This window comes from Rhodococcus sp. IC4_135 (assembly GCF_011602025.1).
In the GTDB taxonomy this organism is placed as follows: Bacteria; Actinomycetota; Actinomycetes; order Mycobacteriales; family Mycobacteriaceae; genus Rhodococcus_F; species Rhodococcus_F baikonurensis.
Window position 1 is genome coordinate 1 of record NZ_JAAOLG010000011.1, and the last position, 115343, is coordinate 115343.

100 protein-coding genes, 4 tRNA genes and 2 pseudogenes (1 of these 106 running past the window's edge) are annotated in these 115343 nt (G+C 61.9%); 55 read left to right on the forward strand and 51 right to left on the reverse strand.

The annotated features are described in order from the left end of the window. Positions 1-49 precede the first annotated feature (49 nt). Both G8767_RS19835 and orn read right to left on the reverse strand, forming a co-directional pair. A tRNA-His gene (locus G8767_RS19835) sits at positions 50-122 on the reverse strand. A gap of 84 nt (positions 123-206) precedes the next feature. Then, positions 207-806: an oligoribonuclease gene (gene orn / locus G8767_RS19840; RefSeq protein WP_024487359.1), complete on the reverse strand. Its 600-nt coding sequence runs from the start codon at positions 804-806 to the stop codon at positions 207-209. Between the two features lie 121 nt (positions 807-927). Between orn and G8767_RS19845 the strand changes: the two genes are divergently transcribed. Then, positions 928-2667 carry a helicase HerA-like domain-containing protein gene (locus G8767_RS19845; RefSeq protein WP_166811329.1) on the forward strand — a complete coding sequence of 580 codons (1740 nt, stop codon included), beginning with the start codon at positions 928-930 and terminating at the stop codon, positions 2665-2667. 19 nt (positions 2668-2686) lie between these two features. On the opposite strand, the gene lysA is transcribed toward G8767_RS19845, so the two are convergent. From lysA to G8767_RS19870, 5 genes are all read right to left on the reverse strand, one after another. Beyond that, positions 2687-4030, reverse strand: a complete 1344-nt coding sequence (lysA, locus tag G8767_RS19850) for a diaminopimelate decarboxylase (protein WP_166811331.1) — start codon at positions 4028-4030, stop codon at positions 2687-2689. Between the two features lie 152 nt (positions 4031-4182). Beyond that, complete coding sequence (locus G8767_RS19855; RefSeq protein ID WP_240952461.1) at positions 4183-4743, reverse strand: hypothetical protein; 561 nt, start codon at positions 4741-4743, stop codon at positions 4183-4185. 49 nt (positions 4744-4792) lie between these two features. After that, entirely contained in the window at positions 4793-5596 is an 804-nt protein-coding gene (cmrA, locus tag G8767_RS19860; protein ID WP_095973051.1) for a mycolate reductase, read from the reverse strand. 19 nt (positions 5597-5615) lie between these two features. Beyond that, positions 5616-7646, reverse strand: a complete 2031-nt coding sequence (locus tag G8767_RS19865) for an NADPH-dependent 2,4-dienoyl-CoA reductase (protein WP_166811333.1) — start codon at positions 7644-7646, stop codon at positions 5616-5618. Next, complete coding sequence (locus G8767_RS19870) at positions 7643-8209, reverse strand: PadR family transcriptional regulator (RefSeq protein WP_166811335.1); 567 nt, start codon at positions 8207-8209, stop codon at positions 7643-7645. Before G8767_RS19870 ends, G8767_RS19865 begins: the two co-directional genes overlap by 4 nt. A gap of 128 nt (positions 8210-8337) precedes the next feature. On the opposite strand from G8767_RS19870, the gene G8767_RS19875 reads away from it, so the two are divergent. Further along, entirely contained in the window at positions 8338-9699 is a 1362-nt protein-coding gene (locus G8767_RS19875) for an MFS transporter (RefSeq protein WP_166811337.1), read from the forward strand. Here the strand turns inward: G8767_RS19875 and G8767_RS19880 are convergent. The 3 genes from G8767_RS19880 to G8767_RS19890 form a co-directional block, all read right to left on the reverse strand. Continuing rightward, entirely contained in the window at positions 9689-10510 is an 822-nt protein-coding gene (locus tag G8767_RS19880) for a thioesterase family protein (RefSeq protein WP_166811339.1), read from the reverse strand. The genes G8767_RS19875 and G8767_RS19880 overlap by 11 nt on opposite strands. 75 nt (positions 10511-10585) lie before the next feature. Beyond that, positions 10586-11425: an alpha/beta hydrolase gene (locus G8767_RS19885; RefSeq protein WP_166811341.1), complete on the reverse strand. Its 840-nt coding sequence runs from the start codon at positions 11423-11425 to the stop codon at positions 10586-10588. Positions 11426-11460: 35 nt separating this feature from the next. After that, the gene (locus G8767_RS19890) at positions 11461-12156 is read right to left on the reverse strand and encodes a TetR family transcriptional regulator (RefSeq protein WP_166811343.1); all 696 of its coding nucleotides are present in this window, start codon (positions 12154-12156) and stop codon (positions 11461-11463) included. Positions 12157-12324: 168 nt separating this feature from the next. Between G8767_RS19890 and G8767_RS19895 the strand changes: the two genes are divergently transcribed. Genes G8767_RS19895 through G8767_RS19905 form a run of 3 tightly spaced genes read left to right on the forward strand, consistent with a single transcriptional unit; the run spans position 12325 to position 14925 of the window. Further along, a complete protein-coding gene (locus G8767_RS19895; RefSeq protein ID WP_166811345.1) occupies positions 12325-13458 on the forward strand; it encodes a ferredoxin reductase in 1134 nt (377 codons plus the stop codon). A gap of 35 nt (positions 13459-13493) precedes the next feature. Further along, positions 13494-14666 carry an acyl-CoA desaturase gene (locus G8767_RS19900; RefSeq protein WP_095973059.1) on the forward strand — a complete coding sequence of 391 codons (1173 nt, stop codon included), beginning with the start codon at positions 13494-13496 and terminating at the stop codon, positions 14664-14666. A 13-nt stretch (positions 14667-14679) separates the two neighbouring features. Next, complete coding sequence (locus G8767_RS19905; protein ID WP_124570053.1) at positions 14680-14925, forward strand: hypothetical protein; 246 nt, start codon at positions 14680-14682, stop codon at positions 14923-14925. A gap of 180 nt (positions 14926-15105) precedes the next feature. Here the strand turns inward: G8767_RS19905 and G8767_RS19910 are convergent, their stop codons facing one another. The 4 genes from G8767_RS19910 to gdhA all read right to left on the reverse strand — a co-directional run bounded on the left by G8767_RS19910 (position 15106) and on the right by gdhA (position 19113). Beyond that, the gene (locus G8767_RS19910; RefSeq protein WP_003945367.1) at positions 15106-15273 is read right to left on the reverse strand and encodes a hypothetical protein; all 168 of its coding nucleotides are present in this window, start codon (positions 15271-15273) and stop codon (positions 15106-15108) included. Between the two features lie 243 nt (positions 15274-15516). Then, on the reverse strand, positions 15517-15660 hold the full coding sequence (locus G8767_RS19915; RefSeq protein ID WP_003945326.1) for a hypothetical protein: 144 nt from the start codon (positions 15658-15660) through the stop codon (positions 15517-15519). Positions 15661-16023: 363 nt separating this feature from the next. After that, positions 16024-17283: a helix-turn-helix domain-containing protein gene (locus G8767_RS19920; protein ID WP_166811347.1), complete on the reverse strand. Its 1260-nt coding sequence runs from the start codon at positions 17281-17283 to the stop codon at positions 16024-16026. 486 nt (positions 17284-17769) lie between these two features. Further along, the gene (gene gdhA, locus G8767_RS19925) at positions 17770-19113 is read right to left on the reverse strand and encodes an NADP-specific glutamate dehydrogenase (RefSeq protein WP_095973062.1); all 1344 of its coding nucleotides are present in this window, start codon (positions 19111-19113) and stop codon (positions 17770-17772) included. A 270-nt stretch (positions 19114-19383) separates the two neighbouring features. Here gdhA and G8767_RS19930 point away from each other — a divergent pair, with 270 nt between their 5' ends. After that, positions 19384-20718, forward strand: a complete 1335-nt coding sequence (locus G8767_RS19930; protein WP_166811349.1) for a DUF4185 domain-containing protein — start codon at positions 19384-19386, stop codon at positions 20716-20718. Positions 20719-20800: 82 nt separating this feature from the next. Here the strand turns inward: G8767_RS19930 and G8767_RS19935 are convergent, their stop codons facing one another. After that, a complete protein-coding gene (locus tag G8767_RS19935) occupies positions 20801-22978 on the reverse strand; it encodes a glutamine synthetase III (RefSeq protein ID WP_166811351.1) in 2178 nt (725 codons plus the stop codon). A 225-nt stretch (positions 22979-23203) separates the two neighbouring features. On the opposite strand from G8767_RS19935, the gene G8767_RS19940 reads away from it, so the two are divergent. Further along, positions 23204-23473 (forward strand): putative quinol monooxygenase, encoded by a 270-nt coding sequence (locus tag G8767_RS19940; protein WP_346843015.1) that lies wholly within the window; start codon positions 23204-23206, stop codon positions 23471-23473. A 161-nt stretch (positions 23474-23634) separates the two neighbouring features. On the opposite strand, the gene G8767_RS19945 is transcribed toward G8767_RS19940, so the two are convergent. The 6 genes from G8767_RS19945 to G8767_RS19970 form a co-directional block, all read right to left on the reverse strand. Then, the gene (locus tag G8767_RS19945) at positions 23635-23787 is read right to left on the reverse strand and encodes a hypothetical protein (RefSeq protein WP_095973066.1); all 153 of its coding nucleotides are present in this window, start codon (positions 23785-23787) and stop codon (positions 23635-23637) included. A gap of 1 nt (position 23788) precedes the next feature. Next, complete coding sequence (locus tag G8767_RS19950; protein ID WP_166811355.1) at positions 23789-24604, reverse strand: class E sortase; 816 nt, start codon at positions 24602-24604, stop codon at positions 23789-23791. 27 nt (positions 24605-24631) lie between these two features. After that, on the reverse strand, positions 24632-24775 hold the full coding sequence (locus G8767_RS19955) for a hypothetical protein (protein WP_166811358.1): 144 nt from the start codon (positions 24773-24775) through the stop codon (positions 24632-24634). Positions 24776-24901: 126 nt separating this feature from the next. Then, positions 24902-29575, reverse strand: coding sequence for a DUF5979 domain-containing protein (locus tag G8767_RS19960; RefSeq protein WP_277346897.1), 4674 nt, complete (start codon positions 29573-29575; stop codon positions 24902-24904). Positions 29576-31226: 1651 nt separating this feature from the next. After that, entirely contained in the window at positions 31227-31385 is a 159-nt protein-coding gene (locus G8767_RS19965; protein ID WP_003945304.1) for a hypothetical protein, read from the reverse strand. 404 nt (positions 31386-31789) lie between these two features. Further along, the gene (locus tag G8767_RS19970) at positions 31790-32548 is read right to left on the reverse strand and encodes a hypothetical protein (protein ID WP_166811360.1); all 759 of its coding nucleotides are present in this window, start codon (positions 32546-32548) and stop codon (positions 31790-31792) included. 932 nt (positions 32549-33480) lie between these two features. On the opposite strand from G8767_RS19970, the gene G8767_RS19975 reads away from it, so the two are divergent. The 5 genes from G8767_RS19975 to G8767_RS19995 all read left to right on the forward strand — a co-directional run bounded on the left by G8767_RS19975 (position 33481) and on the right by G8767_RS19995 (position 35638). Continuing rightward, positions 33481-33858: an SGNH/GDSL hydrolase family protein gene (locus G8767_RS19975; RefSeq protein WP_166811362.1), complete on the forward strand. Its 378-nt coding sequence runs from the start codon at positions 33481-33483 to the stop codon at positions 33856-33858. A gap of 12 nt (positions 33859-33870) precedes the next feature. Continuing rightward, positions 33871-34020 carry a hypothetical protein gene (locus G8767_RS19980; protein WP_166811364.1) on the forward strand — a complete coding sequence of 50 codons (150 nt, stop codon included), beginning with the start codon at positions 33871-33873 and terminating at the stop codon, positions 34018-34020. Between the two features lie 221 nt (positions 34021-34241). Further along, entirely contained in the window at positions 34242-34418 is a 177-nt protein-coding gene (locus G8767_RS19985; RefSeq protein WP_166811366.1) for a hypothetical protein, read from the forward strand. 381 nt (positions 34419-34799) lie between these two features. After that, positions 34800-35336, forward strand: coding sequence for a hypothetical protein (locus G8767_RS19990; RefSeq protein WP_166811368.1), 537 nt, complete (start codon positions 34800-34802; stop codon positions 35334-35336). A gap of 95 nt (positions 35337-35431) precedes the next feature. Continuing rightward, a complete protein-coding gene (locus G8767_RS19995; protein ID WP_166811370.1) occupies positions 35432-35638 on the forward strand; it encodes a hypothetical protein in 207 nt (68 codons plus the stop codon). A 35-nt stretch (positions 35639-35673) separates the two neighbouring features. Here the strand turns inward: G8767_RS19995 and G8767_RS20000 are convergent, their stop codons facing one another. Next, positions 35674-36105, reverse strand: a complete 432-nt coding sequence (locus tag G8767_RS20000) for a hypothetical protein (protein WP_240952464.1) — start codon at positions 36103-36105, stop codon at positions 35674-35676. Between the two features lie 318 nt (positions 36106-36423). Between G8767_RS20000 and G8767_RS35860 the strand changes: the two are divergent. Both G8767_RS35860 and G8767_RS35865 read left to right on the forward strand, forming a co-directional pair. Continuing rightward, positions 36424-36660: pseudogene (locus tag G8767_RS35860) on the forward strand (DUF5131 family protein); the annotation flags it as partial. Positions 36661-36713: 53 nt separating this feature from the next. Then, a pseudogene (locus G8767_RS35865) lies at positions 36714-36827 on the forward strand (Cmx/CmrA family chloramphenicol efflux MFS transporter); the annotation flags it as partial. A 152-nt stretch (positions 36828-36979) separates the two neighbouring features. Here the strand turns inward: G8767_RS35865 and G8767_RS20010 are convergent. Together G8767_RS20010 and G8767_RS20015 are read right to left on the reverse strand one after the other, a co-directional pair. Then, entirely contained in the window at positions 36980-37450 is a 471-nt protein-coding gene (locus tag G8767_RS20010; protein ID WP_234036629.1) for a GNAT family N-acetyltransferase, read from the reverse strand. Between the two features lie 138 nt (positions 37451-37588). Continuing rightward, the gene (locus G8767_RS20015; RefSeq protein WP_095973076.1) at positions 37589-37852 is read right to left on the reverse strand and encodes a hypothetical protein; all 264 of its coding nucleotides are present in this window, start codon (positions 37850-37852) and stop codon (positions 37589-37591) included. A gap of 519 nt (positions 37853-38371) precedes the next feature. On the opposite strand from G8767_RS20015, the gene G8767_RS20020 reads away from it, so the two are divergent. Further along, positions 38372-38791, forward strand: coding sequence for an SMI1/KNR4 family protein (locus G8767_RS20020; RefSeq protein WP_095973078.1), 420 nt, complete (start codon positions 38372-38374; stop codon positions 38789-38791). Positions 38792-39093: 302 nt separating this feature from the next. On the opposite strand, the gene G8767_RS20025 is transcribed toward G8767_RS20020, so the two are convergent. After that, positions 39094-39166: transfer RNA gene (locus G8767_RS20025), tRNA-Arg, on the reverse strand. A 97-nt stretch (positions 39167-39263) separates the two neighbouring features. On the opposite strand from G8767_RS20025, the gene G8767_RS20030 reads away from it, so the two are divergent. Both G8767_RS20030 and ssb read left to right on the forward strand, forming a co-directional pair. Next, on the forward strand, positions 39264-41399 hold the full coding sequence (locus G8767_RS20030; protein WP_166811375.1) for a cytochrome c oxidase assembly protein: 2136 nt from the start codon (positions 39264-39266) through the stop codon (positions 41397-41399). 181 nt (positions 41400-41580) lie between these two features. After that, positions 41581-41994, forward strand: a complete 414-nt coding sequence (ssb, locus tag G8767_RS20035; RefSeq protein ID WP_007733347.1) for a single-stranded DNA-binding protein — start codon at positions 41581-41583, stop codon at positions 41992-41994. 4 nt (positions 41995-41998) lie between these two features. On the opposite strand, the gene G8767_RS20040 is transcribed toward ssb, so the two are convergent. Further along, a complete protein-coding gene (locus G8767_RS20040; protein WP_095973080.1) occupies positions 41999-42457 on the reverse strand; it encodes a MarR family transcriptional regulator in 459 nt (152 codons plus the stop codon). 105 nt (positions 42458-42562) lie between these two features. Here G8767_RS20040 and G8767_RS20045 point away from each other — a divergent pair, with 105 nt between their 5' ends. Further along, entirely contained in the window at positions 42563-44380 is a 1818-nt protein-coding gene (locus tag G8767_RS20045; protein ID WP_166811514.1) for an ABC transporter ATP-binding protein, read from the forward strand. 133 nt (positions 44381-44513) lie between these two features. On the opposite strand, the gene G8767_RS20050 is transcribed toward G8767_RS20045, so the two are convergent. The 10 genes from G8767_RS20050 to G8767_RS20095 form a co-directional block, all read right to left on the reverse strand. Further along, complete coding sequence (locus tag G8767_RS20050; RefSeq protein WP_166811377.1) at positions 44514-46187, reverse strand: FAD-dependent oxidoreductase; 1674 nt, start codon at positions 46185-46187, stop codon at positions 44514-44516. A 147-nt stretch (positions 46188-46334) separates the two neighbouring features. Beyond that, the gene (locus tag G8767_RS20055; protein WP_166811379.1) at positions 46335-47534 is read right to left on the reverse strand and encodes an acyl-CoA dehydrogenase family protein; all 1200 of its coding nucleotides are present in this window, start codon (positions 47532-47534) and stop codon (positions 46335-46337) included. A 25-nt stretch (positions 47535-47559) separates the two neighbouring features. Then, positions 47560-48540, reverse strand: coding sequence for an NADPH:quinone oxidoreductase family protein (locus G8767_RS20060; RefSeq protein WP_095973084.1), 981 nt, complete (start codon positions 48538-48540; stop codon positions 47560-47562). Then, positions 48537-48962 (reverse strand): MaoC/PaaZ C-terminal domain-containing protein, encoded by a 426-nt coding sequence (locus G8767_RS20065; protein ID WP_095973085.1) that lies wholly within the window; start codon positions 48960-48962, stop codon positions 48537-48539. The genes G8767_RS20060 and G8767_RS20065 overlap by 4 nt, the downstream gene beginning before the upstream one ends. Beyond that, a complete protein-coding gene (locus tag G8767_RS20070) occupies positions 48956-49405 on the reverse strand; it encodes a MaoC family dehydratase N-terminal domain-containing protein (protein WP_095973086.1) in 450 nt (149 codons plus the stop codon). The genes G8767_RS20065 and G8767_RS20070 overlap by 7 nt, the downstream gene beginning before the upstream one ends. Before the next feature lie 27 nt (positions 49406-49432). Then, positions 49433-50218, reverse strand: coding sequence for an SDR family oxidoreductase (locus tag G8767_RS20075; RefSeq protein WP_166811381.1), 786 nt, complete (start codon positions 50216-50218; stop codon positions 49433-49435). Then, entirely contained in the window at positions 50211-51086 is an 876-nt protein-coding gene (locus G8767_RS20080; protein WP_166811383.1) for an SDR family NAD(P)-dependent oxidoreductase, read from the reverse strand. The genes G8767_RS20075 and G8767_RS20080 overlap by 8 nt, the downstream gene beginning before the upstream one ends. A gap of 1 nt (position 51087) precedes the next feature. Further along, positions 51088-52224 (reverse strand): nitronate monooxygenase family protein, encoded by a 1137-nt coding sequence (locus G8767_RS20085; protein WP_166811385.1) that lies wholly within the window; start codon positions 52222-52224, stop codon positions 51088-51090. Next, positions 52221-52979, reverse strand: coding sequence for a CoA-transferase (locus G8767_RS20090; protein WP_095973090.1), 759 nt, complete (start codon positions 52977-52979; stop codon positions 52221-52223). The genes G8767_RS20085 and G8767_RS20090 overlap by 4 nt, the downstream gene beginning before the upstream one ends. Further along, the gene (locus G8767_RS20095; RefSeq protein WP_206029578.1) at positions 52976-53824 is read right to left on the reverse strand and encodes a CoA-transferase; all 849 of its coding nucleotides are present in this window, start codon (positions 53822-53824) and stop codon (positions 52976-52978) included. The genes G8767_RS20090 and G8767_RS20095 overlap by 4 nt, the downstream gene beginning before the upstream one ends. A 175-nt stretch (positions 53825-53999) precedes the next feature. On the opposite strand from G8767_RS20095, the gene G8767_RS20100 reads away from it, so the two are divergent. From G8767_RS20100 to G8767_RS20120, 5 genes are all read left to right on the forward strand, one after another. Continuing rightward, positions 54000-54632 (forward strand): TetR/AcrR family transcriptional regulator, encoded by a 633-nt coding sequence (locus G8767_RS20100; RefSeq protein WP_166811387.1) that lies wholly within the window; start codon positions 54000-54002, stop codon positions 54630-54632. After that, positions 54629-55675, forward strand: a complete 1047-nt coding sequence (locus G8767_RS20105) for a phosphotransferase family protein (protein WP_166811389.1) — start codon at positions 54629-54631, stop codon at positions 55673-55675. The genes G8767_RS20100 and G8767_RS20105 overlap by 4 nt, the downstream gene beginning before the upstream one ends. A gap of 318 nt (positions 55676-55993) precedes the next feature. Then, complete coding sequence (locus tag G8767_RS20110; RefSeq protein ID WP_095973094.1) at positions 55994-56872, forward strand: IclR family transcriptional regulator; 879 nt, start codon at positions 55994-55996, stop codon at positions 56870-56872. 130 nt (positions 56873-57002) lie between these two features. After that, positions 57003-57638: a TetR family transcriptional regulator gene (locus G8767_RS20115; protein WP_166811391.1), complete on the forward strand. Its 636-nt coding sequence runs from the start codon at positions 57003-57005 to the stop codon at positions 57636-57638. A gap of 129 nt (positions 57639-57767) precedes the next feature. Then, the gene (locus G8767_RS20120; protein WP_166811393.1) at positions 57768-58946 is read left to right on the forward strand and encodes an acyl-CoA dehydrogenase family protein; all 1179 of its coding nucleotides are present in this window, start codon (positions 57768-57770) and stop codon (positions 58944-58946) included. A 62-nt stretch (positions 58947-59008) separates the two neighbouring features. On the opposite strand, the gene G8767_RS20125 is transcribed toward G8767_RS20120, so the two are convergent. Continuing rightward, entirely contained in the window at positions 59009-60523 is a 1515-nt protein-coding gene (locus tag G8767_RS20125) for an MFS transporter (protein ID WP_166811516.1), read from the reverse strand. 462 nt (positions 60524-60985) lie between these two features. Between G8767_RS20125 and ettA the strand changes: the two genes are divergently transcribed. The 5 genes from ettA (at position 60986) to G8767_RS20150 (ending at position 69131) form a co-directional block, all read left to right on the forward strand. Continuing rightward, positions 60986-62665, forward strand: coding sequence for an energy-dependent translational throttle protein EttA (gene ettA / locus G8767_RS20130; protein ID WP_095969705.1), 1680 nt, complete (start codon positions 60986-60988; stop codon positions 62663-62665). A gap of 4 nt (positions 62666-62669) precedes the next feature. Then, on the forward strand, positions 62670-63089 hold the full coding sequence (locus G8767_RS20135; RefSeq protein ID WP_095969706.1) for an acyl-CoA thioesterase: 420 nt from the start codon (positions 62670-62672) through the stop codon (positions 63087-63089). Positions 63090-63188: 99 nt separating this feature from the next. Further along, complete coding sequence (locus tag G8767_RS20140; protein ID WP_166811395.1) at positions 63189-68036, forward strand: NAD-glutamate dehydrogenase; 4848 nt, start codon at positions 63189-63191, stop codon at positions 68034-68036. Then, on the forward strand, positions 68033-68452 hold the full coding sequence (locus G8767_RS20145; RefSeq protein ID WP_003944573.1) for a thioesterase family protein: 420 nt from the start codon (positions 68033-68035) through the stop codon (positions 68450-68452). The genes G8767_RS20140 and G8767_RS20145 overlap by 4 nt, the downstream gene beginning before the upstream one ends. After that, positions 68445-69131 carry a hypothetical protein gene (locus tag G8767_RS20150; protein WP_166811397.1) on the forward strand — a complete coding sequence of 229 codons (687 nt, stop codon included), beginning with the start codon at positions 68445-68447 and terminating at the stop codon, positions 69129-69131. The genes G8767_RS20145 and G8767_RS20150 overlap by 8 nt, the downstream gene beginning before the upstream one ends. A gap of 66 nt (positions 69132-69197) precedes the next feature. On the opposite strand, the gene G8767_RS20155 is transcribed toward G8767_RS20150, so the two are convergent. After that, positions 69198-70796 (reverse strand): glycoside hydrolase family 13 protein, encoded by a 1599-nt coding sequence (locus G8767_RS20155; protein ID WP_095969709.1) that lies wholly within the window; start codon positions 70794-70796, stop codon positions 69198-69200. 163 nt (positions 70797-70959) lie between these two features. Between G8767_RS20155 and G8767_RS20160 the strand changes: the two genes are divergently transcribed. Further along, positions 70960-71394 (forward strand): cupin domain-containing protein, encoded by a 435-nt coding sequence (locus tag G8767_RS20160; protein ID WP_200317925.1) that lies wholly within the window; start codon positions 70960-70962, stop codon positions 71392-71394. A gap of 4 nt (positions 71395-71398) precedes the next feature. On the opposite strand, the gene G8767_RS20165 is transcribed toward G8767_RS20160, so the two are convergent. Then, positions 71399-71806, reverse strand: coding sequence for a globin (locus G8767_RS20165; RefSeq protein ID WP_003944464.1), 408 nt, complete (start codon positions 71804-71806; stop codon positions 71399-71401). A gap of 335 nt (positions 71807-72141) precedes the next feature. Here G8767_RS20165 and G8767_RS20170 point away from each other — a divergent pair, with 335 nt between their 5' ends. The 3 genes from G8767_RS20170 to G8767_RS20180 all read left to right on the forward strand — a co-directional run bounded on the left by G8767_RS20170 (position 72142) and on the right by G8767_RS20180 (position 73563). Further along, positions 72142-72687 (forward strand): HNH endonuclease, encoded by a 546-nt coding sequence (locus tag G8767_RS20170; RefSeq protein WP_019749093.1) that lies wholly within the window; start codon positions 72142-72144, stop codon positions 72685-72687. Positions 72688-72833: 146 nt separating this feature from the next. Then, on the forward strand, positions 72834-73097 hold the full coding sequence (locus G8767_RS20175) for a hypothetical protein (protein ID WP_007730943.1): 264 nt from the start codon (positions 72834-72836) through the stop codon (positions 73095-73097). Then, positions 73084-73563 (forward strand): DUF5130 domain-containing protein, encoded by a 480-nt coding sequence (locus tag G8767_RS20180; RefSeq protein WP_095969711.1) that lies wholly within the window; start codon positions 73084-73086, stop codon positions 73561-73563. The genes G8767_RS20175 and G8767_RS20180 overlap by 14 nt, the downstream gene beginning before the upstream one ends. 71 nt (positions 73564-73634) lie before the next feature. On the opposite strand, the gene pepN is transcribed toward G8767_RS20180, so the two are convergent. After that, complete coding sequence (gene pepN / locus G8767_RS20185) at positions 73635-76214, reverse strand: aminopeptidase N (protein WP_166811401.1); 2580 nt, start codon at positions 76212-76214, stop codon at positions 73635-73637. A gap of 65 nt (positions 76215-76279) precedes the next feature. Beyond that, positions 76280-77515 carry an FAD-dependent oxidoreductase gene (locus tag G8767_RS20190; RefSeq protein WP_166811403.1) on the reverse strand — a complete coding sequence of 412 codons (1236 nt, stop codon included), beginning with the start codon at positions 77513-77515 and terminating at the stop codon, positions 76280-76282. 166 nt (positions 77516-77681) lie between these two features. Between G8767_RS20190 and G8767_RS20195 the strand changes: the two genes are divergently transcribed. Further along, on the forward strand, positions 77682-78305 hold the full coding sequence (locus G8767_RS20195; protein WP_003944541.1) for a DsbA family protein: 624 nt from the start codon (positions 77682-77684) through the stop codon (positions 78303-78305). Here G8767_RS20195 and G8767_RS20200 read toward each other — a convergent pair. Continuing rightward, complete coding sequence (locus G8767_RS20200) at positions 78293-79171, reverse strand: M48 family metallopeptidase (RefSeq protein WP_166811405.1); 879 nt, start codon at positions 79169-79171, stop codon at positions 78293-78295. The two genes, G8767_RS20195 and G8767_RS20200, sit on opposite strands and share 13 nt — an antisense overlap. Positions 79172-79271: 100 nt before the next feature. Here G8767_RS20200 and G8767_RS20205 point away from each other — a divergent pair, with 100 nt between their 5' ends. Both G8767_RS20205 and G8767_RS20210 read left to right on the forward strand, forming a co-directional pair. Continuing rightward, positions 79272-79745 (forward strand): ribose-5-phosphate isomerase, encoded by a 474-nt coding sequence (locus G8767_RS20205; protein ID WP_095969714.1) that lies wholly within the window; start codon positions 79272-79274, stop codon positions 79743-79745. 15 nt (positions 79746-79760) lie between these two features. After that, positions 79761-80558 carry a DNA-formamidopyrimidine glycosylase family protein gene (locus G8767_RS20210; protein WP_095969715.1) on the forward strand — a complete coding sequence of 266 codons (798 nt, stop codon included), beginning with the start codon at positions 79761-79763 and terminating at the stop codon, positions 80556-80558. Here the strand turns inward: G8767_RS20210 and G8767_RS20215 are convergent. After that, entirely contained in the window at positions 80555-81343 is a 789-nt protein-coding gene (locus G8767_RS20215; protein WP_166811518.1) for a DUF1542 domain-containing protein, read from the reverse strand. The two genes, G8767_RS20210 and G8767_RS20215, sit on opposite strands and share 4 nt — an antisense overlap. Positions 81344-81537: 194 nt before the next feature. Beyond that, positions 81538-81611: transfer RNA gene (locus G8767_RS20220), tRNA-Gly, on the reverse strand. Between the two features lie 407 nt (positions 81612-82018). Between G8767_RS20220 and G8767_RS20225 the strand changes: the two genes are divergently transcribed. The 5 genes from G8767_RS20225 to clpX all read left to right on the forward strand — a co-directional run bounded on the left by G8767_RS20225 (position 82019) and on the right by clpX (position 86735). Continuing rightward, a tRNA-Pro gene (locus G8767_RS20225) sits at positions 82019-82092 on the forward strand. 114 nt (positions 82093-82206) lie between these two features. Continuing rightward, complete coding sequence (tig, locus tag G8767_RS20230) at positions 82207-83580, forward strand: trigger factor (protein WP_166811407.1); 1374 nt, start codon at positions 82207-82209, stop codon at positions 83578-83580. Positions 83581-83796: 216 nt separating this feature from the next. Then, positions 83797-84384, forward strand: a complete 588-nt coding sequence (locus G8767_RS20235; RefSeq protein WP_007730960.1) for an ATP-dependent Clp protease proteolytic subunit — start codon at positions 83797-83799, stop codon at positions 84382-84384. Positions 84385-84432: 48 nt separating this feature from the next. Beyond that, positions 84433-85095, forward strand: a complete 663-nt coding sequence (locus tag G8767_RS20240) for an ATP-dependent Clp protease proteolytic subunit (protein ID WP_003944539.1) — start codon at positions 84433-84435, stop codon at positions 85093-85095. A 359-nt stretch (positions 85096-85454) separates the two neighbouring features. After that, entirely contained in the window at positions 85455-86735 is a 1281-nt protein-coding gene (gene clpX / locus G8767_RS20245; protein WP_003944582.1) for an ATP-dependent Clp protease ATP-binding subunit ClpX, read from the forward strand. An 86-nt stretch (positions 86736-86821) separates the two neighbouring features. On the opposite strand, the gene G8767_RS20250 is transcribed toward clpX, so the two are convergent. From G8767_RS20250 to G8767_RS20260, 3 genes are all read right to left on the reverse strand, one after another. Further along, positions 86822-88159 carry an MFS transporter gene (locus G8767_RS20250; protein WP_206029568.1) on the reverse strand — a complete coding sequence of 446 codons (1338 nt, stop codon included), beginning with the start codon at positions 88157-88159 and terminating at the stop codon, positions 86822-86824. Between the two features lie 190 nt (positions 88160-88349). Further along, positions 88350-90572 (reverse strand): glycoside hydrolase family 3 C-terminal domain-containing protein, encoded by a 2223-nt coding sequence (locus tag G8767_RS20255; protein ID WP_166811409.1) that lies wholly within the window; start codon positions 90570-90572, stop codon positions 88350-88352. 71 nt (positions 90573-90643) lie between these two features. Further along, positions 90644-91318: a TetR family transcriptional regulator gene (locus G8767_RS20260; protein WP_166811411.1), complete on the reverse strand. Its 675-nt coding sequence runs from the start codon at positions 91316-91318 to the stop codon at positions 90644-90646. Positions 91319-91445: 127 nt separating this feature from the next. On the opposite strand from G8767_RS20260, the gene aroQ reads away from it, so the two are divergent. The 3 genes from aroQ to G8767_RS20275 are packed head-to-tail and all read left to right on the forward strand — an operon-like array spanning position 91446 to position 94680. Further along, the gene (gene aroQ / locus G8767_RS20265) at positions 91446-91895 is read left to right on the forward strand and encodes a type II 3-dehydroquinate dehydratase (RefSeq protein ID WP_095969719.1); all 450 of its coding nucleotides are present in this window, start codon (positions 91446-91448) and stop codon (positions 91893-91895) included. After that, a complete protein-coding gene (locus tag G8767_RS20270; protein WP_166811413.1) occupies positions 91895-92773 on the forward strand; it encodes a shikimate dehydrogenase in 879 nt (292 codons plus the stop codon). The genes aroQ and G8767_RS20270 overlap by 1 nt, the downstream gene beginning before the upstream one ends. Continuing rightward, on the forward strand, positions 92770-94680 hold the full coding sequence (locus G8767_RS20275) for a TIM barrel protein (protein WP_166811416.1): 1911 nt from the start codon (positions 92770-92772) through the stop codon (positions 94678-94680). Before G8767_RS20270 ends, G8767_RS20275 begins: the two co-directional genes overlap by 4 nt. Here the strand turns inward: G8767_RS20275 and fdhD are convergent. Both fdhD and G8767_RS20285 read right to left on the reverse strand, forming a co-directional pair. After that, positions 94634-95500 carry a formate dehydrogenase accessory sulfurtransferase FdhD gene (fdhD, locus tag G8767_RS20280; protein WP_166811418.1) on the reverse strand — a complete coding sequence of 289 codons (867 nt, stop codon included), beginning with the start codon at positions 95498-95500 and terminating at the stop codon, positions 94634-94636. The two genes, G8767_RS20275 and fdhD, sit on opposite strands and share 47 nt — an antisense overlap. Before the next feature lies 1 nt (position 95501). Beyond that, positions 95502-97811, reverse strand: coding sequence for an FdhF/YdeP family oxidoreductase (locus tag G8767_RS20285; RefSeq protein WP_185564895.1), 2310 nt, complete (start codon positions 97809-97811; stop codon positions 95502-95504). Between the two features lie 119 nt (positions 97812-97930). On the opposite strand from G8767_RS20285, the gene G8767_RS20290 reads away from it, so the two are divergent. From G8767_RS20290 to G8767_RS20300, 3 genes are read left to right on the forward strand one after another with little or no spacing between them, the layout of a single operon-like run. Then, positions 97931-98938: an iron-siderophore ABC transporter substrate-binding protein gene (locus tag G8767_RS20290; RefSeq protein ID WP_095969724.1), complete on the forward strand. Its 1008-nt coding sequence runs from the start codon at positions 97931-97933 to the stop codon at positions 98936-98938. A gap of 47 nt (positions 98939-98985) precedes the next feature. Next, complete coding sequence (locus G8767_RS20295) at positions 98986-99600, forward strand: GNAT family N-acetyltransferase (RefSeq protein ID WP_095969725.1); 615 nt, start codon at positions 98986-98988, stop codon at positions 99598-99600. Between the two features lie 12 nt (positions 99601-99612). Continuing rightward, positions 99613-101646, forward strand: coding sequence for a S9 family peptidase (locus G8767_RS20300; protein WP_166811420.1), 2034 nt, complete (start codon positions 99613-99615; stop codon positions 101644-101646). A 68-nt stretch (positions 101647-101714) separates the two neighbouring features. On the opposite strand, the gene G8767_RS20305 is transcribed toward G8767_RS20300, so the two are convergent. After that, positions 101715-102416, reverse strand: a complete 702-nt coding sequence (locus G8767_RS20305) for a hypothetical protein (RefSeq protein WP_166811422.1) — start codon at positions 102414-102416, stop codon at positions 101715-101717. Positions 102417-102589: 173 nt separating this feature from the next. Between G8767_RS20305 and G8767_RS20310 the strand changes: the two genes are divergently transcribed. The 9 genes from G8767_RS20310 (at position 102590) to proB (ending at position 115044) form a co-directional block, all read left to right on the forward strand. Next, a complete protein-coding gene (locus G8767_RS20310) occupies positions 102590-105271 on the forward strand; it encodes a valine--tRNA ligase (RefSeq protein WP_166811424.1) in 2682 nt (893 codons plus the stop codon). After that, positions 105268-106707, forward strand: coding sequence for a folylpolyglutamate synthase/dihydrofolate synthase family protein (locus G8767_RS20315; protein WP_003944455.1), 1440 nt, complete (start codon positions 105268-105270; stop codon positions 106705-106707). Before G8767_RS20310 ends, G8767_RS20315 begins: the two co-directional genes overlap by 4 nt. After that, entirely contained in the window at positions 106704-107174 is a 471-nt protein-coding gene (locus tag G8767_RS20320) for a DUF4233 domain-containing protein (protein ID WP_166811426.1), read from the forward strand. The genes G8767_RS20315 and G8767_RS20320 overlap by 4 nt, the downstream gene beginning before the upstream one ends. Positions 107175-107192: 18 nt before the next feature. Beyond that, positions 107193-107612, forward strand: a complete 420-nt coding sequence (ndk, locus tag G8767_RS20325) for a nucleoside-diphosphate kinase (RefSeq protein WP_003944527.1) — start codon at positions 107193-107195, stop codon at positions 107610-107612. Between the two features lie 449 nt (positions 107613-108061). After that, positions 108062-111292 (forward strand): translation initiation factor IF-2 N-terminal domain-containing protein, encoded by a 3231-nt coding sequence (locus G8767_RS20330; RefSeq protein ID WP_166811428.1) that lies wholly within the window; start codon positions 108062-108064, stop codon positions 111290-111292. Positions 111293-111610: 318 nt separating this feature from the next. Beyond that, the gene (gene rplU / locus G8767_RS20335) at positions 111611-111922 is read left to right on the forward strand and encodes a 50S ribosomal protein L21 (RefSeq protein ID WP_003944533.1); all 312 of its coding nucleotides are present in this window, start codon (positions 111611-111613) and stop codon (positions 111920-111922) included. Between the two features lie 42 nt (positions 111923-111964). Continuing rightward, complete coding sequence (gene rpmA, locus G8767_RS20340) at positions 111965-112234, forward strand: 50S ribosomal protein L27 (protein WP_003944532.1); 270 nt, start codon at positions 111965-111967, stop codon at positions 112232-112234. A 210-nt stretch (positions 112235-112444) separates the two neighbouring features. Next, positions 112445-113896, forward strand: coding sequence for a GTPase ObgE (gene obgE / locus G8767_RS20345; RefSeq protein ID WP_019749068.1), 1452 nt, complete (start codon positions 112445-112447; stop codon positions 113894-113896). Positions 113897-113940: 44 nt separating this feature from the next. Further along, the gene (gene proB / locus G8767_RS20350) at positions 113941-115044 is read left to right on the forward strand and encodes a glutamate 5-kinase (RefSeq protein ID WP_166811430.1); all 1104 of its coding nucleotides are present in this window, start codon (positions 113941-113943) and stop codon (positions 115042-115044) included. Here the strand turns inward: proB and G8767_RS20355 are convergent. Then, positions 115017-115343, reverse strand: partial view of an NAD-dependent protein deacetylase gene (locus G8767_RS20355; protein WP_166811432.1) — the 3' portion only. The gene runs 531 nt beyond the window's last position; 327 of the gene's 858 nt are visible here — the last part of the coding sequence; its start codon lies off the right edge, out of view; the stop codon is at positions 115017-115019. The two genes, proB and G8767_RS20355, sit on opposite strands and share 28 nt — an antisense overlap.

Below are 115343 nucleotides of genomic sequence, written 5' to 3' on the forward strand. Positions count from 1 at the left end.
CAAACGAACCCCCGAGAATGTCTTTCGACATTCTCGGGGGTTCCGCTTGGGTGAGCGACGGGACTCGAACCCGCGACAGCCAGGATCACAACCTGGTGCTCTACCAACTGAACTACGCCCACCATTGCCTCGGCCACCGGTTTGACCCGGCTGCTTTGACGAAAGAGATACTAGCGCGAAAGTCGGTCAGGAAGCCAATCGGCAGGTCAGGCGGGACCCAAGCCCTCTACGACGGCTGCGATCTCCGCGCTGGACGGTCCGGGCGCCGCGACGAATGCGGTGCCGCGGTAGTACTTGAGTTCGCGGATGGATTCCTTGATGTCGGCGAGCGCTCGGTGGGCGAGACCTTTCTCGGGCTGGCCGAAGTAGATCCGCGGGTACCAGCGGCGCGAAAGTTCCTTGATGGAGCTGACGTCGATCATCCGGTAGTGCAGGTAGGTGTCCAGTGCCGTCATGTCGCGTGAGATGAATCCGCGGTCGGTGGCGATGGAGTTGCCTGCCAGGGGCGCCGTACCGGCGACGGGAACGTGCTTGCGGATGTACGCGAGCACTTCTTTCTCCGCCTCGGCGAGGGTGACCGTCGACTTCCTGACCTCTTCGGTCAGTCCCGACTTCGCGTGCATCTTCTTCACGACGTCGGGCATTGCCGCCAGAGCGTCGTCGTCGGCGTGGATGACGATGTCCACACCTTCGCCCAAGATGTTCAAGTCGCTGTCGGTCACCAGAGCCGCAATCTCGATGAGTTTGTCCGACTCGAGTCGCAGCCCGGTCATTTCACAATCGATCCATACCAATTTGTCCTGCACCAGGAACACAGTAGTGCGCGCGGCCGCGGGATAAGGTCTGCGGTGGAAACTCGGGTGCGTGCAGGACGGCGCTCGGGTGATGACAAGATCTTCGCCGCACTGCAACGAGGAGGGCTTTTCGATGACCGTGGATCCGAAGGACGGAGCCGCGCCGCTGACGCCGGCGGAGAAGGCCAAAGCTGCAAAGGCCGCCGCTGCCGAAGCCGCTCGGATTGCAGCTGAAGCCGCCGCAGCAGCCGAGGAAGCGGAGAAGGAAGCGGCTGCCGCTGAAGCCGAAGCATCTGCAGGTGCTACCCCCGCCGCCCCGGCGCCGTCCGGTGCTGCAGCTGAAATCGCGGCGGGCTACTCATCCGAAGGTCGAGCACTCGAGCTGGGCTCGGTGGTGATCGACGGAGTGGCAGATCCCACCGCGCGGGTGCGGATTCCGTTGGCGACGATCAACCGTCACGGCCTGATCGCCGGTGCGACGGGTACCGGCAAGACCAAGACGTTGCAGGGCATCGCCGAGCAGCTGTCTGCCGCGGGTGTGCCAGTGGTGATGGCCGACGTCAAGGGCGATCTCTCGGGTCTGTCGAAGGCAGGGGAGCCGAGCGAGAAGATGAAGGCTCGCGCAGTCGAGACGGGTGACGATTCGTGGACTCCCGCGGGGATGCCCGTGGAGTTCTTGTCGTTGGGTACTGACGGAATTGGTATCCCGGTGCGCGCGACGATCACCAGCTTCGGGCCGATCCTGCTCAGTAAAGTGTTGGGCCTCAACGAGACACAGGAATCGACTCTAGGGCTGATCTTCCACTGGGCCGACACTCAGGGCCTCGCTCTGCTGGACCTCAAGGATCTGCGTTCGGTCATCGCCCACCTGACGAGCGCTGAGGGCAAGGCGGATCTGAAAGGTATCGGTGGAGTTTCCTCGGCAACCGCCGGAGTGATTCTGCGCGCCTTGGTCAACCTCGAAGCCGACGGCGGTGACACCTTCTTCGGCGAACCGGAACTCGAGACCGAGGACCTGTTGCGTGTCGTCGGCGGTGCCGGCGTGATTACGCTGTTCGAACTCGGCGCTCAGGCGGCACGCCCGGCGATGTTCTCCACCTTCCTGATGTGGGTGCTCGCGGACCTGTTCCAGACGCTGCCGGAGGAGGGAGATCTGGACAAGCCGAAGCTCGTGTTCATCTTCGACGAGGCGCACCTTCTGTTCGCGGACGCGTCGAAGGCCTTCCTTCAGCAGGTGGAACAGACGGTCAAGCTGATTCGTTCCAAGGGCGTCGGCGTTTTCTTCTGCACGCAGCTTCCGACCGACATTCCCAATTCGGTTCTGTCGCAGCTGGGCGCGCGGGTTCAGCACGCCTTGCGTGCCTTTACGCCCGACGATCAGAAGGCACTCAACAAGACCGTTCGCACGTATCCGAAGACCGAACACTACGACCTGGAAAAGGCACTGACTTCACTCGGTATCGGTGAAGCGATCGTGACCGTGCTGTCGGAAAAGGGCGCGCCGACGCCGGTGGCCTGGACCAAGATTCGGCCTCCCAGGTCGCTGATGGACACCATCGGAAACGACGCGATCAAGGCGGCCGCGTCGTCGAGCCCGCTGAATCAGAAATACGGCCAGACCATCGACCGCGAGTCGGCATACGAGAAGTTGACGGCGAAGGTTGCCGGTGCTCCGACGGCGGATCAGTCCCTCGATCTTCCGTCGCTTCCGGATCTGCCGCCACCGCCGCCGGCCGAACCGGAGGGCCCCAACATCGCCGAGCAGATCTTGGGTAACTCCGCCGTCAAGAGTTTCCTGCGATCCGCGGCGTCGGCTGCGGGACGGGAGATTTCGCGAAACATCTTCGGCACCGGTAGTCGCCGTAAGCGCTGACGCTTGGGCGCCCGCGAGGTCAGATGCCGACCTCGCGGGCCAGGAGGTCGTTGATCGATTCGCGCCTGATCAATGGCCGCGCAATCCCGCCGAGCACAGCGACGACAGGTGGCCGGCCTACGCTGTTGTAGGTGGAGGCCATGCTGTGGTGATAGGCACCCGTGCACGGCACTGCCAACAGGTCCCCTTCGTGCAAGTCGGCGGGAAGGCTTGCACCGACGGCGATTTCGTCGCCCGATTCGCAATGACGGCCGGCGACCGTGACTTCCTGGAGCGGCGCAGTCGAATGTCGGTTCACCAGTTCGACGTCGTAGTGGCTGTCGTACAACGACACCCGAGGGTTGTCGCTCATCCCACCGTCGACGGACACGAAGGTCCGCCCGCCGCTGATCGTCTTGATGTTCTGTACGCGATAGAGCGTGACTCCGGCCCGCGCAGCGATCGCTCGGCCGGGTTCGAGAACGATTTCTGGTCGAGGGAAGCGGTTTCGGGTGCACGCGTCGTCGAGAGTTTCGTCGATGACGTGGGCAAGGCGGGTCAGATCCAGTTGGGTGTCTCCCGGTACGTACGCGATCCCGTGGCCACCGCCGAGATCGAGTTCGGTGAGGATGATTCGATGCGTGCGTCGTATGTCGTCCATCTGCGCGATCATCGTCTCGATCGCGGGGCGGAAGAGTTCGGGATCGGTGATCTGGGAGCCGAGATGACAATGCAGGCCGATGAGTTGCAGGTGCGTCGCGTTGGCGACGACGGATACCGTACGTTCCAGTTCTTCGGAAAATGCCGGTAGTCCGAACTTTTGGTCGAGTACTCCGGTCGACACTGCCTTGTGCCCGTGAATATCGATGCCGGGTGTGACTCTGATCAACACCTTCTGCCGGTGGGTACACACCGACGCGAGCCGTACCGCTTCGCTGGGGGAGTCGAGGACGATCCGGCCGACGCCAGCGTTGACCGCCGCCCTCAGTTCGGAAACCGATTTGGCATTGCCGTGCAGAATGATTCGTTTCGGGTCCACGCCGGCTGCAAGCGCGATGGCGAGTTCACCGGCCGAACAGACATCCACCCCGAGTCCCTCGTCGGAGACCCAGGTAGCCATCGCTCGAATCATCAGTGCCTTGCCGGCATACACGATCTCCGAGTCGGGGAAGATCTCTCGATACGTGCGGCAGCGGTGCCGCACGTCCGCCTCGTCGACGACGTACGTCGGTGTGCCGTACTGGTCCGCGATCTCTTCGAGGGAGACGTCGCCGATGCAGACACGCCCGCTGTGGTCGTGGCGAGTACTGATGGGCCACAACGCAGGATCCATACGCGGTGTCATTGCGCCGCGTAGGGAGGGGAAGATTTCGAGTAGCGTCACGTCGATCTCCTGAAGGTGACCCGCCGTGTTGCGGGCTACCTTCAGATCTACTCCCGAAGATCACCCGTGGTGCGGTTCTTGACGCTTACTTGACGCGCCGCCGAACGAGGTTGACGCGGCCCTGACGTCCTCGACTTACTGTGCCTGTCGACTCACTGTGCTCGCCGCCGCTTCCATCCGAACCAACCGAGCATCGCGAGCAATGCCACCGCGGCGACTCCGCCGATGACCGCCGATCTGTCGGCGGACACACCAACGGACGGAGTTCCGCCGGCTCTCGGGGCGTAACCGTCGCCGTACACGGACTCGACCGCCGCTTGGACGTCGAAGTCGGTCCCGGTGTAAGGCTCGCAGCCGAACCCCTCGTGCTCGGCGTCGACGTCGTACGGCGCCGAAACGAACATCAGCCGCTCGGTACCGAGCACGTAGCTTGTGCCACAACCGTTCCCGTTCGCGAGTGTCCCCACCGACGTCACCGATGCCAGATCGCCTTTGTAGACCCGGCTGACGTCGAACAGGTAGGTGTCCTCGAACCCGTCCGAAGTTTTCTCCGTCGGGGTTCCGAGGAAAACAGTGCTGGACACGCTGACGGCTTCTTCCGCGGTAGCCGATAACGCGCACGAGCACGCATTCGCTGCGGTAGGCAGCAGTAAGGGCAACCCTCCGGCCACAAGAAGGATTGCCCCGACTGCCAGTGTTCGTCGCATCGCCATTAACCGACTTTACGGTCTGCTATGGCCGGCTCTGAGAAGTTTGCGTGAATCAGCCGCCGAGCTTCTTGTAGAACGTGCCCACGATGGGCGCAACGACGGAGCGCGGGCTGTAACCACCCGCGACTGACATCGCCTTGCTCAAGATGCCCGGTACGACGCGCATCTTGTTCTCGGCCAGGCCGTCGAGCGAGACCTTGGCGGTGTACTCGCTCGAGATCCAGAAGAAGTCCGGAACGAGCTTGTCGACGATCGACGCTTCGGCCGGGTCCGGAGTTTCGGTGCGTACAGGGCCTGGGGCGAGCAGGGTGACGTTCACTCCGGTGCCCTTGAGCTCACCGCGCAACGATTCCGCGAAGGTGTTCACGAATGCTTTCGTGGCGGCGTACGTCGCGTTGTTGGGGATCGGCATGTTGCCGGCCGCGGACCCGACCATCAGGATGGCTCCGGACTTGCGTGCGAGCATGCCCGGAAGCACGGCCAGCGTGAGGTCGTGCACTGCAACGGCGTTGAGCTCGACCTGGTCGCGCTCGTATGCCGGGTCCAGCTCGGCGATCGGCCCGAAGGTGGCGATACCGGCGTTGTTGCACAGGATGCTGATGTCGCGGCCACCGAGCTCCTCGACGAGAACGGCACGCGCCGCGCTGTCGGAGAGGTCCGATGCACGGACCTCCACCTCGACGCCGTGCGCGGCGCGAAGCTTCTCGGCGAGGACCTCCATGACCTCGCCGCGACGGGCGACGAGAATCAGGGAGTGTCCGCGTGATGCCAGATCAGCGGCCAGTGCCTCTCCGATGCCGGAGGAGGCGCCGGTCACGACGGCGCGGGCTGTGGTTGTGGGTGTCGGCAGGCTCACGATCAGTCAGCGTAGCCGGTCAGATCTTCGCGGCCAGTCGTGTGCCCTGTTCGATGGCACGCTTGGCGTCGAGTTCTCCGGCCACGTCGGCGCCGCCGATGATGTGGGTGACCACGCCCGCGACGGTCAGCTCGTCCACGAGGTCACGAACCGATTCCTGCCCGGCGCAGATGACGATGGTGTCGACCTCGAGGAGTCGGGGCTTCTCGTGCTTCTCACCGAACGTGATGTGCAGGCCGGAGTCGTCGATGCGCTCGTAGTTGACGCCCGAGAGTTCGTGCACGCCCTTGTTCTTGAGTGCTGCTCGGTGGACCCAGCCCGTGGTCTTCGCGAGTCCGGCGCCGATGCGCCCGGGCTTGCGCTGGAGGAGGTAGACCTCACGTTCGGAGAGCTCCGGTACCGGGGTGGTGAGAGCACCCGGCGCCATCTCGGGTTCGGTGACGCCCCATTCCTGCTTCCAATCCTTCAGGTGAAGGGTGGGGGAGGTCGGGTGGGTGAGGAATTCGCTCACGTCGACGCCGATGCCGCCGGCACCGATGACGGCCACGGACTTACCGACCGGCTTGCCCTCTCGGACGACCTCGGCGTAGGTCAGCACCTTCGAGTTGTCGATGCCGGGGATCTTGGGAACGCGCGGCGTCACGCCGGTGGCAACCACGACTTCGTCGAAGGAGCCGATGAGGTCTGCCGGTGCGACGCGGGTGTCGAGCTTGATCGTCACTCCGGCCACGTCCAGCATGCGGGTGTAGTAGCGAATGGTCTCGGCGAACTCTTCCTTACCCGGAATGAGCTGTGCGATCCCGAACTGTCCACCGATCTTGTCCGAAGCCTCGAACAATGTGACCGCATGACCTCGCTGAGCAAGGTTGAGTGCTGCCGAAAGTCCTGCAGGACCGGCACCGACGACGGCGAGGTTCTTGGTTCGCCGGGTGGGGGAGAGGATCAGCGTGGTTTCGCGGCCCGCGCGCGGGTTGAGCAGGCAGGAGACCTGCTTGTGCACGAAGGCGTGGTCGAGGCAGGCTTGGTTGCAGGCGATACACGTGTTGATCTCGTCTGATGCTCCGCGCTCGGCCTTGTTGACCCAGTCGGGATCGGCGAGCATCGGCCTTGCCATCGAAATCAACTGTGCGTCACCGCGGTTGAGGATCTCTTCGGCAGTCTCGGGCATGTTGATCCGATTCGAGGCGGCAACGGGAATGTCGACGTGCTTCTCGAGCTTGCTCGTGATGTCCACGAAGGCTGCTCGGGGGACCGAGGTGACGATGGTGGGCACCCGTGACTCGTGCCACCCGATGTCGGTGTTGATGATCGTGGCGCCGGCGGCTTCGACTTCCTTTGCCAGTGAGACGATTTCATCCCAGGTCTGGCCGCCCTCGACCAGGTCTGCCATCGACAGCCGGAACACGATGATGAAGTTCGGGCCGACGGCCTTGCGTGTGCGTCGCACGATCTCGACTGCGATGCGTCGACGGTTCTCGGAGCTGCCACCCCACTGGTCGGTCCGCTTGTTCGTGCGCTCGCAGAGGAACTGGTTGATGAAGTAGCCCTCACCGCCCATGATTTCGACGCCGTCGTAACCGGCGGACTTGGCCAGACGCGCGCAGCGAACATAGTTGCGGATCTGCCATCGCACGCCGCGGCCGGTCAGCTTGCGCGGACGGAACGGATTGATAGGCGCCTTGATCGACGACGCGGACACACTGAACGGCTGATAGCTGTAGCGACCCGCGTGCAGGATCTGCATGGCGATCTTTCCGCCCGCGTCGTGAACCGCCTTGGTGATCCGGCGGTGACGGCGCGCTTCGATGCGGTTGGTCAGCTTGGCACCGAAGGGCAGGAGCCAACCGGTGCGGTTGGGCGCGTAGCCGCCGGTGATGATCAGACCGACACCGCCACGTGCGCGTTCGGCGAAGTACTCGGCCAAGCGATCGGTGTCCTTCGCGCGATCTTCGAGGCCGGTGTGGATCGATCCCATGACGACGCGGTTCTTCAGCGTCGTGAATCCGAGGTCGAGCGGTTCGAGTAGGCGGGGGAACTGTGTATCCGTCATGACTGAAGATGTCCTTCCGTGGCGTACTCGCCGGCGGGCAATGCGTCCAGAACCTCTTGGCACCAGTCGGTGAATCCTTCTTCGACGCGAATACCGCCGCGAAGTACCAGGTACTGGTGCAGCGAAGAGCCGGAAAGTGCTGCTGGATTGGGGAAGTCGCGCTTTTCGATGAGTCGGTAGACGTCGAGGCGAGCGGCGTGGCCGTCGCGGTGGCGAGCGACTTCGCGGCGTAGAGCGGGGAGATCGGCGTGCGCTGCGGCCCTGATCTTGATAGCCAACTCGTTGCGCAGGTGGTTCGGCTCGGACGGCTCGGCGATCCATCGGGTCAGTTCGGCGCGACCCGCGTCGCTGACGCGGTACATCTTCTTGTCCGGGCGGCCGTCCTGCGCGATGGCCTCCACCTCCACCCAGCCTGCCTCGTCCATTCGCTTGAGGACTCGGTAGATCTGCTGGTGCGTCGCACTGTGGAAGAAGCCGATCGACTTGTCGAACCGGCGTGTGAGGTCGTATCCCGACGCATCTTGTTCGGACAGGGAGACGAGCAACGCATGTTCGAGTGCCATGGAAAAAGTATCTATGCACTCAGGTGTGTATGCAACTAAGTGCGTACTAACTCGGGTGCATAGAACGTCCTGTATGTCGATCTCGGAGAGAGGCGCCGAGTCGCCCGCGCGCAGTTAGGCTTCGCCGTATGAGCGCCGAGTCCACCAGCACCCAGGCCGAGCCACCCGCAGGCATCGGTGGTGCGGCCACGAAGAGTCAAGTGATCGCGTGGGGGCTGTGGGACTGGGGATCGGCCGCGTTCAATGCGGTGATCCTCACGTTCGTCTTCTCGGTCTATCTCACCGACGCGGTCGGCGACGACCTGCCCGGCTCGATATCGGCAACTACGTGGCTCAGTTGGGCCCTCGGAATCGCCGGCTTCTTCATCGCGATACTCGCACCGATCACCGGACAGCGTTTCGATGCGTCGGGTAAACGCAAACTCTCGCTCGCGATACTCACCGGCATCACCGTGCTCTCGATGGCGGGTCTCTATTTCGTCGAAGACAACTACCGCTACCTGTGGCTCGGATTGGTTCTGCTCGCAATCGGCTCGGTGATCTTCGAGCTGGCCGGCGTTCCCTACAACGCCATGATGCGGCAGGTGTCGACGCCGGAGAATCTGGGTCGAGTGTCCGGCTTCGGCTGGGCCATGGGATATTTCGGCGGAATCGTGCTGCTGTTGCTGTGCTACTTCGGCTTCATCGTCGGCGACGGCGACACTCGAGGATTCCTGGGGTTGACCACCGACGGCGGCATGAACATCCGGATGGTGGCACTGCTGGCCGCAGTGTGGTTCGCGGTCTTCGCGATTCCGGTGTTCTTCAAGGTTCCCGAGTTGCCCAGCCCCGCCGTCGATCCGGGAGCGTCGAAGGCCGGGTTCCTCGACTCCTATCGGGTGTTGTGGCGCGATCTGCGCGAACTCTGGAATGTCGACAGGCGCACGATCTGGTACCTGATCGCGAGCGCACTCTTTCGTGACGGTCTGGCGGGCGTGTTCACCTTCGGAGCCGTGCTGGCTGTCAACGTCTACGGAATCAGCGCGGCCGACGTCCTGCTGTTCGGTGTTGCCGCCAACGTGATTTCCGCAATCGGTGCATTGGTTGCCGGACGCTTCGACGATCGGATCGGACCGAAGCAGGTCATCACCGTCTCTCTCGCGTCGATGATCGTCGTCGGCGCGATACTGATCGCGGTGTCCGGGCCCGTGATGTTCTGGATCTTCGGACTCGCACTCTGCCTGTTCGTCGGGCCCGCCCAGTCTTCGGCACGAACCTTCCTGGCGCGCATCACCCCGCCTGGGCGTGAAGGTCAGATGTTCGGCCTGTACGCGACCACAGGCCGAGCAGTGTCGTTTTTGGCGCCGACACTGTTCGGCCTGTTCGCCTGGCTCTTCGGTGCAGACCGTGCCGGCATCATCGGACTGCTGGTGGTTCTCGGCGTGGGCCTTGCCGCGCTGTCGATGGTGAAGGCGCCGGAAGGCGACAGCGCGCTGCCCGTCAATCCTTGAAGTAGACCAACTGATGAGTCGTAGCGAGCAATGCGCCGTCAGTGCCCCAAATTTCGGCCGACTGATCGAAGTATCCATTGCCGAACCGTTGAGTGCGAGCGGTTCCCAGGACGGAATTGTCTGCCTGCTGGGTCAGTGCCGGAGCGTCGGCGTGGAAGTAGATGGTCATCGAGACCGTGCCGGCCGGTGCCATCTTGCCTCGGCGCAAGAAGACCCGCGGGAAGAAGACATCGCACAGTGCGGTGAGTGACGTGAAGTCGAGAGCGCGTGCCGGCTGGTCGCGCACCCAGAGTGTCGTGGTCGAGTCGGGATGCTCGCCCGACTCCAGATCGGGGATCGCACCTTCGACAAACCGCATCTCGTAGTTCTGTGCCCAGGCGATGAACTCGGGGAACGGCAGCAGTGCAACGTTGTCGGCCGACGGAACCTCCGGCATCGTGATTTCGGTCGACGACCAGGTTTCACGCCTGGTACCGAACACTGCCGTCGCGGTGGTGGCGACGGTTCCGTCCTGCGACAGTTCGATGGACCAGTGCTGCGTCGAGCGGTTGGTGCGCACCGGCCGGGCGGAGATCTCGAAAGCGCCTTCGGTGATCGGACCGGCAAAGTTGACGGTCAACGACAGCGGATCGCCGAGGCGTTCGGGGTGCTTCAGCACGGATTCGAGCAAGGTGGCAGCGGTGACGCCGCCGAACGGGCCGACCATGTTGTTGTACGCCGGATTGGTTTCGCCGGTCGACAAGCCGGCGGTGAGCGACGTCAATCCGACAGCAGCGTCAAAAGGATGGGGTGGTGCAACGGTCTCGGTCATCGCAGAACTCCTGGTGGTGGAATCAATTCGGCTCTATGTATGACAACATACATAGAGCCGAATTCCACGCGGCGATCAGGATCCTGCACGCGCGAGGATTGCCTCGGCCAGCTCTTCGGCTCGCTCTTCCGGAATCCAGTGACTTCCGCCCTCGAGCACGACGAACTCGTAGGGTGCGTCCACGAATTCACCGCAGCGCTCTGCGCCTGCACGGCCGAGCGCTGTGTCGCCGGTGCTCCAGACGTACGTGGTCGGGACGGTGGTGCGATCGATGTCGCCGAAGTCGCGGGTCATCGCGCGGTACCAGTTCAAGGCGCCGGTCAGCGCGCCCTCACCACTCAGGACACGAATGTGCTCGTCCGCGAATTCAGGATCGATCTGTCCGTCGAACATGGCCCGCAGCCGGCGGAAGTTGTCCTCCGACAACACTTCCTCGGCCTTGCCCTCCTGCCGGAGAAGTCCGATGTACGACGAGCGCTGCTTCTGGTCCTCGTCCTCGCGGAGTGCCCAGCCGAAGGCGGTGGGGTGGGGGACCGAGATCGCGGTCAGGCTGCGGATCCGGTTCGGATGGCGACCGGCGACCTGCCAGGCGACCGCCGAACCCCAGTCGTGACCGACAAGATGCGCGTCGGGCAGGCCGAGCGCGTCGAGCAATCCGACGACGTCGGCGACCAGGTGCTCGATCTTGTAGGCATCCACCCCTTCGGGGCGTGCGCCGACGGAGTAACCGCGCTGATTCGGTGCGATCACGCGGTAACCCGCCGCGGTGAGCAGTGGTGTGACCTTGCCCCAGGATGCGGCGCTCTCCGGGAAGCCGTGCAGCGCTACCAGTGGAATGCCGTCGTCCGGGCCCGAGATCAGTACGTCGAAGGTGAGGTCGCCAACGGGGATTTCGAATGTACTCGTGGAAGACATGACTCTCACCGTACGTCGAAAAGGTGAACCCGAGGTCAGTTTCGAGGTGGATTCCAGGTGGCCATTCCGAGCATGATGATTCGCAGTTGCTTCTCGGCTCGCGTGATGACGGCGGCTTCGTCGCGATACCCGGCCGTCCCGGCGTCCAGCAGTTCGACGACAGCACTGAACATCGTCGAGACGATCAGGTCGGCAGACATTTCCAGATCGTCCGACGACCAGCTTTCCAGCCCGGTAATTCTGGAGAGGTCGATGGTCAATTCGCTGACGAACAACCGCATTTCGGTGGCTATCGCGCGTCGCACCTCACTGACGCCGCTGTAGCGTTCACGGCAGAGGAACCGAAACTGCCGCTCATGTGAATGTACCTGTCGCACAAGGATCTCCAGCGACGTGGTGGCGTCCTTGGTGCTGGGATTGCGCCGTGCGTCGCGAAGCATCTGACGCAGCATGCGCATGCTTTCCTCGACAAGGACAACGCCGACGTCCTCCAGTGAAGCGAAGTGGCGGTAGAACGCCGTCGGAACGATCCCGGCTTCCCGGGCTACCTCTCGCAAGCTGATTCCGGCGAAGCCGCGATCGGCCGAGAGGTCCATGGCAGTGTCCAGGAGCGCTTGGCGTGTGCGTTCCTTCTTGGCGGCACGACTTTCCGGTTCCCTGTTCTCAGGTTCCCTGCGCTTCGGGTTCACCGGTCCGGCCTTCGTCACGACGTCGAGTGTAGGTACAGGCATTCCGGCTCCTTTCGGCAACTCGTGTAACTCGGATCACATTCTTGTTGACATGTACTTGTGTGCACCTGTCACACTATCTTCGGTGAACATTTGTACACTGAATTCACGCAGTCGGGGGAAGTTAGCTCAGCAATCGATACACCCGGCAATCGAAGTACGAGGAGGGTCATGACAATCGCATCTGCTCCTGAGAACACGACACCGAAGTCCACACCTCGGCGTGGACTGTCCTTGGTGGGACTCATCGAAGCCATGGCCGCTCCACATCAGATCGACCGCTACCTCGAGTTGGTCAACCCGATGGCGACCGTTCGTGACATCCGCGCGCAGGTTGTCGCCGTCGACCATCCGACCGCTGACTCCGTCACTCTGACGCTACGCCCGACTCGCCAGTGGCGCGGTTTTCAGGCGGGCCAGTTCGTGCAGTTGGGCGTGGTGATCGACGGTGTTCGTCACACTCGGTGCTACTCACCGGCCGGGGGCGCGTCTACGCGCAGTGGGCTGATCGAGCTCACCGTGAAAGCGCATCCGGGTGGCCTGGTGTCGCAGTATCTGTACGCCAACGCCGCGCCCGGACTCGTTGTCAGCCTCTCGCAGGCAGACGGTGTGTTCTCCCTTCCCGTCGACCGCCCGCGTCGGGTGTTGTTGATCAGTGGCGGCAGTGGAATCACCCCGGTCATGTCGATGCTTCGGACGCTGGTGGAGGAGGAGCACTCGGGCGAGATCGTGTTCGTGCACTACGCGAACACCGACGCGGACGTGGCGTATGCACGCGCTCTGAAAACCATCGCGGAGCAGAACCCGAACGTGAAACTGGTACTCGTGTACACCGAAAGCGGTGGAGGTGACCTCGAAGGTTTCTTCGATCGTGGGCACCTCGACGCGGTGGCGCCGTGGATCGCCGATCCGGACACGATCGACGCCCAGACATATCTCTGCGGGCCTCCCGGACTGATGCGGGGAGTGCGTGAGGTATTCCGTGAGGTCGACGTCGAGCACCTGCTCAACACCGAGGAGTTCGCGCCGGCGGTGGCCGAACCGGGTGAGGCCGGCGGCGAGGTGTCCTTCACCAAAAGTGGGGTGGCGGCCGAGAACTCCGGCGAAACTCTTCTCGAACAAGCTGAAGCTGCGGGCCTCAATCCCGAATACGGATGCCGGATGGGAATCTGCTTCTCCTGCACCTCCGTCAAGAAGGCCGGTCGCACTCGCAACGTTCGCACCGGTGAGACAGACGACGAGCCGGACAAGAAGATCCAGCTGTGCGTCAGCGCTCCCGTCGGCGACGTCACCGTCGACATCTGAAGTCCCATTTTCCACACGACTGTCTGGAGACCGACATGTTTGGACTTTCACTTCCCACCCTCCCGTTCCTCGGCAACGGTTCCGATGCGAAGGACGATGCTCCCGTCGTCCTGACATACGAGCAGGTCGAGGAGATCGGCCGTGAGTTGGATGCATTGCGTGATCGCACCGTCGCCTCGCTCGGTGCGGAGGATCGGGAGTACATCTACAAGATCATCAAGGCTCAGCGTGGTTTCGAAGTCGCCGGTCGCGGCTTGATGTACCTCGGCTTCCTACCGCCGGTGTGGCTCGCGGCAGTCGGTGCACTGAGTGTGTCGAAGATCCTCGACAACATGGAGATCGGCCACAACGTCATGCACGGTCAGTACGACTGGATGCGTGAACCCGGGCTCAATTCCGAAGTCTTCGAATGGGATACGGTGTGCCCGGCCGACCAGTGGCGCCACTCGCACAACTACATGCACCACACGTACACGAACATCCTCGGCAAAGACCGCGACATCGGATACGGAATCCTGCGTATCGACGACGCGCAGAAGTGGAACCCCTATTACCTCGGTAATCCGGTCTGGGCCTTTGCCTTGATGGTGCTCTTCGAGTGGGGCGTGATGATGCACGACCTCGAGATCGAGAACGTCATCCAGGGCAAGCGCAAATGGCACGACGTCAAGCCGCTCCTGAAGGGCTGGTGGAACAAGGCGGGCAAGCAGGTCCTCAAGGACTACGTCATCTTCCCGGTTCTCACGGGGCCGCTGTTCGTGACCACTCTGGCGGGGAACGTCACTGCCAACCTGGTCCGGAACGTGTGGACGTATTCGATCATCTTCTGTGGCCATTTCCCCACCGGCGTACAGAGCTTCACCGAAGACGAGACGGCCGACGAGACTCGCGGCCAGTGGTACGTACGCCAGATGCTCGGCAGCGCCAATATCGAGGGGAGCCCGCTCTTCCACATCATGTCGGGCAACCTCTCGCACCAGATCGAGCACCACCTCTTCCCGGACCTGCCTGCGCATCGTTATCCGGAACTGGCTCCTCAGGTGAAAGAATTGTGTGTGAAGTACGGTTTGCCGTACAACACCGGTGGGTTCTTCAAGCAGATCGGTTCGGTGTGGGGCAAGATCTTCAAGCTCGCTCTTCCACCCGGTTTGGTCAAGTCGAAGACCCCTCCCGGTGTTATCGTCGAGCGCCAGCGAACAGCAGCCTGAGAGGCACACACTGATGGTCGGGAAATTCGAACGCCGCAAGGACACGGTCCAGGAACTGACCGAAAGTGCAGCCAACCACGTGGGCTCGATCGCGATGATCATCGCCGGGGCTGTTCGAGACGTGACGCGCGAGATCGGTGACTGGGTGTCCGACGGAATCGAGATGCGTGAGGCAGCCAAAAAGGCTGCGGCTGACGATCGTTCGGAGTCCGTGACCATCGAGCACGACGACACTGATCCGCCCAAAGACTGGCGTTGATTCCAACTCTTCGATCGCCGAGACAGTAAGGCCGACGACCGGATCGCCCAACCGCGAGCCGTTTCGCCCGAACGACCACGTTGCCCTCCGTCATCGATGACGGAGGGCAACGTGGGTTTCATGGACTGTTTCGGCGATCGAAGACGCGGATCGAACACCGATCCGATCACAAGTGAGGTCCTAAGCAGCGCTTCCGAGGCTCGCCGAGTCGAAGCTGCCGAGCCCGGTGCTACCGAGACCGCTGCTACCGACCCCGCCCAACGCGAGCGCATTGCTGCTGCCCGCGCTCAGAAGCTGGACGATGATGTTGATGACGATGGGGTCGCCGGTGAGCGGAATTGTAGGCACAGGGGGACCTGCTTTCTGTTTCGAGATGTGGTGAGAATGTGAGCGGCGACGGGATCGTCGACGTGGTCGGGAAGGCTGTTTCAGGCACTTCCGGTGCTGCCGAGCGACACGATTGAGCCGTTGCCGAAGCCGAGTGCTCGGGAGAGTGAGCCGAAGTCGATGACCAGGCTGCCCAGGGTGTGCTGGTTTATCACGGTGGTTCCTGTCTGTGCCGCGACTTGGTGATGCGAGCGGATAAGTCGATCAGGGAGCAGGCGTCGTGGGAGTTTCGCCGCCGCCGCCGATCGGAGAGTTGTCGGTGTAGAGGAAACTGCTGCCGGCGTTGAACATCTGTAGGACGGTGTTCAAAACGACGGCCAAAGCGCCTGTGGTTGGTGCGGCGATCATGTGCTTGCTCCTGGTTTCAGCGGTGGCGACGTGGTGGTCACCGTGGTCACCGCCCTCACAGTGTCAGGCGGCTTGGAGCGGGCCCTGTGCGAGAGATTCTCTCGCACAGGGCCCGAGATTCGTCCTAGGAGACGCCGCCGCCATCCGTCGAGCCCGTGCCGGTGCTGCCCGCGTTGAACAGCTGCAGGATGGTGTCGAAGAAGGCACCGAGGAGAGCGTTATCCTGGCCGTTGATCATGTTTTTCCCCTTAATTGTTACTGGTTTGCGCGGTGATTCGCACCACACTTTTATAGCCCGGCTCGATGCGAAAAAGTGGGGTCGAGGCTCTGTACGTGGACAGCTAATAGCGAGGATGTGAGTGTTCACACTTTCGCTGGACGATTGTCCATATCAGTGCTGGCGAAGGTCAGAGAGATCATGGCAGCGCGCAGTTTGAGCAGCTCAGAGGGTAGTGCCGGATCCAATCCGGTCAGGGTTGCGATGCGCTTGATGCGGTTGTCGACGGTGTTCGTGTGTAGACCGAGCGCCGACGCGGTGCGCTGACGGTGCTGGCCGTTGGCGAGGTGGATGGACAATGTCTGCAATAGTTCTGGATTTCCGTCGAGCGGCTTGAGGAGATTGATCAGGCTGTCGCGGCCTGCGCCACTGCGAGTCAGTTGATACTCGAGCGCGAGGTCTTCCATTCGGTACGACCGCGCCGGCAGTCTGAGCCGCCGCACGAGTTGCGCCAATTCGTGAGTGGTTGCTTGGGCGGCGGCGATATCACCGACGGCGGCGCTCTCGGCGATCGCCGTGATCTCCACCCCCACAGCCGCGCGCGCACGTTGGATGACCTCGCACACCGTTCTCCAGTCGGGCGTGCCTTCGATCAGGACCAGACCACGTTGCGGTGCAGGCGCTTCGAGCAATGCCGACCCGAAGTGGGCCGCGATCTTCGACTGAGCGACGGAGAGGTCACGATAGGCCTGTATGCGCTGGTGATTGCCATTTCGGGCTCCCGGACGAGTGGGCGGCAGGTTCACCAGGAGCCGTAGGACGAGATAGCGGGGTGCGAGTTCAACGCCCATCTGCAACGCAAGTTGGGTGGGATCGTCGCCGTCCAACATGGCTTTCACGAGCGCGCCGGCGGAGTATTCCCCGAGTTGGGAACCGGCTGGAAGAGCCGAGAGATAGCTGATCGAGATGAACGAGTGAAGCCGCTGCGCGAGTGCGAACAAGAACTCGTTGAGATCCCCGAGATTGTCGGAGTCCTCGGCGTCGGCCCTGCTGAGGATGAGGGTGCGAAAAGTGCTGATGCCCTCGTTGGTCAAGTTGAGGATCGCGCTGAGTGGCACCCCTTTCAATGCCTGTTGGACGGTCATCGTATGAATGCCGTCCAACTCTTGGTCGGTAGGGAGTTTGCGGTGATCCAACAGCTGGATCCCCACTTGGAGCCCCTGCACGATCACCGCAATCAGTTCCCGACGTACTGCCTCCGTTTGGAGGGAAGTCAACGTCGGGTTGGCACGGGACAGGTGATCTACGAGATCGCTTGCCAGTGGGATGACGTCGTTGACCGCTGTGGAGGCGGGCTTGCCTCCCAACATGAGCGGTCCCGGGTTGTTCAGCAGCGCTGGGGACATGGGGTGGCCTCCTCTAGACAGGTGCGTCGCCTGGCACAGGCACCCGGAGGCTCGGCGCGTCACGAAGCGGGATACACGCTGAGGCCTTGTTCGGGGGCATACTCGCCGCTGAAATTTGCGGATCGAATTGCGCCAGGCGTTGTGATTTCTACCACATGAACGACTGTCCAACTGTGAAATGGACAAATGTGAAGATAAGTCCATATGCCCCACGCGCTCCGGACCTAAACAATCGTCCACTTACGCTGTTTTTCGACGTCAGAGCGGAAAACGATTCGGCAGACACCACGAGTCCCGTCTGGCATCATTGCCGGCGCCAACGGTGACCGTCGCGGGTGATTTGCTCAGATCGAGCTCGAGGGCCCTGGGTCCTCGAGGACCCAGGGCCCTCGAGGCCTAGGTGGTGATTCGACCAGTCCGACGTACGGGAACCGGATCAGGGTGAAGTCACCCTTTTCTGTACTGCTGTCTGTGTTGCCGAAATCTCTAGATGACGCCCAGCGAAATCATGGCGTCGGCCACCTTCACGAAGCCGGCAATGTTCGCGCCGTGCACGTAATCGCCAGGCTTGCCGTACTCGGCAGCGGTGTTGATGGTGCGCTTGTGGATACCGCGCATGATTCCGGCGAGGCGCTCGTCGGTGTACTCGAAGCTCCAGGAATCACGCGAAGCGTTCTGCTGCATTTCGAGAGCAGAGGTTGCCACGCCACCGGCGTTGGCTGCCTTGCCGGGTGCAAAGGCCACGTTCGCGTCACGGAAGAGCTGGATGCCGCCGGGGGTGGTGGGCATGTTCGCGCCTTCGGCAACGGCCTGAACGCCGTTGGCGATCAAGGTCTTTGCGGCATCTTCGTCGAGTTCGTTCTGAGTCGCGCAGGGGAGTGCGACATCGCACGGCACATCCCAGATAGATCCGTCGGCGATGAACTCGGCGTGCGGAACTGCGTCGGCGTACTCGCTGATGCGGCCGCGGCGAACTTCCTTGATCTCCTTGAGGAGGTCGAGATCGATGCCCTTCTTGTCCACGATGTATCCCGAGGAGTCCGAGCAGGCGATTGCGACGCCGCCGAGCTGGTGGATCTTCTGGATGGCGTAGATGGCGACATTGCCGGATCCGGAGATCACGACGTTCTTGCCCTCGAGGCCTTCGCCCTTCGCCTTGAGCATTTCGGCGACGAAGTACGCGACGCCGTAGCCCGTGGCCTCGGTGCGAACCTGTGATCCGCCCCAGGTGATGCCCTTGCCGGTCAGGACGCCCGACTCGTACGTGTTGGTCAGTCGCTTGTACTGGCCGAACAGGTAGCCGATCTCACGACCGCCGACGCCGATGTCACCGGCCGGAACGTCGGTGTATTCACCGATGTGGCGCTGCAGTTCGGTCATGAAGGACTGACAGAAGCGCATGACCTCCGCGTCGGTGCGGCCCTTGGGGTCGAAGTCCGAGCCACCCTTGCCGCCGCCGATGGGAAGACCGGTGAGGGAGTTCTTGAAGATCTGCTCGAAGCCGAGGAACTTCACGATGCCCAGATTGACGCTGGGGTGGAAACGCAGGCCGCCCTTGTAGGGGCCGAGGGCACTGTTGTACTGCACGCGGAAGCCGCGGTTGACGTGAACATTGCCCTCGTCGTCGGTCCACGGCACGCGGAAGATGATCTGGCGTTCCGGCTCGCACAGCCGCTCGATGAGTCCGGCGTCGGCGTAGCGCGGGTGGCGTTCGAGTACTACGTGAAGAGACTCGAAGACCTCTGCGGCGGCCTGATGGAATTCGGGCTCTCCTGCATTGCGAACCAAAACCTGATCGTAAATCTGCGCTACGCGGTCACGTACGGACACCGCTCACCTACCTCGTTGTGAGAACTCTTTTACATTTCCGTTACATACTAGGCGCCTTTATTGCTGTATCGGACAACTGTCCTGTGAAGGTGAAATCGGACACAGCTGCCACTTGTGTCAGTTGAACGGGCGATTTATAACAATTTGCTCAGCTTTCACTCTCTTAACACAGTCCAAATGGTTTGCTTCTGCGGTCGGGGATCACTGTGCCTGTGGTCCGAACGCGAGTCGAAATGATCAGAGGGGCTGCACGTGCGTAAAAAACACTCCATGTCGGCGATGTTGTCGATAGGCGTCGTCACGATTGCCGCGACGATTGCCGCAGCACCGTCTGCGTCGGCGATCGGTGGACCGTGTGGTTCGGGAGGAAGTGGCTCCGCCGGATCGATGACGGGTTCGCTCGGATCCCTGACCGGATCTCTCGGCAGTGGTTCAGCCGGTACGGGATCCCTCGCCAACGCGTTGCCGTGGATCACCGGCGCTCCCAACGGCGCTCTACCGGTGCTGACCGGCCGGACCAAGGCAATCGAAATGGTCACCGGCCCGGGCAGCCCGAACAACACCATCGAGCGGTTCAACGTGTCGGGAACCGACCTCGGAATCATGTGGGACAACGGTCTTTCAGGGCCCGATCACGACGTTCTGATGGCCTTCGGCGACACGGTGGGTGATTGCGACACCCCAGGAGACGACTGGCGCAGCAACGTGTTGTTCCGCAGCAACGACACCGCCATCGCCGACGGAATGAAGATCGACAGCTCACCTTTGGACGGACCCAATCATTCCAAGGAGATCATTCCGGGATTCGGTATCCCGGGGGAGTTCACGACCATCCCCACAGCTGGAATCTCCTACGGCGGTGTGCAATACATCAGGTTCATGTCTGTTCGGTCCTGGGACGAACCCGGTGCCTGGACCACCAACTACTCGGCCCTGGCTTTCTCGACAGACAACGGTGAGAACTGGGAACTCGATCCCGCGACAGTTCGCGCCAATACGGAAGGACTCGGTATTCCGGGGATTCCGGCAGTATCTCCGATCAATTCCAACTTCCAGCAGAGCGCCTTCCTCGACGGCCGGGACGGCTACATCTACGAATACGGAACTCCCTCAGGTCGTTTCGGCAAGGCGATCCTGGCGCGGGTGGCCGGAGCGGACATCAGAAACCTCGGCGCCTACGAATACTGGGACGGATCCGGTTGGAGCCCACGCGATACCGATGCCGTTCAGGTCATCAAGGCGCCCGTCAGTGAGCTCGCAGTGCAATGGAACGACTACCTGAACAAGTACGTCGCCATGTACACCAGCGCCGAGGGCAATCTCGTGATCCGTCAGGCCGACCAACCGCAAGGCCCGTGGAGCGGTACCCAAACTCTGCTGAGCGGAATCACGTTGCCCGCGTTGTACGGCGGATTCATGCACCCGTGGGCGAGCGGACAGTTCCTCGAATTCGTTGCTACGACGTGGGACCGTTACAACGTCATCTACATGCGGACCGATTTGAACGGACTCAAGATGGCGTCGTCCGATTCCCGCGATCGGCCGGATCCGGCGACGACCGGCGAGGCACGCGTCCTCGAGGTCTCGATGCCGGAAGACCGCTAGCCGAGCAAGCTTCGACAACTATGGCCTGCAACTCGATCGAGTTGCAGGCCACAGTTTTGTGGGCGTCGATTTTCGGTGATGCTCAGAGAATGAACAGCATCTCCTGATATGTCGGGAGTGGCCAGTGATCGTCGGCGACGATGGTTTCGAGGAAGTCGGCCGCTGCACGTACTTCGGCCATCGCAGGCAGGAGTGCGTCCTGGGCGTGCTTGGCCTGATCGAACGGCGACTCGCCGGCGTCGGCGTCGATGGCTGCACGCAGGGTCGCCAGCGCAGTTCGTAGCGCCGCAACGGGCGCCGACACTTCTTCGAGCGGAGCTGAATCCGGTTCGAGGCCGGCGGACTTCAGCGCGACGAAGTTTTGAGCAACTTCCGTCTGGTGGCGCACTGCAGCCGGAAGGATCAGCGTCGTACCGATTTCGGCGGCCAAGCGTGCCTCGACGCCGATGCTCAGTGCGTACTGTTCGAGTCCGACCTCGTAGCGACTGTGCATCTCTCGGTGGTTGAAGACCTTGTACTTCTCGAAGAGTTCCATCGAGGACTCGGTGATCAGTTCAGGCAGCGCGTCCAGCGTTGTGCGAAGGTTCGGCAGGCCGCGAGACTCGGCCTCGATCTGCCAGTTCTCCGAGTAGCCGTCGCCGTTGAAGACAACCGCACCGTGATTGGTGATGATTTCGGTGAGCAGATTCTGGACGGCGGTGTCGAAATCGGCGCCGTCTGCGACTGCCGATTCCAGTTCGGTGGCCATGTAGTCCAAGGCCTCGGCCATGATCGTGTTGATGGTGACCATCGGACCGTTGACCGTCTGCATCGATCCCGGCGCGCGGAACTCGAAACGGTTGCCGGTGAAGGCAAACGGGCTGGTGCGGTTGCGGTCGCCCGGATCGGTCGGTAGGACGGGAAGGGTGTCGGCACCGATCATCATGGTGCCCTTGTCCTTCGACGACGTCGCCGCGCCCTTGGCGATCTGCTCGAAGACGTCGGCCAGTTGATCGCCGAGAAAGATCGAAATGATGGCCGGGGGAGCCTCGTTGGCACCGAGACGGTGATCGTTGGTTGCCGAAGCGACAGATGCGCGCAGGAGTCCCGCGTACTTGTGGACGGCCCGGATGACTGCGGCACAGAAGACTAGGAATTGCGCATTGTCATGCGGATTGTCGCCGGGGACAAGCAAACTACCGAGTTCGGAGTTGCCCAGGGAGAAGTTGACGTGCTTGCCGGAGCCGTTCACGCCGTCGAACGGCTTCTCGTGGAAGAGGCATTCCATGCCGTGCTTCTTGGCGATGGTCTTGAAGGTGGTCATCAGCAACTGCTGGTGATCGGCGGCGATGTTGCCGCGCTCGAACATCGGGGCGATCTCGAACTGGCCGGGCGCAACCTCGTTGTGCCGTGTCTTGGCGGGGATGCCAAGTTTGAAGAGTTCCCGCTCGGTGTCCATCATGAATCCGAGCACACGTTCCGGGATCGCCCCGAAGTAGTGGTCGTCGAACTCCTGGCCCTTGGGCGGCTTTGCGCCGAAGAGTGTTCTGCCGGCGTTCAGTAGGTCGGGGCGCGCGAGGAAGAAGTGTCGATCGATCAGGAAGTACTCCTGCTCGGGACCGCAGAACGACACGATGTGCTCGGGATCGTTGTGCCCGAACAACTTCAAGATTCGTTCGGCGTGGTAACCCATGGCCTGCTGTGAGCGCAACAGGGGAGTTTTGTGGTCGAGTGCTTCACCGGTCATCGAGACGAACACAGTCGGGATACACAGTGTGTTGCCGTTGGGGTTTTCGAGTACGTAGGCCGGGCTCGTGACATCCCAGCCGGTGTATCCGCGGGCCTCGAACGTGTTGCGCAGCCCGCCGTTCGGGAAACTCGAAGCGTCGGGTTCACCTTGGATCAAGGTCTTGCCGGCGAACTCGGCCAACGCACTGCCGTCGCCGACCGGTTCGAGGAAGCTGTCGTGCTTCTCGGCCGTCAACCCGGTGAGCGGATAGAAAACATGGGCGTAGTGGGTCGCGCCCTTTTCCAGCGCCCAGTCCTTCATAGCGGACGCGACCGCGTCGGCGACCATGGGATCGAGTGGTTTGCCTTGCTCGATCGTCGCCATCACCGACTTGTAGACGAGCTTGGGCAGCCTCTTCTGCATGACCACCTTGTTGAAGACGTTGGTTCCGAACACCTCGCCGGGAGTTTCGTCGGTCGTGAAGCTGACCACCGGCGGTGTGTAGGCCTCGACGTCCTTGATCGCTTGCAAGCGAACTGCATTTCCACTCATGTGCTTACCCCTCGCCCGGGCCCAGGGCTGCGCTGCTGATTGCGAGCCCGACTTCGGCAAACCCTACGAACCTTCGGTATCGGGGGTGTTTCGTAGATATTGCGACTGTCCGCAAACTTCGAGTCACAACGGAAATCTTGATCTGTCGGGGGTCTACGGCAGACTTCGAGCGGAGGGGTCAATGCGGGACAGTGGAATCGGAGAGTCTTTGTGATCAGGGTTTTGGTGCCAACCACAGTGGCGCAGGGTGATCTCGCGGAAGTGCTTCGGCTGTACGACGAACTTGTCACCGAGACCCGAAAAGAAGACGGCTGCATCAATTACGAGTTACTGCAGCGCACCGACAATTTGTGCGAGCTCGTGCTGGCGGAGGAATGGGAATCGCAGGAGCACCTCGACGCCCACACCCATACCGAGCACTTCGTGAGGTTGGTTGCGGCACTGGACAAGCTGGAGACGGCAGCGCCGGCGCAAATCTTCACGAAGGTTCTGTAGCGGCGGAGTCAGGTTTCAGTGCTCGCTCAGGTCGTTCCGACAAGTGGAAACTGGTTCATCGGCACGCCGGAATCATCGTAGGTCCGTCGATTCCGATGTAGGACGGCGCCTTCGGGCTCCAGCCGGGTCTTGTGCCGGTGTGGCCGACCTGCACGGGCGCTTTATACGGTGACGTCGGAATAGGGCATGTGCTCTGACACCCAAGGAAATACGACTTCCATGAGTAGCAGCACGACCGCAACCACGAGAACGATCGCCAGCAGGGCCTTCACTGGTCGGGGGCCGGGGAGCGCGCCCCAGAGGTAGCCGTACATTTCATTGCTCCTGGAGTGCCGCGGGAATGGTGCCCGAAGTCTTCGAGATTGTTTCGACGAGAACAGCATGGACGATCATGCGTTCGCTGTTCGAGTAGAGCGGATGGCACGTGGTCAGTGTCAACATGCTTTCCAGTGTGGTGTCAGGCTCTGGCCAAGGTTTGCCGGGGAGCGGGTTGACGACCGCAACATCCCCCGGCACGGTGATGTGCCGCCCGAGGAGATGTGCGTAGTCGCCGTCGGACACGCGGTCGGCTTGCTCGGGGCTCAAGCAGGCTTGCGCCGCTGTGCGACGTTCGGGCGAAGCCTGGTCGAGTGGGAGTAACCGGTACGCCATCCACTGGAACTCGGTCTCCACGACGACGGCATCGCACGCATCGAGTCGATCCAAGTGTTGGAAGACTGCGCCGAATCCGATGCGATGCCCGGCGAGCGCGAAATTTCCTGCTTCGCCGGGCATCTGCGATTCGGGGTAGTGGCCGGGGCCGGCCCGTAGGTCCTCGTTGCGTGTGCCTTCGACGACGGCGGATACGACGTCGGCACCGAGTGTGGGGAGGTACACGCGCGCGAATCCCTCGCCGAGCACCGGGGCCGGCGGTGCAACAGGGTTACCGGCCGCAACCTGGTCTTTGTCCTTGCCCCACGATTCCTCCAGTTGGGCGTTGACCTCGTCTTGCAGTCGCCCCGAGGTGATATTGGTCCAGAACGCCTCGTAGACGACGAAAAGCAGGATGAGGACCCCGGCCGTGAGGAGCAGCTCACCGATGACCTGGCCTAACCGCGGCCGCCCAGGAACCGGATGCTGTGAATCTCTCATGGACCGGGACTCCTCTCCGCCGTCGGACTAGTTGCCCGCGCTGATCGTGGCGCTTCCGGTACCTCCGAGAAGGTCGTACAGGAGTACGGACAGGCGACCGAGGCCGTCGATCGCCGCAGAACCGGTGGTCTGGATGTCCTTGATGACGATCGGGAACGGGAGGATGGACATGGTGTTTCTCCTTCGAGGGATGAGCCGCAGGGGCGGCCGCGAGATAGATACGTCGTGACGGTGAACAGGGCGGGTGCGACCAGGTGTAGGTCGCACCCGCGCTGTTTCGGTATTCCTGGTTGGGAGTTACTCCTGGCCGGGTGCACGCTTGCGGTTACGCAGGGCGAGCCACGTGCCACCGCCGATCAGTGCCAGCGCCAGACCGGCGAGCCAGATGACGTTAGCGCCGGTTACCGGCAGGGACGATGACTGGTCCGGTTTGGCCTGAGCAGGATTTCCCGGAGCAGGCGTGCCCGGAGCACCGTTGTGTCCACCACCGTTATTGCCGGGAGTGTTGTTTCCGGGAGTCGACACGTCAGTGCCTGGTCCTCCGGGTACTTCGGAGCCCGGCCATGTCGGGATTTCCCACGGCGGCAGCGGGATCGGGATCGGGATGATGATCAGCCCATTGCTGCTGGTTTTGTTCTCGAGTCCCAGAACCACTGACTTGTTTGCTTCGCTGGTGAGCTTGACGGAAGCTCCGGTCGGTTCACCCACGATCTTCGAGACGTCCGCCTTGCCTTCCTTGACGCCCCAGATCACTTCACCCCACTTGACGTTGGTGACGTCTGTGTGAGCACCGGTTTCGACGAAAGTGATGTCGGTGTCCAGCGGGAACTGGACCCGGCCGTCGATGACGGCTGCGTCGCACTGGGCGGTCGGAGTGACCGAAGCGCCCGGTTTGACATCGAGCACGCACGAACGCGCCTCGTCGTCGATGTCCGTCCATGTAGCCGTGACCTGGAAGATCGTGGATCCGTCCTTGGCCACCTGGCTGCCCTTGGGGCCGGTCACGATCTTGTCGATGTCCACGTCGGTGGTCGGTATCGGGCGGTTGTGGATCTCCACCACAGCCTGCTCACCGGCCACCACCTTGACGGTGTTGCGGTGTTCGGGGTCTCCGGCATCCGCGGACACGTAGTAGTACGGCCGCGCCCAGTCGATACCGGCCAGGGGCTTGGGGTCGACCTCGGAGAAGGTGATCACGGTGTTCCGTGGAACAACCTCGCCGGACGTCCAACTCCAGTCGTTTCCGACATCGAGGGTGATGGTCTGGCCCACTGCCGGGAAATCGGTTCCAGCGGGGAGTGGCGGGTCGATTCCGTCGATACGGACATCGAACGTCGCGCTGTCGGGTAGGTCGGTCTCGGGGGCGCGGACGGGATTGCCGTCAGCGTCGAGGATGAACTTCGTGAATTCGACCGAGCCGAACTTCCACAGCGCCTCGTTCGACAGCGTGATCAGTCGACCTTCGGTCGGGTCGTCGGAGACTATGCCCGTTGCGGTTCCGTCGAGGTTCGAGTGCAGCCACGATTCGCCTTCCGGGCTGGTGCCCCAGGAGATCGTGCCCCATTCGACTCCGGCGACATCGGGACGGCCGGTCTCGGTGAAGGTCACCTCGGTGCCGACGGGGAGGTCGACGCCCAGCGGTGTGGTCTGTCCCTGCTTGACGCTCAGTACCTGGGTGCGGTAGTCCACACCGTCGCGCCAACGCGCCTCGACCGTGAACTCCACGTCATCACCGACAGCCTCGGCGGCCTCGCCGCTGACCTGCTTGGCGACGCGCAGAGTGCCATCGTTGATGTCGACGAAGTTCGACACCTCGACCTTGCGCAAATCCTTGCCGATGGTCACCACGGCAGCGTTGTCCGCATTGATCCGGATATTCCCGGAGTATGCGGGCACGCCGTAGGCGAGACCGTCACCGTTTGCCGGAACCAGTTCGGTCAGTGCAACTTCGGTGCCGCCGGGCAGGTACTCACCGAACGGAACCGAGGTGCCGTCGGACGGGAGCGACAGCGTCTTGCTCTGTGGGTTGTCGTCCGTATCGAGCCAGGTGGCAATCACGTCGAAGCTGGCCGGTACGGCCTTGTCGGACGCCTTCGGGCCCGTGAGCTTCTTGCTCACTTCGAAGGTCCCTTGCGTGATCGTGGCCTCGTTGGTGACGGAGACCGCGTTCGCCGACGCGTCTGTGCCGATGGTGAGCGTCTTCGGGCTGATCACCGGCTGCGACCACGTCACGAGGTCGGTGTTCGTCGGTTGGACCTCGGTGAAGGTGACTTTCGCTCCGATGGGCAATTTGCCCAGGTCGTAATGCTGGCCGTCCTTCAGAGTGAATTGACGCAGTTCGTTGCCGGCGTCGTCGTCACCGAAGGCGATCTCTGCGTTGACGACGAAAGCCTCGAGTCCCGTGCGCGCTCCGTCGCCGATGACGGACTTGGTGATCCTTGCCGATCCCAGGCTCGCTTTGTTGAGCAGTGTGACACCGACATTGCTCTTCGGCGTGATGGTCACCAGCGCCTCGGTCCGGTCCACGTTGAGCGTCACACCCTCTGACGGGCGGAACGTTCCTCGCTCGAAGTACACACCGTCAACGGTCGGGAGGTTGATCTCGGACAGGCGGATCTGCCAGCCGGTTCCGCGGGGGTTGATCCCACTGACCGGTGTCCCGTCAGCCTTCACCTTGATCTCGTAGGAGCTCACCGGGGCGTCGGTCGCTGGATTTTGCCCGGGGGCGAACTCTTCGACTTTCACAGTGAACTCGGTGTCTTCCGGGAATTTCTCGGAGAAGGGAGCGATCTCCTTCAGAAGCGAGAACGAGCCCCGTGACACGCCTTGGCCGGTACCGCCGCCGCCCCATTCCTGCTTGACGCTCTGCGACAGCGTCTGCTTGCCGGCATAGGTGAGGGTGTTGGAGTATTCCGTGTCGCGCTGGTCCAGTCCGCCGCTGCTGGTGCACAGGGTGTAGCTGACGAGATACTTCGTCTGACGGCTGTAACCGTCCGCGTCACGCGGGAGAGTGAGATCGAAACCGCCGTCGGCGCGCGCCACCGATGTGGCATCGGTGATATCGCGTTTCTTGTTGCCGTCGAAGAAGTCTTGCGCGACGACCTTGAGATTGAGGTTGCTCTTGAGATCGCCGCCGATTTCACACACCGTCATGTTCGGTGAGAACCTGTCGTTGATGACCGCCGGTTCCGTAAGGCCCTCGAGATCGTGTCCGGAGATTTCCACGGTCCAATTGAGGGTGGTGCCTGCCGGCTGCTCCACGCCGCCGACAGTTTGCGACGTGGTGTTGATCGCGCCGTTCTTGCCGCTCGTGAACCTAGGCCCCTCAGTCTTTCCCGTGATCGACGTCTTGTTGACGACCGCCGAGTTGGTGAGATGGTCCTCGGAGTCTGGCACCTCGGTGGTGGTCAGGCAGGTCCGGTACGTGACGTAGTAATACTGCTCTTCGTTGAACGTGTCCGGGTTATCCACAGTGATCGCCGCGGTGAAGGTACTCGCGCCGGCTACTGCGCCGATGGGAGCAATGGTGAATCCTGCGGCAGGAGTGCGGTAGTTGGGTTCGTTCTCCCGCCCTGGGAGGTAGTCAGACTTCTCGATGACTACCTGCACGCCCGAGGCACAGACCGCATGGGGGCCGCCGAAGGTGTCGGTGATGTCGATCTTGTGGTTGTTGGCGGCAATGTCGGTGCCCGGAACCACAATCGTCCAGACGGCTTCCATATTGCGCTTACCGCCGTCGAGGTAGCCACCCTTCCAGGGCTTGGTCTGCGGCGCATAGTCCTGTCCCACGCCATCCGAAGCCACCGTGTTGTCACCGATCGTCACGGAGTTGGTGTACTGAGTCCCCTCGAGATCCACCACGCCGCTCGTCGTGCATGAGGTGTACTCGATGCGGTAGAGCTTGTTGCTCTCGAAGGGCGCGCCGTTGTCGATGTTGATGGTGACCTGATCACCCGCGTCGGGTTGGGTGACGGTGACGCCGCCGGGGGTCTCTTTGAGATCGCCCGGGCGACCGGACCACAGCTTCGCGTTGAGCAGGCTGCCCGCACACACCTTCATGTTGTCGGAGAGCTCGTCGCTCAGGGTCACGGAACCGGTGTTGCCTGCGTCCAACTTGGCCAGATCGGCGCCGGGGATGTCGATGGTCCACCGCACTGACTGCTTGTTGTCCTGGAGTTTGCCGGACTTCGTCGACTCGCCGATTACGCGGCCGTCGGTGATGCCGCCCGTGCCGGGCAGGTCGACCGGCGTGACCTTGTTGTTGATCGTGAAGTCCACAGTCTCTGACGTGGTGTATTCGACCGCCTTGGTGTAGACGAAGAAATCGCCCTTCACCTCGTCCGGGCGATCTGCCACGGCATCGGAGAGAACACACGTCATGAGATTGGTGGCTCCCACAAGCTCGCAGCTTCCCCAGAGCGTTCCGTCCCCACCTACAAGGTCGATCTTGGGGTTGCTCTGAAGCTTCAGCTCGCCAGGGAATTCAATGGTGAACTGGTCGCCCGGCTGCGGGCTCGCGCTTGACGCGTCCCAGGTGCCCCGCACAGTGACGGAGTCCCCGACCGTAATCTGCTGGTCGTTCTTTCCCTCGACCTGGATGTCTGTGATTTTCACATCGATGCCGGGATTGACTCCGCGTGCGGCCAGTCGCTGCGCCGCCACAGAAGTCGTAGACGGGGGCGCCGTGGTTGTGATCGGCGGTTTCGCAGACGTGGGTGACTCCGACGTGGAAGTAAGCGGCGCAGTCGTTTTCAGCGGCGCCTCCGTTGTAGTTGCGGGCGGCTTCGTTGTGGTCGGAACTGTTGAGGTCGGAACTGTGGCGGTCGAGGTCCCGAGGTCATCTGCTGAGGCAACCTGGACGAATGAGAACGACGATACGACCAGCGCCAGGACCGCAACGATCATCCCCAAAGCTGCCCACCGAGACACCACCCCCTCCCCGGCACGGCGCGGGAAGACACGGTTACGCATGACGAACACCTTTCGTTCAGAAACACATGATTCAGGCCCCGTTTCCGGGGCCGTCGAATAGCGAAACGGGACCTTTGAGCAGCTCTGGAGCCTGGATGCGAGCGTTGGTGATTCTCAGGCGACCTATTGCGGAGCCGAACAGTTGGTAATCGGACCCGGCTGGCGCCAGCGCAGACCGACGGCCCGCTCTGGGTAGGCCAGGAAATTCCAAGAAAACTCAAGCGCCGGTATTACCTAACGCGATGACCTACGAGGCACTAAAGGTCGCGGCCCAGGATCTTTCCTGCGCGATTCATTGCAGTTCGGGCATGAGCACCATCCCGGATAGCAATAGCAACAGTGCGATGGCTCCGAGGGGGAGTCTTCGTGCTGCGTGCTTCGCTGCCGTGACGGTTTTCATGAAATTCCTTTCTCTGGCACAACGTGAAGAAATTTGCGCGGGGCCGTTCGCGAGAAGATGCAAATTCCGCGCAAACAACGCAAAAGGCGCAAACCGGGCGATGCGCGATCAGGAATCTAACACGAGCAAATCGCATAGCTGGACACGCCATGGACGTCCGTCCATGCACGAAAAACTCCGCTTACCTGGCTATATGTATCTTCCGTTGATTTCTGTCAAGTTAACTGGCTGGTTCATCACAATTCGATCTCGACCATCAGTTGCATGCCTGTCTTGGACCTTGCCGACAATCGGTGAGCGGCCGAGCCGAGTCGGCGCTGCTGTACCGAATGAGCCTTTATGCAGTTCACTGCCCCTTATTTGCTGTGGGAACGACAAGGTATGGAGCGAATTATCTGTGCACACACGCTCGACATAAATGCAAATCATTTATCTGCGTATAGGAGGAGGGTGAATTAGGGGGTGAATTCAGTCGCGGGTCATGGAAACCCCTGTTCTGAAAGGATCCAGAGATAGGGGTCACATTAGATTCGTTTTTCTTAGCAGACTGGATTCCGGCCTGAGTTAACCGTCGATAATGCTTCGGCGGCCGACATGGCATTTCGAGACAAAGAATCACCCAGCTTTTCGTAGAAAGCCTTCGGTACGGTTACGTCAGTCCGGCTGATCACGCGCCGCAGCGACTTTTGGCGACGCTCGTGTGCGCACGGATGATGCGCTACTTGGGATGTGTGTGGATCTCGGAAAATGCCACGCCGGAGGTTTCTTCGAAGATCTCGAGACCTCGCAAGTTCAGGTCGTTCTCGCGCACCTCGGCACGATGAAATGGCTTACTTTTCAAGCGCTTTCGATGCCCGGAGTCAAATGGTGACGGTCGCTGACGGCGGATGCGGCCGGTTCGATCGGTGCGCAGTCGCCACATCCGAGCAACCGCACCGAGTAGCCGCGAGGTCCCACAGCAAGTGCTTTTCGCAGCTCTCTGGACACTTCGCGAAATCGGACCTTCGAATCGAGTTCTCGCGCAACCATTCTGACGCAGCTTGTGTCAATGGTGCTACACCCACGGCTGCCCGCAAGGTTCGACTGCCCCGGCGGCTTTTACACCTCTGGGCCCCAGAGCCCAGAGGTTCTGTGACACTCGCGGCCGCTCTGTATCGCGCGGTGCATGCGACTCAGCCGGCATTGGCGGGCAATTGCCTACCGGCTCTCGTCGTAGAACTTCGTGAGACGGCCTTTGTCGCAAGGGAAGGGCTACAACGATTGGTCCGGCCCGGTCAACGACGCGGGACCGGTCGTCGGTTGGTGTGCGCCGGTGAAGCGCTCGACCACGGATACCACGACGATCGCGAGTGCCAGGATTCCAACAGTTCGGGCGAGTGACTTCAGCGTCTTCGGAAGTGCCTTCTTCATGTGTGGCAGATTACTGCGGACGGCACGAAATTTGGGGGCTAGGTTCCGATCCGAATCGGATCGGTCTGCACAGATACCCGAATCTGGAGGCCGATCCCGTGTGGAAGTCGCCCAACCCGGCTTCCGAAAATAGTTCGAAGATTACGGATACCATCGCAGGACTTCCGGATGGCAACTATGTCGCCGGAATCTACTGCGTCAGTGACGGACCCACCCCGGCCGGATACAACAAGACTCACAACTTGGTTGAGCTTCCGTTCACTCTCCCGCAGGCGCCTGCGAAGCCGGGCGGGGGATTCGGATCCATCCAATTCCCCGCGTTCGGCTCGTAGAAACTCACGACAAAGCCCCCAACTTCGCAAGGAGGTTGGGGGCTTTCGTCATCTGCAGAAGGACTGTTGCTGCTAGCTGCCGAAGATGTCGCCGAGTGAACCGAGTGAACCGGTGCCTGTCTCAGGCTTCGGATCCTTCTTGGCGAAGTTGGTGGTGCAGCCGTTGAACTTCACAGCGTCGACGAAGACGCTCGAGGCTTCCGAGCCGGTGCCGACGCTCACACCGTAGTGCTCGACCTTTGCGCCGGGGTTGGCTGCCACGATGGCATCGAGTGAGGTGGGCTCGCCCTTGACTGCACCGCCGATGGTGCGGGTGCTCCACCAGAGTCCGTCCTGGATGTTCTCGTGCTTGACCGCAGCGTCCGTCACGGGTGCGCCGTTCTGGCTCGGCACCCACACCAGGGTGGTGAAACCGTTGTCGTCCGGGTTCGTGGTGCCGGTCAAACGCAGCTGGAACGCAGCGCTGGTGGTTACGGCACGCTCGGAAAACCCGATTTCCTTGGCAGCCGCGTCGGCGAGCTTGATGCTTCCAGCCGCGTGGTACGACACGGAGCGGTCCTTGACGTCGGTGACTTCGAGTTTGAGTGAGCCGTCCTTGTCGAAGACACTGTCTGCCGCATACGAAGCCGTCTGATTCTTCTCGTCGGTGAACGGGATTCCCCAGCCGTTCGCGGTGGTTTCGGTAGACGTTGTGGAGCAGGTGAAGCCCGCTTCCGGCTCTGCGGAACCGAGTGAACCAGTGGGCGCTGCGCCCGCGAAAGCCGGTGCAATCAATGCGGCGGAGCCGACAAGTGCGGCAACGATTCCGGCGCGGCGGGTGGCTTGAGACATGCGTGATGAACCTCTCGGAGGGTAAAACGGGGGTGAAGGTCTGTAAAAAATAGCACAGACTGTCCGGTTTGTGAATGTTGAGGATGGGAAACGATTGCCCAAAGTCGTCCAGGGAAAAATACTGGTAAGTAACACATTTCGGTTTTGCGTGCGATTTGCGATCGCAGCATCGGTGAATCGGCACTCGTGATTTCTCAGTAAGTGAGAACGAGCTACCTCGTCGTCGAACTCCGCAAGAACGGCACCGCAATGTCCGGCACATCGACCACGATCGGACGGTGACGTACTCACTGTGTATGTGACCGGCGTTGGAACATCCCCCGGCAAGGGTCTCGTCGCCGACCTGGAAGGACTCGCCTGATGCCGCTCCTCTTCGCCCGCCCATCAATCGCGCCGGTCGCTCGAACGCTCGCGGACACCAACGGCGGGCTGGGTGGCGGCGTGGCCTACCCGACACCGTCGTCGGGGACTATTACGCAGCTCGGCTCCGGCATGTCATTGGCATCGACGAGCAGACCGATGAATGGCGCGTCAAGGTGCGCAACTGGCGATCGTTCGACAACACGGCCGGTACTGCAGATCTGGTCGGGCGGGGATTATTTTCGGCGAGCATCAGCCTTGAGGGAGTGGGGAGCACACCGGCAACTTCGTCGGCGGTGTTGCAACGACGCTCGTGCCGGCCGTCTCCCACGGCAGGATCCCGAACTCGCCAAGTCTCTACACCTCACCGTGGTTCACTGATCCAGCCTTGCAGTTCGATCCGGCCAGAGAGTATGTGCTCGGGTGGGGCTTCACCAGTTCAGCGCAACAAATGGCGGCGGGCGCGAACGAGGTGTTTCAGTTCCGCAACGAATCCAGCGACAACCGGCGGTGTTGCGGGCGCAGGAAGCACTTACCGCGCGACGCCGATCGACTTTCAGATCGAGTACAAGGTGACCTCACGCAAGAAAGCATTCCTGTGGCTCGATGACTCCATCTCCGAAGGCGCGACAGGTGTTGTCAGTACGTCGTATCCGACGACGTGTCGGCCGTGTTCGATCCAGGACAGCTACCCGGCACTATGGGCGAGGGCGAGCGGTTTCCTGTTGCAGAACATTGCACAGTCGAACCTGTATGCACGTGATTGGGCGGTGACGTCAGCGGATCGTTGGAATCGAACGGATCTTGCTGCCGGAAAGTTCGACGGGGCGTTCATCGCTGCAGGGTCGAACGACTACGCCAATAATCGATCTCTGGCGCAGTACCAGGCGGACATGGCGACGATCATTTCGAAGATCAAGGACACCATCGGAGCTGACAAGCCGATCTAACTCGTCGACATCATGCCGAGAACCGATGCATCCATTCGTGAATCGTTGCGGACCCAGTACAACAACTGGCTCTACACCCTGCCTCACGGAACCGCCGGTATCGTCCGGGCTTCCGACGTCTTTGCCGCTACCCCCGGCGCAAGTACCGTTATTTTGCGATGACGTGCGACGGCGCGCATCCCAGTTTCGCCGGGATTCTTGCGCTCGCCGACAGATCACCATGTACGTCCCCACTAGCTAGACCTTGCGCGACGAAGTCCCCAACCTTCGAGGTTGGGGGCTTCGTCGTGCGGATTGCCTGTTACGTCCTCTAGCAGGAACTCCGCAGGAAATTGCCAGGAATAGAGTTGCGTTACTCAAAACTTCAACCGAAAGCCGGAATTGTGAGCACTGTGCATCCCCGTGTCGACGAAATCATTAAGCGTGTCATCGACGAGGAGCGCATTGCACGCCGAAAATCCGGCAACGATGCTGAACTGACCGACGAGTCTGCCCAAGCCGAGCTTGTCGCCGCCACGCGCCAGCTCGCCAAAGCCGTGGAGATGCTGTCAGAGATGTAGACCGCACGACAAAGTCTCGGCCTTTCGAGCCAGTGAGACAATCGGGATATGGCTTTCGAACCTGACCCTGACACCGGACAACCCGGCTCAGTGAAACTCGCTGACGGCCGCTGGGCGTACCGCTGGAAGGATGCACCGGACGCCGAACTGACCATCATTAAGCAACCGGCAACACCCGCGGAACCTGCAGGGTAACCAGCGAGTGACGCCCCATCCTCATCGCGAGGGTGGGGCGTCTTTGTCGTTTTCGGGCCAACAAATGTGGGTTCACCAGCAGGTTTCGTTTAACGTCATCTGTTTGGATGACTGCCCAGACTGGTTTTTCCTCGGTAACGTCTGCCACTTCCATGCCTACAGGTGGCAGTAGACGAAGGGAAAGCTATGCGCGCAATGGGATTGGCCAAGAAGGCTGCGATTGTTGGGGCTGTGGCGGCAGCTAGCGTGATGGTTCTTCCGGGACTGGCTAGCGCCGATGACATTGTTACCCCGACTGCGACCGATGTGTCACTTTCGGTTAACGACAGGACGGCCACGCTGAAGTACACGACTCCGGAGTTCGCGAACTGCACTACAGCCGTCCATACCCCGGAAAATGTTGAAGCAATCCGCGAATTCACCGAACACAATCCGGTATGGTTCGCCACCACCTTCATTTATGGGCACCCGAATCTGGATGCTGATCCCGTATGGAAGTCGTCCTACGTGTTCTCGGAAAACAGCTCGAAGATGACGGACGTTATCGAAGGACTTGCGGATGGCAACTATGTCGCGGGAATCTACTGCGTCAGCGACGGACCCACCCCGGCCGGATACAACCAGACCCACAACTTGCAGGAGATCCCGTTCACTCTGCCGCAGGCGCCCGTGAACTCGGGCGGGGGCTTCGGATCCATCCAATTCCCTGCATTCGGCTCGTAAGCGTCTCGACCACGAAGCCCCCGAACCTCACTGGAGTTCGGGGGCTTTCGCTATGAGGGGTGAACCTCCCGGGCATCGTGTGCGTACAAGGATGCATGGACGACTACGAGCGAGACCTCGAAACATGCCGACTCCACGGATGGACGCTCGACGAACTCGAAGAAGCCAGAGCGGTTCGTGACGCGTGGTGGGCGACGAGGAAGATCCCGAAAACTGGCAGAAGATGGCAGAAAATGTGGCCGCACCGACCGATGCCGTACGTGATTTGCGAGGCCGAGGTGGCGATTCCGCTCCCCGCCTGACCCTCCCTACACAGGCAAAGCGCGGCGCGGGCAGGTCAGTGACGCTTCTCGTCGCGCCACTCCTTCGGGGAGCGCGGCAGTTGACGTATGCGAGGCTTGGGGTTGTCCGGGTCCGCCGGTGTGAAGCGGCCATAGATTCCAGCGTCTTCACCCTGAAGGTATTGCTCGTGCTGTTCCTGCGCTCGCTGAGCCATGCGTTCATCCTCGGCTCGCTTGGCCGCTAGACGATCCTGGTGAGACCGCCACATTTTTCGAACGATGACAAAGCAAATCCATACTGCGAGCGCAATTCCGCAGATGAGCAGAATTTGTCGCCAGAAATTGATGAGTAGAACGATCGCGACGATCACACCGACGATGATTGCGATCCCTATCGCTGTATCTGAGTTATTGGCAGCACCGGTCGGTCGAGACTCCCGTCCGGCCGTCCCGCTGGGCTTCTTCGTCGACTGCTTGCCGCCGATCACCTTCGTGTCCGAGATACCTGCACCGGGAACCCTCACGGTTCGTCGAACTTTGCCGTCGGCGCCGCGACCAACCCGCACAGGTCCACTGCCGGCGCTGATCCCAAAACCCTTGGTGGATGCAGTCACTCGGACAGGACCGAACTTCTTAGATTTTCGAAAGCTGACCATGTGTCATCTTCCCTGTCTATTGACCCGCGCAGTCGCGCTCATTCTCACGTACATCTCGACATCCAACCAGAAATACTGGACATAACAGGAATTTCGGTCGGTTTCGGTCCGAAGTATCCGAAGTAGCAGAGGGGACCAGTTGACGGATAACCCGGTTTCGGTGTGACGGTCCGTCCCTCGGCGCTTGATCAGCCGCGGAAGTGGCGTAATCCTCGTGTCGTGTTCGTGAATTCGATGAGTGACCTCTTCCATGCCAAGGTGCCGATTGGATTCGTGCGAGATGCCTTTGACGTGATGCGAGAAACTCCTCAGCACACCTATCAGATTTTGACGAAACGATCACTCCGACTGAGTCGGATGGCAGACAAGGTCGAATGGCCCGAGAACCATGGGGAAGTGAGCGATCAAGAGATGGTTCTTCTTGTCACCACGATCGCGGGTTGCTCCCCGCGATCGCGACCGAGTTGGGGGTCTCGGTTGGCACTGCGGGCCTGCTGTCCTCAGCATTTGCGGTCGGTACGGTCATCGGTGCGACAGTGATGGCGGTCTTCTCTGCGGTGCCAGGCTGGCGCGTTTCCTTTCGCGGCCAAGACTTCGAACGCATTAGCGGTACTCCGGAAACAAGTGCACGCAAGCCTGTGCGCCGAGCACCACCGCAACGCCGTCACGCGAACGTGCCACTACCCAACCGAGCCACGACCTCCCCTCAGCGCCCGCTCGTCGGAGCTTTCGTTGCGCCGGTTGCGAATTGGTGCATCCCATCCGCGTCGAGCCCTCGATGCGCCCAACCGAGCTCGCTGAAGAAGCGGTAAGCGGGCTCGTTCCTCTGGTCAACGAACGCAACCCACCCCGTCGTCGGCGGGTGCTCGGGCCACGAACGGACGCAGTCGATCGTTGCCCGGCCGAGCCCGTTCCTGCGCCGGCGCGGATCGATCGCGAGATCAGTGATGCCATGCTCGTGTCCGTTTGGGTCCCAAGCGCAGCCGACGAGCGCGACCGGATCGACACCGTCGAGCACCACAAGCTGCACACCCGAGTGGGTGGCGAGGACATACTCGAGCCACTCGTCGTCAAGCGGACCCAGCTCACGGTCTAGCGTCTCATCCTCGTACCAGCGCTGGATCCACGGCCAATCGGCACGGGTCATTAGCCGCGCCGCGAGGGTCTGCTCAGTCATGAGGTCTATTCTCTCGTTCTCGTTCTCGTTCTTTTTCAGGGCTTACTCTCATTCGGCGTTGGCAGCAGCTTGATCACGCGTGTGCCGTATGCAGCACAAGAATGCCGCCAGCCTCACCCGAGATAAGGGAGACGCGCCCTAGTCAAGTTTCGCTGGCGGATAGTCCCCGTAGACGCCTTCGTTGCGGCCGGCTAAGTACTGCTGATGCTGCAGATTCGTGCGCTCGTCGAGGCCTTTGTAGTAGTCGGTCTTCACCTTGCGCATGTCGGCGCGGTACTCGCGAATGAACTTGAAGCCTTCGTGCGTCATCGGGATAACGAACGCCGCGATTACAACCCACAGCAGGATCCACAGCAATGTCTGCCAGTAGTTCGTAATGAAGACAATCAGCAAGAATGCCACGATGAATCCGACGAGGGCGTCCGTTATTTCGAGATGTATTCCGCGAAAAGTTCTTTATCTGATCGTGCATCGCAATCGTACGCGTGAGTACGGCGACCGTCATCGGTCGTGCGTTTCATGATTCGCATCGATGCGTCAGTTCGCTCTTCCAAGCTTGAACCCTTGTTGCTATTAGCCTTTTGGTCCGCTTGAGTCTCCAGATATCCGGGCGTCAGTTCGGCGAAACCCGCACACTGAGTTGCCCTCACTTCCTCGGCGGTGGGACCCGCGGGCTCGCTACTGCATCCGCTGATGAGTAGCGCCGCTCCGATAGCCGCGACTGCGGCGAACGGCATTTTCATGCCGGAATAGAACCAGACGGACCGGTCGTAACTGACATTTGATCTGCCTCAGTTGGTAGTAGTCTTCGGCTCCAGCGGCTTCCTGTTCGGCGACCCATGCGGGTGCGACACTCTTGCGCCCGACGCACCGGCGTCCGAGTTCGAAGCTAGTGTCCCGCGCCGGTAGTAAGTTTCCGATATGGCTCTCGGAAACGGGTTGGTCGCTCGGATCGAGCGGACCGTGGACTTCTACGGTCCAGGCCGTCCGATTCCGGCAGACGAGCTTCACGCGCGATTGCATGCGCTCGACATCGTCCCGGACAAAGACTTCACCGAGTTCGTGGGACGTTGGGGTGGATGCTTCGCGGGCGTGTCAGTGCACGCGTGGGACAACGCCGAGCTTATCGGTCGTGAGACATGCATCGAGCTGACCATTGAGGCGCGTGACGCATATGGTGCCCTCATCGACGGGGTGGTGTTCGCTGACGACGGGTCGGGGAATCCGATCTGGATCGCTGCGGACGGAAGCGTGTGCTTGGTCGACCATGACAACGGGAACACAGTTGTCCGACTGGCGGCCAGTTTCCGTGCGCTGTTGGAGGAGAACGTCGACGACTGACTCGCGCGACTAACCCTTCATCGGGGGTCGGATCTTCTCGGCGGACTTGTTCCAGATGAACGGCTTCGGGTTCTCGTTCCACCCCTTGACTCCTGCCGTTGGACGGCAAGATTGTCGACGATGAGTCGGAATTCGGCGCCTAGCTTGCGTCGAGAGACGTACATGCTCACCTGCGAACCGCTCAACACTTACTCAACACTTTGGTCGGGATTGCGCGGGATAACGCAGGATTATTGCATTGGTCGTATCTCCGTACATGCTGGCCTAGAAGGTATTGAGTCCTGCGTAAACGGTACGAAAAGTGCCCCCGGCAGGATTCGAACCTGCGACCAAGAGATTAGAAGGCTCTTGCTCTATCCCCTGAGCTACGGAGGCGCGTGGAACATCATACTCGAGGGTTCGGGATGTGACGTGCACCGCCCAACTCCGACGCGTTGTCGTAGTCGGTTCGCGAAGGTCCTACCCTTGAGGTATGGCTACACCCGACCTCGCGACGACAGATTCCTCACCGGAGTCCACTCCGCACAGCGGTGCACCCGCTTCTTCGACCGCCATATTCGTGGTCAGTGGACTCATCGCAGGGCTCACCGCAGCCGTCGTGGTGGGATTCTCCGCGTCGCAGGCACTGACTCTTCTGGGCATCCCTGATCCAGGTCCGATCACTACGTACGGCCTGCCCGCGATGCGCGCACTGGGGGAGATCGCCGCGGTCATCGCGATCGGGTCACTGCTGTTGGCCGCGTTCTTCGTGCCGCCGCAGAAGTCGGGCGTCCTCGACGTCGACGGCTACCGAGCAGTCCGAACCGCATCGCATGCCGCGATCGTTTGGGCGATCTGTTCGTTCATGATGGTGCCTCTGACGCTCTCCGACACCTCGGGTCAGCCGTTTGCCGAAGCGATCAAACCGGCAAACCTCTGGTCGGGACTCGACCAGGTGGAGATCGCCGGCGCCTGGCGCTGGACGGCCATCATCGCGGTTGTTCTGGCGATCCTGGCCCGGTTGACACTGCGCTGGTGGTGGACTCCGCTCCTGCTGCTGGTCGGTCTACTCGGACTGATGCCGCTCGCTCTCACCGGTCACTCGTCTTCGGGCGGCTCGCACGACATCGCTACCAACAGCCTGATCCTGCACCTTGTGGCGGCTTCGCTCTGGGCGGGCGGCTTGTTCGCGCTACTGGCCCACGCGCGGCGCGGCGGCGATTACACCGACGTAGCGGCTCGACGCTTTTCGACGGTCGCATCCATCTGCTTCGTCGTCATGGGATTCAGCGGTGTCATCAATGCGATTGTCCGTCTACCTCTCGACGACGTGTTCACCACGACCTACGGACGATTGATCGTCGCCAAAACAGTTGCACTGATCATCCTCGGGTTCTTCGGTTGGGCTCAGCGGAGTCGGGCGCTGCCGGCGTTGGCGGAGAACCCCAAGAGTCGATCCGCGCTGATTCGTTTTGCCGGCGCTGAAGGCATCGTGATGGCGGCGACCATCGGTCTCGCGATCGGCCTCGGTCGGACCCCACCGCCCCCGCCGCTGTCGATTCCCTCGATCCCCGAGGTCGAACTCGGTTACAACCTTCCGGACCCGCCGTCGTTCATGGCATTCGTGACGGACTGGCGATTCGACCTCATGTTCGGCACTGCCGCAATCGCTGCGGCGATTCTGTACGGAATCGGCCTGCGCAAACTGGCCAAGCGCGGGGATTCCTGGCCCGTCGGCCGAACCATCGCCTGGATGAGCGGTTGTGCGGTGCTCTTGATCGCCACGTCGTCCGGTGTAGGCAAGTACGCGCCAGCAGTCTTCAGCGTTCACATGGGTGCGCACATGGCGCTGTCGATGTTGGGCCCAGTCCTGCTGGTTCTGGGTGCGCCGATCACTTTGGCTCTGCGGGCCCTCGATCCGGCAGGCAAGGACGGCGTGCCAGGCATCCGCGAGTGGATTCTGACCGCCCTGCACAGCCCGTTCTCGCGCTTTATCACGCACCCGATCGTGGCGGCCGTTCTCTTTGTCGGCGGCTTCTACGCGCTCTATCTCGGCGGAATCTACGGCGCGACGGTCGACTCGCACAGCGCGCACTTGCTGATGAATCTGCACTTCATCCTGAGCGGATATCTCTTTTACTGGGTGGCGATCGGAATCGACCCGTCACCACGACAATTGCAGCCGGTGACCAAGCTGGCGATGGTCTTCGGTTCGCTTCCGTTCCACGCGTTCTTCGGTGTGGCCTTGATGAGCACCACCGCCGTCATGGGTGGCGCCTACTTCCGTTCGCTCGGCCTTGGCTGGAACAACGATCTGATCGGCGATCAGCAGTTGGGGGGCAGCATCGCCTGGGCGACCGGCGAGATCCCGCTCATGGTGGTCATGCTTGCGCTTCTGGTTCAGTGGTCGCGCAGTGACGGCAGAACGGCGCGCCGAACCGACCGTGCGGCTGAACGTGACCACGACGCCGACCTCGCCGCACACAACGCGATGTTCGCCGAATTGGCCAGGCGGGACCGCGAGGGGTGGAAACCCCGAGAGGCGGCTGACGCGGAGACTGCCGACGAGGACACTGCCGATGGGGCGCCCAGCGAGAAGAAATCCGACGAGTCCTCCACTAGCACTTAGCACCGACACTGCCCGGGCCGTTTGGCTCGGGCAGTGCTGTTTCTCCACAGCGGTCCCTCCGATGCACAGGTGGAAATCGAAATCCCGAGCCAGGCGTTTGCCGTTCCACAATCGAAACTGCCGACGCAATGATCGGCCCCGCGGCAGTTGGCGGGATCTGAAGTTCGAAGGGGGATCGGACATGTACGAAACGCATGCAACCGTTGTCGGAACCGTCATCACCAATCCGGTGAAGCGGCAGACCACCAATGGTGAAGAGGTGCTGAGCTTTCGGATGGCGAGCAATACGCGTCGCAAAGACGCGGTGACCGGAGAGTGGACTGACGGTGCGACCCTGTATCTCACGGTCAGTTGCTGGCGGCGGTTGGTCACCGGCGTCGGCGCATCCATCATGAAAGGTGATCCGGTCATGGTGGCGGGGGAGTTGCGCACCAACGAGTACACGACCAAAGAGGGTGTGCCTCGTTCCGATCTCGAGTTGCGGGCAACGGCAGTTGGCGCGGACCTTGCTCGTTGCATCTCGAAGATCGAGCGTCAGAGCAAGCCGACGTCGGCGGAGAATGTCGAGGACGCAGTCGACACCGTCGCTGCGTGAGAACTCAGATCGAGGGTGTCGGGCAGTCGCGGGGCCGAGAGTCGTGCCCCGCGTCCACTCGCTCGAGAAGTTCGGTGAGAGTTGCTCGCTCCGACTCGTCGAGGTCGTCGAACACATCCGAGGATTCGCGTCTTTGAGCTTTCGCGACGTCGGCGGCCAGCGCAGCGCCGGCGTCGGTGAGCTCGAGTAATACAGCGCGGCGATCGTTCGGATCGGGAGTGCGGCGTACCCATCCGGCATCTTCGAGGGAATCCACGACGTCGGTTGCCGACCGCGGAACGATGCGCAATCGCTCGGCAAGAAACCCGAGTCGAACCGGTTCGCCTACTCGGGTCAGCACTCGCAGTGCTCGGCTTTGCGACGGCGAGAGGCCGAATGGTTCCAGCGCTGCCACCTGGCGTCGGCGGATGAGCCGTGCCACGGACATCACGACATCGGTGAGTTCGCGCTCTCGGGAATGCATGGCGTCAGTCTAGCGTTGTTGGTGTCAGCCTCATAGTGAGGTAACCTCATCAATATGAAACTAGGGTGAGAAAGCCTCCAGGAGGTAAACGTGAAACCAGATAACATGCGAAACATCGAACGATCCGCTGTCGAGATCACTCCGGCGGAATCCGTACCGGCAAAGCGCGTACTCGGACTGTTCGCGCCGTATCGAACTCAGATCGCCATCGTCACTGCGGTCATCACCCTCAGCGCGATCGTCGCGTTGGGCAGTCCGCTGCTCCTGCGCGAAATGCTCGACAAGGCGATCCCGGACAAGAACCTCGGACTCGTCAGCGTTCTGGCCATCGGCATGATCGCCATTGCCGTGATCACGAGTTGTCTCGGCGTGGTGCAGACCTGGATGTCCAACAGCATCGGCCAAAAGCTGATGCACCAACTGCGCGTGCGGGTCTACTCGCACCTGCAGAATCAGTCGCTCGGATTCTTCGCTCGAACCCGAACCGGAGAAGTTCAGTCGCGCATTGCCAATGACATCGGCGGTATGCAGTCGGTGGTCACCAACACGGCAACGTCCATCGCGCAGAATGCAACGACCGTGGCGGCCACCATTGTTGCTCTGTTCCTTCTGGATTGGCGACTCGCCATCTTCTCGCTGGCGATCTTGCCGGTGTTCATCCGAATCGCACGCAAGATCGGTGACGAGCGCCGCAAGATCTCGGGCAAGCGGCAGAAGTTGCTCAGTGATCTGTCGGTCCAGGTGGAGGAATCTCTCTCCGTCAGTGGCATTCTCCTCGGAAAGACGACCGGCGCGAAGTCGGCTCTGACGGATCGATTCACCGAGCGTTCAGCGGAAGTCGCGGACGTCGAACTCCGGGCCATGATGGCCGGCAAGTGGCGCATGGCGACCATGTCGATCACTTTCGCGGCCATGCCCGCACTGGTCTACTGGTTTGCCGGTTTCACTCTCGATCACGGCAACACCATCACCGTCGGTACTCTCGTCGCATTCACCACATTGCAAACACAATTGTTCCGACCCACCATGATGCTGCTCAACACGGGCGTCGAGGTGCAGAGTTCGATGGCACTGTTCAGTCGCGTGTTCGAGTACCTGGATCTGCCGATCGACATTGCCGATCCGGAAGAGTCGAAGAGTTTCGATAGCACCACGATGTCCGGCGAACTTCGGTTCGACCACGTCGACTTCTCGTATCCAGGAACCGACAGCAAGACTCTCGACAACATCGACCTCACGGTCCCAGCCGGCGGAACCTTGGCGCTGGTCGGCTCCACCGGTTCAGGCAAGACCACTCTGGGATACTTGGCCGCACGTCTGTACGACCCGGCTGCGGGATCGGTGAGAATCGACGACGTCGATCTGCGGGACCTCGATCTGGCGACGGTCTCCGATCTGGTGGGCGTGGTGTCGCAGGAGACGTATCTCTTCCACACGACGATTCGTGAGAACCTTCGGTTCGCGAAACCTGACGCCACGGACGCCGAGATCGAGCAGGCGGCGCGCATTGCGCAGATCCACGAGTTCATTTCCGGTCTCGACGAAGGGTACGACACCATGGTCGGCGAGCGCGGCTACCGATTCTCCGGCGGTGAGAAGCAGCGCATCGCGATCGCGCGCACAGTCCTGCGGAATCCGCCAATCCTCGTCCTCGACGAGGCGACGAGCGCCTTGGACAATCGCACCGAACGTGCGTTGCAGGACGCGCTCGACGAGCTGATGGTCGGGCGCACCACTCTTGTTGTAGCACACAGGCTTTCCACGGTTCGAGACGCGGACCTCATTGCGGTGCTCGACCGGGGCGTGGTTGTGGAAAAGGGCACCCACGACGAACTTGTGCAACAAGGTGGGCGGTACGCACAGCTGCTTGCGGCTTCGGGTAGTGACGCAGTCGAACTCCCGTCGGAACTACAGACCGTCTGAGAGTGTGCCCTTCGCGCGAGTGATCCGTTGAGCACCGAACGGAGGCGATCCGGAATGGTTCATCCGGGCCGCCTCCGCGTGATTGTGCGTCGCGCCGACGGCAACGGAACGACGCCGATCTATCGGGGGTCTGTCAGCGGTCAGCTGCGTGGCGCGCCGCGATGTATCCGAAAACCATCGCCGGCCCGATTGTCGCGCCTGCCCCGGCGTAGTCGTTGCCCATGACTGCGGACGAGGTGTTTCCCGTGGCGTAGAGTCCTGCGATGGGAGCGCCACAACTATGCATGACCTGTGCGTGTTTGTTGTAGACGAGGCCGCCTTTCGTTCCCAGATCGCCGATCTGCAGCCGAATAGCGTAGTACGGACCCTCGTCGATCATGTCCATCGAGGGGACCGGCAATGTCGGGTCCCCGTAGTAGTTGTCGTATGCACTTTTTCCGCGCTCGAAGTCTTCGTCTGTGCCGTTGTACGCAAATCTGTTGTACCGATGCACAGTGAGAGCGAGTTGTTTCTCCGGGAGTCCGATGCGATTCGCCAACTCGTCGAGGGTGTCGCCGGTGAAGAGGAGTCCGCTGTTGAACCAGGATTCCGGGAAGTTCTGGCCCGGCATGACCGCTCCGATCTGATACCGGCTCTTGGCTTTTGCGTCGAAGACGAACCAGATTGGCTCGTGACCCCCGTCGATCTGGTTGTGTACGAATGTCACGTAGGGAGCGGATTCATTGGTGAACCGAACTCCGTTCTGGTTGACGATGATCGATCGCGGTACCGACCGTTCAGAAACCAATCCGTGCATGATGCCGTCGGGTCTCTTGAACGAGGGCATCCACCAGGCATCGTCCATCAGGTTCACTGAGGCGCCGATTCGCTGTCCCTCTCGGATGCCGTCTCCAGTGTTGTCGGCGGAACCGAGGCTGTAGTTGGTGCTGGCGTTTTCCGGTAGATATTGCCGACGCATCTCGTCGCTCTGTTCGAAACCGCCGCAGGCGAGCAAAACGCCTTTGGAAACCCCTATTCTGAGAGTGCGGCCGTTGCGCTCAGCGACCACTCCCACCACGCAATCATCGTCGTCGGTGATCAACGATTTCATCGCAGTGTTCAGCCAAAGTGGAACGGCAGCTTGTTTGATCGCCAGACGCAGACGGCCGACCAGTGCCTGTCCGAGGGTTTCCATGTGTCTTCTGGTCAGAACGCTCTTTACTGCACGCCACCCGGTTGCAAGCGCGGCGCGTCGCCCTGCCCAGGTGCGCATGACCATGTTCAGTTTCACGAACTCTTTGGATGTGATGTACAGGCCGGCGGGAGTCGGAAGTGCGCCGGGACGCAGACCAGACTCGTCGGTGCCGAGCAGTTTCAGGTCGAAAGGAAGTGGTTCGATTGTGCGTCCACGCGGGCGACCGCCCGGCTTCTCCGGGTGGTAGTCCGAATAGCCGGTACACCATTGAAATTGCATGAGCGGGCTGGTCTTCTCGAGGAACTCGAACACGCGTGGACCCTCGTCCACAAACGCGTCGATGTTCTCATCCGGAACTCCATCGCCTACGACAGCGCGCATGTACGCCCGAACTTCGTCACGGCTGTCCGAGAGCCCTTCGCGGATGAGAGTTGGATTGTTAGGTACCCAGATGTTGCCGCCTGACAGTGCTGTGGTGCCGCCATAGACGTCTGCTTTTTCGATGACGAGGGTGTTCAGGCCATTGGCCGCGGCCGTCAACGCCGCGGTCAAGCCACCGGCACCGCTGCCGACTACGAGGAAGTCCACTTCGTGGTCGAAGGTTATTTCGCCTGATTTTGACGCGCGAGACATATTCCTCTCCTGTTCAATTGGTCGATTTTTCTGTTCACGGGCCGCAGCCCGAGGGATTTGACCGATGTCGATCACACCCTCGAGTGCACGAAGGCTGATGACTCAGTAATGCAACAGTTTTCGAGGGTTTCGAACACCGAGGGCAAATCAGCGCTGCTTGCGTAACTCGTGGCGTGCGACGCTTCTGATATGCACTTCGTCTGGTCCGTCGGCGATACCGAGGATCCGGGCACTTGCCCACATTCTCGCGATCGGGAAGTCATCTGTGACACCGCCACCTCCGTGGCACTGGATAGATCGATTCAGAACGTTGCGCGCCACGCGAGGACCGATGACCTTGACTGCCGCGATCTCGATCTGAGCGCCCTTGGCTCCGACCTGGTCGATGAGCCATGCGGTTTTCAACACTAGAAGGCGTGCCTGCTCGATTTCCATTCGTGATTCGGCGATCCAGGTCCGAACCACACCCTGATCCGATATCGGTCCGCCAAAAGCGTTACGGGACTGGGCACGTCGAACCATCAAGTCCAACCCTCGCTCAGCCATGCCGATGCAGCGCATTGCGTGATGAATTCTGCCCGGACCCAGGCGCGCCTGCGCGATGGCGAACCCGTCTCCTTCGGAGGCCAGCATATTTGTCACCGGTACTCGAACATTGTCGAACCGGATTTCACAGTGGCCGTGCTGGTCGTGGTATCCGAATATCGGTAAACTGCGCACGATTTCGACTCCATCGGTGGCGACAGGCACCAAGATCATCGATTGCTGCTTGTGGGGCTCTGCCTCGGCATTCGTCTTCCCCATGACCACCAGAATTTCGCACCGTGGGTCCGCGGCACCGGTTGTCCACCATTTCCGACCGTTCACAATGTAGTCGTCGCCATCTCGCACAATCGACGTCGTGATGTTTCGGGCATCGGAGGACGCAACATCGGGTTCAGTCATGGAGAAGCCCGAACGCATTGTGCCGTCGAGCAGTGGTTGAAGCCAGCGATCCTTCTGCTCGCGGGTGCCCACCAGGTGCAGGATCTCCATGTTTCCGGTATCGGGGGCCGCGCAGTTGAGCGCTTCGGGGGCAATGTAGGGCGAGTGGCCCGTCACCTCTGCGATGTGTGCGTAGTCGAGGTGAGACAGCCCGGAGAGCGCTGGCAGGAACAGATTCCACATGCCCTGGTGTTTCGCTTCCACCTTCAACGACTCGACCACTGGTGGTAAGTCGTGACTGCGAGGTCCTGCGGCCTCGAGCTGTTCGGCGTAAACCGATTCAGCTGGGTAGACGTGTTCGTCCATGAATGCTTCTAGGCGCGTGATGATTTCGCGCGCAGCGGGGCTCGGAGCTAAGTCCATTGACGGCACCTTTTGTCGTGAGTGGTCATTCGGGGTTGGTTGAGAGGATGACTTTGCCCAGCGCGCGTCGGCTCATGACTTCCCCGAGTGCGGTAGGGGCATTGATCAGCGGGTGGATGCTGTTCACATGAGGAGACAGAGCGCCACCGTCGTACATGTCGAAGAGCGCTCGCACGTTGTCCGCGTTACATTCCGGATTGCGTTTTGCCCATGCGCCCCAGAGAACTCCATGTAGCGCCCCGCCAACGACGAGGAGGCGATTCATGCCGATCTTCGGAATCTGTCCCGAGGCGTAGCCAACCGTCAAATATCTTCCTGCGGTGGATAATGCGCGTACTGCTGTAGCTGCGTGATCTCCACCGACCGGGTCGTACACTACATCTACACCAGACGGTGCGACCTGTGTGACTCGTTCGCGAAGGTTGCCCGTCGTGTAGTTGATCAATTCGTCTGCTCCATGTTGCTGGCAGACCTCGAGTTTTGCATCGGAGGATGCCGCCGCAACCACGCGTGCGCCCAATGCCTTCCCGATCTCGATTGCGGTGAGCCCGACACCCCCGGAGGCACCCAAGACGAGCAATGTCTCACCGGGTTGGATCGCAGCTCGGTCGACGAGTGCGTGGTAGGACGTTCCGTAGGTAACCGCGAATCCCGCAGCGTCGGTGAAACTCATGGAATCAGGGATCACAAAGACCTTGTCACCGGAGACCGCCACGAGTTCCGCGTATCCGCCCATGCCGCAGAAGGCCATGACTCGCATCCCCGGGGTGATCCCTTGGACGTCCGAACCGACACTGTGTACTACACCCGCGACTTCCGACCCGGGAATGAAGGGGAGTGGAGGCTTCGTCTGATACGTTCCGGCGACGATCAACCCGTCGGGAAAATTGACGCCCGCCGCCTTGACCGAGATGAGAACTTGGTTCGGGGTTGGCGTAGGATCATCAATTTCTCTGAACTGCAGTTGATTCGGCAACCCGAGCTGGGCACATACGAGCGCCTTCACGGCTCCTCCGACTGCACGAGGGGCGTCCGTACGAAAGTTGCCCACGCCTTGACCGCCAAACCACCGGTCTGCCGAGTGCAGGTGAGTTCGACATCGATCTTGTCGCCTTCGTCGTCCGCGTAGATTCGCTCGACGAACGCTGAGCATGTCAAGGTGTCGTCGGGCCAAACCTGTTCGAGAAACCTCACTCGTATCGCTCGGACGTTCTCTGCACCCAGCCAATCGGTGGCGAAGGTGGCAAGGAGTCCAGCTTGAAACATCCCGACCGAAAACGGACCCGGGTACCCCGCCGCTTCGGCGAAAACCTGGTCGTGGTGAATCGGATTCATGTCTCCCGACGCACCTTGGTACCTGACGAAATCGGTGCGAGATACCGGACCGACAACCCACGGGGTCGGGACTGACACTGTGTTGATCAACATTCCTCCACCGTCGGTCGAGCAGTTTCCACTCCGGTCATAGTTGCCCGAGCAATGAGATTGCCCTGCGCGTCTTCGAAATCCGTTGTCATCACGGCAAAAGTCATCTCGCCGCCCTTCCGTCCCTGCTTCGTGTAGATGTCGACGATCCGTGAAGTGCAGTTCAGGCGAGTACCTGCGCGGGGAGGAGGACCGAAGAACTCGTACTTCTGTTCGGCATGGAGTCCGCGTTTGCCGTCGAGTTCGACCTTTTGCCACGGGTCCGAGCCCTCTGTCTGCCAGAGGAGGGTTGTGGTGAGGAAAGTCGGGGGCACTACCGGGAACTCGTCTTCGACATAGTTCCTATTGCTCGAATACGTGGCAACGGCGAACTCACGAATCTTGCCGCGCTCGACGTCCATATGGAACGGGATGCCCGTGATACCTACTGACTCTTTGTCGACCACAGCTTCTCCTTCAGACCCGATGTGCGGCTATGCATGTTGGCTACTAACCGAGACCACTTCGCCCGTCATGTACGACGAGTAGTCGCTTGCAAGAAAGACCATGACGTTGGCTATCTCCCACGGCTGTGCCGCGCGTCCGAAAGCCTCACTCTTGCTGAGCTGTTCGAGCAGTTCGTCGCTGGTCACCTTGGCAAGGTGAGGATGCATCGCGATGCTCGGTGCAACGGCGTTGACCCGGATTCCGTGCGGTGCCACGTCGAGTGCGGCGCATCGTGTGAGCGCCATGACGCCGGCCTTTGCTGCGGCGTAGTGCGACTGCCCTTCCTGCGCACGCCAGCCGACGACCGAAGCGTTGTCGACGATCACTCCCGAACCTCGTGGAATCATGACTCTCAACACTGATCGTGTGGTGCGGAAAGTGCTCGTCAAGGTCACATCGAGTACCGAGCTCCACTGCTCGTCGGTCATGCTTTGAATGCTCGCCGTCCCGCCGAGGCCTGCGTTGTTGATGAGGACGTCGATGGATCCATGCTCGGCAACCACCCGATCGACCATTGCGTCGATCTGCTGATTATCGGTGACATCGCAGGGAACAGCGAGCGGACGAGTGCCGAACTCGGACTCGATGCGGTCGGCGGCCGCGATCAATCTGCGTTCATGCCGGTCACTGATTGCCAGCCGGGCACCTTCGGTGGCAAAGCGTTGCGCTGCTGCGAATCCGATTCCAGTCCCCGCTGCTGCGGTGACCAAAACAGATTTGCCTTCGGCCAAGCCGTGTCCCGGGCCGGGGATCGGCGTAGTCGTCTCAGACAATTTCGCTCATCGCCTCGGTCAACTCTTCCACCGACCATCGAGAGTCTCTGGCGATGGTCTTCCCGTACTGCCACCCGAGAAACTGGCGGACTTCGCCGCCTTTCGCGTAAAACACCTGACCAGTAGCAGGGCAGCTCTCGGTGAGCAGATAGGCCACAACCGGCGAGACGTTGCCTGGATGATACGTATCGAATGCACTCGGATCGTCAGGTGCCGCAACAAGTTCCTTGATGCCGGGGACGTTCTCGGTCATCCGTGTCCTGGCCACAGGGGTAATTGCGTTGACTCGCACACCGTATCGGCCGACTTCCTGCGCGAGGATCGTTGTCAGCGCAGCGATCCCGGCCTTCGCGGCGCCGTAGTTGCTCTGACCGACGGCACCGAGCAGCCCGGAAGTACTCGATACGTTCACAATCGACGCCGCTACCGGTTCGCCCGACTTCGAACGCTCGCGCCAGTAGTTGCCGAATACCGTGCAGGGCGCGAATGTAGCGCGCAGTTGTCCCGAGATCACGTCGTCCCAATCGGCCTCTGGCATATTCAGAAACATTCGATCACGCAGGATGCCGGCATTGTTGACCAGGCCGTCGACCGAGCCGAATGCCTCGAGGGCCAGGTCCAGGAGTTCGCTCGCGCCGTCGATCGTCGTGACGTCCGCGACACTGGCAACTGCAATCCCTCCGGCTGCGACGATTTCGTCGACGACCGATTTTGCAATGGTGATGTCGTTTCCGTGCCCGTCCGGTTCGGAGCCGGTGTCGTCGACAACTACTTTTGCGCCCTCGGCTGCCAGTAGCAGGGCGTGCTCGCGGCCCAAACCACGTCCGGCGCCGGTTACTACGATTACTCGATCTTTGAGCTGATTCATTTCAGTTCGTTGTTCCTTTCACGTTTTCTGCTGACAAGACTCGACTGTCCAGTTCGGGTGCGGGTGCGGGTGTGAGTCGAGCAAGAACAGCCTCCGCGTCCTGCATGATGCGTTCGACGAGTTCGGCGCTACTGGGGATGTCGTCGATCAGTCCGACAACCTGCCCGGTCGCCATGACTCCGATGTCCGTGCGGCCGTCGAGGAGTGCGGATCGGTACAGCATCGGTGCATTGGCGGCCATCACAACTTGCCGCCAGCCGAGTTCGTGGCTTTTCCGCATTTCCAGTCCTTCACGAATCAGCCTTGACCATGGCGTGCCCGAGAGACGTTGGAAGGCAATAGCATTGCGGGCGGCGCGTAACATGCGCGTCGGTCCGTGGCTTGATTCGATTTGATCGATCGTTCCCGCGCGCAGCACACGCTGAGGAACCCCGTCGATCTCGAGGGTGACGACGGTGTCGTTGACTGACTTCGCGAGGTAGACATCTTTGACTGCCTGAGACACGGGTGAATCGCTGGTGAGCATGAAGCGAGTCCCCATCGCGATGCCGTCTGCACCGTAGGCGAGTGCTGATACGAGACCTCGGCCGTCGAAATATCCGCCTGCCGCGATCACCGGGATGTCGACGGCGTCGACTACCTGCGGCAGAAGCAAACTGGTGGGGACTGCGCCTGTGTGTCCACCGCCCTCGCCGCCTTGAACGACAACTGCGTCGACTCCCCATGCTGCAACTTTTTCGGCATGCCTGCGAGCGCCGATCGACGGCACGACGACAAGGCCTGCATCTTTGAGTCGGCCGATCAGCGCCTGGTTCGGTGCGAGTGCAAAAGAGGCGATCTTGACCCCTGATCGAATGAGAAGTTTGACTCTGCGATCAATGTCGTCCTGGTTGGCACGCAAGTTCACGCCGAATGGTTGGTCGGTGCGATCTTTGACGTAGTCGATGGCGCTGACGAGTTCGTCGTATGTCAGCATCGCTCCGGCGATGATGCCCAAACCGCCGGCTGTGGTTGTGGCCGCCGTAAGTCGGGCGTCTGAGACGTACCCCATGCCGGTCTGCACGATCGGATACTTCACACCGAAGAGTTCGCAGATGCGAGTGTGAAGTGGCCCGGCCCCTGAGTTCAGCACGGTCATGCCGGTACTTCCTTGTCACGTAGGTTCCGTGGATCTATGACGTTGCGAATCAGGTCGAGTTCTTCGCTTGTGGGGCTTCGAGTGGTGGGCACGGTGGCGGGCAGGTGGAGCTCGAACCCGGTTGCGGCTAGTACTTCGTCGACGGTCACGCCGGGGTGAGTCGACATCAGCCGCAACCGACCGCTGTCCGGCTCGAAGTCCAGCACTGCGAGGTTTGTTACCACTCTTCGTAACTCGTGGTATCGGCGGGCCGACGGTCCAGCATTGCGTGCATTGTCGTTTCCGACCCCGGAGACCATGTCGACCTGCGAAGTGAGAACGCGTGCACTGTGCTTCGGTACCCAGTAACTAGTCGGGTGATGCACGGTATTGCTCGGCGCTCCGCGGACTCCCAGGAGTTGCACCGTCGGTCGCGAATGATCGCCGATCGCGGAGATGTTGCAGTTCCCATAGGAATCGAGCTGTGTCGGGATCATCATGATGTGGCGCTTGCCATTCCAGACCAGATTGAAGATTTGGTTGAAGGGCAACCACGATTCGATCTCGCCTGCCGGTGCTCGATCGACGGCCCATGTGCCGCGCACGGCTGCGGCCTCTCCATCGGACAAGACGAGCTCGGGTTCGAAAGTGTGACGCGCCAATCGGACGCCGATGGCAGGTATCACGCCGAATGCGCTCGCGATCACTTCACCATTGCCTCGATACGCCTCGGCGCACGCGATTGCACAGACCTCTGCCCGAGTGACGTCACTCATGCCGGCACTCCTTCGAATTCCGCGGCGACGAGTCGCTGGTAATCGGCCTCGGAGCCGGAAAGGTACCGGTCTACGAAACGTTCCCAAGTTTCTGGATCTTTGGCTGCAGTGGCATATTCGAGTTGGAACGCCTCGTCTCGGTCATAGTCGGGTACACAGGATGTGAAATGCGCACCACCTGGAGCGTGAACTACGCCTGAAACAAGCAGCCGCGGAATTCGAATCGTCGACGGATGTGCATCTGCAGTCAACTCCGCAGTGGAGACCACTTGTTCGCAAGACACATAGACCGATTCGGCGGCGAGGCAGAACAAGTCGTCGAAGTACAGGTCCGGCCCGAGATATTGGGCATTGCCATGCATGTCCGCGCGGTTCATATGCACCAGCGCGGCATCGAGGGGGAGTGCCGGCATTGCGACCAATGACTCGCCTGCATATGGATCGACGATTGTCTGCAGTTCCGGATTGACCCGGAGTACATCGGAACCGAGTCCCGCCCGAGTCGGCAGATAAGGCATCCTGATGCCGGCCGCGTACAAGCCCCATTGAAGCATGCCTTCGTCGTATTCGTTGACCTCGATGCGCCCGGCCTGTCGGGCAGCCCTGAAATGCGGGTCCAACGGTATCGAGTCCAGCGAGACGAAGCCGAACACAACTTTTCGAATCTTGTCGGCTGCGCACAACAGCCCGACGTCAGCTCCGCCGTAGGACACAACGGTTAGATCGGTTAAATCTGACTTGAGGATCTCGCGGACGATTGACATCGGTTTCCGGCGCGAACCCCACCCGCCGATTCCGATTGTCATTCCTGATTTCAGTCGACCTACGACATCTGCTTCCGACATTGTCTTGTCCGACACGCGTCCGTCCTCTCCTGGTATTCCACGAGCACTCAGAGGCTCGTATCAAACGTTTGCTACGCGGTACGAAGCGACTGTAGCAAACGTTTGATGCGCGGTATAGAGTCAAAATCGCATCCTCGTCAGAGGTGACACGTGAAGACTCATCAGGAGGACTTGAATGGAATGGTCGGATCGCCACGACTTGATACTCGAACATGCTGCAGAACTGTTCGCCACCAAGGGAATTGCGGGGACCAAAGTTCGCGATATCGCTGATGCGGTGGGAATCCTGTCCGGAAGCCTCTATCACTACTTTCCATCGAAAGACGCAATCGCGAATACGATTGTCACGCGCTACCTTCAGGCGCTCACGCGCTCATACGGATCGATTCTGGAATCCGCCGGTGACCCACGTGGTCGCCTAGGCTCCCTGGTACGAGCTTCGTTCCAGGTAAGTCAGGCGCACCCATACGCCTCCGAGATCTATCAGAACAACAGCACGTATCTCCGGAAACTCGACTCGTATCACGACATCCGTGATGCCGCCCGTGGCACCAAGGACGCCTGGATCGCGGTTATCGAATCCGGTATGAGTGCAGGTGAGTTTCGATCGGATCTGCCGGCGGAGATTCTCTACGGTCTGATTCGTGACGCTGTGTGGTTGTCGCTTCGATGGTTCAGCCCCACTAGTGATTTCGGGGTTTCCGAGCTCGCCGATGCTGTTGTTTCGGTCTTTCTCGAAGGCATCGATGCGCCGCTGAAATCCGTATCTGTCGGAAGTGGGACCATGCGAGAGGATATGCAGTCGTGAACCCGGCACCTCAGGTCGACAACGGTTTGTGCGAGCCCCGGATGGCGGCGTGGTTCCGTGAGCATCTTCCCGAAGCCACGCAAGGATTCCTCGAATTCGAACGAATAGCCGGTGGACGTTCGAACCTGACTTACTCGGTGAGGGACGAGGCAGGTTCTCGATGGGTGCTACGTCGACCCCCGCTCGGAATCAGGCATGCGTCTGCGCATGATGTAATTCGCGAAGCTGACATTCTCGAGCGGCTGCAGAACGCGCCGGTTCCGACGCCGATCGTTGCAGGCAAATGCAGTGACGAATCTGTGACTGGTGCTCCGTTCTTCGTCATGGACTTCATCGACGGCGCAGTCCTGCGTGATCCTGAGGTAGTGCGCGCGAAAATCCCGTACGAAACACGAGCCGGGTTGGCCGCGGAACTGGTTCGCAATCTTGCCGCGCTGCACTCTGTCAACCCTCGGGAGATCGGATGGAGTGCTCTGGCCGATCGGACGGACTACATCGATCGTCAGCTGAATCGGTGGTTGAGGAACTGGAAGAGTGATCGTGTCCGAGAGAACCTCGACCTCGAACGCACTCATGCCAAGTTGTCTCGAAATGTTCCCCCTCAGCGGGGTAGTTGCGTCGTGCACGGTGACTTTCGACTCGACAACTGCATCGTCGACGCCGATGGCGCGATCGCCGGAATATTGGATTGGGAGTTGGCCACGGTGGGTGACCCCTTGGCGGACCTGGGTCAGCTCTTGGTCTATTGGGCTGAACCAGATGACGAGGTTTGTGCATTGGAGAATGCTCCGACGCGAATCGAAGGTTTTCCGTCCCGTGACGAGCTGTTGGACGTCTATACGACTGCGGCCCAACCAGCCTCGGACTTGCATATCGACTTCTACGTTGCGTTCAACTGGTGGAAGATCGCATGCATCGTCGAGGGCGTTTACAGCCGAACACTGCGCGGCGCGATGGGTGAAATCGAGCGGTCGGCGGAATCGTTCGGCGCCCAGGCGGACAGGCTCGCGTCACAAGCGTGGCGAATTGCCCAACGGATCTGACGGATATCTTCCGTGCGGCTTTCTGGACTAGCGCAATATGTCTCCGGGGCAACGTGTTTCGCCCCGATTTGTTCATGCTTGGGCGTTCGTGTCCGCCGTGATCCTTCTGTGAATGCTACTGAAGTTCTTCTCCCTACACTCTATGCCAGCATGGCACAGTGTGTCACACTGAAGTTGCTCGATCACTAGACAGTGACGGACGGCCTGGTGTCGCGGTGCTGTTGCATCGGGCGGAAACCAGTAAGCCTGGGTAGCGCTTTTCGGCCTCACGTGCCCCACATGGACCATCAGTTGTGGGAATAACTCCAAGGAATTCGCATGCAAGCTTTCGCTCTGACAGACGCTACGACACCGGTGGGGGTTTTGGACCGACTGGCGTCGATCATGGATGCTTTCGAGGTATCTGGACAGCTCACTCTCCGCCAAGTTTCGCGAATTACCGGCCTGCCTCGTTCGTCGGCGCATCGAATGCTCGAGCAACTCGTCGCCAAGAAGTGGCTGCGGAGGGATGGCAGTGATTACACGCTTGGAATCAGGCTGATGGAGCTGGGAACCCTTGCAATACACCAGGACCGATTGCACTCGGTCGCCTTGCCCTTTCTTCGCGAGCTGCATCGAGTGACTGGACTGGTAGTGCAGTTCGGAGTGCTGGACGCATCGGATGTCGTTTACCTCGACAAGATCGGCGGAATGCTGTCCGGTGTAGTTCCTACTCGGGTAGGCGAACGTTCTTCGGCTGACAGGTCAGCCCTTGGACGTGTGCTCCTTGCATTCGGAGGCTTCCCTGTTGGTGCTGAAGCGCCGATGAGTCTGAGGCAGGAACTCAGTCGAATCCGTGATTCCGGCGTCGCTTATGGTGCCGGACTGTTGAGTCCGGGCCTCAATTGCGTTGCTGCTCCGGTTGGGCCGCAAGGAAATTCCATTGCTGCCATTTCCGTTTCCGGTCCGTCTGCGGTACTCAAACTCGACTACCGAAGTGCGGTGCCTGTCCGCCTTGTAGCGTCATCGATTTGGAGAGTGGTCGGCCAATCTGCGACTCAGTTCGATGTTCAACGCAGCATGCGGGAACTCCGTGCCTTGCCGTCGGCAGGGTCGCACCCGCTTGCATTCGCGAACGTCAATGACAGGCATGTCAGGCCCCCGCAGCCGGCTCGAATCTTGACAAACGGTGACGGGGGCGAGACGAGACTGGCCTGACGGCTCGATGTCCGGCCGGTGGCGGAACTGATCGAAGGTGAATCGGACGTTCCATGACTTCCGAAGTGGACGAAGCGACCCTTCCCGTTCTGCTCCCAGAATGGGTGGCGCACCGTGCCATACTGGCATGATGAATGATTCAGCGTCTACCGCCCCGTCGCTCACTCAACGGCGGAAGGATCAGACAAAGCTGGAGATATCACGTTGTGCTGCAGAGCTTTTTGTCGCTCGCAGTGAGAATCCGGTGACGGCTGACGAGATTGCACGCGCAGCCGGCATCGGACTTCGCACATTCTATCGGTACTTCCGTACGAAGGAAGATGCAGTGAGGCCGATACTCGCCAACGGGATCGAGGATTGGCTCGGGTACATCGCATCCAGTTCGTCGGGTACGCCGGTTGTCCAGGTGCTGGAATCCGCCGCCCGCGTCGCACTGAATTCACCTGCGGCAACACCCGACGCGATTGCGTTGATTCGCCAACTTCAAAGGATAATTCCTGGAGATCCGGCGCTTCAGAATGTGTGGCTGAGCTTGGTCAACGACACGGAGACTGCATTGGTGATCGTGCTGCGTGAATTGATGGGACCCGGCGCAGACCCACTGGAAGTGCGCTTGCTTGCAATTGCGGCGAACACGGCCCAGCGGATGGCTGTCGCTGCGTGGGTTGACGGGGAGTCCCCGGCGTATGGCGACGGCTCGCCTGCGGAAGTTGCGGTGAGGTGTATTCGCATTCTGACCGCGGGACTGGGGCACGTGTCGACCTGATCGCCCCTTGCCTTGCCGTGTTCGTTTTTATTGGCGCTGTAAAGATCTAGCCGTTCCACTTCCGCAATTTTCTAGAACGTGTTCTACTTTATTGAAGGGTGGCGGGCTATCAATGGAGGCGGAAACATCATGGGTCAGGTTCTGGACAACATCTCACAGTTCGCCGACGAGATCCGCGCCGACGGAGTCGAGGGCGACAAGCTGATGCGCTTGACGGACGGCAGCGCGAAGCGACTGCGCGACGCGGGCGTCATCCGGATGTTGCAGCCGAAGGAATTCGGAGGCCTCGAGGCGCATCCGCGTGAATTCGCCGAGACGGCAATGGCTATCGGTGCGATGGACGGTGCCACGGGTTGGGTCAGCGGCATTGTCGGTGTGCATCCGTGGGAGCTTGCGTTCTTCGACCGCAAGGCTCAGGAAGAGGTGTGGGGAACCGATCCTGATACGTGGATGGCGTCGCCGTATGCGCCGATGGGCGTAGCGAGGCCGGTCGAGGGTGGGTACATCCTCAACGGCCGCTGGTCGTTCTCCTCGGGTACCGATCACTGTGACTGGATCATGATCGGCGCGATGGTCGGTGACGAATCCGGTAAACCGTTGATGCCGCCGAAGATTCTGCATGTACTGCTGCCGCGCTCCGATTACGACATCGACCAGGACAGCTGGAATGTCGTGGGCCTGCGCGGAACCGGTTCGAAGGACCTGATCGTCAAGGACGCGTTCTTGCCGACTTATCGCACTCTTGATGCGGCCAAGGTTTTCGACGGGACGGCGTGGAAGGAAGCGGGCCGTACGGAGACGTTGTACAAGTTCCCGTTCTCGTGCATTTTCCCGTTGGGGATCACTTCGTCGTTGATCGGTATCGCGGAGGGTGCGTTGGCGTGCAACATGGCTGCGCAGCGTGAGCGTGTAACAGTCAGTGGTGTTCCGATCAAGGAAGATCCGTACGTGCTGTTCGCGATCGGTGAGGCTGCGGCCGAGATCGCTGCTTCTCGGGCTGCGATCTTGGAGACGGTGGATCGTTTCTGGGACATGACCGAGAAGGGGCAGGAAGTTTCGTTCGAGCTTCGTGCGATCGGACGACGCACGCAGACTGCTGCGGCATGGCGTGCGGTGCGGGCGGTGGACGAGATCTTTGCTCGTTCCGGTGGTGGCGCGTTGCAGTTGAACACGCCGATGCAGCGGTTCTGGCGTGATGCGCATGCCGGTCTCGCGCACGCGATCCACGTACCCGGTTCCATCTTCCACGCGTCGACGCTCTCGCAGCTCGGTGGCGAGCCGAAGGGCATCCACCGGGCAATGATCTGAATCTGTTCGGTCAGACCAGGGCGGCCGGGTCACTTCGTGGCACGGCCGCCCTGGTCTTGTCGTCAGTTGGTGGCTACGACGTCGGAGCGATTCGGATTCGATTCAGTCGGCTTGCGCAATCGTTCAATTGACCTTGGAAGCATGAACGCGACAACGACGCCGAGTGTGGTGGCTGCGGCACCTATCATGAATGCGATCTGGAATCCGGTATCAGTATAGAAAACAACGCCTTTCGTCACCTCGGGGGAGAGTGGCGCAATGTAGGCGACATTCATGACGCTGAACGCGACGACGGGAAGCACCGCCGGAAATACGCTCTGAAATACTCCCACGATGCTTGCTGTAGTCGCCTGGAGTTCCGCTGGCACTGCTTCTATCAAGAGATTTGGAATAGACGCGTAGGCGAGGCCCATTCCGCAACCGAACAGTGCGGCGAAAAAGATGAGCAAAATTCTGTTGTCGTGTACGAGTGACGTCAGGACGAATCCGAGGGTCATCGCCGACAATCCTGCGATGAGAAGTCCGCGAGGGCGTACCCCTCTGCTGACGAGTAGTCCGACGACAATGCCCCCGATTACCACCATGCCGCCGATAGGCGCTTGAAACACCGCGAAACCCTCTGCGGTAACACCGAATCCGTAGTCCAGTCCCAAGGTTGCGGGTGTCATGGCCAGCATTGGGAGCAGGATCGAGTACAGACCAGCAGCGGCGTAGGTGAAACCGGCGCCGACGGCGGTGAGAAGAACCGGTCGATTGCCGAGAACATGCAGGTCGATCAGCGGATCCTGGACAAGTCGTGTGGAGACGAGCCACGCTCCCAACAGGATGATTCCGCCAGCCAAGTAACCGATGGTCGAGATATGTGTCCATCCGTTCGATGGTCCGATGCTTACCGCAATCAAGACACCGGCAATTCCGGCACCGAGAAGGCAGGCGCCAAGTAGATCGAGCGTCGAACGCAACCGAACCGACGATTCGGAAGTAGTTGCAGCGATCATGCCGAGCAGTAGAACCAGAACAATCACGAAAAACCAGAAGATGCTGCGGAATCCGTAGTGATCGATCAACCATCCGGTGAGGAATGGTGCAGGGATAGCGATCAATCCCATGCCGCTCGTGGCAATACTGACCGCAAGCGCTACCTTCTTCGGCGGGAATACGTCTCGTATGAGTGAGTAACTAAGGAAGAGGCAGGGAATGAGCAACCCTGATACAGATCGTCCGACGAGCATCACCGCGTAACTGTCGGCAACGGCGCAGATGAATGCACCCACCGCTGAGATCGTCACGCAGGCCAAGAGGAGTCTGCGCTTGCCGTACATGTCGGCGAGCTTTCCGACGAGAGGTGCCGTGATGGCGCCGACGAGGAGGAACGCGGTAAGGAGCCAGGCTCCTTGAGTGGTTCGGTAGTGCGCTGCAATCGAAGGAATCGCCATCGAAATCATCAGGTAGCTGATGGTGAGCGTTTCGAGAAGGAGCACCAGAGCCGCAAGGGAGAGGACGAGGCGAGGTGTCCACCGTTGCGACGTGGGAGGACTGCCGGCGGATGAGTCTGGTGGATCGGTTGGGCACGGCATAGAGGTCATCGGGGCGGTCCTTTCGGAGGGCGCGGACACAGTTCTCGGGTGCGAGGTCGACTTCGGTCCGGCGAGCAATGAGCTAGGTGCGGACGACGTGATCCCTGCCGTCCGTGTAAGTCACATCACAGTTCGGGTAGAGCCCTGTTCGCCATGGCGTTTTCCATCTGTTGGGAGAAAGCTTCTGTGTGCGTGCCCAATTCGAAAGTTCCGGCGAGCTATCGAATCCCTGTCGAAGCGCAACATGGGGCTCGGGCGCACCCGAGAGAGGCCATGATCGGAAAGTGCGTACCGCGGATGCTGCGGATCCCTTGGGCAGCGCTCCAATCGCGGTTTTCGTGGGAGGCGAGAAGCATGTCGGTGAATCTGGTCGATGACCTCGGACTGTCCGCAGAACCCGCATCGGAGTGACGGCCAACGCGCAATGTGGGTTATAGGACAAACACCGATAGGCTGGCGGTCATGGCTGAGTTCATTTACACGATGAAGAAGGTGCGCAAGGCGCACGGTGACAAGGTCATCCTCGATGACGTCACGATGAGCTTTTACCCCGGCGCGAAGATCGGTGTCGTCGGACCGAACGGCGCTGGTAAATCCAGCATCCTCAAGATCATGGCCGGACTGGACCAGCCGGGCAACGGCGAGGCATTCCTGGCTCCGGGCGCGACCGTCGGCATCCTCATGCAGGAGCCGGAGCTCGACGAGACCAAGACAGTTCGCGAGAACGTCGAGGACGGCCTCGGAGAGACGATGGTCCAGCTCAAGCGGTACAACGAGATCGCCGAGCTGATGGCCACGGATTACTCCGACGAGCTCATGGAAGAGATGGGCGAACTGCAGGAGAAGCTCGATCACGCAGACGCGTGGGAGATCGACTCGCAGCTCGAGCAGGCTATGGACGCCCTGCGCTGCCCCCCGCCGGAAGAGATGGTCACCCACCTCTCCGGTGGTGAGAAGCGACGCGTTGCGCTGTGCAAGCTGCTGCTGAGCAAGCCCGACCTCCTGCTCCTCGACGAGCCCACCAACCACCTCGACGCCGAATCTGTCCTGTGGCTCGAGCAGCACCTCGCTGCTTACCATGGCGCGATCCTCGCCGTGACCCACGATCGTTACTTCCTCGATCACGTCGCGCAGTGGATCTGTGAAGTCGACCGCGGACGTCTGTACGCGTACGAGGGCAACTACTCCGTCTATCTGGAGCAGAAGGCTGCACGCCTCGAGGTTGCCGGCAAGAAGGATCAGAAGCTGCAGAAGCGCCTCAAGGACGAGCTCGCCTGGGTTCGTTCCGGCGCCAAGGCCCGCCAGGCCAAGAACAAGGCTCGTCTCGATCGCTACGAGGAAATGGCGAACGAAGCCGAGAAGACCCGCAAACTCGACTTCGACGAGATCCAGATCCCGGCACCGCCGCGCCTGGGTGACGTGGTCGTGGAGGTCTCGAACCTCGACAAGGGCTTCGACGGCCGCGTGTTGATCAAGGATCTCTCGTTCACGTTGCCGCGCAACGGAATTGTCGGCGTCATCGGCCCCAACGGTGTCGGTAAGACGACGCTGTTCAAGACCATCGTGGGTCTCGAGGAGCCTGACGCCGGTGAGGTCAAGATCGGTCAGACGGTCAAGCTGAGCTACGTCGACCAGAACCGTTCCGGCATCGACCCCAAGAAGACGGTCTGGGAGACCGTGTCCGACGGGCTCGATTTCATCGTCGTCGGCCAGACCGAGTTCCCGTCGCGTGCGTACATCAGCTCGTTCGGTTTCAAGGGCCACGATCAGCAGAAGCCGGCCGGCGTTCTCTCCGGTGGTGAGCGCAACCGCCTGAACCTGGCGATGACGCTCAAGCAGGGCGGCAATCTGATCCTGCTCGATGAGCCGACCAACGACCTCGACGTCGAAACCCTCGGCTCGCTGGAGAACGCTCTCGAAGAGTTCCCCGGTTGCGCCGTCGTGATCTCGCACGATCGTTGGTTCCTGGACCGCACGTGTACTCACATCCTCGCGTGGGAAGGTGGCTTCGGTGACAACGAGGCCGCTTGGTACTGGTACGAAGGCAACTTCGAGGGCTACGAGGCGAACAAGGTCGAGCGACTCGGCCCCGACGCCGCGCGCCCGCACCGTGTGACGCACCGCAAGCTCACCAGGGACTGATCCGGTGTCCGACGTATACACAGCGCAGATCCAGGTCCGGTGGGGCGATTCCGACCGGTTGGGTCATGTCAACAACACGCGTTACGTCGAGTACATGCAGGAAGCTCGCATCCAGTTCCTGGAAGCGAAACTGGCGCCGCTCGGCGGCCGGCCGGGGTACCTCGTGGTTCGAAAGATGACCGTCGAGTTCCTCAAGCCGGTCACCGACCGGTCCGGTCCGTTGAACGTGGAGATCTTCACGACTCACGTCGGGACTTCCTCGTTCACGGTTCGGCACGTCATCCGTGACAACGCGGGTGTCGAATGCGCATTCGGTGACGCATTGATGGTCGGATTCGACACGGTGTCCGAAAAGTCCAGACCGCTGGCGGACAGCGAACGCGTGGTGCTCGAAGCATCGCTTGTTCAGATGACGACATCGTAGATTTCGTTTCTCAGTTCACCCTAGGTACTGGTTGCCGCGGCTAGTCTCGAGTCAGAGATTGGTCGCGGCGATCAGAACCCACAAGGATGTGAGCCAGGAATGACAGACCGTGTACGGCAGCAGGGCACAGGCCTCGACGAAGCGACGTTGTTGACGCGTCTTCGCGAGGCCTTTTTCACGCACATCGACGAGGGTGACAGCGACGACGTCATCAACGGTCGGTCGGATCGAGTTCTGCTCGCGCATCTTGCGCTCGGGAGGCAGAGGACGCCGGGCACGGCCGTATGGCGTGTGTACCGCCCGTCAGGATCCGAGGGTCTCGGCGCTGCCGTCCAGATCGTCACCGACGACATGTCGTTGCTCGTCGAGTCCGTTACCGCGATGCTCAACCGACAAGGTGTGGGAATCAGTCAATTCGCACATCCGATTCTGACGGTTGATCGCGACGACTCCGGCAATCTGATGTCCTTGGGCGACAGGGGTATCCAAGAATCCTGGATGCACGTCCAGTTGGACTCCGAAGTCGAGGATTCCGCTCTCGACGCGATCGAGGCACACCTCGGCAAAGTGCTCGCGGACGTCCGTCAGGTGGTTGGTGACACCCCGGACATGAAGGCACTGCAACTGCGCATTGCCGACGAGTTGGCGAGTGCCGCAGAAACTGCCTCCGGGAGGATCACCCCCGAAGAATTCTCCGACACCGCTCGACTGCTGCGGTGGATGGCGGACGGAAACTACGCCGTACTCGGATACCGGCGATTCGAGGGCACGAAGGACGGCTCACGCACGGTCGCCGGCAGTGGACTCGGCGTGCTGCGTTCCGACGCGGTCACCGAGGGCCCGATGAGCTTGCCTCCCGTTGCGGACCTCCCGGATCGACCCCTTCTGGTCCTGACGCAGGGATCGTTCCCCGCCACGGTGCACCGCGCTGTCTACCCGTACTTCGTGGGTGTGTCGATCCTCGACGACGAGGGAAACATCGTGGGGGAGCACAGGTTCCTGGGTGTGTTCACCGTGGTCGCTCTCCACGAGAACGTCCTCGCGATTCCTTTGATCGAGCGACGCGTACGCGAAGTCATCGCGCGTGCCGGTGTCGACCTGCATTCGTACTCCGGTCAGGCGATGCTCGAGGTCATCCAGTCGTTCCCGCGCACCGAGTTGTTCTCGAGCGATGCCGAGACCCTGTTCGAGACCGTGCACGCCGTGCACAGCATCGGGCTTCGCCGCCAGGTGCGACTCTTCGTCCGTGAGGACACGTTCGGCCGCTTCGTGTCCTGCCTGGTGTATCTGCCTCGCGACCGGTACACGACGCGAGTTCGACTCGCGATGCAGCATCTACTCTGGCGTGAGTTCGGTCCGGGCACAGTCGATTACACCGCCAGAGTCACCGAGAACGACCTCGCGTTGCTGCACGTGACCATCCGGCGCGATCCGGACAGCGAACCGGTTCGTCTGGATGTTTCCGAGGCCAATCGCGAGCGCGTTCAGGCACTGCTGACCGAAGCCAGTCGTAGCTGGGACGACCGCATCACCGATCTTGTTCGCGAAAGCCCGGGTGTGGATCCGGAACTGGTGCAGCGGTATTCGCGGGTGCTGCCGGACGGATACAAAGAAGACTTCGAACCTTCGCGTGCGCTCGCCGACATCGCCAGGCTCGAGGCGTTGGCACCGGGTGCGATCGACGTACTGCTCTATCGCGCTGTGGACTCCGCGCCCGGTGCCTGGCGCTTCACGCTTTTCGTCGGCGGCGACGGTATCTCGTTGAGTCAGGTGCTGCCGGTGCTGCAGTCACTCGGCGTCGAAGTTCTCGACGAGCGGCCGCACGTCGTGCAGCGCCTCGACGGCGTTCAGTGCTGGATCTACGATTTCGGACTGTCGGTGCCGGCCGATCTTCGGGCGTCAGTGGAGGTCGATCTCGATGCGCAGGTGCCACTCGAGACCAGTACCGCCCCGCTGACCGAGGTTCAGAAGCGATTCACTGCTGCATTCGGTGCAGTCTGGTTCGGCCGGGCAGAAGCTGACCGATTCAACGAGTTGGTGCTGCGGGCCGGAATGTCCTGGCGGCAGGCCGTCGTGCTGCGTGCTTACGCAAAGTATCTGCGCCAGGCCACATTTCCGTACAGTCAGTTCCACATCGAAGGAATCGCGCTTACGCACCCGCAGACCGCGTTTGCATTGGTGCAGTTGTTCGAGGCGATGTTCGACCCCGAGAAGCAGGACGACATCCGCGTCGCCGAATTGGACGAGCAGTTGCGTGCGTCCATCGACGAGGTACTCAGCTTGGATGCAGATCGCATCCTGCGCGGAATGTTCTCCTTGGTGAAGGCGACCTTGCGCACCAATTTCTACGTCGTCGACGCCGATGACCGCTCTCGCGACTACCTGTCGGTCAAGCTCGATCCGTCACGGATCAGCGAGTTGCCAAAGCCGCGGCCGGCTTTCGAGATCTACGTGTACTCACCCGAGGTCGAAGGTGTCCACCTGCGATTCGGTGCGGTCGCGCGCGGTGGGCTCCGCTGGTCCGACCGGCGCGAGGATTTCCGCACCGAGGTGCTCGGCTTGGTGAAGGCTCAGGCCGTCAAGAACGCGGTGATCGTCCCGGTGGGGGCCAAAGGTGGCTTCGTCGTGAAGAATCCGCCTCTGCCGACGGGTGATCCCGTCGCTGATCGAACGGCGACGCTGGAAACGGGTAAGGCCTGCTACACCACGTTCATCTCCGGATTGCTCGACATCACCGACAATGTGCACGCTGCCACCGGAGAAGTTGTGACGCCGGATCGAGTGGTACGCAAGGACGATCAGGATCGCTATCTGGTGGTTGCCGCGGACAAGGGCACGGCGACGTTCTCCGATCTCGCGAATTCGGTTGCCGCCAAGTACGATTTCTGGCTCGGCGACGCGTTTGCCTCCGGTGGTTCCGTGGGATACGACCACAAGGGTATGGGTATCACCGCCCGGGGTGCCTGGGAAAGCGTCAAGCGGCACTTCCGCGAACTTGGTGTCGACACGCAGACCGAGGATTTCACGACGGTTGGCGTCGGAGACATGAGCGGAGACGTGTTCGGCAACGGAATGCTCCTCAGTCGGCACATCCGATTGGTCGGCGCATTCGACCATCGACACATCTTCCTCGATCCGAACCCGGATGCAGCGAGCTCGTTCGTGGAGCGTCAACGACTGTTCGAGTTGCCACGGTCGTCGTGGGCCGACTACGACAAGAGCCTGATCAGCGAAGGTGGTGGCGTCTGGGATCGCACGGTCAAGTCGGTTCCGATTGCCGAAAGCGTCCGGATCGCACTGGGTCTGGCCGAGGACGTCACGAAGCTGTCGCCGCCGGAATTGATGCAGGCGATTCTGTCGGCACCGGTGGATCTGCTGTGGAACGGCGGAATCGGTACATACGTCAAGGCGTCGACCGAGACCAACGCGCAGGTCGGAGACAAGAGCAACGACGCGGTGCGTGTCGACGGTCAAGACCTACGAGTCAAGGTGATCGGTGAGGGCGGCAACCTCGGCGTGACTGCTCTGGGACGAATCGAGTTCAGCGCCAACGGTGGTCACATCAACACCGACGCCATCGACAACTCGGCAGGCGTCGACTGCTCCGATCACGAAGTGAACATCAAGATTCTTCTCGATTCACTCGTGCGCTCGCAGTTGCTGCCGACGCAGGAACGGAATCCGTTGCTGGCGTCGATGACCGACGACGTGGCTGCGCTGGTGTTGGCGGACAACATCGCCCAGAACGCGCTGCTCGGAATCTCCCGCGTGACCGCACCGCAGATGCTCGGTGTTCACCGCCGTCAGCTGACGGATCTGACCAAGGCACGTGGCCTGGACCGCAAGCTGGAGGCGTTGCCGACCGACAAGGAGATCGAGCGTCGACTCGAGGTCGGTGTGGGTCTGACATCGCCGGAATTGGCGACGCTGACGGCGCACGTCAAGCTTTCACTCAAGGACGATCTGCTCGCAACCGAGTTGCCGGACAACGATTTCTTCGCCCAGCAGATCCCGCAGTACTTCCCGACCGCTGTTCGTGATCGGTTCGAAACGGAGATCAAAGCACACCCATTGCGGCGGCAGATCGTCGCGACGATGCTCGTGAACGAAGTGATCGACAACGGCGGAATCACGTACGCCTACCGCTTGGCCGAGGAGACCGGAGCGAGCAGCACCGACTCGATCCGTGCCTACGCCGCTGTGCGAGAGGTCTTTGCGCTCGACGAGGTGTGGTCGCGAATCCGCTCGGCCGGCGTCAGCGCAGAGATCGAAAATGAACTGATCGTGGAGTCCTGCCGCCTGCTCGACCGCGCGTCGCGCTGGTTCCTGGCCAATCGACCCCAGCCGATCGCCGTCGGTGCCGAGGTAGCGCGTTATTCGGCAGCGTATCGGGCGACGGCGCCGCTGGTTCCGGGGCTGCTCGCCGGCCACCAGCTCGACGATCTGCTGGTGCGGGCCCAATCGGTGATCGATCGTGGGGCTCCGGAAGCGTTGGCGCTGGAGGTGTTCCGACTGCTCGACGTCTACTGCCTACTGGACATCGCGGATATCGCCGACATCGCAGATCACGACATCACCGAAGTCGCGGAGCTGTATTACGCCTTGGATGCGCATCTCGGAATCGACTGGTTGCTGAGCGCCGTTTCGGGACTCGAGCGCGGCGATCGCTGGCACTCGCTGGCGCGGCTCGCGTTGCGAGACGACCTCTACAGTTCGCTTCGGCAGCTGACGATGGAGGTTCTGGCCGGCGGCGAGCCGGGGGAGTCGCCACAGGAGAAGATCGACGAATGGGAATCGACCAACGCCTCGCGGCTGAGCCGAGCGAGGGCAGCTCTCGTCGAAATCTTCGAGTCTGGGACGCTTGACCTCGCGACGCTCTCGGTGGCGGCGCGTCAGGTTCGCAGCATGGTGCGCAGCATGGGCACCCGATCGGAGGTAGGACGTTGAGCGAAGGATTCCACGCCGAAGTTGTGGTTCGGTGGTCCGACATGGATGCCTTCCAGCACATCAACCACGCACGGATGGTGACGTTGCTCGAAGAGGCGCGGATTCCTTGGTTGTTCGAAGACTCGCGCCCGACGGTCACCCTGCGTGACGGGGCTGTGATCGCCGATCTCCATGTGCGGTATCGCGGGCAACTGCGGCACGACGATTCACCCCTCGACGTCTTCATGTGGGTGGAAAAGGTTCGCGCGGTGGACTTCACGATCGCGTACGAGGTTCGCCCCCGCGGCGCCGATCTCAGTGTCCCGCCGTCCATCGTGGCATCGACTCAGATCGCGGCCTTCGATATCGACACTCAACGTCTACGTCGCCTCAGCGGGCCCGAGCGCGAGTATCTGGAGAGCTGGCAACGTGCATGAACGTGTCCTGACCGTGCCCGAGGAAGCCGAGCGAAAGAACCTGGCCGGCTTCATCGGTCACGCCTTGCGTTTGGACGAGTCCGCGGTCATCCGAATGCGTCGACGCGGCGATGCGCACCTGAGTGTCTGGGCGTCAACGGGTTTCGACGCTCTCGCTACGCGAACCGTGGCGGGCACCATCAACCCTGACGACACCTCGGCTGCCGGCGATCAGTTGCTCACGGCGGTGGAGCAGGCAACGGGTGAGCTGATCGATCCGGGGTTTGCCATGGATTCGGCGTGGCGCGGGGCGTTGCCGCCGATGGACGGCTTCGAGCACCTGGACGACGTACCCGCCCGGGTGCTGATCGAACTGGCGCAGCGGGGCAACGCCTTGGCGCTGGAGCACGGCAGTAGTCACGGTCCGCCGGCGTCGTTGCTCGATCAGGACGTGCTCGAGGTCAGTGGTCCATCAGGCACGGTCGGGATCTCGATGCGAGTTATTTTCGCCTTGACCGCAATGGGATTCGTTCCGCACGCCGGATCCGAAGCGATGACCGCCGACATCGATCTCGAGCAGATCGACGCGTCGGAACTGGTTCGGGTACGGGCGAGTAGATCGTGGGTGCGCCTGGATGCACGGTTCGGTTCGATCTACCGCCACCGCGGTGGTTCGATACCGCTGATGGTTTCACGATAGGAGTTCAGGCGGCGGCCACCACCAGTGCGATGGGGCCGCCGCCTGACGACGTGCGAGAGTGTTCGGTCAGATCAGCCACGCCGCAGCGTTGACGGGCAACTGACCGTCGACGAGTGGTGCGCTGCTCAACAGCAGCTGCCCGCTCGGCAATGCGATCGGCACCTCCGTGGTGTTGAGAGCACAGATCAGGCCACCGCGTCGACGGAAAGCGAGGCAGCCGGGGGGACTGCCGTACCAATCGATGTCGGTGCCGGAAAACTCAGGCCTGGCGCTACGAAGTTCGAGGGCGGCGCGATAGAGCGAAAGCATCGAGTCCACGTCCTCGATCTGAGCCTCCACGGTGAGCGTCGACCACTCGGCCGGCATCGGCAACCAGGTGCTCGCACCGGTGGTGAATCCGAACGGGGGTTCGCTCCCTTCCCACGGAAGGGGCACTCGGCAGCCGTCGCGTCCTCGCTCCGCATGTCCGGATCGTTCCCAGACCGGGTCCTGTAGTGCGTCGTCGGGAAGGTCGACGTTCGGCAGGCCGAGTTCTGCGCCGTTGTAGATGAAGCTCGCGCCCGGCAGCGCCAACTCGACGAGAATCATCGCCCGTGCGCGTTGCGTTCCGATCTCGCCCCCGCCGTAGCGCGTGACTTCACGTTCGACGTCGTGATTCGACAGTGTCCACGTGGGCACACCCCCGACCTCGGCGACGGCCGCGAGGGAGTTCTCCACGGCCTCTCGGACGGACTCGGCCGAGAATTCGGTTTCTGCAAGCCGGAAGTTGAATCCGAGATGCAGCTCGTCCGGCCGGATGTATTCGCCGAACTTCTGGTTGTCCTTCACCCAGATTTCACCGACGGTCATCGCCTCCGGGAACTCGTCCATGACCTTGCGGATGCCGCGGTGGATTTCGTGAACTGCCGGGTTGTTGAACCGTGGGTCGTCGTCGGAATTGCGCATGAGCTCGTTGAGCTCCCAGTCGTGGTCCGGCAAACCGTCGGGCTTGGCCATTCCGTGAGCCACGTCGATGCGAAATCCGTCGATTCCGCGCTCGAGCCAGAAGCGCAGAGTCTTGGCGAGGTCGTCGAAGACTTCGGGGTTGTCCCAGTTCAGGTCTGGCTGTTCCTTGGCGAAGATGTGCAGGTACCACTGGCCGGGTGTTCCGTCGGCTTCGGTGACGCGGGTCCACGCCGGGCCGCCGAAGATGCTCGGCCAGTTGTTCGGTGGTTCGTTGCCGTTCTCACCTTTGCCGTCTCGGAAGATGTAGCGGGATCGCTCCGCAGAACCGGGCGCCGACGCCAGGGCAGCCTTGAACCACTCGTGCTGATCACTCGTGTGGTTCGGGACCAGGTCCATGGTGACCTTGATTCCGCGTTCGTGGGCTGACGTGATCAGCGAATCCATCGTCGCCAGATCACCGAACAGGGGATCGATGTCGCGAGGATCCGAGACGTCGTAGCCGTGGTCTGCCATCGGTGACTTCATCACCGGGCTCAACCAGATCGCGTCGATGCCGAGCAGTTCGAGGTAGCCGAGTTTCTCCTCGACTCCGCCGAGGTCGCCGATACCGTCGCTGCCCGAATCGGCAAAGGAACGCGGATAGATCTGATAGAAGACAGCCTCGTTCCACCACGGGGCTTCTGGCCGGCTTACAGAGGACGAATCCGCGGGGGTGCTCACAGCAGTTCATAGTGCCAAACGTCCGGCACTCTCACGACTTGGACACGGCAAAAGCGTGACTCTTTACCTAGCCTTGGTGTACTTTGCATTGACGCGGCGATGCCAAGTGGCAACTTTGGTGTTACTGCCGGGGGAGAAGTATCGAGAATTCAACCAAGGGGGCTTGGCCTTGACTTTGTCGGCAATCGAAGCGGTCAATTTGGATCACGTGTTACTCGACGAGGATCCGATCAACCGGGACTGGATAATCTCCGGCACACCGGTTGCGCGCTCGGCACAGTGGTCGGTGAGTAAAGACGGAACCACGACCACGCACGTCTGGGATTGCACCAAGGGGCGCTTTCGCTGGTACTTCCACGCGGACGAAATCGTGCACATCATCGAAGGTTCGGTCACCGTTCAGGCCGACGGAATCGCGAAGCGAACCCTCGGAGTCGGCGATGCCGCACTTTTTCGTGCGGGCAGCTGGTCGGAGTGGGAGGTCGAAGAGTACGTGCGCAAGCATGCAATCTTGAGTTCACCCCTGCATCCCACGGTGTCGTTCGGGGTACGAGCAGCTCGTCGGGTCGCGCGCGTGTTCAGGCCGAAGGCGAAGTAAACGGTCAGATGGCGGAGTTGACCATGGACGCGGCAGCCATCTCCATGTAGTCGATCAACTGCTTTCGGTGCACCGGGCTCAGAGTCTTCTCGTCGATGGACGCGATGGCTACGTGCATGCACCGCAGCCACGCATCACGCTCGATCGGGCCGATCACGAATGGATTGTGGCGCATCCGCAGACGCGGGTGACCACGCTCCTCCGAGTACGTGTGCGGCCCGCCCCAGTACTGCTCGAGGAACATCCGCATCCGCCGCTCGGCCGGGCCGAGATCGGCCTCGGGGTAGAGCGGGCGCACAACCTCGTCCTTCGCGACTTCTTCGTAGAATCGCGCGGTGAGCTTGTGAAACGTCTCGGCTCCGCCGACGGCGTCGTAGAAGGTCTGCTGCACGTCGTGCTGTACGTCATTCATGGCAACTTCCATTGTGCCTGACGGCCGTAGTGGTCGGTTTCCGGGTCGACGACGGTGGTATCGGGTCGGACTGCGTACCCATTCACCGGAAATTCACCGGCCGTCCTGGCAATTTTGTTCGAAATGGGAGTGCGTAACGCGATCATCCGTGGTCAACTTGGGGGCAGTCTCCCGGAGGTCGTATGAAGAACCGACATGCTGCACGCAATCACCGACAACTCCAGCCCACTAGCGCGCGGAACGACCACGCGTTAGGGGCTGTTCTGGAAGTTGTTCCTGACGGGTTCGCGCACACTGCCGACCCACTCTTTTCCGAAGAACGTTCTCACCTCGAGATGTTCCCTCCCGATCGCGTCGTGCCCGAGTGGGTAAAACGTCGGGTGCTACTGCTCAACGTCACGTACGAACCGCTGACCGCCCTTCCTGCCCGGCGCGCGGTCGTACTGATGGCCTGCGGCAAGGCCGATACCGTCCACGAGGACGAACAAGGCCCGGTAGTCCATTCTGCAGACTGGTCGGTGCAGGTTCCCTCGGTCATTCGATTGCGCACCTACGTGCGCGTTCCGTATCGCGCCCGTATCCCCATGACTCGTGCCGCACTGATGCATCGTGACCACTTCCGATGTGCGTACTGCGGAGCCAAAGCCGAAACCATCGACCACGTCGTTCCTCGCAGCAGAGGTGGCGGGCATTCGTGGGAGAACTGCGTCGCGTGCTGTGCCCCCTGCAATCACCGCAAGGCAGACAAGATGCTCAGCGAACTCGGATGGACTCTCCGTGCGGAACTGGTTCCGCCGTCCGGCCCGCACTGGCGTCTGCTCGCGGCGACCAAGGAATTGCATCCGGCGTGGATGCCGTATCTCGGCGTGGGCGCAGCCTGAGCTATGTGTCGGCGTGGGCGCAGCCTGAGCTATGTGTCGGCGTGGGCGCAGCCTGAGCCGCGTTCTGTCGTCACCGAAACGAAATTGCCCGAGAATTTGTGGCCCTGACGCTTTCCTTCCTGGCGTTCTGGGCTACGTTATCTGGTGTGAGCATTCTCGAGGTAGTACTGATATACGTTGGGATTCCGGCCTTGATCACCGCGTTCTTCGCGGCTGCGTCCTTCCTCGGGAAGAAGACGCCGGGACCGGTTCCGCCGGCGTTCCATCTCGGTGAGTCGTGGGATCACGCTCCCGTGCTGTGGAGTGCTGTCGACGAAGTCACCGTTCGCGGTGGCCATCACGGCAGTGCGCACGCAATCGAAGCCGGTTCGGCTGATCTGATCGGAGGGTCCGCAAGTGGCAAGTGGTGATCATTCGACCGCGCTCGCAGTAGCGCCCGAGGACCTGCCGGTCGGCAGCGTCGTCACGTCCAGCGGACGTGTTTCCGGTGTGCACCGCATCGGCGAGCCGTTCACCGACGATCTTCCGTTCGAGACCAGGGATCTGGTCGCGCTCGACGTCGCGATGACCGAAGCGACGCGCGCCACCAAGGTGCGATTCAACGCTTACATCGGTGATCTCGGTTCCGATCCGGCAGCGGGTGCCGACGCACTGTTCCCGACCACGCCCGAAGCCGAGCGTTCGGTGCTGATCGCTGTCTCGCCCAACCAGCGCACCGTCGAGGTACGCAGCGGGCGGGCAATCGCCGATCGGGTCACTGATCGCGTTACCCAGCTCGGAGCAACCGCAGCTGTCGCATCGTTCAGCGAAGGCAATCTGATCGACGGGCTGATCAGCGCAATCCGCGTTATGGCAGCCGCAATCTCAGCGCCGTAACTTCTTGTCGGACAAAGGCCGGTGCCCGCGTCGATTCGTGAGAATCGACGCGGGCACCGGCCTTTCGCATGTCAGCTCGCGTCGAACTTTCGTGCGGCGAGCGAACGAACCACACCGGCCTGGCCTTCGACGACCAGACGACGCAGCGCGGGAGGGATGTCGCCTTCGAGGAATCGGTCTGCGGCCGCGATGGATTCTGCAGAGATCGACCACGACGGGTACAGCCCGATGACAACCGTCTGCGCCACTTCGCTCGAGCGTCGTTCCCACACTGCCGCGATGTCGGCGAAGTAGCGGGAGACGAAGGGTTCGAGCAATTCGTCCTGGCCTTCGCGAGCAAACCCGCCGATGATGGATCGCGCGGTGATGTTGGGCACCGAGTCGTCGCCGACGACCTTCGCCCAGACCTCTTCCTTGACAGCGGCCTGCGGACGTCCGGCCGCGGCAGCCGCGGCTTGACGAGCGCCCGCCGCGGTCGGGTCACGCTGGGCTTCGGCGTCGATGAACGGAGTTGCAGTTCCTTCGGCGTCGATCTCACCGGCAGCTGCGAGTGCCCCGACGATGCGCCAGCGAAGATCCGTGTCGACGATCAGGCCGTCGAGCCCAACGGTGGAAGGATCGGCGTCGAGCAATTCGCGCAGAACCTCGGTGTGCCACGGGGAGAGTTCGGCGCCGGTGAGTGCGTTGACGAATGCCAGCTGATGGTCGGACCCGGCCTCCGCCTCACGTGCGAGTTCGAGCAACCGATTGGCGAAGCTCGCCGCGCCTTCGGCCTCGGCCCAGGCAGGGTCTGCGTAGGAGCCGATGGCGGTCTGGGCCTGGAGCAAGAGACGTTGCACCACACCGACTTCGGTCTCCGAACTGATGCCGCGCTCGACCAGTGCGACGAAGTCGCGTGCCTTCAGTTCGGCCTGACGGGTCATTTCCCACGCCGCCGACCAGACCAAGGTGCGGGGGAGTGACTCGGTGATGTCGCCGACTCGCTCGATCGCGGTCGCCAACGATTCGGGATCGAGTCGCACGGAGCCGTAGGTGAGATCGTCGTCGTTGACCAACACGAGTGCACCGCGGGCGACGCCGACAAGTTCGGGGACATCGGTGCTTTCCACAGCATCGAGGTCGAGTTCGACGCGATGGCTTCGCACCAACTTGCCGTCGACGTCGTCGTAGATGCCGATGGCGATCCGGTGGATTCGACGCTCCCCGGCGCCGGGGGCGGCACCGTCCTGCAGGACGGCGAATCGGGTGAACTTTCCGTCTGCGTCGACGTCGAAGTCGGGTCGCAGGATGTTGAGGCCGGTGGTCTTGAGCCACTGTCGACCCCAGTCGGAAAGGTCACGGCCCGAAGACTTTTCGAGTGAGCCCAGCAGGTCGTCGAAGGTTGCGTTTCCGAATGCGTGCTCACGGAAGTACTCACGCAGTCCGGCGAGGAACGGCTCGAGTCCGACGTAGGCGACCAACTGCTTGAGTACGCTGGCGCCCTTGGCGTAGGTGATGCCGTCGAAGTTGACCTCGACGGCGGCCAGGTCCGGAATGTCCGCGGCAATCGGGTGCGTCGACGGCAACTGATCCTGGCGGTATGCCCACGACTTCTCGACGTTGGCGAACGTCGTCCACGCGTTCGTGTACTCGGTCGCTTCCGTCTGGCACAGGACCGAAGCGAAGGTCGCGAACGACTCGTTGAGCCACAGGTCGTCCCACCACGCCATCGTGACGAGGTCTCCGAACCACATGTGCGCCATTTCGTGCAGGACCGTCTCGGCGCGACGCTCGTACGAGTAGCGGGTCACCTTGGAGCGGAAGACGTAGTCCTCCAGGAAGGTCACGGCGCCGGCATTCTCCATCGCGCCCGCATTGAATTCCGGGACGAAGAGCTGGTCGTACTTGCCGAAGGCATAGGGAACACCGAAGTTGCGGTGGTAGAAGTCGAATCCCTGCTTGGTCTCGGTGAAGAGCCGCTCCTCGTCCATGAACTCGGCCAGCGAAGAGCGGCAGAAGATTCCGAGGGGGATGTCGCCGTGCTCGTCGGAGTAGTTGTCGGTCCACTGCGCGTAGGGACCGGCGATGAGCGCCACCAGGTACGTGCTCATCTTCGGGGTGGTCCGGAAGACGTGCTGGCCGGGATCGGCGGCGAGGGTCTCGACGACAGCGGAGTTGGAGATGACCTTCCACGACGTGGGAGCGGTGACGCGGACGTCGAACGTGGCCTTCAGATCGGGCTGATCGAAGCACGCGAACATGCGCTTGGCGTCGGCCGTCTCGAACTGTGAATAGAGGTAGACGGCGTCATCGGTCGGGTCGACGAATCGGTGCAGCCCCTCGCCGGTGTGGGAGTAGATGCAATCGGCCTCGATGACCAGTTCGTTGTCGGCAGCGAGGTCGGGCAGGCTGATACCCGTCGACTCGTCGTAGTCGGAGACGTCGAGCGCGGTGCCGTTGAGGACCGCGGAATGGACTCGGGCCGCGACGATGTCGATGAAGCTGCTTGCGCCTGCCGTCGCCGTGAACGTGACGGTGGTCTTCGAGGAGAACGTCTCCTCGCCGGGTGCGTCGTTGCCGTCGGTGAGATCGAGTTCGATCAGGTAGTTCTGGACGGTCAGGATTGCCGACCGTTGCGCTGCGGTTTCGCGTGTCAGGTTAGGTGCGACCACAAAGATCTCCTCGTAGATGGTGCGGATCTATTACGTCCATCCCATCACGAAGAGAACGACTGCACTCAAGCGGACACTTCTGCCAGCGGAATCTCCGGATCGGCCAAACGCTCCGGATCGACGGGACCCGAAGACGCGACCAATTCCTTGATGGCGTCACCGGCGTCCCAGATGTTCACGTTCATGCCGGCGAGCACCTTGTTCGCGGAATCGAGCCAGAATGCCAGGAACTCGCGCTTGTCGACGTCGCCGCGAGTGACCACACGGGAGTAGCCGCCGTGCGGTGCGTGACCCACGTATTCCATCCCGAGGTCGTACTGGTCGGTGAAGAAATACGGCATGCGCACGTACTCGGCAGGCCGCCCCAACATGGTGTCTGCGGCCGTCTCAGGCTGGTTGAGCGCGTTTGCCCAGTGCTCCACCCGAATTCGTGAATTCAGAATCGGATGCTGTGCGGCCGCGATGTCGCCCACTGCGACGATGTCCGGGTCGCTACTCTGCAGACCGGCATCGACGAGAACGCCGTTGTCGACGTCGATACCCGCCTCCGACGCCAACTCGGTGTTCGGTAACGCGCCGACAGCGATCAACACGGCGTCGGCCGGAATCACGGTGCCGTCGCTCAAAGTGACGCCCGAGGCGTGATCGCCGTCGACAGAGATTGCGCTGACGTCCGTGCCGGTGCGCAAGTCGACGCCGTTCTGGCGGTGCAGAGCGGCGAAGACCTCACCCATTTCCGGGCCGAGGGTCGATTCGAGCGGAAGGCCGGCATGTTCGAGCACGGTGACGTCGACGTCGAAACCGCGGGCCGACGCGGCAATTTCGAGACCGATCCAGCCGGCACCGATCACGACGAGCTTCTTGTCGGCGGCCAGGGTGCGCAGCAGCGCAGCGGCCTGATCGACTGTTCGTACGTAGTGAACGCCTTCGGCGTCGGACCCCGGGATGTCGAGGCGCCGCGAACGTGAACCGGTGGCCAAGGCGAGCTTGTCGTAGCTGATCGTGGAACCGTCCGGAAGTGACACGGTGTGCGCAGCGGGGTCGATGGCCGTTGCCGTCGTTCCCGGACGAAGATCGATGTGATGGTCGCGGAACCACTCGCCGTCGTGGACGGTGAATTCGGGGAGTGTCTTCTTGCCCGCGAAGAACTCCTTCGACAGTGGCGGCCGCTCGTACGGGAGGTGGTCTTCTTCACTCAAAACGGTGATCTCACCGTCGAAATCTTTGTCACGCAGGGCTTCTGCGATCTTTGCGCCCGCGAGCCCGCCGCCGACGATCACGAATCTCCGGTTGGTGCTCATTACTGAACCACTCCTTCGTACTCGTTTCTTTTCGACACTACTGCGATCGGAAGGTAGTTCGGGCGAAAGCGCGGGAAGGATTGCGGGTTCATGATTGTTGGCAGAACGGGAGTATGTCCCCGAACTGATATGACCTGACCGACATGAACTGATAGGGAGTTTCTTCGTGAGCGCAACCTCGAGCAAGACCACGGACACTGCTGACTTCTGGTTCGACCCGCTCTGCCCGTGGTGCTGGATCACCTCGCGCTGGATTCTCGAAGCCCAGCAGGTACGCGACATCGAGGCCAAGTTCCACGTGATGAGCCTTGCGGTTCTCAACGAGGGCCGCGACCTTCCCGACGAGTACCGCGAGATGATGACCAAGGCCTGGGGCCCGGTCCGCGTCGCTATCGCTGCAGCGCAGCTGAAGGGTGACGAGATCCTGCTGCCGCTGTACACGGCCATGGGTACGAAGATTCACAACGAGGGAAACAAAGATTTCGCCGACGTCATCAAGTCGTCCCTCGCCGAGGTGGGCCTGCCTCCTGAATTGGCCGAGGCTGCCGACACCGACAAGTACGACGAGGCACTGCGTGAGAGCCACCACAAGGGTATGGACGCCGTCGGACCCGACGTCGGAACCCCGACGATCCATGTCAATGGCGTGGCGTTCTTCGGTCCCGTGCTGTCACGCATCCCGCGCGGCGAGGATGCAGGCAAGGTCTGGGACGGCGCCGTCGCGCTGGCCGGTTACCCCCACTTCTTCGAGCTCAAGCGGACCCGCAACGAGGATCCTCAGTTCGACTGAGCGGCAGTGAGCGCCGGATTTCGGTAGAGCTGACCGGGCCGGAAGAACAGATGCCCTGAGTGCGTGCGGTTGCGAAGCGCGGCCGCACGCCAGGTCAGCACCGGATGTGACGACAAGATGTTGACGAACCACGGGAAGAAACCGGATTCGAGTGTCGCGCGATCGGCGAGTTCGTCGAACCCGACCAGACCCACGAGATACTTTCCGGCGCCGAGGACACCCATGGCGCCCGGTGCGCCCTGCGGGCGCATGTGGAAACCGAAGTTGTCTGCCGTGTACTCCATGGAACGCGACAGCGAAGACCCGATCACCGGAATGTAGTTCGACGCGAACTGTCCCCACTGACGCCAGTACGACGCATGCCCAGCAGCGATGTGGCCGACCTCGTGGCCGATGATGAATGCGAGCGCATCGGGCTCGCGAGCCTGCCCACCGACTTCGAACAGGTCGCTGTAGACGACGACGAAACGGCGAAATCCGTGCCCCGACGCAAACGCGTTGATCCGTCCGTTCCCCAGCACGACGTAGGCATCCGGCGGAGTTTGCATGCCGAACCGTGCCGCAGCCTCGGCAACCAGCTGATACCCCTCCGGAAATTGTGAAGGCGTCATCTTGATTCCGTTGACCTGTTGCGATCCGTACAGCTGACCTCGCGCGAGGAACAGCAGGATCGGAGCCGCGAGCACCACGAGGATCCATGTCGACAGATCACCCGCAGCGATCAGGACGATCGCCACCACATAAGTGACGACCGTCGTCAGCACCGCGAGCACGAGTAGCGGAATTTCCCACGGGTGGCGAACGGCGTCACTGCCCGGTGACACACGAACGGCGGGTGCAGCGGCCTGGCCGTTGACGGGGTACATGGGCACCACGATAGGTGCGCTCGCGCGGTGATGCGTGTTCCTGAAAGTGTGACGTCGACCCGGGTGCGCCCGGCTGGTCGGGCCTGAGAGAATTGTCGCCATGCGCGTATACCTGGGTGCCGACCATGCCGGATTCGAACGTAAGAACGAGATCATCGAACACCTGAAAGCGAACGGCCACGAGGCCGTCGACTGTGGTGCTCACGAGTACGACGCCGTGGACGACTACCCGGCATTCTGCATCGAAGCCGCAAAGCGCGTCGTTGCGGACGAAGGCAGCCTGGGAATCGTCCTGGGCGGCAGTGGCAACGGCGAGCAGATCGCAGCGAACAAGGTCCCCGGCGCACGGTGCGCCCTCGCCTGGAGCGTCGAAACGGCGAAGCTGGCCCGCGAGCACAACAACGCTCAGCTGATCGGCATCGGCGGACGTATGCATTCCCTCGAGGAGTCGCTTGCCATCGTCGACGCTTTCCTCGCCACCGCATGGTCGGGTGAAGAGCGCCACCAGCGTCGTATCGACATCCTGTCCGAGTACGAGAAGACCGGCGTCGCACCGGCTCTGCCGCAAGCCTGATTCGAAAGTTGTTCCGTGCCTGAAGGTCATACCCTGCATCGGCTGGCACGGTTGCATGCCCGCAAGTTCGTCGGTTCACCGGTCCGCGTCCTCAGTCCGCAAGGCAGATTCGCCGAGGACGCGCGGTTGGTGGACGGACACGTACTCACGTCCTCGGATGCCTGGGGAAAGCACCTCTGGCACACCTATGACAACGGATTGACAGTTCACGTACACCTCGGGCTGTACGGAAAGTTCACCGACTCCGCCCTGCCGATGGAAGAACCGGTAGGCCAGGTCCGGATGCGAATGGTCGGTGCCGATTTCGGCACCGACCTTCGTGGTCCTACTGCCTGCGAAGTCCTGCTGCCCCCTCAGGTCGCCGCGATCGAGGCGAGACTCGGGCCGGACCCATTGCGCCGCGACGCGGATCCGGAGAAAGCCTGGTTGCGAATCTCCAAGTCCAAGAAGGCGATCGGCGCGCTGCTCATGGACCAGGCGGTCCTGGCGGGTGTCGGCAACGTCTACCGCGCCGAACTTCTCTTTCGTCACGGAATCAACCCTGAACGACCGGGGAATCTTCTCTCTCACGACGAATGGACTGCCATGTGGGCAGATCTTGTCGAGTTGATGAAAGTCGGTGTCAGGCGCGGGAAGATGCACGTCGTTCGCGCCGAGCACGACAACGGAGATCCGGCGTACGCAAAAGATCGTCCGCGGACCTACGTCTACAGAAGAGCAGGATCGCCGTGCCGCGTGTGCGGCACGCCGATCCTGCATTCCGTCATGGAGGCGCGAAACCTGTTCTGGTGCCCGGTGTGTCAGTCGGCTTAGAAGTCGAAGCCGCCGAAGTCCCCACCGCCGAAATCGCCGCCTCCGAAGTCCCCGTAGTCGCCGCCTCCGCCGTCTGCGGTGAAATCGGTGTTGTCGATACTTCCTTGGTCCGCGCCGGAGTCACCGGCGTCCATACCCTGATCTCCCGAGTCGCCGGAGTCACCCTGGTCTCCGGAGTCACCCTCGGCTCCCGTATCGCCACCCTGCGCGAAAGCTTCTGCGCTGTAAGGAACCCCGGCCATTCCGGAGAACATGGTCGAGAACAGCATCATCGAACCCAGACCCCACGCCCCGGCGACGAGGGCAGGCTTCCACCACGGCTCGGAGTACCAGCCGGCCGGGACCGGGCGTCCTGCGACTCGGCCGCCGGGGTAGTAGTTGGGTGTGTGCGACGACGGATTGGGTGATGCGGCGACCTTGCGGCCCTCGAATTCCACCTCGCGATCTTCGGTGACCGAACCCGCAGCCTTCTGTCCGTCGATGGAAGGAACGTCCGGTCCCGGATCCATGCCCATCGCCACCCGTGCCGCGCGGATGTAGTAAAGCCCTTCCAGTGCAGTCTGTTTCGCGAGACGTGCCTGCACCGGCGTTGCGGCCTGATCGATCTGCGAGCCTGCGGCGTTGTATCGTTCGGCCGCGTCGGCGAGGGCTTGGCGCGACGCGTCGTCACTGCCGGTCAGGTTGTAGACCTGACCGCCGAGGCGTTCGATCGCCTGCCGGGCATCGGCTTTCGCGTCGTCGAGTTGCGTTGCGCTGTGGCCGGAACCGCGTTGCTGGCTTTTCATGACCAGAAATACGACTACGGCCAGAACGACGAGTATGAGAAGAATCGTGGTCACGAGTGGCCTCCCGAGCAGAATCGATCCGGACAACTCCAGGATACGGACTGCAGGGGAGTGGTCTGAGCGAGCAAAGTCTGAACACAAAGAATCCGCACCGGCTGGGCCGGTGCGGATTCTTTGTGGAGTTTCCCTCCTGATGGAGGGGATGACGGGAATCGAACCCGCGTGATCAGTTTGGAAGACTGAGGCTCTACCATTGAGCTACATCCCCGTGCATACGACAACTCGGGATCGCCGTGTTCGTCGTCTGCGATACGAAACTGTACCCAATGCCCCACCGGATTTCATAATCGGGGGGTCGGAGAAGTTCGAGACCGTCGTTCACCTGGGGAATTTCGATTTGCCCGGCGAGTCGGGGTGTCTTTTCCTTCCGGCCCGGCCTCTGATTCCGGCTCGCATCACGGTTCAGGCAAAGCTGTATGTGGCGGCGGTGGATGACATAGTTGGATGACATACTTGTGGGGGCGGACAGCCGGGCCGTGTACAAACGGCGGTCGGGTTCGTGAGAGAGTAGTGAGCGCGATAGGGTTGTGCGCGGTCACCGATGGTGGCTGCCTTTGTGGCCCGCTGTCTTTGTGGCCTCGGATGGCCGTATCGTGTGTTTCATGTGATCGGAAACGGGATGTAGCGCAGCTTGGTAGCGCATCCGCTTTGGGAGCGGAGGGTCGCAGGTTCAAATCCTGTCATCCCGACAAGTACGTACATGGCACTCACCTCCAGCAAGTACGGGAGTGGAGTGCCGCGCCAGACAGCAGTACCGATTCAACACAAGTTGTGAGCAAGACCAGACGAAGGAGCGAAGTTTCGTGAAGAGCACCGTCGAGCAGCTCAGCCCGACGCGAGTCCGTATCAACGTTGAGGTGCCCTTCGCGGAACTCAAGTCTGATTTCGACAAGGCCTACAAGGCCCTCGCGCAGCAGATTCGTCTCCCCGGCTTCCGCCCCGGTAAGGCTCCGGCCCGACTCCTCGAAGCACGTGTCGGTCGCGGCGCAGTGCTCGAGCAGGTTGTCAACGACGCTCTGCCGTCGCGTTACTCCGAGGCTGTCACCAGCGCCGGCGTGAAGGCCATCGGCCAGCCCGAGATCGAGGTCACCAAGATCGAAGACGGCGAGCTCCTCGAGTTCACCGCCGAGGTCGACGTGCGCCCCGAGATCGAGCTTCCCGACTTCAGCTCCATCAACGTCGAGGTCGATCCGATCGAGATCACCGACGAAGCCATCGAAGAGCAGCTGCTTTCGCTGCGTCAGCGTTTCGGCACCCTCACCGGGGTCGACCGCGCAGTCGAGGACGGCGACTTCGTCTCGATCGACCTGTCGGCCACCGTCGACGGCGAGAACGTTGCCGAGGCAACCGCGAGCGGACTGTCGCACGAGGTCGGATCGGGCCAGCTCATCGAGGGCCTCGACGAAGCCATCGTCGGCCTCAAGGCGGGGGAGTCCAAGGACTTCACGTCGACGCTGGTCGCCGGCGAGTACGCGGGCAAGGAAGCTGTTGTCACCGTGACCGTGCAGACGGTCAAGGAGCGCGAGCTTCCGGCTGAGGACGACGAGTTCGCTCAGCTCGCCAGCGAGTTCGACACCCTCGAAGAGCTGAAGGCTGACCTCCGTGAGCGCGTCGCACGCGTCCGCAAGGTCGAGCAGGCCGGTCAGATCCGCGACATGGTTCTCGAGCAGCTGCTCGAGACCGTCGAGGTTCCGTTGCCGGAGGCCGTTGTCAAGGCTGAGGTCGACGCTGCACTGCACGACGCCGTTCACGGTCTCGATCACGACGAAGAGGCACTGAACAAGCTCCTCGAAGAGCAGGGCAGCAGCCGCGAAGAGTTCGACAAGGATGCACAGGAAGCCGCTGAGCGCTCCGTCAAGACGCAGCTCTTGCTCGACTCGATCGCCGATGCGGGCAACGTCACCGTCGGTCAGGACGAGCTCACCGAGCGCATCCTGTTCCAGGCGCAGCGTTACGGCATGGCTCCCGAGCAGTTCATCCAGCAGATCCAGCAGGCAAACCAGCTCGGCGCCGTCTTCGCAGACGTTCGTCGTGGCAAGGCTCTCGCGTCCGTCGTCGAGTCGGCCGGTGTCAAGGACACCTCCGGCGCAGTCGTCGACACCGCTGAACTGTTCGGCAGCAGCGAGGACGAAACCGAAGCGGATGCGTCTGATTCCGCCGAGAGCGAAGACAAGTAAAAACGCAGGCGGACGGGTGTTTTCACCACGATCGACTGCACTGAGTTTTCCGCTTTGAGCGAAGTAGGGCGGCACCGGGACTCCGGTGCCGCCCTACTTCGTTACTGTCTGTGTCAGTAGAAGTGTTTCGCATAGACGATCCACCGCACAAGTAGATCCACATAGAAGGCAGGTACCGTGACTTCCAATCACCTGGAGACTTTGCAGAGTCCCGCCATGACTTCAGCGACCGCTGGGTTGAACCTCAGCGACTCGGTGTACGAGCGCTTGCTGCGAGAGCGCATCATTTTCCTCGGTACCCAGGTCGACGACGACATCGCCAACAAGCTGTGCGCACAGATCCTGCTGCTCTCGGCCGAGGACCCGACGCGAGACATCTCGCTCTACATCAACTCGCCCGGTGGATCCGTGACCGCAGGTATGGCGATCTTCGACACGATGCAGTTCGCCGAGTGCGACATCGCCACCTTCGGCATGGGCCTTGCGGCGTCGATGGGTCAGTTCCTGCTCTCGGCAGGCACCAAGGGCAAGCGTTACGCACTGCCGCACGCTCGCATCATGATGCACCAGCCGTCCGCCGGTATCGGTGGTTCCGCCAGTGACATCGCGATCATGGCCGAGCAGTTCAAGCACACCAAGCGCGAGATGGCCGAGCTGATCGCTCAGCACACCGGCCAGACGGTCGAGCAGATCACCGCGGACTCCGACCGTGACCGTTGGTTCACGGCGAAGGAAGCTCTCGAGTACGGCTTCGTCGACCACGTCGTCTCCCGTGCGAATCAGGCCGGCGGCACCGGCAACTGAGCCGGTTCGTCCATCCTTTCGCTGCCCAATTCATACTTTGGAGAACTGATGACCAATCTTTTCGGAGCTAACTCGCTGGGCGGCCAGGCGCCGTCGGGCCCCCAATCGCGTTACATCCTGCCCCAGTTCACGGAGCAGACCAGCTATGGCGTCAAGACGTCCGACCCGTACAACAAGCTGTTCGAGGAGCGCATCATCTTCCTCGGCTCGCAGGTCGACGACGTCTCCGCCAACGACCTCATGGCCCAGTTGCTGGTTCTCGAATCGCAGGATCCGGACCGCGACATCACCATGTACATCAACTCGCCCGGTGGCTCGTTCACCGCGCTGATGGCGATCTACGACACGATGCAGTACGTCCGTGCCGACATCTCCACTGTCTGCCTCGGTCAGGCTGCTTCGGCAGCTGCTGTGCTTCTCGCCGGTGGTACGCCGGGCAAGCGCTTCGCGCTTCCCAACTCGCGCATTCTGATTCACCAGCCGGCCACGGGTGGCATCCAGGGTCAGGTTTCCGATCTGGAGATCCAGGCCGCGGAGATCGAGCGTATGCGTCGGCTCATGGAGAGCACGCTGTCGCTGCACACGGGTAAGGATCCGGAGACCATCCGCGTCGACACCGATCGCGACAAGATCCTCACGGCCGAGCAGGCCAAGGAGTACGGCATCATCGACGACGTGCTGGCTTACCGGAAGCTCAGCGCACAGAAGTAGTCGATTTCCGCCTCGTGTCGAGGATCTGTATCGCGATTCCCGACACGAGGCGGACACGTCGAGAAGTGCCTGGTGGAGCGCTCGCCAGGCTGAAATCTCGACTCTTTTCTTTTTTATCCGCAGGCGAAACGCCGAGAACAGGTCGACCCCGTTCGGGATCTGCGGGTACCGTCACTTCACGGGCTGGTTCTCGACCGGCGTTCTGCGATTGTTCGACCAGATTTGTTCGATCAGTTTGTTGATCAGTTTGTCTGATCTGACAACTACCGATCTGACAACTACCGACGTACTGCGGAGCGTCTCGGCCGATCGAGTGGCGGCGAGTGCACGTACATGATGGAAAGTAGGGACCTCACGAGATGGCACGCATCGGCGACGGCGGGGATCTGCTCAAGTGCTCTTTCTGCGGTAAGAGTCAGAAGCAGGTCAAAAAGCTCATTGCAGGACCCGGGGTGTACATCTGCGACGAGTGCATCGACCTCTGCAACGAGATCATCGAAGAGGAATTGGCCGAGTCGAGCGAGGTAAAACTCGACGAGCTTCCCAAGCCTGCGGAGATCCGAGAATTCCTCGAGAACTACGTCATCGGTCAGGACTCCGCCAAGCGGACGCTGGCCGTCGCCGTCTACAACCACTACAAGCGCATTCAGGCCGGAGACAAGGGCCGTGATGCGCGGGGTGAGACGGTTGAGCTCGCAAAATCCAACATCTTGATGCTCGGCCCCACCGGCTGTGGCAAGACGTACCTCGCTCAGACTCTCGCGAAGATGCTCAACGTCCCGTTCGCCATCGCCGATGCGACGGCGTTGACCGAGGCCGGTTATGTCGGCGAGGACGTGGAGAACATTCTGCTCAAGCTGATTCAGGCTGCCGACTACGACGTCAAGCGCGCGGAGACCGGAATCATCTACATCGACGAGGTCGACAAGATCGCGCGTAAGAGCGAGAACCCGTCGATCACGCGTGACGTGTCCGGCGAAGGTGTTCAGCAGGCGTTGCTGAAGATCCTCGAAGGTACGCAGGCGAGCGTCCCGCCGCAGGGCGGTCGTAAGCATCCGCACCAGGAATTCATTCAGATCGACACGACGAACGTGCTGTTCATCGTTGCGGGCGCGTTCGCAGGTCTCGAGCGGATCGTCTCCGATCGTGTCGGCAAGCGCGGTATCGGATTCGGTGCCGAGGTTCGGTCGAAGGCCGAACTGGATACGGTCGATCGTTTCGCCGAGGTCATGCCGGAGGATTTGATCAAGTTCGGTCTGATTCCGGAGTTCATCGGCCGACTGCCGATGATCGCGTCGGTGACCAACCTCGACAAGGAATCGCTGGTTCAGATCTTGTCGGAGCCCAAGAACGCTCTCGTCAAGCAGTACCGTCGTCTCTTCGACATGGACGGCGTCGAACTCGAGTTCACCGAAGAGGCTCTGGATGCGATCGCCGATCAGGCGATCTTGCGTGGAACCGGTGCTCGTGGCCTGCGCGCCATCATGGAAGAGGTTCTTCTTCCCGTGATGTACGACATCCCCAGCCGTGACGACGTCGAAAAGGTGGTCGTCACCGCGGAGACCGTCAACGACAACGTACTTCCGACCATCGTTCCGCGTAAGCCGGAACGTGGCGAGCGCCGCGACAAGACGGCGTAGAAACTTCAAAACGACTGTGGCCCGGCATCTCTCGCGAGAGATGCCGGGCCACAGTCGTTCGTACAGGGCGTCTGTGGGGTGTTCGACTAGATCGGGTTGCCGAGTTCCTTGAGGGGAGTGCGGAACGTCTCCTTGGCGGTGAACGCCGAGATCGCGCAGATGACGCAGGCCACCGACGTCAGAATGGCAACGGGCATCCAGTGCGTCTTGTCGCCGCCCATGAGGGCGTTGCCGATGGCGGGCGCAAAGCCTGCGAGGGCGAAGCCGACCTGGGTGCCGATCGCGATGCCGGAGTAGCGGACCTTGGTGTTGAACATCTCGGAGTAGAACGACGGCCAGATGGCGTTCGGTGCAGCGTAGAAGACGGACATCAATCCGATTGCGGCGAGAAAGATCAGGGGAACGTTGCCGCTGGCGATTGCGCCGAAGTACACGTAGATGAACACCGCACTACCGAGGGCGCCACCGATGAACAGCGGCCTGCGACCGATCCGGTCGGAGAGCATCGCCCAGGCGGGCTGACTGAGCAAGGCCACGGCGTTGGCTGCGATGGCCACCCAGAGCATGGTCGACTTCGGAATCCCCACTTCCTCGGTGGTGGCGAAGGCGAGTCCGAAGACGGAGAAGATGGTGGAGACGACGGCGATGAAGGCGCAGCAGATCACGCGAATCAGATTTGCGCTGTGGGTGCGAAGAAGATCGGCGACAGGCAATTTGGCGACGGCCTTCGACTCCTGCTGCTCGGTGAACTCTTCGGGCTCTTCGAGCTTGAGACGCATGATGTATGCCGCCACGAGAACGATCAGGCTGCCCCAGAACGGGATTCGCCAGCCCCACGTGTAGAGGATGTCGTCAGGGAGTGCGGCGATGGGCAGGAAGACGAGGCTGGCGAGGATGAAGCCGGCCTGGGTGCCGTTGAGGGTCCAACTGCAGAAGAATGCGCGTCGACCTTCGGGAGCATGTTCGAGTGTCAGTGAGCTGGCACCGCTCTGTTCACCAGCGGCGGAGATGCCCTGGGCGATTCTCATCAGGACGAGAAGTATCGGTGCAAGAACTCCGATCGAATCGGCGCTGGGAATACATCCGATGAGGAACGTTGCAGCGCCCATCATGATGAGGGTGAGCAGCATGATCTTCTTGCGGCCGACGCGGTCACCGAAATGGCCGAGGACTACAGCGCCGAGGGGACGCGCGACGTACGCGACACCGAATGTGGCCAGCGAAAGCAGTGCCGCATGTCCGCTGTCCGGGAAGAACACGGTGGGGAAGATGAGCGCAGCGGCGGAGGCGTAGATGTAGAAGTCGTAGTACTCGAGCATGCTGCCGAGAAACGACGATGTTGCGGCGCGCTTGACCTTGGTCGTATCCGGCCTGGCCAAGGACCCTGCCTCGGGCCCGGATGGTGTAACCGTGCTAGCTGACATGCTCAACTCCTGGGTGGAAGCGTCGTGGAGGCTCTACATCCGCCGATTGTGTTCGTATAAAGAACGTCTGTGCGGAGAGCGATACAAGGAATGTAACCGACGCCACAGCAACTACACAAGATTATTAACCAAATAGTTCATAAAAATCTACTGGCGGTCACGCCGCGCGTCGAAACCGCAGTTCAGGGAGTTAGGAGGCCGGCTGTGCTGCCGCCGCCACCAACTGCTCCACCTGTTCCTCGGTGATCCCGAGGCCGAAGGTGGCGAGCTTTCCGAGCGGCATCGAACCGGCGAGCGCCATCATTTCGGGGCTGACCGATTGCGCACCTTCGCCCGCTGCGGCAGACATGGCGGCGCCGAGAACGGCACTGCCTACGGGATGGGCGAGCCATTCGCCGATGGTCGACATGGCGTCGAGCGTGCCGACGCCGACGTTTCCGGCCAGAGTGATGGTGTCGGTTCTCGCGATGTCCCGAGACGAGAAGCCGACGCGGATCTCGTAGTCGCCAGGTTCGATCGCCCAGTCCTGCGCCGCGACGGACCAATAGGCAAATGCTCTGGTGTCGAGAGTGATGTTCACAGTCGCAGATTCGTCGGGGTCGAGGTGGACCTTGGCAAAGCCCTTCAGTTCCTGCTCGGGACGGTCGATGCTTTCCGAGGCGTCGTGGACGTAGACCTGCACGACGGTGCTGCCCGATCGGTCGCCGCTGTTGCGCACGGTGACCGTCATTTCGGCGGAGTTCTCACCCGCCTCCACAGACGTATCGGTGATGTCGAAGGTGGTGTAGCTCAGCCCGAACCCGAACGGGTACGCCACTTCGCGCAGAGCGGAGTCGTAGTAGCGGTATCCCACATACAGTCCTTCGCCGTATCGGACGTGCTGCTGCGATCCGGGGAAGTGTAGATACGACGGATTGTCTTGGAGGCGAAGTGGAATGGTCTCCGTCAGCCGACCGGACGGATTCGTGATGCCGAACAGCAGATCGGCGATCGCCGATCCACCCGCCTGGCCGAGTAGCCACCCTTCGAGGATTGCGGCGGCGTGGTCCTTCCACGACGCGATCGAAACCACGCCGCCGTTCGCGAGCACGACGACGGTGTTCGGGTTCGCGCCGTGGACCGCTTCCAGCAGGGCGATCTGGTCAGCCGGCAGTTCGATGTCGGTTCGATCGAATCCTTCGGATTCGGTGGCGGACGGTAGTCCGAGGAAGAGCACCGCGACGTCGGCGCGGCGCGCAGCGTCGACGGCCTCGGTGACCATGTCGTCGTCCGGAGTGCCGTCGAAGGTGAAGCCCGGTGCGAAGGTGACCCGGTCGGCGCCTTCGAGGTCGAGGATCGCGTCCAGAGCATTGTCGAGCTTGGTGGCCACCACCTGTGAACTACCCGCCCCCTGGTATCGCGGGCTGCAGGCGAATTCTCCGATCACCGCGACAGTTTGCCCGCCGGGGGTCAGAGGCAGCAGTTCTCCGTCGTTCGCCAGCAAGACAGCCGACTCCGCTGCAGCTGTCCGCGCCAACTCGTGATGACGCTCGGCGTCGTACGTGTGGCCTTCGGTTCGCGCCGCAGCGGTGCGTTGCACCAGCGTCGAGAGTCGTTCGGCTGCAGTCGTGAGCACTGATTCATCGAGGTCGCCGCCGCGAACGGCGTCGACGATCTGCGTATCGGTTCCGGTCGGCGGCATTTCCAGGTCGAGCCCCGCGGCGAGTGCCGCCACGCGATCGTTGACCGCCCCCCAGTCCGAAACGACGAGGCCGTCGAAGCCCCACTGTTCGCGCAGTACCTCGGTGAGCAGCCAATGGTTCTGGCTCGAGTAGACCCCGTTGATCTTGTTGTACGAGCACATGACCGTAGTCGGGGCGGCAGTCTTGACGGCGTATTCGAAGCCGGCCAGATAGATCTCGCGTAGCGTCCGTTCGTCGACGTCGGCACTGACTCTCATCCGGTCGTGCTCTTGGTTGTTGGCAGCGAAGTGCTTGAGCGAGGTTCCGACGCCGCGTGACTGGATGCCGGTGATCAGCGCTGCCGCGACGCGGCCGGAGAGGAACGGATCCTCGGAAACGTATTCGAAGTTCCTGCCGCACAACGGTGATCGTTTGATGTTGATGCCGGGACCGAGGAGAACCGAGACCTGTTCGGCTTTGGCTTCGTCGCCCAGAGCCTCACCCACGCGGCGGATGAGGTCGAGGTTCCACGACGAGCCCAACCCGACTGCCGGTGGAAAACACGTCGCGGGAATGCTGTGGCCGAGTCCGAGTGCGTCGCCGCCCTCGGGTTGTTTCCGAACCCCGTGCGGGCCGTCGGTCAGCAGTATCGACTCGATTCCGGGGACGGACTGGCTGTGCCAGAAATCCGAGCCTGACGTCAACGACGCCTTCTCTTCGAGTGAAAGCCCGTTTACGTAATTCTCGGTCACGTCAATCCTCCCGGTGGCAGCTGTGAGTTCCACTCACCACCGTAGGGGGATTTTTCGGACTTCGGGGTGGGTCAGGACGGCGTCGGTGAGGTCAGAAATGCAACAACCATGTCGCCGAGCATGGTTCGTAGATGCTCGCGATGCGACGAGTCGGTCAGATCGCGGTCGAAGAGCGCTTTGAAGGTGTATCGGTTGGCGATCCGAAAGACGCAGTAACTGCTGATCAACATGTGAATGTCGAGAGCATCGACGTCGGAGCGAAATACTCCCGCCTGCTGCCCGTCGTGGAGAATCTGCGAGACGAGATCGGCGGCAGGGGCGCCGAGGCCACTGAGCAGCTCGGACTTCTCGATGTGCTCACCGCGGAGCATGTTCTCGTTGGCCACCAGCCGAATGAAGTTCGGGTGCTGTTCGTGGTGGTCGAAGGTGAGTTCTGCCAAGGCGCGGACTGCTGCGGTGGGGTTCAATCCCTCGAGGTCGAGTTCACGTTCCTGCGCACGAATGACGCTGTACGCATGCTCGAGGACGGACTTGTACAGCCCTTCCTTGTCGGTGAAGTAGTAGTAGATCATGCGCTTGGTGGTGTGAGTCTTGGTTGCGATCTCGTCTACCCGGGCGCCGGCGAATCCCTTGTCGGCAAACTCCTCGGTGGCGACGGCGATGATGTTCACCCTGGTCAGATCGCTGTTTCGGCGTCGCTTCTCCGGCTTCGACACCACGGAGTTCACTGACTGCTCGGAAACCATGTGCTCACTCTATCTGTCAGCAGTTTGTCGACTTTGCTTGTCGAGTTCGCGTCGGGGGAGTAACGTCCAGTGAACTAACTCACTAGTTCGTACATTAGTTTCGAGCGTCAACCCCGAGGTGCCCCTGATGACTTCATCTCTACCGGTTCTGGTCCTCAACGGACCCAACTTGAATTTGTTGGGACAGCGCCAACCGGAGTTCTACGGGAGAGGCACCCTGGACGACGTGGTTTCCCGTTGTGAAGCGGCGGCTGAGAAGTTCGGAGCGGTGGTCGAGGCAAAGCAGTCGAACCACGAGGGTCAACTGATCGATTGGATCCACGAGGCCAGGGGAAATGTCGCGGGCATCGTGATCAATCCCGGTGGGTACTCCCACACCTCGGTTGCGTTGCGTGACGCTCTGGTCACACTCGATGCCCCCGTCGTGGAGGTGCACATCAGCAACATCCACAGCCGCGAGGATTTCCGTCACCACTCGTACGTCTCCGGCATCGCCGACGCTGTCATCTGTGGGTTGGGAATCGACGGCTACAGCGCCGCAGTCGAATTCGTCTGCATCCGAGAAGGGAAGAACTGATGAGTGATTCGATCCTCTGCGGTCTGATCGGCACCGGTATCGAGGCCTCCTTGACCCCGGTCATGCACGAGGAGGAAGGGCGCAGACAGGGCCTGCCGTACGTCTACCGCATCCTCGATCTCGACGTGATGGGAATGGTGCCGTCGGACATCGGTGAACTTCTCACCTATGCACGACGTTTCGGTTTCCGCGGTCTCAATATCACTCACCCGTGCAAGCAGTTGGTGATCGAGTATCTCGACGAACTCTCGCCGGATGCAGACAGGCTCGGGGCGGTGAACACGGTTCTCTTCGACTCCGGCAAGGCGATCGGACACAACACCGATTGGTCGGGCTTCGGCCGGAATTTCGACGACGGGCTTCCCGGAGCACAGCTCGATCGTGTCGTCCAGCTCGGTGCGGGTGGAGCCGGTGCGGCTGTTGCCTATGCGGCACTCACCCGCGGCGTGGGGACGCTGACGTTGGTCGATTCGAGCCTGGCTCGTGCGGAAGAACTCGCGCGAACTTTCTCGCAGCAGTTCCCGGCGCAGATCGTCGAGGCGTGCCACACGAGTGACCTCGCCGAAGTGCTCGGCAATGCAAACGGTTTGATCCACGCGACGCCGATGGGGATGGCGGCCCATCCTGGGATGGCATTCTCGCCGGATCTGCTCCGTCCTGATCTGTGGGTGGCGGAAATCGTCTACCGTCCGCTCGAAACGGAGCTGTTGCGTCAGGCCAGGCTGATCGGGGCGCCGACGCTCAGCGGTGGCGGAATGACCGTCTTCCAGGCCGTCGACGCGTTCCGGATCTTCACGGGCATCGAACCGGACAGTAAGAGGATGCTCGCTCACATGACCGAACTGGTGCACGGCGAACAGACCGCGGCAGCGCTGTGAGTGGCCCGGTCCGGACGTCGATCGCGACTGTATCGCTCAGCGGCACCCTCGAGGAAAAGCTCGACGCCATTGCTGCTGCCGGCTTCGACGGCTTCGAAGTGTTCGAGCCGGATTTTGTCGCTTCTCCCTGGTCGCCCGTGGAATTGCGAACGAGGGCTGCGGATCTGGGGCTGAGCCTGGACCTGTATCAGCCGTTTCGTGACTTCGACACGGTGGACGAGGCCCAATTTGCTCGGAATCTTGTTCGAGTGCAACGCAAATTCGAGCTGATGGATCAACTGGGGTGCGAGACGCTCCTGGTGTGCTCCTCGCCCCTGCCGACAGCAAGTCGCGACGACGGTCAGTTGACAGAGCAATTCGGAGCTCTCGCCGAACTGGCGTCCCAGCACGGCAAGAAGGTTGCATACGAGGCGCTCGCGTGGGGTGCCCACGTCAACACGTACGGTCATGCATGGAAGATCGTCGAGGGAGTCGATCACGTAGCGCTCGGAACCTGTTTGGACAGTTTCCACATCCTCTCGCGCGGTGACGATCCTGCCGGAATTCGCGAGATTCCCGGAGAGAAGATCTTCTTCCTCCAGTTGGCGGACGCACCGTTTTTGGCGATGGACATCCTCCAGTGGAGCCGGCATCACCGAAACTTCCCGGGGCAGGGCAGTTTCGATCTGAGCGCGTTCGCTCAGCATGTGTACGCCACCGGTTACGACGGACCGTGGTCGCTCGAGATCTTCAACGACGTATTCCGCCGCGCTGACACCCAGCGGACGGCAATCGACGCTCATCGGTCGCTCCTCCATCTGGAAGAACAGGTCGCTGCCGCGAAGCCTGCTGTCGGTGGACCCACGCTGTTCACCGCCCCGGAGCGCACCCCGCTCGAAGGAATCGTGTCTCTGCGAATCGCTGCGGGTCCGGCTAAACAGGACCAGGTGCACTCGATGCTCTCCCGTGTCGGTTTTCATCTGGTCGGACGGCACCACGATCACGACTTGCAGCTGTGGCGGCACGGACCGCTGACCGTTGCCGTCGACGCGACAGCGGGCACGGTGTGGACGGCGCCCGGGCTGCCCGCGGATCTGCCGGTTCTCACTCAGATCGGCATCAGGGCAACCGAACCCGAAGTGTGGGGAGAGCGCGCTCTGGCTCTCGAAGTACCGGCGACGCGAGTGCAGTTGCCCGGTTCGAGTGACGAGAACTTCGCTGTACCGGACGTCGTACGCCTGAAGGTCACCGATGCGACATCGATCGACCTTCGTGGCCCCGGCAGCGCTGCGGCGTGGGAATCGGCCTTCGAGATCTACCCGCTGCCCGCCGAGCGCAATCGTGAACAGGGCGCAGTGTTCACCGGGATCGACCATGTGGCACTGGCAGTTCCGGCCGAGAGCTGGGACGGCATCATGCTGCTCCTGCGGTCTGTGTTCGAGATGCAACCGCACGAGGGGCAGGACGTCACCGATTCGGTCGGCCTCATGCGGAGTCAAGCGCTCACGCTTGTTCAAGACGGTGACGGACATGCCCTGCGTATCTCGCTGAACATGGTGGAGGGCAGTCGTAGCGGGCTGCCGACCGTCCGCCGCGGCGGTGTCAGCCACGTCGCCTTCGCGTGTGAGAACATCTTCGGTGCCGCTGCGTCCATGCAGGAGTGGGGGTTTGCTCCGCTACCCATTTCCCCGAACTACTACGACGATCTGGACGCACGTTTCGGGTTGAACTCGGAACTGCTCGACCGGATGCGCAGCGCCGGAATCCTTTACGACGCGGACGCTCACGGCGAGTTCTTCCACCTGTTCACCCCGACGGTCGGGGGAGACCTGTTCTTCGAGGTCGTGCAGCGAGTGGGTGGGTACGAGGGCTACGGGGAGGTCAACTCCGCTGTGCGACTGTCGGCTCAACTGCGCGCGAGTTCGTGACCTCGACTCGGTGCGGGTGCGAGTAGACGTTCATCGAATCGCCGCGGATGAAACCGACGAGCGTCAACCCCGATTCCTGTGCCAGTTCCACGGCCAGCGACGACGGCGCGGAGACGGCACCGAGTACCGGAAGGCCGGCCATGACGGCCTTCTGGACGAGTTCGAACGACGCCCGCCCACTGACGATCAGGATCGTGTCGTAGAGGGGCACTCTGCCGTTGGTGATGGCCCAACCGATCACTTTGTCGACGGCGTTGTGACGGCCGACATCCTCGCGCAGTGCCAGGAGTTCTCCGGTGGCGGTGAACAATCCGGCCGCGTGCAGGCCGCCGGTGCGCTCGAAGATCCGCTGGCTCTCCCGCAGCGTGACCGGCATGGCAGACAGAACGGTGGAGGTGACAGAGGTCGTGTCACCGACCAGTGGATGCCGCGTCGTGGTGCGGACGGCATCGAGTGACGTCTTCCCGCACACTCCGCACGCGGAACTGACGACGGTGTTGCGGTCGGTGGTGTGATCGGGCAACGGCACTCCGGGAGCGAGCGCGATGTCGAGGACGTTGTACGTGTTCGCGCCGGTTTCGTCGACGCCGTCGCAATACCGGACGACGCTCACGTCGTCGAGGGTGCCGATGACTCCTTCACTGAGAAGGAACCCGTGGACGAGGTCGACGTCGTTGCCGGGTGTTCGCATCGTCACTGCCAGCACCTGACCGTCCACTCTCATTTCGAGTGGTTCCTCGACGGCCAGCGTGTCGGGGCGCGTGACGACCCGATCGCCCGAGATTCGAACGACCGGCGTGCGGGCGGTGACTCGTCCCATCTCAGGCCCCCGATGCCTCGAGTCGAACGGTGACGGCCTTCGAGACCGGCGTGTTCGACTTGGCTGCAACGTGTTCGAGGGGAACGAGGGGATTTGTCTCGGGGTAGTACGCTGCCGCGTTGCCGCGTGGGGTGTCGTAGGCGACGATGCGGAATTCGGTGACCCGACGCTCTTCGAGTGTGCCGTCGGGTGTTGTCCACTCGGACACGATGTCGACGAGATCACCGTCGCGGAATCCGAGTGCGGTGATGTCTTCGCCGTTGACGAGGATGACTTTGCGGCCGCCCTTGATGCCGCGGTATCTGTCGTCGAGGCCGTAGATCGTGGTGTTGTACTGGTCGTGGCTTCGCATGGTCTGCAGAATCAGGCGCCCGCTCGGAGTGGGTATCCAGTGCAGGTCGTTCACACCGAAGTTGGCTTTGCCGGTGTGCGTGCGGAATTCGCGGGAGTCACGTGGCGGGTGGGGGAGTTGGAATCCATCCGGCTGACGGACCCGGGTGTTGTAGTTTTCGCATCCGGGCACCACCCGTGAGATGGAGTCACGGATCAGGTCGTAATTGCCCTCGAAGGCCGACCAGCGGACGGAATGATCATTGCCGAGTAGTTCGCGGGCGAGTTGGCAGATGATGGCGACTTCGCTACGCAGGTAGGGGCTGACCGGAGTGAGACGTCCGCGGGACAGATGCACCATGGACATCGAATCCTCCACGGAGACAAGCTGCTTTCCGCCTGCCTGGACGTCGAGGTCGGTGCGTCCGAGGGTGGGGAGGATGATCGCGGTCTGCCCGTGGACCACGTGACTGCGATTCAGCTTGGTGGAAACCTGCACGGTGAGTTCGCATTGACGCAACGCTGTTTCGGTGGCTGCGGTGTCCGGGCTTGCCTGGATGAAGTTGCCGCCCATCGCCATGAAGAAGCTCGCCTTGCCTGCGTTCATGGCGCGGATCGCATCGACGGTGTCCCAACCGTGCTTGCGGGGGCTCGAGATCGAGAACTCGGTGTCGAGCGCGGCCAGGAACTCTTCCGGCATCTTCTCCCAGATACCCATCGTGCGGTCACCCTGGACATTGGAGTGCCCTCGCACCGGGCAAACCCCGGCACCGGGTTTGCCCATCATCCCGCGCATGAGCAACAGGTTGACCGCTTCTTCGATGGTGGCGACGCCGTGGGTGTGCTGAGTGATCCCCATGGCCCAGCAGGTGACGGTTCGCTCGGACCGGGCAAGCGCGGCAGCCGTTTCCTCGAGCTGCGCCATCGACAGACCCGTCGCCTCGAGTACCGTGTCGAGATCGACCGCACGGATGTGCTTCTCGTATTCGTCCCAACCGGCGCAGTACCGGTCGACGAAGGCGCGATCGACGACGGTGCCGGGAGCGCGATCCTCCAGCGCGAGCAGCAGCTTTCCCAGGCCTTGGAACAGCGCCATGTCGCCGCCCAGCCGAATCTGGAGGAACTCGTCCGCGATGTCGACTCCGTGCCCGATCACGCCGGACACCTTTTGTGGATCCTTGAACCTGCGCAATCCCGCCTCGGGCAGAGGATTGATGGCGATGATCTTGGCGCCGTTGCCCTTTGCCTTCTCGAGCGTCGAGAGCATTCGAGGATGGTTGGTACCGGGATTCTGTCCGGCGATGAGGATGAGATCGGCGTTCTCGAGGTCGGGAACCGTCACCGAGCCTTTGCCGATGCCGATGGATTCGGTCAGTGCACTTCCGGACGACTCGTGACACATGTTGGAACAGTCGGGCATGTTGTTGGTGCCGTAGCTGCGAATCATCAACTGGTAGAGAAATGCTGCTTCGTTGGACGTACGACCGGAGGTGTAGAACACGGCTTCGTCCGGTGAGGCGAGGCCGTTCAGATGTTCGGCGATGAGTGCGTACGCGCCGTCCCAGTCGAGCGGCTGGTAATGGGTTGCTCCCGGGGTCAGGACCATCGGGTGCGTCAGTCGACCCTGTTGGCCGAGCCAGTAATCGGTCTTGCCTTCGAGGTCGGCGATCGAGTGCTCCGCGAAGAATTCGGGTGTGACAGTGCGAAGCGTTGCTTCCTCGGCAACGGCTTTCGCTCCGTTCTCGCAGAACTCGGCGGGCTTGCGATGCCCGGGAGTCTCCGGCCACGCACACCCCGGGCAGTCGAAGCCGTGACGCTGGTTGAGCCTGGTGAGCGTTCGGGCGGTCCGCAAGGCTCCCATCTGCTCGATTCCTCGTTGCAGTGACACCAGAACGGCCGGTACTCCGGCGGCGTAGTCCTTGGGGTGCGTGACTTCGAGATCGGATTCGTCGATGTCTTTCGAGGGGCCCTGGCGCGTCATGTCTCCATAGTGGCCCGAACGAGCCGGTACTGCCATCGAATGGGCCGGTCGAACTCACCGGAATGCGACATTCATCGGCTAGCCTTACCTACCGAAACAGCGGACTTAAGGGGTAGAGCATGGATCGAACGGACGCAGGTCGGCTGACCCGGCGCGGATTTCTGATCGGCACGTCGGGAGCGTTGTTGGCATTCGCCGCGGCCTGCTCCAGTTCGAACGACGAGGACACACCCCCCAGCGGTGACTCTGCGGGATCGGTCACCCACAAGTTCGGGTCTACCGAACTGCCCGAGGATCCGCAGCGGATCGTCAGTGTCGGATACAACGATCAGGATGCGATCCTGGCGCTCGGTGGGACCTTGGTCGGAACCTTCGACTGGTACGGCGATTACCCCTACGGTGTGTGGCCCTGGGCGCAGCCGCTGCTGAACGGGGCGACTCCCGAGATCATCGGAACCGCGGGCACCACCATCCAGATGGAGAAGGTCGCTGCCACGACACCCGACCTCATCGTCGGCACCTACTCCGGACTGACCCAGGCGCAGTACGACAAACTCAGTGCCATTGCGCCGACGGTGGCGCAGCCGAAGGAGTTCGCGGATTACGGAATCCCCTGGCAGGACCAGACGACCATCCTGGGCGAGGCCTTGGGCCAACAGGGCAAGGCCACCGAGTTGATCGCCGGTGTCGATCAGAAGTTCGCCGACGTGAAGACCGCCAACCCGGCGTTTGCCGGCAAGACTGTTCTGGTCGGCGCGTTGAAGGGGCCGGGGCAGTTCGGGGTCTACGGACCGGAAGACCCCAAGGTGCGGTTCTTCACCGAACTCGGATTCGTGAATCCGCCTGTCACCGATCAGATCACGGGTAACTTCGCCGAGATCAGCACCGAGCAACTCTCGCTCGCGGACGTCGACGTACTCGTCTGGTATGCCGGTGGTGGCTACGGCGACAAGCTCCGCGCCGAATTGGACAAGACCCCGATCTACCAGGAACTCGACGTCGTGAAGGACGGCCGCGCGATCATTCTGGAAGACGCTGCTGCCGAGGCCATGACGTGGAGCACCGTACTGAGCTTGCCGTATGCACTCGAACAGATTCCACCACGGATTGCGAGCTTGCTCGTCTGATCGGTTCACCGACCGGGAATTCGGACGGTCGGCGGTACCCTCACCTCATGGGTGTACACGTGCGGCCGGCTGTCCGATCCGATATTCCGGCACTGTCGGCAGTGTTGGCCGAGGCGTTCGAGGATGATCCCTTGATGGCCTGGATGTTGCCGGACGAGGACTCCAGGGCTGAGCGCCTGTCGAAACTGTTTGCCGCAGAAGCTCGTTACCACCACTTTGCCGGTGGCGGTGTCGAGGTGGCCACCGATGACAACGGCGTGATCGGCGGGGCAACTCTGTGGGATCCGCCGGGGCGATGGAAGCAGTCGTGGATTTCCGGGCTCGTGAGCCTGCCGGCCATGGTGCGTGTCTTCGGCAGGGGGCTTCGACATGCGGCCGAGGTCAGCTCCGTTCTCGAAGGAGCACACCCGAATTCGCCGCACTGGTATCTCGCGACGGTCGGGACCGGCAGCGCGGCGCGCGGTGGGGGATACGGCAAAGCACTACTGAACTCCCGGTTGGAGCGTTGTGACCGTGAACATGTCGACGCTTACCTCGAGAGCAGCAAGGAATCGAACATCCCGTACTACAACCGCTTCGGTTTCGAAGTGACCCGCGACATCGTGATGCCAGGCGGCGGGCCGACGATCTACGCAATGATGCGTCAACCGCGGGGCGCGTGATACCAACTAGTGGTGACCCAGATTCCCGAGCTCCACGCAGGCACGCCGTTCGACGAACTCGACGACTACATCGCTCTGGCCAGGTTGTCCGGCCTGGTGTTGTCACCTGACGGCTCGCTGCTGATCTGCGCGCGCGCCGTTCTCGACGACAAGCGCGCCGAATACGTGTCCTCGTTGTGGGAGATCGACCCGGAAGGTCGGCGTCCTGCGCGTCGGTTGACATGGGGTTCGACCAGCGAGTCCGGTGCCGCCTTCGCGTTCGACGGCGACGTACTCTTCACTGCCACGCGAGCCGTGCCGGGCGAGAATGATCCGCAACCAGCACTCTGGCGCCTACCCGCGGCGGGCGGAGAAGCTCAGCTGTTGATCTCGCGTCCCGGTGGTGTCTCGTCGGTATCAGCGGCCAAGGCGGCGCCGACGTTCGTGGCACAGACGTCGGTCATGGCCTCGGCGATCAGCCTCGACCAGGACGATCAGGTGCGATCCGCGCGCAAGGACAAGAAGGTCACGGCGATGCTGCACACGGGGTATCCGGTGCGGCACTGGGACCACGACCTGGGCCCCGATCATCCGCATCTGGTTGTCGCCGAGACGGATTCGAAGGACTCCGTCGAATTGCGGGACATCACACCGACTGCAGGCGCGGCGCTGCGGGAGACGTCGACCACGATTTCCGACGACGGTCTCTTCGTCGTGACCACGTGGGCTGTCGGCGCGGCTAGTGCCGCCCGCCGATCGACGTTGGTTCGGATCGACACGGTGACCGGTGACCGAACCACCCTTGTCGACGAGGCCGACGCGGACGTCTACAACCCGGTGCTCTCGCCGGACGGAACCAAGCTCGCGTTCGTCCGGGAGACCCTCACCACGCCGGAGTCTGCGCCGCGAATGACTCTGCAGCTCTACGACTTCGGATCCGGTGCTGTGACCGGCGTCGCCGACGGCTGGGATCGATGGCCTACCTCACTTGCCTGGCTACCCGACGGATCCGGGCTGGTGGTCACCGCTGACGACGGCGGCCGCGGTCCGATCTTCACCATCGACCTGTGGGGTCAACCAGTGCGCCTGACAGCCGACGACGCGGCGTACACCGACGTTCGAGTGGCGCCGGACGGTGAGTCGATCTACGCGTTGCGGGCTTCGTACGAAGCGCCCCCTCACGTGGTGCGGGTGGATCTGCGATCCGGTGAGATCACCGCACTTCGTGGACCCGACGCATTGCCGGAGCTGCCGGGAACACTGACCGAGATCACCGCTCGCGCCGAGGACGGTTCGACGGTCCGTAGCTGGTTGGCGCTGCCGACCGGCGCCGCACCGCACGCACCGGTGCCATTGCTCCTCTGGGTCCACGGTGGCCCACTCGGTTCGTGGAACACCTGGTCCTGGCGGTGGAATCCGTGGCTGCTCGTCGCCAAGGGCTATGCAGTACTGCTGCCCGATCCCGCACTCTCGACCGGCTACGGGCAGGATTTCGTCCAGCGCGGGTGGGGTCAGTGGGGCAAGGCGCCCTTCACCGATCTGATGGCGATCACCGATGCTGCCGTCGCGCAGCCCGAGATCGACCCCAAGCGGACAGGCGCGATGGGTGGGTCGTTCGGCGGTTACATGGCCAACTGGATTGCCGGCCATACCAACCGTTTCGACGCGATCGTCACCCACGCAAGCCTCTGGGCGCTCGATCAATTCGGCCCGACGACGGACGCGGCCTGGTACTGGCAACGGGAGATGTCGCCGGAGATGGCCGTCGAGAATTCGCCGCATCTGTACGTCGCAGACATCACGACTCCGATGCTGGTCATCCATGGCGACAAGGACTACCGGGTTCCGATCGGTGAGGGCTTGCGACTCTGGTACGAACTGCTTGCAGAGTCAGGTCTGCCCGCCGACGACGACGGGAAAACGGACCATCGCTTCCTGTACTTCCCCGACGAGAATCATTGGGTGCTCAAGCCGCAGCACACCAAGATCTGGTACGAGGTGGTCACCGCGTTCCTCTCCGAGCACGTTCTCGGCGAGGATGTCGCGCTGCCGGAGATTCTGGGTTGACCGTGCGTGCCTCGTTCGGCTGAAACAGCCGAACGAGGCACGATCTTCCTCGCGGATCCGGACTGGAATCAGGCGCCGGGGCAGCGAACGGTGTACGCCCACTCGGTGTGGTCGGGGCCCGTGACGCGAACCAGCACGGACGATGCACCGCCGGCGGGCACGTTGACGACCGCCGAACCGGTTCCCTCGTTGATGTTGTCGCCGATGTATCCGGTGCTGTGGATCAATCGTCCTTCGTAGTACACCTCGATCAGGTCCGGGACATTTTCGGTCTCGTAGCCGAGTACGAACGACGTCGGACCGCCGCGGCCGAGCTCGTGCTTGGTGCTGGTGATTCCTGCGCCGCCGGAGACCGTCGAGGCGTCACATCGCTGCGTCGGAGCAAACGATCCGCCGCCGCCGCTGCCGCTGGCCAGCCCACTGAGAATGTCCCTGACATTGCCACTGGCCAGGCCGTTGACGATGTCCGTCGCGCTGGTCGAGCCTGCGGATAGGCCCCCGATGACGTCGTTGAAATTCCCGGTGGCAATTCCGCCGACGATGTCGCCCACGCTGCCGCTGGCGATGCCGTTTGCGATGTCGTTCCCGATGTCGCCGACACTCCCGTTGATCGTGGCGCTGCCACTGTCGATGCTTCCTTGCACACTTTCTTCGATGCCGGGTGCAGCGGACGCAGTCGCCGGAAGCACGAGGGCAACCGCCGCTCCGATCGTCGCGGCCGCCGCCAAGGTTCGAACGCCGGGACGGCGAGAACTCCAGTTGTTCAACATATTTGCTCCACAGGTCGTTGGTCGGTCGTCCTTCAGAGCGATCCTGTCAGCGGAGCGGATCGGTGAATATCGTTTGTTCGGCTGACCCCGGACCAAGGGGACTGTCGTTCGTGCCCACCGCAGCCCTCGACGGGCGAATTCGTTCGCAGCGGGGGAGTCATTAGGATCAAGTGGTGACCAGTGCAGCTCCAGAGAACCCCCAGACCCCCGCCGACGCCCTACCCAAGAGCTGGGACCCCAGCGCGGTAGAGGCCGATCTGTATCAGGGCTGGGTAGACGCCGGGTACTTCCAGGCCGACGCGACCAGCGACAAGCCCGGCTACTCCATCGTGCTGCCGCCCCCGAACGTCACCGGCAGCCTGCACATGGGCCACGCCCTCGATCACACCCTCATGGACGTCCTCAGTCGCCGCAAGCGGATGCAGGGCTACGAGGTGCTGTGGCTGCCTGGCATGGACCACGCCGGTATCGCCACGCAGTCCGTCGTCGAGAAGCAACTCGCTGCCGAGGGCAAGACCAAGGAAGATTTCGGCCGCGAGCTGTTCATCGACAAGGTCTGGGACTGGAAGCGCGAATCCGGCGGAACCATCGGTGGCCAGATGCGGCGCATCGGTGACGGCGTCGACTGGAGTCGTGATCGTTTCACGATGGACGAGGGCCTCTCGCGCGCCGTCCAGACCGTCTTCAAGCGCATGTTCGACGAGGGCTTGATCTACCGCGCCGAGCGTCTCGTGAACTGGTCGCCGGTGCTGCAGACCGCGATCTCCGACATCGAGGTGAAGTTCGAGGATGTCGAAGGTGAGCTGGTCTCCCTGCGCTACGGCTCGCTCGACGACAACGAGCCGCACGTCATCGTCGCGACCACTCGCGTCGAGACGATGCTCGGTGATACCGCAGTGGCGGTCCACCCCGAAGACGAGCGCTACAAGCACCTCGTCGGCACCACCCTCGATCATCCGTTCACCGGACGTCAGATCCCGATCATCGCGGACGACTACGTCGACCCCGAGTTCGGAACCGGCGCTGTGAAGATCACGCCGGCTCACGACCCCAACGACTTCGAGATGGGCCTGCGGCACAACTTGCCGATGCCCACCATCATGGACAAGACCGGCAAGATCGCCGACACCGGAACCGAATTCGACGGTATGGACCGCTTCGAGGCTCGCGTCAAGGTTCGCGAAGCCCTCGCCGAGCAGGGACGCGTCGTCGCCGAGAAGCGCCCGTACCTGCACAGCGTCGGGCACTCCGAGCGCAGTGGCGAGGCCATCGAGCCTCGTCTCTCGTTGCAGTGGTGGGTCAAGGTCGAGACGCTCGCCAAGGCTGCGGGTGACGCGGTTCGCAACGGGGACACCGTCATTCACCCGGCGAGTCAGGAGCCACGCTGGTTCGACTGGGTCGACAACATGCACGACTGGTGCATTTCCCGTCAGCTCTGGTGGGGTCACCGCATTCCGGTCTGGTACGGCCCCGAGGGCGAAGTTGCATGCTTCGGTCCCGACGAAACGGCACCGGAAGGCTGGGTCCAGGATCCCGACGTCCTCGACACCTGGTTCTCCTCGGGACTGTGGCCCTTCTCGACGATGGGTTGGCCCGACAAGACGCCCGAACTCGAAAAGTTCTATCCCACCAGCGTTCTCGTCACCGGCTACGACATCCTGTTCTTCTGGGTCGCCCGCATGATGATGTTCGGCACGTACGTGTCCGAGGACGAGTCGATCACCGCCGGTCCGGGTAAGTCGGGCGCGCAGATGCCGTTCAAGGACGTGTTCCTGCACGGACTGGTTCGCGATCAGTACGGCAAGAAGATGTCGAAGTCTCGTGGCAACGGTATCGACCCACTCGACTGGGTCGATCGTTTCGGCGCCGACGCCCTGCGATTCACACTCGCACGCGGCGCCAACCCGGGCAGTGACCTGTCCGTCGGTGAGGATTCGGCGCAGTCCTCGCGCAACTTCGCGACCAAGTTGTTCAACGCGACCAAGTTCGCTCTGATGAACGGCGCTGCTCCCGCGCCGCTGCCCGCTCGAAGCGAACTGACCGACGCCGATCGTTGGATCCTCGACCGTCTCGACACGGTCCAGGCCGAGGCGGACGCCGCATTCGATCGCTACGAGTTCAGCAAGGCGTGCGAAGGCCTGTTCCACTTCGCGTGGGACGAGGTCTGTGACTGGTACCTCGAACTCGCCAAGGTGCAGTTCGCCGGTGACGAGGCCGTCGCCGCGAACACCCGCGCCGTGCTCGGCAACGTTCTCGATGCATTGCTCCGCCTCCTGCACCCGGTCATTCCGTTCGTGACCGAAACCCTGTGGAAGGTGCTCACCGGCGGCGAGTCCGTCGTCGTCGCCGACTGGCCCACGTTGTCCGGCGTCGCAGTCGACGCCCAGGCCGCCACCAGGATCGAAGACACGCAGAAGCTGATCACCGAGGTGCGACGTTTCCGAAACGATCAGGGACTCAAGCCTTCCCAGAAGGTCCCGGCGCGTGCGTCCGGGCTCTCGGAGGCAGGCATGGACGGCCAGTTCGCCTACGTGGCGGCGCTTGCCAAGCTGACCGAACCCGAAGAAGGATTCACCGCGTCGATCTCCGTCGAGGTGCGTCTGAGCCAGGGAACCGTCACTGTCGACATCGACACCTCGGGCACCATCGACCTCGGCGCCGAGAAGAAGCGGCTCGAAAAGGACCTCGCGGCAGCGCAGAAGGAACTCGTCACCGCTGACAACAAGCTGGCGAACGAGGCCTTCCTGGCGAAGGCGCCCGACGCCGTCGTCGACAAGATCAAGACACGTCGCCAGATCGCCGTCGAAGAGATCGAGCGCATCACAGGACGTCTGAAGGAGTTGGCCGACAAGTGAGTTCGTACGAGCCGTCCCAATTCGACGCTCAGAGTTCGGTTCCGACTCCGGTCGACATCGCCGAACTGGCGCTGGTGGAAGCAGAACTCGACAAGCGTTGGCCCGAGACCAAGATCGAGCCGTCACTGACTCGTATCGAGGCGCTCATGGATGTCCTGGGCTCGCCCCAGCACAACTATCCGTCGGTGCACGTCACGGGAACCAACGGCAAGACGTCGGTGACGCGCATGATCGACTCGTTGATGACGGCTCTGCATCGTCGTACCGGCCGAACCACCAGCCCACACCTGCAGATCGCGACCGAACGGATCAGCATCGACGGTCATCCGATCTCACCGCGGCTCTACGTGGACACGTTCCGCGAGATCGAGCCGTACGTGCAGATGATCGACGCACAGTCCGAGGAAGCCGGGGGACCGGCGATGAGCAAGTTCGAAGTGCTCACCGCCATGGCCTATGCGGCGTTCGCGGAGGCACCGGTCGACGTCGCCGTGGTGGAGGTCGGACTCGGCGGACGATGGGATGCCACCAACGTGATCGACGGACAGGTCGCGGTGATCACGCCGATCAGTCTCGATCACGCCGAGTACCTGGGAACCGATCTTGCCGGGATCGCGGAGGAGAAGGCCGGGATCATCAAGAAGGGCCGCGAGGACCTGGTTCCGGTGGACACCGTCGCGATCATCGCCGAGCAGACTCCCGAGGTCATGGAGGTATTACTGCGGCGAGCCGTCGAGGTCGAGGCCGCAGTCGCTCGCGAAGGCTCCGAGTTCAAGGTGCTCGCTCGCCAGATCGCGGTAGGCGGACAGCAGCTCGAACTTCAGGGCCTGAGCGGTGTGTACACCGACATCTTCCTGCCGCTTCACGGCGAGCATCAGGCGCGCAACGCGGCGCTTGCGCTCGCTGCTGTCGAGGCGTTCTTCGGTGCCGGTCCGGATCGACAACTCGATCAGGACGCAATCCGCAACGGGTTCGCCTCGATCGTCAATCCTGGTCGCCTCGAACGTGTTCGGAGTGCGCCGACCGTATTTCTCGACGCCGCCCACAACCCTGACGGTGCACGCGCACTCGCGGCCGCACTGGCCGCGGAGTTCGATTTCCGCAAGCTCGTGGGAGTGGTCAGCGTCATGGCGGACAAAGACGTCGACGCCATCTTGACCGCATTCGAATCCGTCTTCGACGAGATCGTCGTCACCCACAACGGGTCACCCCGGGCGATGGACGTCGAGGAGTTGGCGAACATTGCCGTCGCGAAGTTCGGCGACGAGCGCGTCGTCGTGGCGCCGGTGCTTGCCGACGCCTTGGAAGTCGCGATCGAAATCGCCGAGCAGGTGGCCGAACCCGGCGAAGCCGTATCAGGGGCAGGTGTCGTGGTGACGGGATCCGTCGTGACCGCTGGCGCTGCCCGCACGCTGTTCGGAAAGGACCCCGCGTGAGTACCCCGTCAGATGCCAATCCCGAATCCGGCGACCACGAGTCCGGAGACCACGAGTTCGGAGACCACGAGTTCGGAGACACTGCCGGCGAGTTCGGGCCTCCGACCAAGGACCCGTGGAAAAGTTTCCGCGGAGTAATGGCCGGAACCCTGATCCTCGAGGCGATCGTCGTGCTGCTGGCTTTGCCGGTCGTCGCGGTCGTCGGTGGTGGTCTCACCGCGGCCTCCGCGGGATTCATCATCGGGTTGGCGGTGCTGATGATTCTGGGTGCGGGCATCCAGGGCAAGCCGTGGGCGATGGGGTTCAACGTCGCACTGCAGGTGATTCTTCTGTTCGGTTTCTTCGTCCACCCGTCGATCGCCGGTGTCGCGATCACCTTCGGGATCGTCTGGGGATACCTCGTCTACCTGCAGAGAGACATCAAGCGCCGAATGGACAAGGGCCTGCTTCCCGGTCAGCGGGACTGACCATTTAGGCTGTCCGCTGTGACTGAGCGCACCCTCGTACTGATCAAGCCCGACGCCGTTGCCCGTGGATACGTAGGAGAAATCCTCAGCCGTATCGAGCGCAAAGGCCTGACAATTGCAGCACTCGACCTCCGCGTAGCTTCCGAAGAGGTGGCTGGTAGCCACTACGCAGAACACGCCGAGCGCCCGTTCTACCCGAGCTTGTTGGAGTTCATCACCTCCGGTCCGCTGGTGGCCGCAGTGCTCGAAGGCCCCCGCGCCATCGCTGCTTTCCGTCAGTTGGCCGGCGGAACCGACCCGGTAGACAAGGCTCTTCCGGGCACGATCCGCGGCGACTTCGGACTCGAAGCGCAGCAGAACCTCGTTCACGGCAGTGACTCCGTGGAGTCGGCAGAGCGCGAAATCGCTCTGTGGTTCCCCGCGCTGTCGTCCATCTGAATCTCCGATTCGGGCCTCCGGCCCACATGAACGGGTCTTGGGCCCACATCTCCACAGCGAATTCTCGGCACGTATCCCACATCGGTGCGCCCTTTGCAGTTGCAGGCGCATTGGTGTGGGATACTGCTTTCAGTTGAACCGCAATTTGTTTTACGCACGTTCAACCGGATGACACCTAGGTTCGATGCCCTTTCATCGCTGCTCCAGGTCAACAGGAAATCCCTGGACCTCTGCACGCTGGATGATCAGGCGCTCGCGCACAGGACAACGGCCATCCAGCCAGGCACTTCATGTGCTCGCAGTGAATAACGGGCACTGCGATCCATGCGGAGCGAGACCTTACAATCTCGCACTCACTTCTGGGTGCGAGTACACACAGCACGCTCCCGCGTGGCCGCGTGACAACTCGACTTCTGGGTTGGACGCGCCCGGGGGCTGAGGAGACTTACGTGGCCGATCAATCCCCAACCGAATCAGATTCCAGCACCACCCCGGAATTTCCCGACAAGATGCGCGTACACGCGCTGGCGAAGCTGCTCGGTGTCACCAGCAAGCAGGTCCTTGCCGAAGCCGCAGCGCTCGGTACCGAGTTGCGTAGTGCGCAGTCGAGTCTCCAACGTGACGTTGCCCAGCGGATTCACGCGTCGCTGACTTCCGCGGCCGAGGCCATCGAGCCGGTCGTCGCCGAGCTCGACACCCTCATCGACCCGGTTGTCGAGGCGCCTGTTGCCGAGGAGCCTGCTGCAGAGGCTCCGGCCGAGAAGCCCGTGAGGGCTCGTCGAACCCGCAAAAAGGCAGTAGTTGTCGAAGAGCCGGCAGCCGAAGAAGCGGTGGATCCGGCTGTCGCCGAGATCAGCGCTGGACTCGACGCCGCTGCTGCGCTGCAGAGCAAGGAAGCCGAGCAGTCCGATCTGTTCACTTCCTTCGAGGCACCGCAGACCCATCAGCCCGAGGCGGCCCCCGCCGCGCCGCAGGTCCCGCTGTTCTTGCAGCCGGATCTCGAAGCAGCCGAGGCAGCTCCGCGTCGCCGTCGCGCTCGCCGCGAGCCCGCAGCACCGGCAGTCGTCGAAGAGAAGCAGACTGCGGAAACCGAAACAGTCGCACCCGAGGCCTCGCCGGTTGCAGTTCCTGCCGTCGAAGAGCCGGCTGTGACCGCCCCGCAAACCGAGGGTGAGAGCGCCGAGTCCGATGACGAGGACGACGATCAGCCGCGTCGCCGTCGTCGTGGACGCCGTGGACGTGGCCGTGGCCGCGGAGAACAGGGTGGAGAACAGGGCAGCGAGCAGGGTTCGGACGAAGAGTCGGATACCGCGACCGACTCGGAGCAGGAATCTGCCCCTGTGGCAGTCGAGAAGCAAACCGAAGACGTTGCCGGCGAAGAATCCGGTGAGAAGTCCGAGTCCACCGCGGATGCGGATTCCGAGAACGCCGACGATTCCGATCTCGACGCCGACGGATCGAGCCGCCGTCGCCGTCGCCGTCGTCGTCGCAAGACCGGAACCGACGGAGCCACCGACGCGACTGCGACGTCCGAGGACGATCCGCCGAACACCGTCGTTCACGAGCGCGAACCTCGCAACAAGACCCGCGTCAAGGACGAGGTCCAGGGCATCAGTGGTTCGACGCGTCTGGAAGCGAAGCGTCAGCGTCGCCGCGACGGTCGTGACGCCGGCCGTCGTCGTCCGCCGATCCTGACCGAGTCGGAGTTCCTCGCGCGTCGTGAGGCCGTCGATCGCGTCATGGTTGTGCGCGATCGAGCAGACAGCGGTCAACCGCATGCGACTACACAGGTGGCAGTCCTCGAAGACGGAGTGCTGGTCGAGCACTTCGTCACCAACTCGGCGTCAGCGTCGATGGTCGGCAACGTGTACCTCGGACGTGTTCAGAACGTGCTCCCCAGCATGGAAGCTGCGTTCATCGACATCGGACGTGGCCGCAACGGTGTCCTCTACGCCGGTGAGGTCAACTGGGAGGCCGCCGGTCTCGGTGGCAACTCGCGCAAGATCGAGCAGGCTCTCAAGCCTGGCGATCAGGTGCTCGTTCAGGTCAGCAAGGATCCGGTCGGTCACAAGGGTGCTCGACTGACCACGCAGATTTCGCTTGCCGGTCGTTTCCTCGTCTACGTGCCCGGTGGTACGTCCACGGGTATCAGCCGCAAGCTTCCGGACACCGAGCGCAAGCGTCTCAAGGAAATCCTGCGCGACATCGTTCCCGCCGACGCCGGCGTGATCATCCGCACGGCGTCCGAGGGCGTCAGCGAAGAAGAGTTGGCGCGCGACGTGACTCGTCTGCAGGCTCAGTGGGCCGGCATCGAGGAGCAGGCCGCGGCTGCGGACACCGGCAAGTCCGGCAACCCGCAGGCGCTGTACGAAGAGCCTGACATGCTGGTCAAGGTCATTCGTGATCTGTTCAACGAGGACTTCTCCAAGCTGGTCATCGAGGGCGAGAAGGCGCATACGACGGTCGAGAACTACATCAACTCCGTTGCGCCCGACCTGCTTCCGCGGCTCGAGAAGTACACGCCGAACAACGGTATCGACGTCTTCGCGGCTCGCCGTATCGACGAGCAGTTGGCCAAGGCGCTCGATCGCAAGGTGTGGCTGCCGTCCGGCGGCACCCTGGTGATCGACCGCACCGAGGCCATGACCGTCGTCGACGTCAACACCGGCAAGTTCACCGGAGCCGGCGGAAACCTCGAAGAGACCGTCACTCGTAACAACCTCGAAGCAGCCGAGGAGATCGTTCGCCAGATGCGCCTGCGGGACATCGGCGGAATGATCGTCGTCGACTTCATCGACATGGTCCTCGAATCGAACCGGGACCTGGTTCTGCGTCGGCTCACCGAATGCCTGGGTCGCGATCGCACGCGCCATCAGGTGTCGGAGGTCACGTCACTCGGACTCGTGCAGATGACTCGCAAGAAGTTGGGTACCGGATTGGTCGAGGCCTTCTCGACTACCTGTGAGCACTGCCACGGCCGCGGCATCATCGTCCACTCCGAGCCTGTCGAGGTGAAGTCCTCGGACGACGGCGGATCGCGTTCGGGCTCGCAGCGCAGTGATTCCGGCACCTCGCGCAAGAACAAGCGTGGCCGCGGAGACAAGTCGGCTTCGACCGAATCCAACGGACAGGAAGCTCCGGCGCCGGAGGTTCCGGCCGTCGACGCGACGGTCAAGCGGGCTCATCCGGTGGCATTGGCGATGGCCTCGCATCACCACGAGGACGACGAGACCGTCGCGGCCGACTCGATCGAGTCCGATTCCGCTGGTACGTCTTCGGGGGACGATGCATCCAAAAGTGCCGATCGGCAACAGGATCGGCCGATCGATACTCCTGCTGCTACTGAGCGCCCTGACGTTTCTGTTGTGGACTCTGCTGCGGAAGAAGCTCCCGCAGTGGACAACGAGTCGGCTGCAGCTCCGGCCGAAGCAGCTCCGCGAGGTCGTCGGCGTAGTCGCCGGGCGTCGCGGGCAGCGTCGGCACCGGTTGCCGAGGCGGCTCCCGAGGTGGGCACGGTCTTCGTGATTCCGACTCCGGAACCCGCAGCGGAAGCGGTCGTGGAGAACGTCCAGGCTCCGGCCATCGAGGTTCCGGCCGAGGAAGAAGTTGTCGTCGTCAAGCGGCCTCGTCGCAGGCGTGCAGCAGCACGTCCCGCGGGTCCGCCGGTCGACGGAGAGTAAGAACTACCGGTTTCGGTCGGTTGGATGTCCTGGCGATGAGCGAGGGCATCCAACCGTTATCCGAAGTTTCAGCTGGTAGAAGCAGTACAGAGTAGTGAGCACCACCCCTCGGCGGGGCGGTTTGACCCTGACGGTTGCTTTCCCGTAACCTTGGAGGGTCGCCACCCGGCGGTAGAGATTCCGTGTGCCTAGAGTGCGCGTGAATGTCCCGGTACGTCAGTACCGAGCCGAGGTGACATAAACCAGACCAGTCGCGATGCATTTGAAGCCTCAGGCAGCAGCGCGAGCAAGTTCGAAGAAGCAAGGGGTAGCCCTCCGATGGCAACGTACGCGATCGTCAAGACCGGCGGAAAGCAGTACAAGGTCGCTGTTGGTGACCTCGTCAAGGTCGAGAAGATCGAGGGTGAGCCCGGCACTGCTGTCTCGCTTGCTCCCGTTCTCGTGGTCGACGGATCTGACCTGACCACCGACGCGGCCAAGCTGGCCAAGGTCGCAGTCACCAGTGAGATCGTCGAGCACACCAAGGGCCCGAAGATCCGCATCCACAAGTTCAAGAACAAGACCGGTTACCACAAGCGTCAGGGCCACAGGCAGCCGATCACGGTGCTCAAGGTCACGGGCATCAAGTAACCAGTTCTTTCTAGCTAATTTCACCCGAGGAGGGTCAATAGCATGGCACATAAGAAGGGTGCATCCAGCTCCCGTAACGGTCGCGATTCAAACGCCCAGCGCCTCGGCGTGAAGCGCTTCGGCGGCCAGTCGGTCAGCGCAGGCGAAATCCTGGTTCGCCAGCGCGGCACGCACTTCCACCCCGGCGTCAACGTCGGCCGTGGCGGCGACGACACCCTGTTCGCTCTCGCTGCCGGTGCAGTCGAGTTCGGCCAGAAGCGTGGACGCAAGACCGTGAACATCGTTCCGGCCGTCGTTGCGGCTGAGGTCTAGTCTTTCTCGCTAGTTGTGCGTCACCGGTTCTACTTTCGGTAAGAGAGTGACGCGTTCCAAGCTCCCGATAGGGGCGGACCAGGGTTGAAATAACCCGGTCCGCCCCTATCGTTTGTTTAAGCAGTACCTGTTTTCCCGAGCAACCCTGCTCACCAGAAGTTCAGCTCATCGCGTGAGACCCGCAATTGACTGAGGAAGGATCCGGCAGTCATGTCCCGATTCATTGACCGTGTTGTGCTGCACGTCAGCGCTGGAAAAGGCGGCAATGGTTGCGCCTCCGTACACCGCGAGAAGTTCAAACCGCTCGGCGGTCCGGACGGTGCCAACGGAGGTCGCGGTGGCGACGTCATCCTCGTGGTCGACGAGAACATCCACACCCTCCTCGACTTTCACTTCCATCCCAACGCGAAGGCGACCAACGGTAAGCAGGGCGCCGGCAGTAACCGCGAGGGTGCAAACGGTGAAGACCTCATCCTCAAGGTTCCGGATGGAACTGTGGTTCTCGATACCGACGGCAACGTGCTGGCCGACCTCGTCGGTGTCGGCTCGCGCTACGACGCTGCTCAGGGCGGCCGCGGCGGACTCGGCAACGCTGCGCTCGCCTCGAAGGCCCGCAAGGCTCCCGGTTTCGCCCTCCTCGGTGAAGACGGTGTCGAACGTGACCTGGTTCTCGAACTCAAGTCGGTAGCCGACGTCGGTCTGCTCGGATTCCCCTCTGCCGGTAAGTCTTCGCTTGTGTCGGTTCTCTCTGCGGCCAAGCCGAAGATCGCCGACTACCCCTTCACCACTCTGGTCCCCAACCTCGGCGTCGTCTCGAGCGGTGACACCACGTTCACCGTCGCCGACGTGCCCGGGCTGATCCCCGGTGCCAGCGAAGGCCGCGGTCTGGGCCTGGACTTTCTGCGCCACATCGAACGCTGCGCCGTGTTGGCACACGTGATCGACTGCGCCACTCTCGATCCGGGACGTGACCCGATTTCCGACATCGACGCCTTGGAAGCGGAGCTGGCTGCATATACGCCCGCGCTCTCCGGCGACTCGGGACTCGGTGACCTCGACAAGCGTCCGCGGGTCGTCATCCTCAACAAGACTGACGTTCCCGAGGCAGCAGAGTTGGCCGAAATGGTCACGCCTGAGATCGAAGCGCGCGGGTGGCCTGTCTTCACCATCTCGGCGGTGAGCCGAGAAGGTTTGCGACCGTTGACTTTCGCGCTGGCGAAGATGGTCCGTGACTACCGCGAGGCTCATCCGAAGCCCGAGCCGAAGCGTCAGGTCATTCGCCCGGTCAAGGTCAAGGATTCCAGCTTCACCATCGAGAAGGATCCCGATATTCCCGGTGGGTTCGTCGTCCGCGGCACCCGCCCGGAGCGGTGGATTCGTCAGACCGCCTTCGACAACGACGAAGCCGTTGGTTACCTCGCCGACCGTCTTGCACGCTTGGGTGTCGAGGACGCATTGGTCAAGAAGGGTGCTCAGCCAGGAGCTTCCGTCACCATCGGTGACGTCAGCTTCGAGTGGGAGCCGATGACGCCGGCCGGTATCGATCTGACCCGTACGGGTCGCGGAACCGACCCGCGTCTCGATCAGGTGGAGCGAATCGGCGCAGACGAGCGCAAGCATGCTCGTCGCGTCCGCCGCGGCCTGCTCGACGAAGACGCCTGACTCACGCGATTTCAGGACGAAAACCGAAGAGAGGGAACGGGACTGTGCTCGGGTCCACCAGGGAGTCGATAGCGTCGGCTCACAGTATCGTCGTGAAGATCGGGTCGTCTGCACTCACCAGTCTGGTGGCGGGACTCGATACTCACCGACTCGATCTGTTGGCCGATGCCATCGAGGCACGCATGCGTGCGGGTTCCGATGTCGTCGTCGTCTCGTCCGGTGCCGTCGGCGCCGGACTGGCGCCGCTGGGACTGACCAAGCGACCGCGCGATCTCGCGACCAAGCAGGCTGCGGCCAGCGTCGGTCAGTTGGCGCTGGCTCACGCCTGGGGTACGTCGTTCGCCCGGTACGGGCGCACCGTCGGGCAGGTACTTCTCACGGCGGACGACATCGCTCGACGGACGCAGCACCGGAACGCTCAGCGGACGCTCGATCGTCTGCGGGTGTTGCACGCAGTCGCGATCGTGAACGAGAACGACACAGTTGCCACCACCGAACTTCGATTCGGTGACAACGATCGGTTGGCCGCTCTGGTTGCTCATCTCGTCGGCGCCGACGCGTTGATCCTGTTGTCGGATGTGGACGGCCTGTACGACGGCGATCCCCGAAAGGGCGATGCCACACTGATTCCCGAGGTCAACAGTCCCGAGGATCTCGACGGAGTCGTTGCCGGTTCGGGTGGCGCTCTCGGTACCGGAGGCATGGCGTCGAAACTCTCTGCAGCACGCCTGGCCGCTGATTCCGGAGTGCCGGTGCTGCTCGCGGCAGCCTCGGACGCTGCGCAGGCACTCAGTGGTGCCGACGTCGGGACGGCATTTGCGCCCCGGCCCACGCGATTGTCGGCTCGCCGATTCTGGGTCCGCCACGCCGCGGACACATCGGGTGACCTTCACCTGGACGAAGGCGCCGTTCGCGCGGTGGTGTCCAAGCGTCGAAGCCTGCTGTCGGCGGGCATCGTCGGTGTGTCCGGCGATTTCCATGCGGGCGACGTCGTGTCGCTGATGGGACCGGGGGAGAAGCCCGTCGCTCGGGGTGTCGTCGCATTCGACGCTGCGGAGATCGAGGAGATCCTGGGGCGCTCCACCGCCGATCTACCGGCAGACATGCAGCGTCCCGTGGTTCACGCGGACGACTTGGTGGCGCTGTAACTGTCGTCCTCGACCAGGGCGGAAAGTGCTTCAGCACAACCGACTTCGAGCTTGAGGTCGGCGAATTCGTCGCCGCGAGTCGTGCCACGATTCACGATGGCGATCGGCTTCCCAGCCTTGGCGGCATGCCGGACGAAACGTAGGCCGGACATCACCGTCAACGACGACCCGGCTACCAACAGCGCGTCGGCTTGGTCGACGAGTCCGTACGCCCTGGCAACACGTTCCTTGGGGACGGATTCACCGAAGTAGACGATGTCGGGTTTGAGTAGCCCACCGCATACGTCGCAATCCACGAC

Coding starts and splice junctions, on each gene's coding strand:
- G8767_RS19845 (WP_166811329.1), top strand. CDS start 928: ATGACCGTGGATCCGAAGGACGGAGCCGCGCCGCTGACGCCGGCGGAG.
- G8767_RS19855 (WP_240952461.1), bottom strand. CDS start 4,743: ATGGCGATGCGACGAACACTGGCAGTCGGGGCAATCCTTCTTGTGGCC.
- G8767_RS19865 (WP_166811333.1), bottom strand. CDS start 7,646: ATGACGGATACACAGTTCCCCCGCCTACTCGAACCGCTCGACCTCGGA.
- G8767_RS19870 (WP_166811335.1), bottom strand. CDS start 8,209: ATGGCACTCGAACATGCGTTGCTCGTCTCCCTGTCCGAACAAGATGCG.
- G8767_RS19875 (WP_166811337.1), top strand. CDS start 8,338: ATGAGCGCCGAGTCCACCAGCACCCAGGCCGAGCCACCCGCAGGCATC.
- G8767_RS19880 (WP_166811339.1), bottom strand. CDS start 10,510: ATGACCGAGACCGTTGCACCACCCCATCCTTTTGACGCTGCTGTCGGA.
- G8767_RS19885 (WP_166811341.1), bottom strand. CDS start 11,425: ATGTCTTCCACGAGTACATTCGAAATCCCCGTTGGCGACCTCACCTTC.
- G8767_RS19890 (WP_166811343.1), bottom strand. CDS start 12,156: ATGCCTGTACCTACACTCGACGTCGTGACGAAGGCCGGACCGGTGAAC.
- G8767_RS19895 (WP_166811345.1), top strand. CDS start 12,325: ATGACAATCGCATCTGCTCCTGAGAACACGACACCGAAGTCCACACCT.
- G8767_RS19900 (WP_095973059.1), top strand. CDS start 13,494: ATGTTTGGACTTTCACTTCCCACCCTCCCGTTCCTCGGCAACGGTTCC.
- G8767_RS19905 (WP_124570053.1), top strand. CDS start 14,680: ATGGTCGGGAAATTCGAACGCCGCAAGGACACGGTCCAGGAACTGACC.
- G8767_RS19915 (WP_003945326.1), bottom strand. CDS start 15,660: ATGATCGCCGCACCAACCACAGGCGCTTTGGCCGTCGTTTTGAACACC.
- G8767_RS19920 (WP_166811347.1), bottom strand. CDS start 17,283: ATGTCCCCAGCGCTGCTGAACAACCCGGGACCGCTCATGTTGGGAGGC.
- G8767_RS19930 (WP_166811349.1), top strand. CDS start 19,384: ATGTCGGCGATGTTGTCGATAGGCGTCGTCACGATTGCCGCGACGATT.
- G8767_RS19935 (WP_166811351.1), bottom strand. CDS start 22,978: ATGAGTGGAAATGCAGTTCGCTTGCAAGCGATCAAGGACGTCGAGGCC.
- G8767_RS19945 (WP_095973066.1), bottom strand. CDS start 23,787: ATGTACGGCTACCTCTGGGGCGCGCTCCCCGGCCCCCGACCAGTGAAG.
- G8767_RS19950 (WP_166811355.1), bottom strand. CDS start 24,604: ATGAGAGATTCACAGCATCCGGTTCCTGGGCGGCCGCGGTTAGGCCAG.
- G8767_RS19955 (WP_166811358.1), bottom strand. CDS start 24,775: ATGTCCATCCTCCCGTTCCCGATCGTCATCAAGGACATCCAGACCACC.
- G8767_RS19960 (WP_277346897.1), bottom strand. CDS start 29,575: ATGCGTAACCGTGTCTTCCCGCGCCGTGCCGGGGAGGGGGTGGTGTCT.
- G8767_RS19965 (WP_003945304.1), bottom strand. CDS start 31,385: ATGAAGAAGGCACTTCCGAAGACGCTGAAGTCACTCGCCCGAACTGTT.
- G8767_RS19970 (WP_166811360.1), bottom strand. CDS start 32,548: ATGTCTCAAGCCACCCGCCGCGCCGGAATCGTTGCCGCACTTGTCGGC.
- G8767_RS19980 (WP_166811364.1), top strand. CDS start 33,871: ATGCCGAGAACCGATGCATCCATTCGTGAATCGTTGCGGACCCAGTAC.
- G8767_RS19990 (WP_166811368.1), top strand. CDS start 34,800: ATGCGCGCAATGGGATTGGCCAAGAAGGCTGCGATTGTTGGGGCTGTG.
- G8767_RS19995 (WP_166811370.1), top strand. CDS start 35,432: ATGGACGACTACGAGCGAGACCTCGAAACATGCCGACTCCACGGATGG.
- G8767_RS20010 (WP_234036629.1), bottom strand. CDS start 37,450: ATGACTGAGCAGACCCTCGCGGCGCGGCTAATGACCCGTGCCGATTGG.
- G8767_RS20020 (WP_095973078.1), top strand. CDS start 38,372: ATGGCTCTCGGAAACGGGTTGGTCGCTCGGATCGAGCGGACCGTGGAC.
- G8767_RS20030 (WP_166811375.1), top strand. CDS start 39,264: ATGGCTACACCCGACCTCGCGACGACAGATTCCTCACCGGAGTCCACT.
- ssb (WP_007733347.1), top strand. CDS start 41,581: ATGTACGAAACGCATGCAACCGTTGTCGGAACCGTCATCACCAATCCG.
- G8767_RS20040 (WP_095973080.1), bottom strand. CDS start 42,457: ATGCATTCCCGAGAGCGCGAACTCACCGATGTCGTGATGTCCGTGGCA.
- G8767_RS20045 (WP_166811514.1), top strand. CDS start 42,563: ATGCGAAACATCGAACGATCCGCTGTCGAGATCACTCCGGCGGAATCC.
- G8767_RS20050 (WP_166811377.1), bottom strand. CDS start 46,187: ATGTCTCGCGCGTCAAAATCAGGCGAAATAACCTTCGACCACGAAGTG.
- G8767_RS20055 (WP_166811379.1), bottom strand. CDS start 47,534: ATGGACTTAGCTCCGAGCCCCGCTGCGCGCGAAATCATCACGCGCCTA.
- G8767_RS20065 (WP_095973085.1), bottom strand. CDS start 48,962: ATGTTGATCAACACAGTGTCAGTCCCGACCCCGTGGGTTGTCGGTCCG.
- G8767_RS20080 (WP_166811383.1), bottom strand. CDS start 51,086: ATGAATCAGCTCAAAGATCGAGTAATCGTAGTAACCGGCGCCGGACGT.
- G8767_RS20085 (WP_166811385.1), bottom strand. CDS start 52,224: ATGACCGTGCTGAACTCAGGGGCCGGGCCACTTCACACTCGCATCTGC.
- G8767_RS20090 (WP_095973090.1), bottom strand. CDS start 52,979: ATGAGTGACGTCACTCGGGCAGAGGTCTGTGCAATCGCGTGCGCCGAG.
- G8767_RS20095 (WP_206029578.1), bottom strand. CDS start 53,824: ATGTCGGAAGCAGATGTCGTAGGTCGACTGAAATCAGGAATGACAATC.
- G8767_RS20100 (WP_166811387.1), top strand. CDS start 54,000: ATGGAATGGTCGGATCGCCACGACTTGATACTCGAACATGCTGCAGAA.
- G8767_RS20110 (WP_095973094.1), top strand. CDS start 55,994: ATGCAAGCTTTCGCTCTGACAGACGCTACGACACCGGTGGGGGTTTTG.
- G8767_RS20115 (WP_166811391.1), top strand. CDS start 57,003: ATGAATGATTCAGCGTCTACCGCCCCGTCGCTCACTCAACGGCGGAAG.
- G8767_RS20120 (WP_166811393.1), top strand. CDS start 57,768: ATGGGTCAGGTTCTGGACAACATCTCACAGTTCGCCGACGAGATCCGC.
- G8767_RS20125 (WP_166811516.1), bottom strand. CDS start 60,523: ATGCCGTGCCCAACCGATCCACCAGACTCATCCGCCGGCAGTCCTCCC.
- ettA (WP_095969705.1), top strand. CDS start 60,986: ATGGCTGAGTTCATTTACACGATGAAGAAGGTGCGCAAGGCGCACGGT.
- G8767_RS20140 (WP_166811395.1), top strand. CDS start 63,189: ATGACAGACCGTGTACGGCAGCAGGGCACAGGCCTCGACGAAGCGACG.
- G8767_RS20165 (WP_003944464.1), bottom strand. CDS start 71,806: ATGAATGACGTACAGCACGACGTGCAGCAGACCTTCTACGACGCCGTC.
- G8767_RS20170 (WP_019749093.1), top strand. CDS start 72,142: ATGTTCCCTCCCGATCGCGTCGTGCCCGAGTGGGTAAAACGTCGGGTG.
- G8767_RS20190 (WP_166811403.1), bottom strand. CDS start 77,515: ATGAGCACCAACCGGAGATTCGTGATCGTCGGCGGCGGGCTCGCGGGC.
- G8767_RS20200 (WP_166811405.1), bottom strand. CDS start 79,171: ATGTACCCCGTCAACGGCCAGGCCGCTGCACCCGCCGTTCGTGTGTCA.
- G8767_RS20205 (WP_095969714.1), top strand. CDS start 79,272: ATGCGCGTATACCTGGGTGCCGACCATGCCGGATTCGAACGTAAGAAC.
- G8767_RS20215 (WP_166811518.1), bottom strand. CDS start 81,343: ATGAAAAGCCAGCAACGCGGTTCCGGCCACAGCGCAACGCAACTCGAC.
- G8767_RS20235 (WP_007730960.1), top strand. CDS start 83,797: ATGACTTCAGCGACCGCTGGGTTGAACCTCAGCGACTCGGTGTACGAG.
- G8767_RS20240 (WP_003944539.1), top strand. CDS start 84,433: ATGACCAATCTTTTCGGAGCTAACTCGCTGGGCGGCCAGGCGCCGTCG.
- clpX (WP_003944582.1), top strand. CDS start 85,455: ATGGCACGCATCGGCGACGGCGGGGATCTGCTCAAGTGCTCTTTCTGC.
- G8767_RS20250 (WP_206029568.1), bottom strand. CDS start 88,159: ATGTCAGCTAGCACGGTTACACCATCCGGGCCCGAGGCAGGGTCCTTG.
- G8767_RS20260 (WP_166811411.1), bottom strand. CDS start 91,318: ATGGTTTCCGAGCAGTCAGTGAACTCCGTGGTGTCGAAGCCGGAGAAG.
- aroQ (WP_095969719.1), top strand. CDS start 91,446: ATGACTTCATCTCTACCGGTTCTGGTCCTCAACGGACCCAACTTGAAT.
- G8767_RS20270 (WP_166811413.1), top strand. CDS start 91,895: ATGAGTGATTCGATCCTCTGCGGTCTGATCGGCACCGGTATCGAGGCC.
- fdhD (WP_166811418.1), bottom strand. CDS start 95,500: ATGGGACGAGTCACCGCCCGCACGCCGGTCGTTCGAATCTCGGGCGAT.
- G8767_RS20285 (WP_185564895.1), bottom strand. CDS start 97,811: ATGACGCGCCAGGGCCCCTCGAAAGACATCGACGAATCCGATCTCGAA.
- G8767_RS20290 (WP_095969724.1), top strand. CDS start 97,931: ATGGATCGAACGGACGCAGGTCGGCTGACCCGGCGCGGATTTCTGATC.
- G8767_RS20295 (WP_095969725.1), top strand. CDS start 98,986: ATGGGTGTACACGTGCGGCCGGCTGTCCGATCCGATATTCCGGCACTG.
- G8767_RS20305 (WP_166811422.1), bottom strand. CDS start 102,416: ATGTTGAACAACTGGAGTTCTCGCCGTCCCGGCGTTCGAACCTTGGCG.
- rplU (WP_003944533.1), top strand. CDS start 111,611: ATGGCAACGTACGCGATCGTCAAGACCGGCGGAAAGCAGTACAAGGTC.
- rpmA (WP_003944532.1), top strand. CDS start 111,965: ATGGCACATAAGAAGGGTGCATCCAGCTCCCGTAACGGTCGCGATTCA.
- obgE (WP_019749068.1), top strand. CDS start 112,445: ATGTCCCGATTCATTGACCGTGTTGTGCTGCACGTCAGCGCTGGAAAA.